Annotated in this window: 85 protein-coding genes and 1 pseudogene (1 of these 86 running past the window's edge); 64 read left to right on the top strand and 22 right to left on the bottom strand. The window is 69.8% G+C overall.

Annotated elements, in window-relative coordinates; all coding sequences use genetic code 11:
* From I004_RS34625 to I004_RS0118045, 4 genes are all read right to left on the bottom strand, one after another.
* On the bottom strand, positions 1-1,932 hold the 5' portion of the coding sequence (locus I004_RS34625; RefSeq protein ID WP_078511423.1) for an NHLP bacteriocin export ABC transporter permease/ATPase subunit. 900 nt of this gene lie to the left of the window's left edge; only the first 1,932 of its 2,832 coding nucleotides appear in the window; it begins with the start codon at positions 1,930-1,932; the stop codon falls past the left edge of the window.
* 409 nt (positions 1,933-2,341) lie between these two features.
* Entirely contained in the window at positions 2,342-4,459 is a 2,118-nt protein-coding gene (locus I004_RS0118055; protein ID WP_486580112.1) for an NHLP family bacteriocin export ABC transporter peptidase/permease/ATPase subunit, read from the bottom strand.
* A 425-nt stretch (positions 4,460-4,884) separates the two neighbouring features.
* Positions 4,885-5,691, bottom strand: a complete 807-nt coding sequence (locus I004_RS0118050) for an HlyD family efflux transporter periplasmic adaptor subunit (RefSeq protein ID WP_028436647.1) — start codon at positions 5,689-5,691, stop codon at positions 4,885-4,887.
* Between the two features lie 279 nt (positions 5,692-5,970).
* Positions 5,971-6,174: a hypothetical protein gene (locus I004_RS0118045; protein ID WP_028436646.1), complete on the bottom strand. Its 204-nt coding sequence runs from the start codon at positions 6,172-6,174 to the stop codon at positions 5,971-5,973.
* A gap of 1,181 nt (positions 6,175-7,355) precedes the next feature.
* On the opposite strand from I004_RS0118045, the gene I004_RS34620 reads away from it, so the two are divergent.
* Entirely contained in the window at positions 7,356-8,642 is a 1,287-nt protein-coding gene (locus I004_RS34620; RefSeq protein ID WP_158677049.1) for an MFS transporter, read from the top strand.
* Between the two features lie 106 nt (positions 8,643-8,748).
* Entirely contained in the window at positions 8,749-9,225 is a 477-nt protein-coding gene (locus tag I004_RS0118035) for a phospholipase (RefSeq protein ID WP_028436645.1), read from the top strand.
* Between the two features lie 175 nt (positions 9,226-9,400).
* Here I004_RS0118035 and I004_RS0118030 read toward each other — a convergent pair whose 3' ends face one another.
* Both I004_RS0118030 and I004_RS0118025 read right to left on the bottom strand, forming a co-directional pair.
* Entirely contained in the window at positions 9,401-9,634 is a 234-nt protein-coding gene (locus I004_RS0118030) for a hypothetical protein (RefSeq protein WP_028436644.1), read from the bottom strand.
* A 147-nt stretch (positions 9,635-9,781) separates the two neighbouring features.
* Positions 9,782-10,198, bottom strand: coding sequence for a CBS domain-containing protein (locus tag I004_RS0118025; protein ID WP_028436643.1), 417 nt, complete (start codon positions 10,196-10,198; stop codon positions 9,782-9,784).
* Between the two features lie 255 nt (positions 10,199-10,453).
* On the opposite strand from I004_RS0118025, the gene I004_RS0118020 reads away from it, so the two are divergent.
* Both I004_RS0118020 and I004_RS37605 read left to right on the top strand, forming a co-directional pair.
* Positions 10,454-11,065, top strand: a complete 612-nt coding sequence (locus tag I004_RS0118020) for a hypothetical protein (protein WP_028436642.1) — start codon at positions 10,454-10,456, stop codon at positions 11,063-11,065.
* Between the two features lie 90 nt (positions 11,066-11,155).
* Entirely contained in the window at positions 11,156-14,296 is a 3,141-nt protein-coding gene (locus I004_RS37605) for a tetratricopeptide repeat protein (protein WP_028436641.1), read from the top strand.
* 147 nt (positions 14,297-14,443) lie between these two features.
* Here the strand turns inward: I004_RS37605 and I004_RS0118010 are convergent, their stop codons facing one another.
* Positions 14,444-16,240 carry a bifunctional metallophosphatase/5'-nucleotidase gene (locus I004_RS0118010; RefSeq protein ID WP_028436640.1) on the bottom strand — a complete coding sequence of 599 codons (1,797 nt, stop codon included), beginning with the start codon at positions 16,238-16,240 and terminating at the stop codon, positions 14,444-14,446.
* Between the two features lie 277 nt (positions 16,241-16,517).
* On the opposite strand from I004_RS0118010, the gene I004_RS0118005 reads away from it, so the two are divergent.
* The 3 genes from I004_RS0118005 to I004_RS37600 all read left to right on the top strand — a co-directional run bounded on the left by I004_RS0118005 (position 16,518) and on the right by I004_RS37600 (position 20,613).
* Positions 16,518-17,339 (top strand): SAM-dependent methyltransferase, encoded by an 822-nt coding sequence (locus I004_RS0118005; RefSeq protein WP_037976737.1) that lies wholly within the window; start codon positions 16,518-16,520, stop codon positions 17,337-17,339.
* A gap of 274 nt (positions 17,340-17,613) precedes the next feature.
* Positions 17,614-18,915, top strand: coding sequence for a CapA family protein (locus I004_RS0118000; RefSeq protein ID WP_037976735.1), 1,302 nt, complete (start codon positions 17,614-17,616; stop codon positions 18,913-18,915).
* 402 nt (positions 18,916-19,317) lie between these two features.
* The gene (locus I004_RS37600) at positions 19,318-20,613 is read left to right on the top strand and encodes a hypothetical protein (RefSeq protein WP_158677048.1); all 1,296 of its coding nucleotides are present in this window, start codon (positions 19,318-19,320) and stop codon (positions 20,611-20,613) included.
* A gap of 136 nt (positions 20,614-20,749) precedes the next feature.
* On the opposite strand, the gene I004_RS0117990 is transcribed toward I004_RS37600, so the two are convergent.
* Positions 20,750-20,938 (bottom strand): SAM-dependent methyltransferase, encoded by a 189-nt coding sequence (locus I004_RS0117990; RefSeq protein ID WP_028436637.1) that lies wholly within the window; start codon positions 20,936-20,938, stop codon positions 20,750-20,752.
* A gap of 834 nt (positions 20,939-21,772) precedes the next feature.
* Between I004_RS0117990 and I004_RS34605 the strand changes: the two genes are divergently transcribed.
* The 8 genes from I004_RS34605 (at position 21,773) to I004_RS0117940 (ending at position 30,206) form a co-directional block, all read left to right on the top strand.
* Positions 21,773-23,296: an ATP-binding protein gene (locus I004_RS34605; protein WP_051345144.1), complete on the top strand. Its 1,524-nt coding sequence runs from the start codon at positions 21,773-21,775 to the stop codon at positions 23,294-23,296.
* The gene (locus I004_RS0117980; RefSeq protein WP_037976732.1) at positions 23,293-23,697 is read left to right on the top strand and encodes a roadblock/LC7 domain-containing protein; all 405 of its coding nucleotides are present in this window, start codon (positions 23,293-23,295) and stop codon (positions 23,695-23,697) included. Before I004_RS34605 ends, I004_RS0117980 begins: the two co-directional genes overlap by 4 nt.
* Positions 23,694-24,062 (top strand): DUF742 domain-containing protein, encoded by a 369-nt coding sequence (locus I004_RS0117975; protein WP_028436635.1) that lies wholly within the window; start codon positions 23,694-23,696, stop codon positions 24,060-24,062. The genes I004_RS0117980 and I004_RS0117975 overlap by 4 nt, the downstream gene beginning before the upstream one ends.
* Positions 24,034-24,642: a GTP-binding protein gene (locus I004_RS0117970; protein ID WP_028436634.1), complete on the top strand. Its 609-nt coding sequence runs from the start codon at positions 24,034-24,036 to the stop codon at positions 24,640-24,642. The genes I004_RS0117975 and I004_RS0117970 overlap by 29 nt, the downstream gene beginning before the upstream one ends.
* Complete coding sequence (locus I004_RS0117965) at positions 24,639-25,916, top strand: cytochrome P450 (protein WP_028436633.1); 1,278 nt, start codon at positions 24,639-24,641, stop codon at positions 25,914-25,916. The genes I004_RS0117970 and I004_RS0117965 overlap by 4 nt, the downstream gene beginning before the upstream one ends.
* Complete coding sequence (locus I004_RS0117960) at positions 25,913-27,169, top strand: cytochrome P450 (RefSeq protein WP_028436632.1); 1,257 nt, start codon at positions 25,913-25,915, stop codon at positions 27,167-27,169. Before I004_RS0117965 ends, I004_RS0117960 begins: the two co-directional genes overlap by 4 nt.
* A gap of 327 nt (positions 27,170-27,496) precedes the next feature.
* Complete coding sequence (locus I004_RS38255; protein WP_078511382.1) at positions 27,497-29,674, top strand: polyprenyl synthetase family protein; 2,178 nt, start codon at positions 27,497-27,499, stop codon at positions 29,672-29,674.
* Positions 29,675-29,786: 112 nt separating this feature from the next.
* Positions 29,787-30,206, top strand: coding sequence for a PPOX class F420-dependent oxidoreductase (locus I004_RS0117940; protein ID WP_028436631.1), 420 nt, complete (start codon positions 29,787-29,789; stop codon positions 30,204-30,206).
* A 95-nt stretch (positions 30,207-30,301) separates the two neighbouring features.
* Here the strand turns inward: I004_RS0117940 and I004_RS0117935 are convergent, their stop codons facing one another.
* Entirely contained in the window at positions 30,302-30,499 is a 198-nt protein-coding gene (locus I004_RS0117935) for a 4Fe-4S domain-containing protein (protein ID WP_028436630.1), read from the bottom strand.
* A gap of 36 nt (positions 30,500-30,535) precedes the next feature.
* On the bottom strand, positions 30,536-31,741 hold the full coding sequence (locus I004_RS0117930; protein ID WP_028436629.1) for a cytochrome P450: 1,206 nt from the start codon (positions 31,739-31,741) through the stop codon (positions 30,536-30,538).
* A gap of 133 nt (positions 31,742-31,874) precedes the next feature.
* Between I004_RS0117930 and I004_RS0117925 the strand changes: the two genes are divergently transcribed.
* Positions 31,875-32,687, top strand: coding sequence for a TetR family transcriptional regulator (locus I004_RS0117925; protein ID WP_078511380.1), 813 nt, complete (start codon positions 31,875-31,877; stop codon positions 32,685-32,687).
* A 68-nt stretch (positions 32,688-32,755) separates the two neighbouring features.
* Here the strand turns inward: I004_RS0117925 and I004_RS0117920 are convergent, their stop codons facing one another.
* A complete protein-coding gene (locus tag I004_RS0117920) occupies positions 32,756-33,166 on the bottom strand; it encodes a hypothetical protein (RefSeq protein ID WP_028436627.1) in 411 nt (136 codons plus the stop codon).
* Between the two features lie 224 nt (positions 33,167-33,390).
* Here I004_RS0117920 and I004_RS0117915 point away from each other — a divergent pair, with 224 nt between their 5' ends.
* Genes I004_RS0117915 through I004_RS0117905 form a run of 3 tightly spaced genes read left to right on the top strand, consistent with a single transcriptional unit; the run spans position 33,391 to position 35,458 of the window.
* A complete protein-coding gene (locus I004_RS0117915; RefSeq protein WP_028436626.1) occupies positions 33,391-34,152 on the top strand; it encodes a hypothetical protein in 762 nt (253 codons plus the stop codon).
* Complete coding sequence (locus I004_RS0117910; RefSeq protein ID WP_028436625.1) at positions 34,149-34,829, top strand: DUF4166 domain-containing protein; 681 nt, start codon at positions 34,149-34,151, stop codon at positions 34,827-34,829. Before I004_RS0117915 ends, I004_RS0117910 begins: the two co-directional genes overlap by 4 nt.
* Positions 34,826-35,458 carry a TetR/AcrR family transcriptional regulator gene (locus I004_RS0117905; RefSeq protein WP_028436624.1) on the top strand — a complete coding sequence of 211 codons (633 nt, stop codon included), beginning with the start codon at positions 34,826-34,828 and terminating at the stop codon, positions 35,456-35,458. Before I004_RS0117910 ends, I004_RS0117905 begins: the two co-directional genes overlap by 4 nt.
* Positions 35,459-35,466: 8 nt before the next feature.
* Here the strand turns inward: I004_RS0117905 and I004_RS38250 are convergent.
* Positions 35,467-35,745 (bottom strand): annotated as a pseudogene (locus I004_RS38250) (DUF1062 domain-containing protein); the annotation flags it as partial.
* Positions 35,746-35,928: 183 nt separating this feature from the next.
* On the opposite strand from I004_RS38250, the gene I004_RS0117900 reads away from it, so the two are divergent.
* Entirely contained in the window at positions 35,929-37,965 is a 2,037-nt protein-coding gene (locus tag I004_RS0117900) for an aconitate hydratase (RefSeq protein ID WP_051345143.1), read from the top strand.
* A gap of 96 nt (positions 37,966-38,061) precedes the next feature.
* Here the strand turns inward: I004_RS0117900 and I004_RS34595 are convergent, their stop codons facing one another.
* Complete coding sequence (locus tag I004_RS34595) at positions 38,062-39,306, bottom strand: aromatic acid exporter family protein (protein WP_037976730.1); 1,245 nt, start codon at positions 39,304-39,306, stop codon at positions 38,062-38,064.
* 132 nt (positions 39,307-39,438) lie between these two features.
* The gene (locus I004_RS0117890; protein ID WP_028436622.1) at positions 39,439-40,077 is read right to left on the bottom strand and encodes a TetR/AcrR family transcriptional regulator; all 639 of its coding nucleotides are present in this window, start codon (positions 40,075-40,077) and stop codon (positions 39,439-39,441) included.
* A gap of 317 nt (positions 40,078-40,394) precedes the next feature.
* Here I004_RS0117890 and I004_RS0117885 point away from each other — a divergent pair, with 317 nt between their 5' ends.
* The 5 genes from I004_RS0117885 (at position 40,395) to ptsP (ending at position 48,026) form a co-directional block, all read left to right on the top strand.
* A complete protein-coding gene (locus I004_RS0117885) occupies positions 40,395-41,717 on the top strand; it encodes a YncE family protein (protein WP_106965384.1) in 1,323 nt (440 codons plus the stop codon).
* Positions 41,718-42,338: 621 nt separating this feature from the next.
* Positions 42,339-43,100, top strand: a complete 762-nt coding sequence (locus I004_RS0117875) for a DeoR/GlpR family DNA-binding transcription regulator (protein ID WP_028436620.1) — start codon at positions 42,339-42,341, stop codon at positions 43,098-43,100.
* On the top strand, positions 43,097-44,044 hold the full coding sequence (gene pfkB, locus I004_RS0117870; protein ID WP_028436619.1) for a 1-phosphofructokinase: 948 nt from the start codon (positions 43,097-43,099) through the stop codon (positions 44,042-44,044). Before I004_RS0117875 ends, pfkB begins: the two co-directional genes overlap by 4 nt.
* Before the next feature lie 90 nt (positions 44,045-44,134).
* A complete protein-coding gene (locus I004_RS0117865) occupies positions 44,135-46,174 on the top strand; it encodes a fructose-specific PTS transporter subunit EIIC (RefSeq protein WP_028436618.1) in 2,040 nt (679 codons plus the stop codon).
* A gap of 187 nt (positions 46,175-46,361) precedes the next feature.
* On the top strand, positions 46,362-48,026 hold the full coding sequence (gene ptsP, locus I004_RS0117855) for a phosphoenolpyruvate--protein phosphotransferase (RefSeq protein WP_028436617.1): 1,665 nt from the start codon (positions 46,362-46,364) through the stop codon (positions 48,024-48,026).
* 120 nt (positions 48,027-48,146) lie between these two features.
* On the opposite strand, the gene car is transcribed toward ptsP, so the two are convergent.
* Complete coding sequence (gene car / locus I004_RS0117850; RefSeq protein ID WP_078511378.1) at positions 48,147-51,701, bottom strand: carboxylic acid reductase; 3,555 nt, start codon at positions 51,699-51,701, stop codon at positions 48,147-48,149.
* 157 nt (positions 51,702-51,858) lie between these two features.
* Complete coding sequence (locus I004_RS0117845) at positions 51,859-52,455, bottom strand: TetR/AcrR family transcriptional regulator (protein ID WP_028436615.1); 597 nt, start codon at positions 52,453-52,455, stop codon at positions 51,859-51,861.
* A 47-nt stretch (positions 52,456-52,502) separates the two neighbouring features.
* Here I004_RS0117845 and I004_RS0117840 point away from each other — a divergent pair, with 47 nt between their 5' ends.
* The gene (locus I004_RS0117840; RefSeq protein WP_028436614.1) at positions 52,503-53,348 is read left to right on the top strand and encodes an alpha/beta fold hydrolase; all 846 of its coding nucleotides are present in this window, start codon (positions 52,503-52,505) and stop codon (positions 53,346-53,348) included.
* A 351-nt stretch (positions 53,349-53,699) separates the two neighbouring features.
* Here I004_RS0117840 and I004_RS0117830 read toward each other — a convergent pair whose 3' ends face one another.
* Positions 53,700-54,332, bottom strand: coding sequence for a hypothetical protein (locus tag I004_RS0117830; RefSeq protein WP_028436613.1), 633 nt, complete (start codon positions 54,330-54,332; stop codon positions 53,700-53,702).
* Positions 54,333-54,543: 211 nt separating this feature from the next.
* Positions 54,544-54,888, bottom strand: a complete 345-nt coding sequence (locus tag I004_RS0117825) for a hypothetical protein (protein WP_028436612.1) — start codon at positions 54,886-54,888, stop codon at positions 54,544-54,546.
* A gap of 230 nt (positions 54,889-55,118) precedes the next feature.
* Between I004_RS0117825 and I004_RS34585 the strand changes: the two genes are divergently transcribed.
* A complete protein-coding gene (locus I004_RS34585) occupies positions 55,119-55,553 on the top strand; it encodes a VOC family protein (protein WP_037976725.1) in 435 nt (144 codons plus the stop codon).
* Between the two features lie 131 nt (positions 55,554-55,684).
* Here the strand turns inward: I004_RS34585 and I004_RS34580 are convergent, their stop codons facing one another.
* Both I004_RS34580 and I004_RS34575 read right to left on the bottom strand, forming a co-directional pair.
* The gene (locus I004_RS34580; protein ID WP_037976799.1) at positions 55,685-56,872 is read right to left on the bottom strand and encodes an epoxide hydrolase; all 1,188 of its coding nucleotides are present in this window, start codon (positions 56,870-56,872) and stop codon (positions 55,685-55,687) included.
* Between the two features lie 172 nt (positions 56,873-57,044).
* The gene (locus I004_RS34575) at positions 57,045-58,373 is read right to left on the bottom strand and encodes an MFS transporter (RefSeq protein WP_051345142.1); all 1,329 of its coding nucleotides are present in this window, start codon (positions 58,371-58,373) and stop codon (positions 57,045-57,047) included.
* Positions 58,374-59,414: 1,041 nt separating this feature from the next.
* On the opposite strand from I004_RS34575, the gene I004_RS0117795 reads away from it, so the two are divergent.
* The 29 genes from I004_RS0117795 to I004_RS0117655 all read left to right on the top strand — a co-directional run bounded on the left by I004_RS0117795 (position 59,415) and on the right by I004_RS0117655 (position 99,976).
* Entirely contained in the window at positions 59,415-61,262 is a 1,848-nt protein-coding gene (locus tag I004_RS0117795; RefSeq protein ID WP_028436611.1) for a phage tail sheath C-terminal domain-containing protein, read from the top strand.
* Positions 61,263-61,329: 67 nt separating this feature from the next.
* A complete protein-coding gene (locus I004_RS0117790) occupies positions 61,330-61,854 on the top strand; it encodes a phage tail protein (protein ID WP_028436610.1) in 525 nt (174 codons plus the stop codon).
* A gap of 25 nt (positions 61,855-61,879) precedes the next feature.
* Positions 61,880-62,641: a T4 family baseplate hub assembly chaperone gene (locus tag I004_RS0117785; RefSeq protein ID WP_028436609.1), complete on the top strand. Its 762-nt coding sequence runs from the start codon at positions 61,880-61,882 to the stop codon at positions 62,639-62,641.
* A complete protein-coding gene (locus I004_RS34570) occupies positions 62,634-63,458 on the top strand; it encodes a hypothetical protein (protein WP_051345141.1) in 825 nt (274 codons plus the stop codon). The genes I004_RS0117785 and I004_RS34570 overlap by 8 nt, the downstream gene beginning before the upstream one ends.
* Before the next feature lie 4 nt (positions 63,459-63,462).
* Complete coding sequence (locus I004_RS0117775) at positions 63,463-64,572, top strand: Pvc16 family protein (RefSeq protein WP_028436608.1); 1,110 nt, start codon at positions 63,463-63,465, stop codon at positions 64,570-64,572.
* 6 nt (positions 64,573-64,578) lie between these two features.
* Positions 64,579-66,639 (top strand): AAA family ATPase, encoded by a 2,061-nt coding sequence (locus I004_RS0117770; RefSeq protein ID WP_028436607.1) that lies wholly within the window; start codon positions 64,579-64,581, stop codon positions 66,637-66,639.
* Complete coding sequence (locus tag I004_RS34565; RefSeq protein WP_051345140.1) at positions 66,630-66,995, top strand: hypothetical protein; 366 nt, start codon at positions 66,630-66,632, stop codon at positions 66,993-66,995. Before I004_RS0117770 ends, I004_RS34565 begins: the two co-directional genes overlap by 10 nt.
* Positions 66,992-74,353: an eCIS core domain-containing protein gene (locus I004_RS37595; RefSeq protein WP_028436606.1), complete on the top strand. Its 7,362-nt coding sequence runs from the start codon at positions 66,992-66,994 to the stop codon at positions 74,351-74,353. The genes I004_RS34565 and I004_RS37595 overlap by 4 nt, the downstream gene beginning before the upstream one ends.
* Complete coding sequence (locus tag I004_RS0117755) at positions 74,343-75,206, top strand: immunity 49 family protein (RefSeq protein WP_028436605.1); 864 nt, start codon at positions 74,343-74,345, stop codon at positions 75,204-75,206. Before I004_RS37595 ends, I004_RS0117755 begins: the two co-directional genes overlap by 11 nt.
* Positions 75,207-75,243: 37 nt before the next feature.
* A complete protein-coding gene (locus I004_RS0117750; RefSeq protein WP_028436604.1) occupies positions 75,244-75,969 on the top strand; it encodes a hypothetical protein in 726 nt (241 codons plus the stop codon).
* Between the two features lie 24 nt (positions 75,970-75,993).
* Complete coding sequence (locus tag I004_RS0117745) at positions 75,994-76,374, top strand: hypothetical protein (RefSeq protein ID WP_028436603.1); 381 nt, start codon at positions 75,994-75,996, stop codon at positions 76,372-76,374.
* Positions 76,367-77,506, top strand: coding sequence for a hypothetical protein (locus I004_RS0117740; protein ID WP_028436602.1), 1,140 nt, complete (start codon positions 76,367-76,369; stop codon positions 77,504-77,506). The genes I004_RS0117745 and I004_RS0117740 overlap by 8 nt, the downstream gene beginning before the upstream one ends.
* Positions 77,507-77,551: 45 nt before the next feature.
* Positions 77,552-78,079, top strand: coding sequence for a phage baseplate assembly protein V (locus tag I004_RS0117735; protein WP_028436601.1), 528 nt, complete (start codon positions 77,552-77,554; stop codon positions 78,077-78,079).
* 98 nt (positions 78,080-78,177) lie between these two features.
* Positions 78,178-78,534: a hypothetical protein gene (locus tag I004_RS0117730; protein ID WP_199779415.1), complete on the top strand. Its 357-nt coding sequence runs from the start codon at positions 78,178-78,180 to the stop codon at positions 78,532-78,534.
* The gene (locus I004_RS0117725; RefSeq protein WP_028436599.1) at positions 78,531-78,920 is read left to right on the top strand and encodes a GPW/gp25 family protein; all 390 of its coding nucleotides are present in this window, start codon (positions 78,531-78,533) and stop codon (positions 78,918-78,920) included. Before I004_RS0117730 ends, I004_RS0117725 begins: the two co-directional genes overlap by 4 nt.
* Positions 78,921-78,937: 17 nt before the next feature.
* Entirely contained in the window at positions 78,938-82,183 is a 3,246-nt protein-coding gene (locus tag I004_RS34555) for a putative baseplate assembly protein (RefSeq protein WP_051345168.1), read from the top strand.
* Positions 82,180-86,046 (top strand): putative baseplate assembly protein, encoded by a 3,867-nt coding sequence (locus tag I004_RS34550; protein WP_051345139.1) that lies wholly within the window; start codon positions 82,180-82,182, stop codon positions 86,044-86,046. The genes I004_RS34555 and I004_RS34550 overlap by 4 nt, the downstream gene beginning before the upstream one ends.
* Entirely contained in the window at positions 86,043-88,205 is a 2,163-nt protein-coding gene (locus I004_RS0117710) for a hypothetical protein (protein ID WP_028436598.1), read from the top strand. Before I004_RS34550 ends, I004_RS0117710 begins: the two co-directional genes overlap by 4 nt.
* Before the next feature lie 127 nt (positions 88,206-88,332).
* Entirely contained in the window at positions 88,333-89,892 is a 1,560-nt protein-coding gene (locus I004_RS0117705) for a DUF6519 domain-containing protein (RefSeq protein WP_028436597.1), read from the top strand.
* A gap of 109 nt (positions 89,893-90,001) precedes the next feature.
* The gene (locus tag I004_RS0117700) at positions 90,002-90,922 is read left to right on the top strand and encodes a peptidoglycan-binding protein (protein WP_028436596.1); all 921 of its coding nucleotides are present in this window, start codon (positions 90,002-90,004) and stop codon (positions 90,920-90,922) included.
* Between the two features lie 217 nt (positions 90,923-91,139).
* Positions 91,140-91,274: a hypothetical protein gene (locus I004_RS40370; protein WP_486580087.1), complete on the top strand. Its 135-nt coding sequence runs from the start codon at positions 91,140-91,142 to the stop codon at positions 91,272-91,274.
* A 320-nt stretch (positions 91,275-91,594) separates the two neighbouring features.
* Positions 91,595-92,236 (top strand): HNH endonuclease family protein, encoded by a 642-nt coding sequence (locus I004_RS0117690; protein WP_028436595.1) that lies wholly within the window; start codon positions 91,595-91,597, stop codon positions 92,234-92,236.
* 345 nt (positions 92,237-92,581) lie between these two features.
* Positions 92,582-94,078 carry an integrin alpha gene (locus I004_RS0117685; protein WP_028436594.1) on the top strand — a complete coding sequence of 499 codons (1,497 nt, stop codon included), beginning with the start codon at positions 92,582-92,584 and terminating at the stop codon, positions 94,076-94,078.
* 135 nt (positions 94,079-94,213) lie between these two features.
* Entirely contained in the window at positions 94,214-94,708 is a 495-nt protein-coding gene (locus I004_RS34545) for a hypothetical protein (protein ID WP_158677047.1), read from the top strand.
* Positions 94,705-95,025, top strand: a complete 321-nt coding sequence (locus tag I004_RS0117675) for a hypothetical protein (RefSeq protein ID WP_028436593.1) — start codon at positions 94,705-94,707, stop codon at positions 95,023-95,025. Before I004_RS34545 ends, I004_RS0117675 begins: the two co-directional genes overlap by 4 nt.
* A gap of 201 nt (positions 95,026-95,226) precedes the next feature.
* Positions 95,227-95,934 (top strand): DUF899 family protein, encoded by a 708-nt coding sequence (locus I004_RS0117670; protein WP_028436592.1) that lies wholly within the window; start codon positions 95,227-95,229, stop codon positions 95,932-95,934.
* A 210-nt stretch (positions 95,935-96,144) separates the two neighbouring features.
* Positions 96,145-97,002 carry a GNAT family N-acetyltransferase gene (locus I004_RS0117665; RefSeq protein WP_028436591.1) on the top strand — a complete coding sequence of 286 codons (858 nt, stop codon included), beginning with the start codon at positions 96,145-96,147 and terminating at the stop codon, positions 97,000-97,002.
* 504 nt (positions 97,003-97,506) lie between these two features.
* Complete coding sequence (locus tag I004_RS0117660; RefSeq protein WP_028436590.1) at positions 97,507-98,421, top strand: AurF N-oxygenase family protein; 915 nt, start codon at positions 97,507-97,509, stop codon at positions 98,419-98,421.
* Between the two features lie 22 nt (positions 98,422-98,443).
* Positions 98,444-99,976 carry an FAD-dependent oxidoreductase gene (locus I004_RS0117655; protein ID WP_028436589.1) on the top strand — a complete coding sequence of 511 codons (1,533 nt, stop codon included), beginning with the start codon at positions 98,444-98,446 and terminating at the stop codon, positions 99,974-99,976.
* Between the two features lie 93 nt (positions 99,977-100,069).
* Here I004_RS0117655 and I004_RS0117650 read toward each other — a convergent pair whose 3' ends face one another.
* Positions 100,070-102,649 carry a polysaccharide lyase family 8 super-sandwich domain-containing protein gene (locus tag I004_RS0117650; protein WP_028436588.1) on the bottom strand — a complete coding sequence of 860 codons (2,580 nt, stop codon included), beginning with the start codon at positions 102,647-102,649 and terminating at the stop codon, positions 100,070-100,072.
* Positions 102,650-103,173: 524 nt separating this feature from the next.
* On the opposite strand from I004_RS0117650, the gene I004_RS0117645 reads away from it, so the two are divergent.
* The 7 genes from I004_RS0117645 (at position 103,174) to I004_RS34540 (ending at position 111,711) form a co-directional block, all read left to right on the top strand.
* Complete coding sequence (locus I004_RS0117645; RefSeq protein ID WP_028436587.1) at positions 103,174-104,376, top strand: ROK family transcriptional regulator; 1,203 nt, start codon at positions 103,174-103,176, stop codon at positions 104,374-104,376.
* A gap of 16 nt (positions 104,377-104,392) precedes the next feature.
* On the top strand, positions 104,393-105,199 hold the full coding sequence (locus I004_RS0117640) for an ABC transporter permease (RefSeq protein WP_028436586.1): 807 nt from the start codon (positions 104,393-104,395) through the stop codon (positions 105,197-105,199).
* A complete protein-coding gene (locus I004_RS0117635; protein WP_028436585.1) occupies positions 105,196-105,975 on the top strand; it encodes an ABC transporter ATP-binding protein in 780 nt (259 codons plus the stop codon). The genes I004_RS0117640 and I004_RS0117635 overlap by 4 nt, the downstream gene beginning before the upstream one ends.
* A gap of 62 nt (positions 105,976-106,037) precedes the next feature.
* Positions 106,038-107,018: an aliphatic sulfonate ABC transporter substrate-binding protein gene (locus I004_RS0117630; protein WP_028436584.1), complete on the top strand. Its 981-nt coding sequence runs from the start codon at positions 106,038-106,040 to the stop codon at positions 107,016-107,018.
* Positions 107,015-108,481: a sulfatase family protein gene (locus tag I004_RS0117625; protein ID WP_028436583.1), complete on the top strand. Its 1,467-nt coding sequence runs from the start codon at positions 107,015-107,017 to the stop codon at positions 108,479-108,481. Before I004_RS0117630 ends, I004_RS0117625 begins: the two co-directional genes overlap by 4 nt.
* A gap of 45 nt (positions 108,482-108,526) precedes the next feature.
* Entirely contained in the window at positions 108,527-110,932 is a 2,406-nt protein-coding gene (locus I004_RS0117620; RefSeq protein WP_486580085.1) for a family 43 glycosylhydrolase, read from the top strand.
* A 50-nt stretch (positions 110,933-110,982) separates the two neighbouring features.
* Positions 110,983-111,711, top strand: coding sequence for a GOLPH3/VPS74 family protein (locus tag I004_RS34540; protein WP_051345138.1), 729 nt, complete (start codon positions 110,983-110,985; stop codon positions 111,709-111,711).
* Positions 111,712-111,958: 247 nt separating this feature from the next.
* On the opposite strand, the gene I004_RS37590 is transcribed toward I004_RS34540, so the two are convergent.
* On the bottom strand, positions 111,959-113,467 hold the full coding sequence (locus tag I004_RS37590; protein WP_051345137.1) for a serine/threonine-protein kinase: 1,509 nt from the start codon (positions 113,465-113,467) through the stop codon (positions 111,959-111,961).
* Positions 113,468-114,441: 974 nt separating this feature from the next.
* On the opposite strand from I004_RS37590, the gene I004_RS39510 reads away from it, so the two are divergent.
* A partial coding sequence (locus tag I004_RS39510) for an Ig-like domain-containing protein (RefSeq protein ID WP_199779414.1) occupies positions 114,442-115,343 on the top strand: 902 nt, incomplete at its 3' end.

Below are 115,343 nucleotides of genomic sequence, written 5' to 3'. Positions count from 1 at the left end.
CAGGCTGCCCCGGGCCGGGCCCGCCAGCAGCATGAACAGGATGAGCGAAGTGAGCGGCAGATAGACCGAGTTGAGGACCGTGGTGAGGTTCTTGATCCGGCCGACGCGCTGCTGGAGCTCACGGCTGCGCGCGAACTCCCGTGCCCACGCCGCGTACGCGAAGCTCTCGGCGGCGGCGACGCGGAGCTTCGGCAGCCCGCGCAGCGTCTGGAACGACATGTTGTTGAGCTTGTTGTTGAGGTCGACCAGTTTGCTCTGCCAGCGCAGCTGCCAGATTCCCATCGCGACGAACGCCCCCGCGATGACGACGAGCAGTCCGACTGCCATCAGGGCCAGCGGAACGCTGTAGAAGAGGAGCAGCACCAGGTTCATCGAGCCGATCGTGCACGCCTGCACGGCCACCGGCCCGACGCCGGACAGCACGCGCCGCATGGTGCTGATCCCCATGGCCGCACTGGCCAGTTCACCCGTGGAGCGCTCCGCGAAGAACTTCGTGGGCAGCCGCAGCAGCCGGTCCCAGACGGCGGGTTGCAGCGCCGCCTCGACGCGTCCCTCCATGCGCAGGATGGAGTTGTTCTGCAGCAGCATGAAGGCGGCCGAGACGATGCTGCTGAGCACGATCGCCAGGGAGACCTGCTTGATGAGGCTGGTCTCGGCGTTCGGCACGAACTCTCCGAGCACCTGCCCCGTCGCGATCGGCACCAGCGCGCCCAGGCCGACCGCCACGAGCCCGCCGAGGAGCAGGTTCCGCAGGTCCATGCGGGTACCGCCCAGGCAGAAGCGCAGCAACTGCCATGCGTTCATGGGCTCTTCGGGCAGCGGCCGGTAGAACATCACGGCACGCGGCTCGAACTCCTCGACGCGTGACTTGCGGATCCTGATGCGCGCGCCGTCCGCGTCCACCGCCTCGTACCGTCCGCGTCGCCACAGCAGCGCCACCGGGTCCCCGGACCCTGCCTTGTGGCCCACGAGCGGCCCGGTGTTCTCCCGCCACCAGCGGCCCTGGAGTTTCACCACCCGGGTCCGGACGCGTGAGCTGAGGGCGATGCGCTCGACCGGATTCGTACGGTCGTTGACGGCGCGGCCCTGCGCGGGTGCGGAGAGCTCGATGCCCGCGGCGCCGGCGGCCTTGCGGGCGACGACGAGCGTCGCGTCGTCGTTCGCGGACGAGGAGCCGGAGGAGCCCTTGCCGGTGGTGTTGATGGAGGCCAGCAGCGCCTGGTCGGCCTGGGCGCGCACGGTCTCGCCGGCTTCGATGCCCGCGGCCGTACGGTCCTCGTGCGCGCGTTCGAGCCGTTCGATCCAGCGGTCGAGGGCGGAGAGCAGCCGGAACTGCTGGTCGACCATGCGCTGCCACATCACGCCGTCGACGAGCAGCTGGGACGCGGCCTCCTGGCTGAACTCGGCCCCGTATTGGACGCTCCGGGGATCCACGTGCATCCAGAGGATCTCGTCGTCGTCCTGGCCGTAACCGGTGCCCGGGTGAACGGCGTCCGGGGTGACCTCGCCGTCGAGCGGCGCCTCGAACAGCACCCGGAGGCTGCGTCCGATGCCCATGGCGAAGGCGTTGTCGAGCGGGGTGTGGGGCAGAGCCGCGATGCCCTCGGCCGGCGTCTGCGTCTGGTCCCAGCCCGGGTGGCCCTGGAAGTGGGCGGAGACGCTGCTGTACTCGGGCCTGTGCAGTTCGCGGAGTTCGATGCGGCGCAGCCCGCACTCCCGCAGCGGCCTGCCGACCAGTGTGTGCTGGGTGCCCTCGATCGGGCCGAGGAGGAGGGTGCCGGGCTCCAGCCTGCCGAGGAAGTGCCAGTGGCCCTGCTGAACCGCGTCGACGGCGAAGAGGTCCATGGCTCCGGCGGTCACCAGCCACAGCACGTGGGGCCCTTCGAGGGGCAGGCTGCGCATGCCGACGCAGTCGACTCCCTCGCCGAGCATGCCGAAGGCGGCGGTCACCGGGTCCTGGGGGTGCGCCTCGGGCGCCGCGACGGTGGGGTGTTGTCCGGTGTCGTAGGCGGGAGCCGGGTGTTCGCCGGTCTCGTACGAGTTCGTGCCGTACGGGGGAGTGCCGTGCCCGCCGGTGTCGTACGAGCCCGTGTCGTACGAGCCGGTGTCGTACGAGCCCGTGTCGTACGGATTGGCGTACGAGCCGCTGCCCTGGCCCACAGGCTGTTGCCGACCGGTGTCGTGGGCGCCGTTCTGCGGCCTCGGGGTGCCGTACGGCGGGGTGTGCTCGCTCTCCTCGGCCGTGCCGAAGGAGCCCGGGTTCCACTGGCCCGCCTGCCACGAGCCGGTGTCCTGCCCGGTCGTGCGCGGGTTCCGTGCGGAGCCGTCGCCGGATGCCACGTCAGTGCTCCTTGACCAGTTCGGCGTACGGACCGCCGCGGGCGACCAGGTCCTCGTGGCGCCCGCGTTCGACGACGCTGCCGTGGTCCAGCATGACGATCTCGTCGCTGTCGCGGACCGTGCTCAGCCGGTGTGCGATGACGACGCACGCGCAGCCGCGCCGCCGCAGGTTGTCGATGATGACCTGCTCGGTCTGGGCGTCCAGCGCACTCGTCACCTCGTCCAGCACGAGGATGCTCGGCCGGCGCACCAGCGCGCGGGCGATCTCGAGGCGCTGCCGCTGCCCGCCGGAGAGGTTGCGTCCGTCCTGCTCGACGCGGCTGTGGATGCCGCCGGGACGTCGCGTGAAGTCGTCGAGCACGGCGGCGTCCCGCAGGGCGGCCGTGACGGCCTCGTCGGATATGGACGGGTCCCACAGCGCCACGTTGTCCCGCACCGTTCCCTCGAAGAGGAAGACGTCCTGGTCCACGAAGGAGACGGAGGCGGCCAGCGCGCTGCGGGAGATGTCCTCCAGCCGCTGCCCGTCGATGCGGATCACTCCCTCCCACGGGCTGTAGAGACCCGAAATGAGCCTGGAGACGGTGGACTTGCCGCTGCCGGAGCCGCCGACGAGGGCGACCTGCCGGCCCGGTCCGACCGACAGGGAGAAGTCCGTGAGCAGCGGCTTGTCGAGCGGGCTGTAGCCGAAGGTGATGCTCTCGAGCGACACATGGCCCTTGAGCCGGCGGGTGTCGGCGATGGGCTCGCGCCGCGAATAGAGCGAGTCGACGGGGAAGTTCTCCACGTCCTTCAGCCTGGCCACGTCGGCGGCGAAGTCCTGGATGCGTCCCGCGACGCCGTTGAGCCGCGTGATGGGAGCGGTGAAGCGCGTCACCAGCGCCTGGAAGGCGACCAGCAGACCGATGGAGATGTGGCCCTCGACCGCGCGCATGCCGCCGATCCAGAGGATCATCGCGCTGTTGAGCGTCGCGAGTGTGGGCGCGACGACGGCGAGCCAGGCCGTGGGCACCCCGAGCTTCTGCTGCTCCTCCAGGGTGGTGGCGTGCTGCCCGGACCAGCGGCGGAAGTACCCGTTCTCTCCGCCGGTGGCCTTCATCGTCTCGATCAACTGCAGGCCGGTGTAAGAGGTGTTGGTGAGGCGCGCGGTGTCCGCGCGGAGCTTCTGCGTGCCGGTGGCGCGCAGCCGGATCACCACGCGCATCGCGACGAGGTTCAGCAGCGCGATGAGCACACCGATGACGGTCAGCTGGGGGTCGTACGTCCACAGCAGCACCGCGTAGAGGATGACGACGATCGCGTCCACGCCCGCGGCGGCTAGGTCGCGGGAGAGCGTCTCGGCGACGGTGTCGTTGGACTGCAGCCGCTGCACGAGGTCGGCGGGGCTGCGCTGCGCGAAGAAGGTGACCGGCAGCCTCAGCAGATGCCGGAAGAAGCGTGCGCTGCTGAGCGTCGAGGAGATGATGCGCCCACGCAGCAGATTCGCCTGCTGGAGTGCGGTCAGCGCGGCGGTGAGCACGACCATGGCGCCCATCGAGGCGAACAGCACGCCCAGGAGCGACGTCTGGTCCCCGATGAGGAACATGTCGATGTACGTGCGGCTCAGCGCCGGCACCGCGGCACCCACCCCGACGAGCAGGAGGCTGGCGAGCAGCGCGGCCAGCATCGTGCCGGTGGTGCGGCGAAGCCTCGCCGGCATGGCGCTCATGGCACTGGGGCGCTTGCCGCCGCGGCGGAAGTCCTCACCGGGTTCGAAGGTGAGGACGACGCCGGTGAAGCTGGTGTCGAACTCGTCCAGCGGGACGAAGCGGCGGCCCTTGTCGGGGTCGTTGATGTGCACGCCGCGCTTGCCGAAGCGGCGTCCCATCCCCTCGTAGACGACGTAGTGGTTGAACTCCCAGAAGAGGACGGCGGGTCCGGGCACCTCCGCGAGGGCCGCGGGCTCCATCTGCATGCCCTTGGCGGTCAGGCCGTAACTGCGGGCCGCCTTCAGGAGGTTGCTGGCGCGCGAGCCGTCGCGGGAGACGCCGCAGGCGATGCGCAGCTGTTCGAGGGGGACGTGCCGGCCGAAGTAGCCGAGGACCATGGACAGGGCGGCGGCGCCGCACTCCACGGCCTCCATCTGCAGCACGGTCGGTGTGCGTACCGACTTGTACTGGGGCTTCGGTATCTGCTGCGGCGAGCTACGCCGGGCGGCGCCCGTACGGTGCTTGCCGCTGCTCTTCGCGCCGGACTTGCCGCTCTTGCCGGTCTCGGGGCGGTGCTTCCTGCGGCCGGGGGGCGGCAGCCGGTTCTCGCCGGTGTCGTCAGGCTCGGGAGCGCGTGCCTTCTTGGGACGTGCGTCCTTGGCGCGTGCCTTCTGGGAACGCGGCGCTTCGGTGCGTGTCTTCGGGAAGCGCGGCGCTTCGGAACGCGGAGCCTCGGCGCGCGCCTTCTGGGAACGTGCCTTCTGGGATCGCGCCTTCTGGGAACGCTCCGCCTCGGTGCGCGCCGCTTTCAGGCGCGCGGCGCTCGTGCGCGGCTCCTTGGCGGCCTTCTGCCGCCGGCTCACGGGAGCAGCCAATCGATGGGACGCTCCGAGGGCTGATGTATCGCGCCTTCGGCGATCGTCATGGAGTCGATCTTGTAGGGCGGGCCCTTCTCCGAGGACCATCTGTAACCGGACTTCGTCGTCGCCGACTCGTCCAGCGCCACCATGATCGCGACGGGCTGGCCGTCCTTGGTGAACTCGGCACCGAGCTGGGCGTTGCCGAGGAAGCTGGTGACCTGCTGGCGCGTCTGGGCGGCCCTGCCGACGGCCTTGACGCGGCCCCGCAGCACGCCGTACTCGTCCGTCGGCGCGGACTGGACGGTCAGGTCGACGGCGGCTCCGGGGGAGACCGTGGAACCGCTGCTGCCCGGCACGTACAGCATGGCCACGAGCGGCTCGTCCGCCCGTTCCACACGCTCGACGGTCGCCACATCCTTGCCGGGGGCGATCACGGAGCCGATCTTCGCGGTCAGCGATGTCATGCGGCCGGCGGACACGGTGCGAACTGCCCGGTACCCGCGGTCCGTTTGCACCTTCAGCACGGGAGTGTTGGCCGGCAGCATGCGGCCTTCCTCGGCCAGCACCTGCACGACCTGGCCCGCGACGGGGCTCTGCAGCACGTAGCTGCCCTTGGCGTGGGTGAGGACACCGGGCGCGTCCAGCTTCCCGGAGACCTTGCCGGTGACAGCCCAGTAGCCCGCTCCCGCCATGACGAGAACGGTCACGAGCAGCACGAGCCAGCCCTGCGGGCGCGCGTAGCGCACAGGCAGGTCGAGTTCCTCGGGGGACTGCAGCTTGGAAAACGCCTTCTGGCGGAACTGCACGGGGCTATTCCCTCAACTGCGTTCGTCGCTTTCAGGCATGACGCTTCCTTCGGGGCGGCGGGCGGTACACCGGGTTCGTCGGTGGAGCGGTCCGGCGCTCGGCCGCCGACGCCAATTCGGGGACAAGGGCCACGAGTGTTCCACAACTGTCCCCGGACGCATCCGTAAGCCCCGGAACAAGGGGGTTCCGGGGCTCACGTTCACCCCACTGGGATTCGGATGCTCCGAGCGGGACGGGCTGTGCACTGCTGGCCCGGCCGCTCGGACGCGACCTTCGCCTCAGAGACCGGCGAGGCCCGTGACCTGGGAGGTGTCGACACCGGTCAGGCCGGAGGCAACGCCGTTCACGGCGTCGGTGGTCTCGGAAACCGGGGCGACGGAGTCGGCGGTGCTCACAGCGGTGCCGACGACCGAGCCCAGGACGCCACCCGAAACGTTGTCGAGGTCGTTGTCGGAAATCTCGCGGGTCTCAATGAAGTCCATGAGTTGAGCTTCCCTTCGCTTGCTTTGGTGTTCTCAATAGCATCGGCCGGCCCGGGGAAAGCCGTCCGGCCGTACGAGCGGTCGTCTGATGCCCGACGTCGGGAACCAATCGTTCAACTTCCGCGTCTAGGGCCCGATCAAAGCATGCGTACATGCTGCCCGGCCACTCACCCGTGTGCTCGTCCGGCGCCGATACGGCCACTCAACTTCGTTGCGGTGTAGTCGCGTCCACGAATTCGTGGCGATCTCTTCACTTGTCACTCCTGGCGTGTCCGCACGGTCTCGTTGCTGACGCATCCTCAAGTGGACATTCCCTCACCAACTTCACCGGCTCCCGTGTGTCCGAGTGCACATCCCAGGAGGCATGTGCCGTCCCTAAGGACCAGTTGTGCAGGTTCGCTGAATTCAGTTTCGGTGAGCAGTACTTGCTCCGGCCTGCGCAGGTCTGACCTGGGGATGGGGGCTCTGTTGAGGCGATCCGCAGAAGGGGTGACTCGTGGTAATGGGAGAAATTCGCACCGCAGTCCTCCCGTAATACGAGCGCCTAAGGAGTGGTAAGGGCGAAATGACTCGTTCAAATGCTGAGACATGCGCGCGGGGTGCGCATCCGAACCGTGGCCGGTCTCGCAAGCCGTTCCGGCCGTGGAATCCATAAGTGTCCTGTGATCACTGCGACATGACGGCAAGTCAGGCAACTGATCCGGTCCGTGCGCAAATGGGGCTTTTCGGCGGTCGGGTAGAGGTGCTCGCGTCCGGTGGATGAACGCCTGGCGCGCGTCGGGGGTGGCAGTCCCGGGGCGAGAGGCGGACGGTCGCGGCCGAGGGGACGTGGGGCGTGGCGGCACCGGCATCTACCGGGCCCGGCCCGGCCGGTGACGTGCTGTGCGGCTTTGGCCCGCGATCGCCCCCGGGGTGGAGGGGGCCGGCTTTATATCCCGCGAGTGGGACAAAGTCCAGGAAATCGGAGAGCCGTGCAGAACCGTGACGAATCAAGTCCGTCTTCGTTGAACGGGTGCAGGCTGGTCGTGGGCCTTCCCCACGTTGGCGATCGAGGCCCCGGGTTCCTCCCCCGGGGCCTCGGTCTTTCCGGAACGGAACTGCTGCCAAGGGTCGTTCGAGCGCGGGTTCCCGTGTGTACTGGGGAAGGTCAGCCAGAGCCGTCATGGAAGCGGAGCCGCCCGGTGCGACCGACCAGTCCTCCGACTCTGCCCCCGTCCGTGCGCCGGGCGCGTGCCGCCGTCTCGGCCGTCTTCTTCGTGCACGGCGCGGTCTTCGCGTCGTGGGCCGCCCGTGTGCCCGCCGTCCAGGACCAACTCCAGCTGTCGCCAGGCATGTTGGGTCTGGTGATGGCCGGCCCCGGCCTGGGGGCGCTGGCCGGCAGTCAGGCGGGCGGGCTGCTGGTGCACCGGCTGGGCAGCCGCGCGGTCAGCGCGTCGGCGCCGGTGTCGCTGTGCGTGCCCCTGGCTCTCGTCCCGGCCGCACCGTCGGAGTGGACCTTGATGGCGGTGCTGGTGTTGCTGGGCGCCGCCGACGGGTGCACGTCCGTGGCCATGAACGCCCAAGCCGTTGTCGTGCAGCGCCGGTACGGGCGCACGGTGCTCAACTCGATGCACGCCATCCGCAGCATCGGCGCCGTCGCGGGAGGGCTGGCCGGGGTCGCCACCGTTTCCCTCGGCCTGTCGCTCGCCGCGCAGTTCGCCGTCATGGCCGCCGTCCTCGCCGCGCTCTCGGCGGTGGCGGCGTGCGGGCTGCTGCCGGACGGGGGACTCGTCGATGGGGCAGGCGGTCCCGGGTGCGGCGGCCCAGAAGAGAGCCGCACGCACCCGGTCGTGGAAGCGGCCGCCGAGGATCGGCAGGGGAGGCCGGTGAAGTCCCCGGGCGTGCGGCGCCGTTCGACCACCGTGCTGCTGCTCGCCGTGACGATCTTCCTTGCCGCGCTCGTGGAGGACGCCCCCGCGTCCTGGAGCGGTGTGTATCTGCGTCACATCGGTGCCGACGCGGCCACGGCCGCCGCGGGTTACGCCGCCTTCAGCGCCGGCAGCGTCGTGACGCGGCTCCTCAACGACCGGCTCGTGAACCGATTCGGGTGGGTGCGGCTGATCCGGGCCGGCACGCTGTGCTGCGCCGCCGTGCTGGCCGCGGCCCTGCTGCTCGGGATTCCGGCGGTGGCGCTGGCGGCGTTCGTCGTCGCGGGCGCGGGGATCAGCGCTGTCTTCCCCGGTGCCTTCACTGCCGCGGGTGCGCTTCGCGATCCCGCGCCGGCGATGGGCCAGATCGGATTCGCAGGCAATCTCGGCTGGTTGCTCGTCCCGCCTCTGATAGGCGGGCTGGCGACGCTCGTCGGGCTTCCGGCCGCTCTCGGAGTGCTGGTGCTCGCGTCCCTCGCCATCGCCGCGCTCGCACCGGTGGTACGTCCCGGCACCGTCCGTACCACAGCGCCCAACGGCGTTACCGGCGAGTTGCGTTGAACGCAAAACTTCTGCGCACGCGCCTATTTGGCAAGCGCTTGTTCTGTCATGCTCATGCTTCAACAGTTCCGATGTTGCTCCACCTCTCCCCCCACGGAGGTAAGAAATGCGTCGAAGACTCGCCGCGGGCGTCTTTGTTTCGTCCGCAAGTCTCCTCGCCGTCATCGGCACCGCCACAACCGCTGTCGCGGACCCGGCCGACAAGCCCCAGGTCCTCGCGAGCTGGACCCAGACCGATGCAGGAAGCCAGAACGCCTTCCTTGCCGCCAGGGCGGACCAGGGCTCATGGGCGGCCTACAACTTCGACTGGTCGACGGACGTCTGCTCCTCATCCCCTGACAACCCGTTCGGTTTCCCCTTCGAGAACGGCTGCATCAGGCACGATTTCGGCTACCGCAACTACAAGGCTCAGGGCACCTTCGAGGCCAACAAGTCCCGCATCGACAGCGCCTTCTACGAAGATCTCAAGCGCGTCTGCGCCGGATACGACGGCGCCACGAAGCAGTCCTGCAACGCTCTCGCATGGACCTATTACCAGGCCGTCGTGATCCTGGGCGTCAAGAAGGGCAGCCCGGTCGGCTGACGCACCGCCGGACGAGGCACAGCGACGAAGTACCGCGAAGAGGTACCTCGATGAGGCACAGCGCAACAGTGCGCGGGACGCCGCTCGGTGGCTGCGGCGTCCCGCGCACTCTCGTCATCCGCTCACTGCCAGCACGTCCCGCGCGGCGACCGTGAGCATCCCTCCGCGGGGCGGATCAGACGCTGTCCGCCAGTTCCATGCGCCCCTGCATGCGGGCGCAGCTGGCGCAGCAGAAGAAGCGCCCGCCGGCCTGCAGGCCGTGCCCAAGGATGCGGCACCCGCAGTTCTCGCAGATGGGGGCCATCTTCTGCGCGGCACACTCGAAGCTGTCGAAGGTGTGCACCGCGCCTGCCGCCCGGACTTCGAAGGCGTATTCGTAGTCGTTCCCGCAGACCTCACATACGGCCATGGCATGGCTCCTCGGGTGATGTGGATGGCTTGACGGTGTGGAGAAGCGGACGGACCGCTTCGAAGCGGAGGCCGTCGGCCGCTGTGCGGCCGGGCGGCCTCCGCGCCTGTGCGGTCCTGTGAGCAGTGGTCGGTCGTGCCGGTGTCGTCAGTCGGCGCTGAGCGCCTCGACCAGTTCACCGGTCGTGGCGTTCGGCAGCGACCGGGCCACGTCGGCGACGGTCACCGTGCCGACGAGACGGGTCCCGTCGATCACCGGTAGGCGGCGCACCCTGTGGCGCGTCATCGTGGCCAGGACGTCCTCGGTGTCGTCGTCCGCGCCGATCGTGACCGCCTCTTCCTGATTGAGGCTGCCCGCCGGGAAGGCCTGCGGGTCGCGTCCCTTGCCGATCACCTTCACGACGATGTCCCGGTCCGTGACGACGCCCTTGATCTTGTCATCCTGACCGCAGATGGGCAGGGAACCGACGCCGGCCTCGGACATTATTCGGGCGGCGTCGGCGGCCGTCTGATCCGTCTGGACGCAGTCGGCGCCGGGGCTCATCAGTTCTCGTGCCGTAGTCATGTGAAACTCCTGGACGACTGAATTCGTGCGGCGGCGCGGGTCCCTCGCGTCCAGCCGTCAGAGGCCGGAGGAACCGCGCCGTCGCCGGATCGGGTAGCACGTCCCCGCGGACTCAAACCCCGGCGTACGAGGGGCGCGTGGGAGCCGGGGACCGGCCCGTTCGCCCCTCGGAAGGTGGCCGGAACCGGACGGAATCCCGTGTTGCCGGTGCGTCGCGTCCCATACCGTGGTTCAGGCATACGGGGGTGAGCGCGAATGCGCGAGGAGACCAAGTGGGCCTTCGGGCTCGGGCTGGCGGCCGCGATGGTGGCCAGTGGGGCCATCAACGCGGCGATGCAGGACGACGGGGCGTCAGACACGGCCGCGAAGGCCGGTTCCGGGGCACGGGCCTCCGCGGAGCCGTCACCCACGCCCAGCTCGGAGCCGTCCGCCCCTCCGTCACCCACGCCCACACCCGCACGGACCTCGGCCGCCGCTGACGACGAGGCGGACGAGATCTGCTACCCGGTCGAGCCCCTCAAGCCGCTGCCCAGGATCACCACCGTGGTGGACCCGCGGACAGGGCTGAAGACCTTCAAGGAGACGTACGAGGACACGGAGCCGCCCGAACCCGTCTGCGTCCCCCTCCATCAGCCCTCGTACAGCTACCCGTACTCGTCCCCCTACTCGCCTCCCTACTCCTCGCAGGTCCTGCCGACGAACGCACCCGGCTACGCCCCAGGATTCGGCGGCTCAGGGTCCGGTTCCGGAACCGGCATGGAGAAGGACAGGCGGGTCCCCATCACGACGGACCGCGGAGGGATGCCCGACTTCGCCCCCAGCGTGCCGAGGGCGCCCGCGCCACGTGTGCCCGCGTTCATCCCCTAGGCGGCCCCGGCGCCGCATCCGCATCCGCATCCGCATCCACATGCGCATCCGCATCCGCATCCGCAGGTTCCTCGTGGAGGACGATCCGCCGTGACCACCACGGTCCGCCGCCGCGCCGTCTCCCGGCACCTCCTCGCCGGGGCGTCGTTCGTCGTGGCGAGCCTGCTCGGGATCCTCGAAGGGCTGGCGACGAACACCCTCGCGTGGCTGGGCGACAGCGCGTGGGTCGCCTGGCCGGCCGTGGCGGTACTGCTGGCGGCGGCCTTCGTCATCGAGCTGCGCACTGCTGCCGGCGCACCCGACGCGACAGCCGCACCCGACGAACTGCCGCGTGACGTCGGCGACTTCACGGGCCGCGAGCAGGAGCTTCTGAAGCTGAAGAACCTCATCAGACAGGGCGCTGACACGCTGCTCATCTCGGCCATCGACGGCACGCCGGGCGTCGGCAAGTCCACGTTGCTCGTCCATCTGGCGCACCAGATCGTCGGCCGGTACCCGGATGCCCGTCTCTACGCGAACCTGCGCGGCGCCGACGACCAGGGCCCCGCCGAGCCGCACGCCGTGCTGGAGCAGTTCCTGCACAGTCTCGGTGAGGACCGGATCCCGCGGCATCCCGATGCCGCCGCCGCCCGTTACCGGAGCCTGCTCGCCGGCAAGCGGGCGCTCGTGCTCCTCGACAACGCCTCCGACGACGCACAGGTCAGGCCCTTGCTGCCGGGCAGCCCGACCTGCACGGTCGTGGTCACGAGCAGGGCGCGGCTCACCGGTCTGGAGGGTGCCAGGCAGCTGACGCTGAAGGTGTTCAGCGAGGCGGAGGCGACGGAGCTGCTGCGGCGGATCGTCGGTCCTGAACGCGCGGACGAGGACGAGGCGAGCACGGCTGCTGTGGTGGCGGCTTGCGGCCGGCTGCCGCTCGCGCTGCGGATCGCGGGCGCTCGCCTGGCCAGCCGTCCCGACTGGACGATGGCGACGCTGGCCGGGCGCCTGGCCGACGAGCGCCGGCGGCTGGAGGTGCTGACCGCAGGCAATCTCGACGTACGCGCCAGCTTCATGATCAGCTACTGCGAACTCAGCGAGGAGGAGCGTCGGTTGTTCCGGCTGGCGGCGCTCGCCCGAACCGCCGATCTGCCCGTCGGGGCGGCAGCTCGTGCCGCGGATCTGTCCGAGGAGGAAGTGAAGGCACCGCTCGACCGGCTCGTCGAGTTGCATCTGCTCGAACCGGCCGCTTCGAGCGAGGGGCTCCAATTCCACGACCTGCTCCGGCTGTTCGCGCGCGAGAGGTCGGAGGACGAGGACGCAGCAGACGTACGGGAGGGCGCGCTCGGGCGCGTCATGGAGTGGTATCTGAGCCGGGTGGCGGTGGCCGATCGCGTCCGCGGGCCGTCCACGTCCCGAGGCGAGCCGGCATCCCCGGCGACGGCCGCCTCCACGGCTGCGTCCAGGCCCGCGGACCCGGGCCCGTCGGGCGCCTCTTCGTGGCTGGAGCGCGAGCAGGAGAACGTCGCCGCGCTGGTCGAGCAGGCCGCCGGGCTGCCGGACCCTCTCAGGCCGTACTGCTGGCGGCTGGCGTTCGCGCTCGTGCCGTACCTCGAACTCCGCGGCGACCTGGCCGCATGGGGCGCCACCGCCCGCACCGCCGCGATTGCCGCCGATGAGTCGGGCGAGGTCGTCCCACGGGCGCTCGCGCTGGCGGGGCTCGGCCGTCTGGACGCCGCGCTGGGGGACGCGGAGAGCGCGGAGGAGCGGTTCGACGGTGCCGTGCGGCTGCTGCGCGGTGCGGGAAGCAACGCGCCGGAGGAGGAGTTGCCGGACGAGCGGCAGCGGCCGCTGGCGCAGGTGCTGCACGGCCAGGCCGCAGTGCGCTTGCGGCGGGGCGAGTACCGGGCCGCCCGGTCCGCCGCCGAGCAGGCCCACGTGATCTACCGTCACCTCCCCTCGTCCGCCCCCGGCCCGCACGAGATCGCGTGCGCCGCCACGCTCGGCGACATCGCCGCCGCGAGCGGCCGGTTCGCGCAGGCCGAGGAGTACTACGACGAGGCGCTGCGCAAGCAGCGCGAGGCCCCGGAGGCGGCCGACAGAGCAGCCGTACTCGCGCGTCTGGGAGAGGCCCACCGCGGCCGCGGCCGGTACGACGCCTCCGGCGCCGCCTTCGACGAGGCAGCCGCCCTCCACCGGGACCGCGGCGACGAGGCGGCCCGCGCGGACATGCTGGAACAGGCCGGGATCACCCACGACGCCGCCGGACGCCACAGCGACGCGGTCGCCGCCTACACCAGCAGCCGGGACATCCACCGCTCCCTCGGACAGCACATCCAGGAATGCAGGCTGAGCTGCAACGAGGCGCTGAGCCTGTGGCATCTCGGCCGCAAGGAGCGGGCCGTCGAAGCGCTCAGGGCCGGTATCCGCACCGCTCTGAGGCTCGGTGCCGCCGACGTCGAGGCGGACGCACGGCTGAACCTGAGCGAGATCCTGCTCGGCCAGGGCGATGCACAGCGCGCCGCCAGGTCCGCGCAGGCGGCGCACGACCGGTACGCGGAGCTCGACGATCCGGCGGGCAGGGCACGGGCGTTGACGTCGCTGGCACGGGCCCGCGGCCGGCAGGGTGACTTCTCCGGCGCGCTCGGTGCCCTCAAGTCCGCACGCACGGAGGCGGAAAGGGCGCACGACGACCGCACGAAGGCGAGCGTCCTGATGGAGATGGGGCTGACGCACCGGGACAGTGGCGCCGGCGGCTCGGCCGGCCGGAAACACCTCGAGGAGGCCGCACGCACCGCCACATCGCTCGTGATCCCCGAACCCGCCCTGGCGGGGCGTGCGTTGATGCACCTGGGCGGTGCCGAGGCACGTGCCGGGCGCATCGGGGAGGCCGTGACGCACTTCCGTCAGGCGTGCGAGGAGTACCGCCTGAGCGGGGACCGGGAGCTGGAGGCCGCCACGCTGATGTATCTGGGACGCGTCCTGCGCGAGGGCCGGCCGCGTTTCGGCGCGAGCGGGAACGCGTACAGCCGGGCCGCCGAAGTCTTCCGAGCGACGGGCGACGCGCAGGGTGAGGGACGCGCCCTCGCGGGTGCGGGCGCGGCACTCGCGCTGTCCGGCGACGCAGGGGCGGCGAAGGAGCACTTCTCCCGAGCCCTTGTGCTGCTGAGCGGGGAGGACGCGCCGGCCGTGCAGCGGCTGAACGGCGCACTCTCGTCCGGACGGGCCCTGCGCACCGATGAACTGCCTTGGTAGAGCGCCCGATCGGCGTCACGACGGAACGGCCTGAGGCAGTACGCGGAAAGCGCGGAAAGCGCGGACGCCCTGCCCGGCGGATCGATCCGCCGGGCAGGGCGCCTGGGTGCTGCCGTGCTGCGTCCTGCTGTGTCCTGCTCGGTTCCGCTACTTGACGACCTTGATGCGGTCCGCCTTCGGCGGGTCCAGCGGGTCGGACTCGGAGGAGTGCGCACCGAAGTACGCCTCCAGCGCGTCCAGGTCCGCCTTGCCGACGAGCTTGTCCTTGCCTTCCTCGAAGACGGGGAAGCCGTCGTTGCCGCCCGACAGGAACTCGTTCATCGCGACGCGGTAGGTCTTGGCCGGGTCGAGAGCCTTGCCGTCCAGCTTCACCGAGTCCGTGATGATCCGGTCCTTGCCGGACTTCGTCATGTCGAGCGTGTAGCTGAAGCCCTCGGAGACCTGGAGGATCTTCGGCGACTCCTCGTTGGCCCCGCTGACCTGCTGCTGCAGGGCGGTGATCAGCTGCTCACCGGTGAGGTCGATCGCCGTCATCATGTTGGTGAAGGGCTGCACGGTGAAGCCTTCGCCGTACGTCACGACGCCGTCGCCCTCGTCCTCCGACGCCTTGTACACGAGGTCGGACCGGATGCCGCCAGGGTTCATCAGCGCGAGCTGCGCGCCGCCCTTGTCCTCAGGCTTCATGAACTCCAGCTGTGCGTCGCCGATGACGTCACCCAGCGGGGACTCGGGCGACTCGGCGCCGCGGCCGTTGATGTCACCGGAGATGTAGCCGATGGGCTTGTCCGCGATCGGGTCGGCGATCTTGCCCCAGCGCTTGATGAGCGAGGTCATGTCCTTGGCCTTGGCCTGCTCGCGGCTCACCACGTGGTTGGCGCTCTTCACGCTCGTACGCACGATGTCGTTGGTCTTGCGGTCGTACGTGAGGGTGGTGTCGGTGTAGAGCTTGCCGAAGGACGACGCGGAGGTGACCATGCGCGGCTCGCCGGACGGGTCCGGGATCGTGCACGCGTACGCCTGGTGGGTGTGACCGGTGACCAGCGCGTCGACCTTGGGGCTGATGCCCTTGGCGATGTTCGTGATCGGGCCGGAGATGCCGTCGCCCGGTCCGGGGCTGTCGCAGTCGTAGTTGTACTCCGGCTTCGCCGGCGATCCGCCCTCGTGGATGAGCGCGACGATGGACTTCACGCCCATCTTGTTGAGCTTCTTGGCGTACTTGTTGACGGTCTCGATCTCATCGTGGAACTTCAGGCCCTTGACGCCGTCAGCGCTGACGATGTCCGGCGTGCCTTCGAGCGTGACGCCGATGAAGCCGACCTTCACGCCCTTCTTCTTCCACACCGTGTAGGGCTTGAGGATCGGGCGCTCGGTCTTCTCGTCCGTCACGTTCGCGGCGAGGTAGGGGAAGTCGGAGCCCTTGAAGACCTTGCCCTCCTCGGAGCAGCCGTCCTTGGGGTGGCAGCCGCCGTCCTGGAGACGCTTGAGCTCCGCGCGGCCCTCGTCGAACTCGTGGTTGCCGACGCCCGCGACATCCAGGTCCATCTTGTTGAAGGCCTCGATGCTGGGCTCGTCGTGGAAGAGGCCGGAGATCAGCGGGCTCGCTCCCACCAGGTCGCCCGCCGCCGCGGTGACGCTGTAGGGGTTGCCCTTGCGGGCCTTGCGCAGGGACGTCGCCAGATACTCGGCGCCGCCCGCGGCCACCTTCTCGGTGGTGCCGTCGGGCTTCTGGCGGGAGACCTCACCTGAGGAGCCGGGGGGCGGCTCGATGTTGCCGTGGAAGTCGTTGAACGAAAGCAACTGCACGTCGACCGTGCGTCCTTGGGCGTGGTCGCCGCTCTCCGCGCCGGCCGGCATCGCCGAGAGCACGCCGACGGCTGCTGCCAGTGCCGCGGCGCAGGCGGTCAGCCGGCTCAGGCGTCTGCGCCGTTCAGGTTTCACGGTCATCGAGGTTCCCCTTCTCTGGTGTGCGCGAGCGCTGGCAGCCTACGGTCAACGCGCGTAGTCCGTCAGGAGTGTTGCGGTAACGACAGGGTTGCGGGCAGTGGAGCGGCCCGTGTCGCTCCCTCGTCCCGCCCTGCGGACAGACCGCCGGGCGATGTCGGCCGACAGGGGCGCCAGTGTCCGTTTCACGGGTTAATCTCGGCACCATCCGCGCGGATGGTACGAGCAACTGCCCCCAGCGGGGCGGGAGTCGTGGCGTCCTTCCAAGAGGGGGGCACAGTTGAGCAGCGAGGGGCCGGGGCACCGTACGTCCGAGGACGTGCGGGACAGGATCGACACGAGCATCACGCACACCGCCCGGGTGTGGAACTACTGGCTGGGCGGCAAGGACCACTACGAGGTCGACCGGGCGACCGGCGACCAGATTCGCAAGCTCCACCCGGGAATCGGCGAATACGCCCGGGCCGACCGGCGCTTTCTCGGACACGCCGTGTCGTATCTGGCGGGAGAGCTGGGCATCAGGCAGTTCCTGGACGTCGGCACGGGCCTGCCGACCGCCGACAACACCCATGAAGTGGCTCAGCGCATCGCGCCCGAGAGCCGCGTCGTCTACGTGGACAACGACCCGATCGTGCTCGTGCACGCGCAGGCGCTGCTCACCAGCACCCCTGAGGGGAGGACGGACTACCTCGACTGCGATCTGCGGGACGTCGACACCATCCTCGAACAGGCCGCGAAGACACTGGACTTCAGTCGTCCCGTGGCACTGATCCTGCTCGGCGTGGTCATCTTCATCGAGGACGACGAGGAGTCGTACGGCATCGTGCGGCGGCTGCTGGACGCGTTGCCGGTGGGCAGCCATCTCGTCCTGTCGCACACCATCACCTCACCGACGATGCCGGACGTGGACTCGGCGGTCGCGTTCTGGAACGCGAACGGGACTCCGAAGCTGACCCAGCGCACCCCCTCCCAGGTGGAGCGCTACTTCGACGGGCTGGAGCTGCTGGAGCCCGGCGTCGTCGCCTGCTCCCGCTGGCTCCCGAGGTCCAGGCTCGACGCGGAGGACGTGGCGATGTACGGGGGGGTCGGCCGGAAACCGTAGGCGCGCCCCGACGCGGCCGGCGCCCTCACGGGCCTGACGCACCGAACGGCCCCGCAGCCCTGGAATTCGTCCTGTGGCTGCGGGGCCTTTCCGTGTGCCGTGCGCGCCGGGATGCGTGCCCGCGTCGCGGATCGCTCATCCGGGGGAGCGCGACCGAGGGCCGGACACGGGCGGGCGCCCGCGTTGCGCCGTATGGCGGCGAGGCCGCGCGGGCGCCGCCGTGCCCCCATATATCTGGGTTTGTCGACTTTCTCCGAGAAAGCGAGAGCCCGCCATGAGCACGTACATACGTCAGGCCGCCCTGGTCACCGCCACGACTGTGCTGCTGGGGATCGTCGCCGGCTGCGGCACTCAGCAGAGCCACCCGCAGGGGGACAGCCGCAAAGACGATGCCGTTGCGAAGAGTGAGGCGTCCACGGCCGCCTCACAGCGGCCGTTCACGCTGGTCGCCACGGGCGACATCCTTTCCCACGACTCCGTCATACGGCAGGCCCGCACGGACGCCGCCGACTCCGGCTACGACTTCCGCACGATGCTCGCCGGCGTCAAGCCCTTGGCGTCGAAGGCCGACTTGGCGATATGCCACATGGAAACCGTCTACGGCCGCTCGAAGGGCCCCTTCACCGGATACCCGGCCTTCAAGACTCCTCCCGACGTGGCGGCGGCGATCAAGGAAACCGGCTACGAGAGCTGCTCGTCCGCCTCGAACCACACCATGGACGACGGCATGGACGGAGTCCGCCGCACCATCACCGCCATGGACAGGGCAGGCCTGAAACACGCCGGTTCGGCCGCGTCGGCGCGCGGACGCAGCCACATCACGATGATGAAGGCGGGCGGCGCGAAGGTCGCCCAGCTGGCATACACCTACGGAACCAACGGCCTGCCCGTGCCGAAGAACAAGCCATGGGCCGTGAACCTCATGGAGCGGCAGCGGATCATCGCCGACGCTCGGGCCGCCCGGCGGGCCGGAGCCGACATCGTCATGACGAGCATGCACTGGGGCACCGAGTGGCAGCAGGCGCCCGACAGCCAGCAGAAGACACTGGCCAAGCAGCTCACGGCCTCCCGCGACGCCAGCGGCCGCAAGGACATCGACCTCATCATCGGCACCCATGCCCACGTCCCGCAGCCGTACGAGAAGGTCAACGGCACCTGGGTGGTCTACGGGATGGGCGACCAGCTCGCGGGCAAGATGAACGACCCGCGCGGGGCGATGAGTTCGGCCGCCCGCTTCACGTTCGTGCCTCCCAAGGCGGCCAAGTCGTCCGGCAAGGCGTCGTCCGCGGGTACGGACGCGGTCCGGGACGCGAAGGGCGACAAGGACCACAAGGGCCGGAAGGGCCCCAAGTCCGGGAAGAACGCGGCGAGTCAAGGACGTGCGGGCGAATGGCAGGTGAAGAAGGCCGAGTACATCCCCTTCTTCGTCCAGACCTCGCCCCGCATCAGCGTCGTCGACCTGAGCCAGGAGAACGCCCGCGACGCGGGCGAGGGCCGGGCCGAGGCGTTCCGCAAGATACGTGAGGCGGTGCTCAGCAGGGACGCCGACAAGCAGGGACTGCGGATGGGCCACTGACCCTGCGGGCTGAAGGGCCCCGGCGCGACCGGCGAACCCGTCGGGGCCCCTCACGCCTGACCGGCGCCGCCGGACGGTGCGTCCGGCTCGGCGTCCACTCCGAACCGGTAGGCGGCAATGGCGAGTTGGACGCGGTTGCGGCTGCCCGTCTTCGCCATGAGGCCGGCGACGTGGGTGATGGACTTCTGGCACGGCTATCCGATGGTCAAGTACGTCGCCCTCACGTACACGCCTCTGTGCCTGTGCCTGTGCCTCGTCGCCGAGGACCGTGACCGCCTCGTCGGGGCCTTCTGGCACCGGCCGGAGGGGACGGCAGGAAGGCTCACTCAGGGCCCGTTTGCGGGCCCTGAGCAGCGGGGTTCTACTGGATCCAGCCTCGGCCACCACCGTGGAGGGTCCTTCATGGCTCACGAGAATCCCGGCAAGGGCAAGGGCCGCTCGCGGGCGGCGATGCGCGCGCGAATCGGAGCGCAGATCGAAGATGTGCAGTCTCAACTCGAGGCTCTCGGTGACCTGTCGGGTTCCGGCCGCGAGGTCAGAGACAAAGCGATCCGGCATCTCGACGCTGCATACTCGCAAATCGCGGACAAGCCAGATGTAAACGCTGCAGAGGCGGGCCAGCCGTCGGACGGAGACGTCAAGGGCCGTGCGCGGTCTGCAATGTGCGCAAGAATCGGAGCGCACATCGCATATGTGCAGTCCCAGCTGAACGCACTCGGCGATCTGTCAGATTCCGATCGTAAGGTCAGAGACAAAGCGAACCGACAACTCGAAGCTGCACGCTCCGAAATCACAGAAAAGCCCGACGACAATCCCGAGGGAATACCGAGGCGTCGCAGGCTGTGGCGCAGGGTCACCAAGACCGATGTCGTCACTGCGCTGACCAATGTCCACGAGGCGGAGGTCGAGCTCACCAAATTGTTGAAGAGTGAGGAGCTGAAAAGCCGGTTCCCGCAGATTCTCACTCATGCCCGTGAGTACTTGCCTTCCGATGATCCGCAGCGGAACCTCCTTGAGGAGGAATGGGAGCAGTCCGACGAGGGGCGGCGGCATCTTCCCGCGGATGCGAAGGGTGTGGCAGTCGAAACACTGCACGCTGCGAACAAGGTCCAGGAGGAGGAGCGGATCAGGCTGCGCAGTTTCACCCAGATCCTGGTCTTCTCCATCGTCGTCATGCTTCTTTTCGCTATCGGATTCGGCATCTGGGCGAGCGTTAGTAGCGATATTGCGAATCTCTTCTGTTTCGAGCGGGGTCGACGTCCCTCTGCCTGCCCCCTCGGCAGGTATCCGGCCGACGGAAGCGATGTGTTTCTGATTGAATTCATGGGGATGTTCGCAGCCGCCCTGGCCGGTGCCACTTCACTCAGCACGATGCGTGGGAATTCCTCGCCGTACCACGTCTCCGTGCTGCTCCTCCTGCTGCGTCTCCCCGTGGGGGCCATGACGGCGGTACTGGGGATCCTCCTTGTACGCGGTGCGTTCTTCCCCGGTCTGACGAATCTCGATGCGAGCGCGCAGATCATCGCGTGGGCCGCAGCATTCGGCATCTTGCAGGAGCCCGTGACTCGCGCCGTCGACAAGACGGGCAGGTCCTTTCTGGAGGAGTTGACGCCGTACGAGGAAGCGAAGGCCCCACCGGGTTCGGCCCGGCATCACCACAGGCGCAAATCGGGCGACCGGCGGAAGAAGCGCCGGTAGCGAACCCGCTGCCGTCGCCCGGCACTCCCCTCTGGGGGAGGAAACCACCTCGCCCCAGGCCCTTGCCTGCGGTCACAACTTCCTTGCGTCACCGTCGTATTGGTCCGACGTCCAGCTCCTCCCCGAGGGCTGAGTCTCAGACGGTCAGCTGGGGCGGGACAGTGCGCCATGGCTCCGGGTCGTGGAGATCCGCGTCCACGTACCGGGTGTCGCCGTCGGGGGTGCCGGGGATCAGGGCGCGAACGTGCGCCAGTACGAGGGGGTCGACGTGGAGGATCCGGCCCCCGGGGACGCGCCGGAGCGGTTGTTGCTCAGATTTCTCCACGGTCTGCCGGATTCAGCGGGCGAACTCGGGTACGCGTGCGCCATGACGGGTGTGAGGCCTCGGGACGGTGTCGCGGTGACAGGCCCGCCACGCCAGTGGGTTCAAGTCCGCGACCGGGCCTGACCGTTCGAGGGCTCGTCCGGCGGACGGTCCCGGGTGGCCTGCGGGGTCTCGTACGGGCGATGCACGCCTGTTGCACCGATCCGACCCGAGTAGATGCCGTTCCCGTCGTTTTTCCATTGTTCCTCTCGTTCCTCTCGTTCCTCTTGTTTTCTCGCTGATCCACTCTCATGTGTTTACTGGTGAGCATTGTTCCCTTTTGCTCGGCGATTCGGGTGGGCATTGCGGTGCGGATTCTGTGCCGACGGGCGTCGTCCAGCCTTTGCCCGGAGTCACCCGTGTGTTCCGCTCACCAGCGGCGAACGGAATGCGGAGGAAGAAGTACGGGTCCGGAACATGGGCCGCGCCGACTGCGGTGACCACACCACTGTTTGATTGATCAACGGATTCGTGCGCTGCCCGTGAGCAGGGAATCCCCAGGTCGCGGGTGTGAGGAATGGGCGCCGGTGAGTGTTGCCGTATCGCTCGCGGCGGGCTCTCAACTTCCTTCTGCCTGAGCTTCCCACTCAGGGTGACGGCATCTACACTGACGCCGCGTCAACCGGCTCCACTTCTCCTCGATATGTGAAAGTTGCGGTCAACCTATTGAGTACCGAATCTTTAACAGACCGGACAGGGTTCAGACGCCAGACAGTGTGGCCCGCCGCGCTTTTACTTGCCGCTGTCGCGGTCATCGCGCAGATGGTCAGCTGGTGGACACGGTCCCCCGCGGTAATGGCGAGCGGATCCGTCGCGGTCGTCGGACTGCTGGCGTGCCTGCCGCACCTCTGGCGGATGCACCGCGAGGACATACGTCATGCCGATCGCTGCACGGAGCAGGCCGAACAGGCACAGCGCGCCGCCGACCTCCAGGTCAGCTCGGAGAGAGCACGCCTGACGGAACAGTGGCAGACCTGGTCGCAGTCGCAGTTCGAGGCCTTCCACGAGTCCCTTGAGCTGTGGTGCCGCGACCTGCACATCGTGCTCACGGAGCGGCGCAGGCCCGACTCCCCCCTCCCCAACCTGAGCCCCCAGACGGCGAAGCTGCTCAACGGCGCGCTCGAAGAGGTGGACGAGGAACTCATCGACGTCCAGGACGCCTGTGAGCACGCGATCGTCTTCCTCGCCCAGCGGCTCCAGACGGGCGGTCTGCAGATCCAGGAGAAGGCCGGCGCCCTCATCGACAGGCCCGAGCCCGGACTGCCCGAACTCGGCATCGAGATCGACCACTTGGCGACGACGTTCGCCCACCACGCGCAGAGCCTGCGCATCCTCGGCGGTTCGTGGACCGGCCAGCAGTGGCAGGAGACGGTTCCCCTCACGGACATCGTCCGCGCCGCCGGCGGTCAGATCACCGACTACCAGCGCGTGGTGATCGGCGGCGAACCCGACCTGGGCGTCAAGGACTTCGCGGCCGAGTGGCTCATCCACCTCGTCGCGGAGATCCTCGGGAACGCGACGACCTACAGCCCCAGCAGCAAGGAGGTCACCGCACAGCTGGAGGCCGTTCCGTCGGGAGCGGTCATCCAGATCGACGACCGCGGTACGGGCATGACGGAGGCCCGGCTCCAGAAGGCCCTGGAACTCGTCGCCGGCCCGCGCGACGTCAGTATCCGCGACCTGCAGACCCCGCAGGTCGGCCTGGCCGTGGTCGGCAACATCGCACGCCGGCTGAAGCTCAGGGTGAGCCTGGGACGTTCGCCGTACGGAGGCATCCGTGCCGTCGTACTCGTGCCCATGGACCTCCTCGAAGCAATCGACCCGGTGTACACGATGCCCGTCCCCGAAGGTGCCGCCGGCCCGGAGGCCGAAGAACAGAAGGCAGAACCCGAACGCGTGGAGCGGCGGGAGAACCCCCTTCCGGTGCGCACCCGTTCGCAGGAGACCACCCCGCCGGCCGGCACGCCGGCGCCGGCTCCCGAGCCTGCTTCCGCGTTCGACCCGGAGCGGTCCACTTCCGCGTTCGCCACGGAGCGGTCCACTTCCACGTTCGACCCGGAGCGGACCGCGTCCGCGTTCGCACGGCGGTACGAGAGCACCGAACCCTCTTCCGGTTCGGAACCCCCTGCCGTGGGGCTGCCGCGGCGACGCTCGCCCCGTCATACGCAGACCGCCAGTCCCGTCGAAGCAGAGCAGAACAGCGTCGGCAGCGACGAGGACCCGGAAGCCGCCGCTTCCTTCATGAGCTCCTTCGTACTGGGGGGCCGGGCCTCGAACGATGATGAAACCGATTCGCCCCAGGGGGACGACGACCGATGAGTCACGAAGCAGCCGCCCACGACCAGTCCTGGATGCTCAGTGACGTAGCTGATGTCCCCGGTGTGCAGCACGCGGTGGTCCTCAGCGCCGACGGGCTGGTCCGCGCCCGTACGAACGATCTCGGCATCGACGAGGCCGACACGCTTGCCGCGGCGGCGGCCGGGCTGCAGTCGCTGGGCGTCAGCCTGGCGGGCCGCTTCGGCGAAGGCGGCCTGAAGCAGCACATGGTCGAGTGGAAAGGCGGCTTCCTGTTCCTGCGCGGCGCAGGGGACGGGTCCCGCCTCGCGGTGATCACCAGCAACAAGGTCGATCCCGGAGTGATCGCCTCCCAGATGGTGCTCCAGGTGCAGCGGTTCGGCGACCACCAGGGCAGCCCGCCGAGGAGGCGCTCAGTCACGTGACCCGACCGAGAGGACCGAAAAGGGGACCTGTGCGCCCCTACGTGCTGACCGGCGGGCGGGCTCGCCCTCGTCAACGGCTCGCAATCGAGACTCTGTTGGAGACCGTCGACCCCGAGGGCACCGAACTCCCGGTGACTGCCAGCCGGCAGGAACGGATGCTGTGGCGGATGTGCCGCCACAGACTCTCCGTGGCGGAGTCCGCAGCGCACCTGGGCCTGTCGATCAGCGTCGTCACGATCCTCGCCTGCGACCTGATCGACGCCGGCTACCTGACCACACGTTCTCAGGTCCCCAAGGCGCAGCTTCCCGACGTGCACATACTCCAAGAGGTACTGGATGGACTCCGCAGACAACTCAGCGCCTGAGAGGCGCTATCTGGCACCCACAGTCGACCAGGCGCTGAAGATCCTCGTCGTCGGCTCCTTCGGGGTCGGCAAGACGACGCTCGTGGGGAGCGTCAGCGAGATCGATCCGCTGCGCACCGAGGAGACCATCACCCAGGCCAGCACGGGCGTGGACGACCTCTCCGGACTGTCGGGGAAGACCGCCACGACGGTGGCCATGGATTTCGGGCGCATCACGCTCAACTCCCGCATGGTGCTGTACCTCTTCGGCACGCCCGGTCAGCGTCGCTTCTGGGACCTGTGGGAGGGGCTGGTCATCGGATCGATCGGCCTGCTCGTCGTCATCGACACGAGAAGGATCGAGGACAGCTTCGAGATCCTCGACCAACTCGACGTGCGCAGCCTCCCGTTCGCCGTCGCCATTAACCAGTTCCCGGACTCCGTGCGCTACGACGAGGCAGATCTGCGCGAGGCCCTCGACCTGCTTCCGGAGACCCCGCTCGTCCACATAGACGCCCGTAACCGCCATTCCTCGACGCAGGCGCTGATCAGCCTCGTCGAGTACGCCGCCCGCATCAAAGCTCAGGAGAAGGTTGCGTGACCACACCGGCACCGACGCGTCCTTTCGACTCCGAGACGCTCGTCTCGCTCACGGACATCACCCAGTCCAGAGACCCGCACCGCATCTACCACCAACTCCGTCTCCAGCACGGCCCGGTGGCGCCCGTCCTGCTGGAACCCGGAGTGCCCGGGTGGCTGGTCATGGGTTTGGAGCAGCTGCGCATCATCACCGAACGCGAGGCGCTCTTCTCGCGTGACGCGCGCAACTGGCGGGACCTCAACGACGGCATCGTCTCGCCCGACTCGGGGCTGCTGCCGATGATGGCCTACCGGCCCAACGTCATCGGCGCCGACCAGCAGGAGCACCGGCGTCTGCGCCAGCCCCTGGACGACGGGGTCGGACGCATCAACCACCGCGCGCTGCGCCGCCAGGTGCAGCGCATCTGCAAGGAACTCATCAACACCTTCGCCCAGTTCGGCAGGGCCGACCTCGTCGCTGACTACGCGGCCTACGTCCCGATGCTGGCCGTCGCGAGCCTCTTCGGCCTCGACACACGTCAGGGCCACGAGCTGCGTGCCGCCCTGATCGCGCTGTTCAGCAGCCAGACGGACTCGCAGGTCGGCAACCGAAGCTTCGAGCAGATCCTCTTCGACACCCTGCGGGAGCGGCAGCAGAACCCCACCGAGGATCTGACGACCGCCCTGATGAACCACCCGAACCTTCAGGACGATCCCGAAGTCCTCCAGTCCATGGTGGTGATGATCTCCGCCGGGAACGAGACCACGACCTGCTGGATCGCGCACACGCTCTACCGGATGATCACGGACACCTCGTTCGACGACCGTCTGCGCAGCGGCCAGCTCGGCGTGGACGACGCGCTCGACGAGGTGCTGTGGCGCGAACCGCCCATGACGCACATGCCCGCGCGCTACGCGCTGCGCGACATCGAACTGGGCGGCCAGTCCATCCGCCACGGCGACGTGCTCATCCTCGGGCTCTCCGCCGCGAATTCGGACCCGGCACTCGCGCCGGGCGGCCACCGTCCGCCCAACAACCGTGCGCACATGGCCTATTCGGCCGGACCGCACATGTGCCCGGCTCAGGACACCTCACGCGTGATCACCCGTACGGCCGTCGACACCGCGCTGCACCTGCTGCCCGGTCTGCGGCTGACCGTCACGCCCGGCGAGATCACCTGGAACCCCTCGCCCTGGACACGCTGCCCGACACAACTGCCCGTCGCGTTCGCCGTTCCCCACGAGATCCGCACCCCGCCCGCATCCGCCGCTCGTCCCATTGGAGAGACCGTATGACGGCCGACCAGGCATCACCCACATCAGGCGTACCCGTCCTGGAACTGGACCCCCACGGCCGCGACCACATGGGAGAGGCCGCGAGACTACGCGGGCTGGGACCGGTGGTGCGCGTCAAGCTCCCGGGTGATGTGGAGGCGTGGAGCGTCACACGCCACAACCTGCTCAACGAGCTGGTGATGGACCCACGCATCTCCAAGGACTGGCACAACTGGGGCGCCATGCAGCGCGGCGAGATCCCCGACGACTGGCCGCTGATCGGCATGGTCAAGGTCACCAACATGGTCACCGCCGACGGTGCCGAGCACCGCCGGCTGCGCAAGCTCGTCAGCCAGACCTTCACGGCACGCCGCGTGGAGGAACTGCGGCCCACCACAGCCGAGATCGTCGAGAACCTCCTGCAGGCGCTGCCGTCGCACGCGGACTCCGACGGTACGGTCGACCTGCGCAAGCACTTCGCCTACCCGGTGCCCATGCAGGTCATCAGCGACCTGTTCGGCATCCCGGACCACGAACGGCCCGAGCTGCGCGAGGCGGTGGACAAGATCTTCCGCTCCGACCTGTCCCCCGAGGTGGTCGGCGCGAACCAGATCGCCGTCTACCAGTTGCTGGCCCGCGTCGTCGAACTGCGCGGCAAGGAGCGCGGGGACGACCTCACCAGCGCCCTGATCTCCGCACGGGAGGCCGAGCCGGACGCGCTGACGCAGGAGGAACTCGTCGGCACGCTCCTGGTGATGCTCTCGGCCGGGCACGAGACCACGCTCAGCCTCATCGTCAACGCGGTACGCGCCCTGCTCACGCACCCGGACCAACTCGCCCTCACCAGGGGCGAGGAGGACATGTGGCCCGCGGTCGTCGAGGAGACGCTGCGGTGGGAGGCACCCATCGGCAACTTCCCCTTCCGCTACGCGACCGAGGACATCGACGTCGCCGGTGTCACCATCCCCGCGGGCGACGCGATCATGGCCCCCTACAGCGCCGTCGGCAGGGACCCGCAGCAGCACGGCCCGGACGCGGACACCTTCGACATCAGCCGCGAACAGGCGCGGCACCTCTCGTTCGGGCACGGCGTGCACGCGTGTCTCGGTGCACCACTCGCGCGGCTGGAGGCCACCATCGCGCTGCGTGAACTCTTCGCGCGCTACCCGGACATGATCCTCGGAGCCGTGCCCGGCACCCTCGATCCGGTGCCGTCGATGTTCTCCAACAGCGTCACGTCGCTGCCCGTACGGCTCGGCAGGCCCGCCGGGTGAGGTGACGGGAAGACACGGGAGGGGAACGCCGGGGGACGGCGGGCGGTGAGCCGCTCCGCCGTCCCGCCCCCGGGGCCTGTGCTCCCGGGGTGATTCCGGACGCGGCCGGCCCAGCCGGCCCGGGCCGTACGGAGGAGGGGGATCAGGGACCGCCGTGTCCCTGCTTCTCGTACGGACCCATTCATCCGAAGCAGGTGAGCGCGTCAGCGCGTGCCGAATCAGCGCGTGAGCGCGTCAGCACCTCAAAACTTCACAACGCAGCACGTCCGCACGCAGCAGCTGCCAGAAGCACCACCCCCAAGGTTCTTCACGGAAGGCGCGACGACCATGCTCGACGGACATGAGTCTCCGGACGCGGAGGCATCCCCCGGAGGTCTGCCAGGTCCGGGCCCGGCGGCACGCACGGGATGGCCCCGCATCGCCGGAACCGGGACCGGCCCGGGAACCCGGGCCGCGACGCGGACCCGGACCCGTCCCCGTAAGGAGACGCAGACCGAGACCAGCAGGGCCGCGAGGCAAAGCCTCGAGGGCTGGCTGGACTTACGCTATGGAGACCCACTGGGGGAACAGCACCGCTGGGCCCTGCTGCCGCCCGGCAAGCTGCTGCGTCCCGTACTGCTGCTGGAGTCCGCGGCGGCCGTGGGCGGGAAGACGGAGCAAGTCGAGCCCGTGGCAACGGGGTTCGAGCTGATGCACGCCGGCAGCCTCATACACGACGACATCATCGACGGGGACGAGCTGCGCCGCGGGCGGGCGGCGACCCACTGCCGCTACGGCGCCGACAGGGCCATTGTCGGTGCCGACGCCCTCTTCTTCGCCGTCTTCGAGACGCTCGGAGAGTGCCGCAGACGCGGTGTCGCGGACCGTCTGATCACGGACGCGACCGCCGTCATCGCCGAAGCCGGGCTGGACGTCACCCGCGGGGCCACGATGGAGCTGGACCTCAGCGGCTCCCTCCACGACGACATCGACACGTACCTGGAAGTGGCACGGCTGAAGACGGCCGCCCTGCTGCGCGCGGCATGCCGGACCGGTGCCGTACTCGCGGGCGGCACCGCCGAACAGACCGCCGCGCTCACGGAGTTCGGGGAGGCGCTCGGGATCGCCTTTCAGATACAGGACGACCTGCTGCCGTACGTCCGGCCGCGCGGGAGGCGGCGGGGCGACGGCGTCGCGGGCAAGTCTCGCACCAGCGACCTGCGAAACGGACGCCCCGTACTGCCGCACCTGCTCGCCCAGAGTCTCGGCGGGCACGCTGACCGCGCCCTCCTCGCCGAACTCCTCGCGGGCGACGCGGACGAGGAGCTCCGGCAGGAACGACTGCACCGACTCCTAGAGACAACCGGAGCGTTGAAGGCCGCGCAGCAAGCGGCCGACTCGCACCTGGACCGCTGCCGCAGGGCGCTGGAGGTTCTGCCGCCCAGCCCGCACCGGCACCACCTCGCCATGCTGGCCGACCAGTACACCGGCCGGGCGAGACGGGCGACGACCACGCACGCGTCCGCGAGTACGAAGACGGGGGCGGCAAGAGCCACGGAACCGGCGGACGGGAATCCGGTGCGGGCGACCCCGGCGGCGGGGGAGAAGCCGTCAAGAGGTGGACCGGTGGAGAGACCGGGCGTCATCGCGGCTCTGGGACGGCTGCCCGGTCACATGTGGCGCGAGCTTTTCATCAGTTACCGCTTCAACAGCAACGATCTGTGGTCCACCGTCGTACCGGCGTTCTGCTTCGTCGTCGCCGCGGTGAGGCACGCGGGACTCGGGGCGTACAGCGGCACCGTCACCGTCGCCGGAGCCGTGCTCTACTTCTGGCTCTTCATCTACGGATCGAGTCTCATCAACCAGATCACAGGCGTGGAGGAGGACCGGCTCAACAAGCCTTTCCGGCCTCTGGTAACCGGCGACAGCACCATGCGCGGGGCGAAGCGGCGCCTGGCCGCCGTCCACGTCCTCTTCCCCGCCCTCGGTCTCCTCCTGGGCGTGGTGGAGTGGGCCCTGCTGTGGCAGCTGTTGTTCATGCTCCACTACGCGTGGGGAGGGCACCGGCACTGGTTCGCCAAGAACCTCCTGATCGCGCTCGGCGTCGTCTCCCAACTCGCCGCGGCCTGGCAGATGGTCACACCCATCACCACCGCCGTGTGGCACTGGATACTCACCATGGCCGCCATGACCTTCCTGATCATCGGCGTCCAGGATCTGCGGGACGTGGAGGGCGACCGGACTCTGGACAGGCGCACGATGCCGATCGTCCTCGGCGACATTCCCTGCCGCATCTACTTCGCCGGGAGCTCCGTTGCGCTGTTTCCTTTGACGCACTTCGTGATGGTGGAGCCCGCCGGTTTCCACTGGTGGACAGCAGCCATCGACGCGGTGCTGGCCGGTCTCAGCCTGTTGTTGGCCGGCCGCGTGCTGCTGCTGCGTACACCCGCACAGGACCACCTCACGCAGCGGTTCGTCGAGTGGTGGTACACCTTCGTCCTCGCCTCGGCCGTCGTGCTGCTGTGAAGGGCCGCCGGGCCGGTGCCCGAGACGGTGCCTGAGACGGGGACCACCGGGTACGCGGCCCGGCGTCATACGCAACCGCAGCAGCAAGCGAGAGAGCCGAGGAGTTCGCCCCATGTCGAAACCACCACTTCCCGACGACGCAGTGGCAGTGCTGGAGAAGGCCAACCCGGCCGTCATCACGACCTTGCGCTCCGACGGCCAGCCGGTGTCCACGGCCACCTGGTACCTGTGGGAGAGGGGCCGGGTCATGGTCAACATGGACGAGTCCCGAAAGCGGCTGGAACACATGCGCAGCGACCCCCGCGTCACCCTCACGGTGCTGGACGAGGGCAACTGGTACACCCATGTGAGCCTCATCGGCCGCGTCGCCGAATTCCGAGACGACGAGGGTCTGACCGACATCGACAGGCTCGCGCACCGCTACCTCGGCAAGCAGTATCCGCAACGGGAGCGGGGCAGGGTCAGTGCCTGGATCGAGATCGACCGGTGGCACGGGTGGGGCTCGCTGAAGGACAGCGGCCAGGCGGGCTGACGGGTCACGACCGCCGGCCGCGTACCCCTGCCGGCTCTCCGTTCGGTTGCCCGTGCCCCGGTCCTCGGTGAGTCCGCCGGTCGTCGGCGGGCCGGTCAGTCGTCCGTGAGGGAGAGCGCCTGGCTGGGACAGGTGCCGACCGCCTCCCTCACGCCGTCCAGCTCGCCCTCGGGGGGACGTTCGACCAGGACGAGGACGGTGCCGTCCTCCTCGTCCTGGTCGAACACAGAGGGCTCGCTGAGCACGCACTGGCCGGCGCCGACGCAACGCGTGGTGTCCGCGACGATGCGCATCGCTTCTCCTTCTCCTTGTGCCGCTTCGGGCAGGCGCTACCAGGTGACCGGGAGTTCGTAGAGCCCGTAGATGTTGCTGTCGTCCTTGAAGGGCAGTTCGTCGACGGGCGCGGCGAGGCGCAGTCCTGGAACGCGCCGGAACAAGGTCTCGAAGACCATCTCCAGCTCCATCCGCGCCAGGTTCTGGCCGAGGCACTGATGAGCGCCGTACCCGAAGGCCACGTGGTGCCTGTCGCCGCGCCCGAGGTCGAGTTCGCCGGGACGGGAGAAGACGCCGGGGTCGTGGTTCGCGGAGTTGCCGAGCCCGACCACTCCCTCGCCGGCCCGGATGAGCACCCCGCCGATCTCGACGTCCTCCGTCGCCACCCGGGAGGTTACGGCGTCGACGATGCTGAAGTAGCGCAGCAGTTCCTCGACGGCTTCCGGCATCGCGTCGGGGTCCTCGCCGAGCCTGGTCCGCTCGCCGGGGTGTTTCAGGAGGGCGAGCGTGCCCAGCGAGATCATGTTCGCCGTCGTCTCGTGCCCCGCGATGAGCAGCAGCACGGCGAGACTCACCAGGTCCTCGTGGTCGCCCCTGCCCGACTCCTGCTGCTTGAGTACCTGCCTGCCGAGCAGGTCGTCGGTGGGGTTCTTCTCCTTCTGGGTGATCAACGCGTCGAGGTACGTGCGGAGTTCGTCGCGCGCCTGCTCGCGCGAGGCCATCGGCTCCGTACGGCGCAGAAGTCGTGCCGACCGCGACTGGAAGAAGTCGTGATCGGCGTACGGCACCCCCAGCAACTCGCAGATGACCAGGGAGGGAACCGGCAGAGACAGCGCGCGGACGAGGTCGGCCGGACGGGGCCCCGCCAGCAGGGCGTCCACGTGCTCGTCCACGATCTGCTGGATGCGCGGCCGCAGCGCCGCCATCCGCTTGACGGTGAACTCGCCGACCACCGCCCGCCGGGCGGGCCCGTGCTCCGGCGGGTCCATCGAGATCAGCGACAGCTTGAACCGCGCGGCGAGTTGCTGCTGCCCCTCGGCGAGCACGGGGAAGCCGGGACGGGTGCGGTCCGCGCTGAAGCGGGGGTCGGCGAGCATCACCCGTACGTCCTCGTGCCGGGTCAGAGCCCACGCCGTGCGGCCCCCGGGCAGACCGACGCGGGAGACCGGTGAGTCCTCGCGCATCCGCTCGTACTCCACGGGCGGTGAGAACGGGCACGTGCGCGGGACGGGCAGTGTCACCGTGGGCTGATCGCTCGTCATGGGACCCCAATCAGGGACGTGGTTTCACGTGGCGGATCTTCACAGGCGCGCCGTTTCACGGTAGTTAAGTGGATGATTTTCGTCCACATGGCGAGGTGAAAGAATCAGCCAACTTCCTTCGAAAGGAGGGGACATGGCGGCCGGCTCCAGCCCACGCTCCGGGTCCGCGACGGATTCCGTGACCGGTTCCGCGACGGATTCCGTGACCGGTTCCGCGACGGATTCCGTGACCGGTTCCGCGACGGATTCCGTGACGGACTCCGGGACCGGTGCCGACGCGGACGCCGTGAGCGGGTCCGGAACCTCGCTGCGGGCCGACGCGCTGCGCAACCGCCGGAAGATCCTCGCTGCCGCCAAGGAGATGTTCGCCGTCCGCGGGCCCGACGTGCCGATGGAGGATGTCGCCCGCCGGGCGGCCGTCGGCGTCGCCACGCTCTACCGGCGCTTCCCCGACCGGGAGACGCTGATCCGCGCCGTCGCCAGGGACACCTTCTCCCGTGTGCTGGAGGAGTCCCGGGCGGCCGTCGCCGAGGAGCCCGGCGCCTGGGAGGCCCTCGTACGGATGCTGCGCAGCTCACGGGAGCTTCAGCTGAGCGTCCAGCTCGCCGTCCACTCCCGACTGGCCCGTGACACCGTCCGGGACGACCCCGGGACGGGCCGCTTCCGCGACGAACTGCTGGGCGTGCTCGACAGGGTGGTGAAGGCGGCCCAGGAGGAGGGGACGCTGCGCGCCGACATCGGCACCGGTGATGTCGCCGCCCTGCTCTCACTCCTGTTGCGCCGTGCTCCGGACCCGCCCGACGACTCCGCCGGCGTCGCCGCGGAGCGGGCGATGGGGCTCATGCTCGACGGCCTGCGCGCCCGCCCCGGCAACACGTCCCTGCCCGGAGACCCGCTGTCCGTGGGCGACTTCGACGAGCAGCAGAAGCGGAACCTCCGGCGCTGAGGAGCGTTGAGGCATGACCGGGTGCCCGGTCATGGCCGCGGTCGCGCCGGTGGCTGACGTCGTTCGGGTCAGCCGCTCGTGCAGGCGACGAGAACGTTCGGCTTGGAGTTCGCCTCGGCCATGGACGACTGGTGGTGGTCGGAGAAGACGGCCAAGCCGCCGGCCAGCAGGGCGACCCCCGCGACCACCGCGGTGACACGACCGGCACGGCCGGTCGGAGCCGCGCCCCGAACTCCGTCGGAGCCGCGCACTCGAAGGCTACCGAGTACATGGAGGATCACGGCCAGAGCCGCAGCCCCGAACCCCGCGTAAGCCAGGGCGAAGTGGCTCCACGGCACGGGACTTCCCTCGCAGGCCGCGAGGACATGCCCGTCGGCCTGTACGAGTGCGCCAGTCGTGCAGGCAGCAGCGACGAGGGTGAGGGTGACGAGGATCGCGAACGGCGGCGCCGCCGCACGTCCGTGCTCAGCCGTGGTCATCGGGTCCGACTCCTCGCTCCGTACTGCCGTTCCGCGTCGCTGTCCGTGCCGCTTCCCGACGCCCCGGGTGGCCGGTCGGCATGTATATCAGCGCACCGTCCGCTGTGCGAAGGGAGTTTGCCCGTCGCACGGCCCATCTCCCCTGTGACCTCGACTTCTTGAGCGAGTGCTCAAGTGCCGTGTATTTTGAGCGACCGCTCAAATCCATGAGAGGGGTGGTTCCCGTGCGGCTCTACATCGAGACGCGCGTCCGTGCCGGACTCGGTACGGTCTGGGACCGCAGTCAGCAGCCGGACGAACACAAGCGCTGGGACCTGCGGTTCGGCGACATCACGTATCTGCCGTGTGCGCCGGGGGAGCCGCAGCGCTTCCGGTACGCGACGCGGGTACTGCCGATGGTCACGATCGCCGGCACCGGAGTCGCGGCGGGCGAGCGCGAACGCCCGGACGGCAGCCGGGTCTCGGCCCTCCGGTTCTCCTCCGCGCATCCGCTGTCCCTCATCGCGGAGGGCAGCGGGTACTGGCGCTACGTCCCCGACGGCGACGGGCTGCGCTTCCTCACCGGATACGACTACCGGCCGCGCTGGGGACGGTTCGGCCGGGCCGCCGACCGGTTCCTCTTCCGGCCCCTCATGGGCTGGGCGACGGCCTGGTCCTTCGACCGGCTGCGGCTGTGGTGCGAGCGCGGCATCTCCCCGGAGCGCTCGCTGCTCCATGCGCTCGCGGAGCTGCTCGTACGCACGGCCGCGGTGCCGGCGGCGGTTGCCGCTGCCATTGCCGTCGCCCCTGACCGTTCGCCGGCCGGTGCGGTCTTCGCTGCGGCGGTCCCGGCCGTCGTTGCCGTCGCCACGCTGCTCGTGCCCCCGCTGCCGGTCACCCCCGCCGCCCGACGCACCCTGCGCCGCCCGCCCGGGCGTGAACAGGGTGCGGACGGTGCGGGCACCGAAGCCGTCCCCTCCCTTCTCGGAACCCTGGAGCAGCCATGACCTCGATCTTCCAGCGGGCGCTCGGCGCCGACTTCGACAAGCTCCATCCGCTCGTCCGGCGCCGCTTCTCCGTCGGCCTGGACAGTGGCGAGGCGTGCGTCGGATCCGGCCGGATGACGCGGATCTGGCACGGCCGCAGCTTCGTCCGGCCGTTCCTGGCCCTCGGCGGCAGCCGCAACATCCTCGTGCCGCGGGCCGGACGGGACGTGCCCTTCACCATCGAGAACTTCCCCTACACGGACTCCTTCGGCCGCGAGACCGTCACCTTCGTGCGGACGTTCACCTTCCCCCGCCGCACCCACCGCTTCGACGCCACCATGGTCTTCAACCCTGAGCGGGGCTGCATCGTCGACTACCTCGGCACGCACCAGCACCTCGCCACCGACCTCCACCTGTCGGCCGGCACGGACGGCGCCCTGGTCATCCGCTCCGGCGAGCACCGCTTCCGGGAGGGACGGGTCGATGTCAGGGTGCCCGACGCGATAGGGGGCGACGCGGTCGTGCGCGAGTCGTTCGACGACGCGACGGGCCGATTCCGGGTCCAAGTGAGGGTGGAGAACCGGAAGTTCGGGCCGCTCTTCGGCTACGAGGGGTTCTTCTCCGCCGAGTTCTCCGACGCCACCGGGCGCGCCGTGCCGACCGGACTGCGCCCGGTGCGCGAGGAGTCCAGGGCGTGAGCGGCGACACGCGTACGAAGTTGCTCGCCGGTGCGCTGCGGACCGTGACCGAGCAGGGCTACGCCAAGACCTCCGCCCGCACCGTCGCGGCCGCGGCCGGGGTCAACCAGGCGCTGGTCTTCTACCACTTCGGCAGCGTCGACGAACTCCTCGCCGCGGCTTGCCGGTTCGGCGCCGAGCAGCGGGTCGCGCTGTACCGCGAACGCCTCGCGCGGGTGGAGAGACTGGCCGAACTCGTCACCCTCGCCAGGGAGTTGCATGCCGAGGAGCGCGCCGGCGGTCATGTCGCGGTCCTCGCGCAGCTTCTGTCGGGTGCGCAGACGCAGCCGCGTCTCGCTCCCGCCACGTCCGCGGGGCTCGCGCTGTGGATCGACGAGCTCGAACAGGTGCTGGCGCGTGTGCTCGCCGGATCGCCGATCGCCGAGTTCGTGGATGCGCCCGGTCTCGCCCGTGCGATCGCGGCCGGATTCGTCGGACTGGAGCTCTACGAGGGCGTCGACGAGGAGGGTGCGCAGCGCGCCCTGGACGCGCTTGAACAACTGTCCGGTCTCGTCGGCGTGCTGGAGGAACTCGGCCCTGTCGCCCAGCGGGCGGTACGGGCGCGCCTGCGGCGCGGCCGGGTGTATTGACCTGATGCGTTGTTCACGCGGCTGATCGGTGGCTGGCCAGGGTCGTTGTCGTGCAGGCGGTCCAGCAGCTCAGGTCGTACGGAGCGCACAGGCATCCGCTCCAGGACCCTGAGCTTCGAGATTGCCCCGCAAGCGGTGCGGAGCGCGAGGAGCCAGGCGTCGATGAGCTTGTGGTGTGCGTTGACGCGGAACTTGCCGTTCGCCCGGAAACGCTCAGGCGCACACGCGTGCCATCGGCGGCGAACGAGAGGCAGGCAGGTGGGCATGACGATCGAGTTGTTGAGCACAGGAGTACACGGGTTTCAGGCGCCCACGTCCTCCACGGCACCGTTGCCGTCTCCGGGGCTTGTTCCGGAGGGGCATCCGGGTGCCGGATCCGGAAAGCGCGATCCCCTCGGACGTACAACACCCTCCTGCCGGGTACCCGGAGGCGAGCACCGGAGCACACTGCAGCAGGAGGGAGCCCGGCCATGGCCAGCGCGGACGAGGGGGCTGTCACGACGGTCACGGGTCGCTCTGCCCGGGGAACCGTGGCACAGCGGCTCATCGACGGCCACCTGGTCGAAGGCGAGGCACGCCCCGGCGAGGAGATCGGTCTGCGCATCGACCAGACCCTCACCCAGGACGCCACCGGCACGCTGGTGATGCAGGAGCTGGAATCGCTCGGCCTGGACCGGGTCCGTACGGAGGTCAGCGTCCAGTACGTGGACCACAACATCCTCCAGGCCGACGAGCGCAACGCCGAAGACCACGCGTTCCTGCGCTCCGCCTCCCGGCGCTTCGGTCTCTGGTACTCCAAGCCCGGCAACGGCGTCTCTCACCCCACCCACATGCAGCGCTTCGGCATTCCCGGAAAGACCCTCGCGGGTTCCGACTCCCATACGTGTGCGGCCGGTTCGCTCGGGATGCTGGCCATCGGTGTCGGCGGCCTCGAGGTGGCTCTGGCCATGGCCGGCCGCCCCCTGTACGTGCGGATGCCCCGGATCTGGGGTGTGCGCCTGACGGGTGAGCTGCCGCCGTGGGTGAGCGCCAAGGACGTCATCCTGGAGCTGCTGCGCCGCCACGGCGTCAAGGGCGCCGTCAACCGCGTCCTCGAATACCACGGCCCGGGCCTCGAATCGCTGACCGCGATGGACCGGCACGTGATCGCCAACATGGGCGCGGAACTGGGCGCCACCGCCAGCGTCTTCCCGTCCGACGACGCCGTGCGGAGCTTCCTGCGGTCCGAGGGCCGCGAGGAGGACTTCGTACCGCTCACCGCGGAGCCCGGAGCCGTCTACGACCTCGAAGAGGAGATCGACCTCTCCTCACTCGAACCGCTCATCGCGCGTCCGTCCTCGCCGGGCAACGTGGTGCCCGTGCGGGAGGTGGCGGGCCGGCCCGTCGACCAGTCGGTGATCGGTTCCTCCGCGAATCCCGGGCTGCGCGACTTCGCGGTATCCGCCGCCATGGTCGCGGGGCGGAACACTGCCGCCGGGGTGAGCCTCGACATCAACCCCACATCGCGCGAGATCCTTCAGGACCTCACCCTCTCGGGCGGCACCTTCGACCTCATCACCGCCGGTGCCCGGCTGCACCAGAGCGGCTGTCTCGGCTGCATCGGCATGGGTCAGGCACCGGCCGTTGGGCGCAATTCGCTGCGCACGTTCCCCCGCAACTTCCCCGGCCGCTCCGGGACGGAGGAGGACTCCGTGTGGCTGTGCTCCCCGGAGACCGCCACCGCCTCCGCGCTGACCGGCGTCATCACCGACCCGCGCGACTGGGCGGCCGATGCTGGTATGGAGGCTCCGGACATCGCGCTGCCGGAGTCGGCAAGCGTGAACAAGCAGATGCTGGAGGCGCCCCTTCCCAGGGAGGAGGCCGTCTCCGTCGAGCTGGAGCGCGGCCCGAACGTCTCCTCGCTGCCCGAGTTCGACCCGCTGCCGGACACGCTGGAGGGCCCGGTGCTGCTGAAGGCCGGGGACGATGTCTCCACGGACGAGATCTCCCCGGCGGGTGCCCGGGCCCTGCCGTACCGGTCGAACATCCCCAAGCTCGCCGAGTTCACGTTCGTCCGCATCGACCCGGACTATCCGCGGCGCGCGGCCGAGTCGGCCCGGGACGAGGACAACAACGGGCACTTCGTCGTCGGCGGTGACAACTACGGCCAGGGCTCCTCGCGCGAGCATGCCGCGATCACGCCGCGGTACCTCGGGCTGCGTGCCGTCGTCGCCAAGTCCTTCGCGCGCATCCACTGGCAGAACCTCGTCAACTACGGGGTGCTGCCGCTGGAGTTCGAGGACGGCGGCGACGCAGAGCGCATCCGCGGCGACGACGTGCTCCGCCTCGATGGACTGCGCGACGCCCTCGGCGAGGGGGCGGACGCTGCGGGAGGCGCGCTGCGGCTGCGGAACGTCACCCGCGACGAGGAGTACGCGGTGAGGCACCGCCTCTCGGCCCGGCAGCGGGAGATCGTACGGGCCGGCGGCATCGTCCCGGCCCTGGCCGCGGCGAACACGTCCCGGTAGGGGGCGCGTTCACCGGGCTCGCGGGAAGTGGGTCCGGCCCGCTCGTCCGGTCGCGCTCATCCGGCTCCGCTCGTTCAGGAAGGCCGTCCGGCGGTCTCACCTGGCTTCGCCGCGGCGCTTGCGCGGCCGGTTCGGGACGGAGAGGTGGATGAGCTCGGCGGCCCTCGTCAGCCGTGGGTGCCGGTCGACCGTCTCCCGCGTGTAGCGGTCGAGTTCCTCGGCGAGCCGCACCGAACGCTTCTCCACGTCCAGCTCGTCGAGCATCCGGTCGATCTCGGCGAGCAGGGCGCCGTGCAGCTGCCACTGGCGCGGATGGTTCTGCACGCCGGTGAGCAACAGGTCCGCCACCTGGTCACGTGCCTCGCGGGCCGCGGAGAGCTCCTCCACCAGCCGGGCCTCGGCGGTGTCGGCGTCCGCGGTCACGTCACTGGTGATGAGGACGGCGAACGCCTTCACCGCCCCGGCCAGATGGGCGAACAACTCCTCCAGCGCGGCTGCCTCCTGGGGCGGGAAGAGGGGCTCGTCCTCACGGTTCCTGGCCAGATCCGTGAGGGTGCGGGCGATGACGCGCAGTACCACCACGCAGATCTCCAGGGTGTCCAGACCCGTCCGCAGCACGACTCGGGAGAGCAGCCCTTCCTTGACCCGCGGGTTGAGCTTCAGGCTCTCCTCGGCCTGTGCCAGGGACGCGTCCACCTGCACGATGTCGTGGTCGAGGCGGCGCGCTTCCTGCAGCCGCTCCGCGGCGTCCTCCACCGGTGTGTGGCGGCCGAGTTCCTCACCGACCCGGCGGAGCAGCCGACGCAGCCGGCTGGCCAGGTCCTCGATGGCCTCGGTCGCGGACTGCGTCCACACCGGCGGCACGAAGACCACGTTGAACAGCAGGCCCACCACCGCGCCGATGAGGGTCTCCACCACACGGTCCAGCGCCGTCGCGGCGACCTGGGTCACGCTCACGCCCAGGACGAGCATGGCGCTGATGGCGACCTCCGGCACGAACTCCTTGACGCGCACGAGGTGACCCACGGTCAGCGACGCGAGGATCAGAATCCCCAGCGACCACCAGCTCAGGCCCACCAGGTTGCTGAAGCCCACGGCGACGAGAACCCCGGCCACCACGGCGTTCACCCTCCGGATGCCCCGGGTGAGCGTGGCGTAGAGGGTGACCTGGACGACGAGAAGCGTGGTCAGCGGGGCGAGCAGCGGAATCTGGGCGTTGCTGAGCCAGAGGGCCGCCAGGTAGCTGAGTACGGCTGCTGCCGTTGACCGGAGTGTCTGGGCGACCGCGGGTTCGTTGCGGCGCCGCACCAGTTCGGCGAGGGGTTCGAGAACAGCCGGCACGCGGTGCCCTTTCCCGCTCCTGTGCCGCAGCGGGCGTGCGGCCGGTGCCTGCCACCCGAGTGGGCTGCGTGCCGGGCCTCGCGGGGGTGAGGGCCGAGAGCACGCCGGGCCGAGCCAACGGGGCCCCGCTGCTCACGGGCGCAGCAGCGCCAGCAGCAGCCGGACGAGTTCGTCCACGATCTCGTCGAGGGTGGCGTCGACCCAGCCGGCGGACCAGTCGTGGAGCAGCCCGTTCACACTCCCGATGAAGGCGGCGGCGGTGATGCGGTAGTCACGGTCGGCGGCCTCGCCCCGCTCCACCGCCGACGCCGCCTCGGCACGGATCAGCTCGATCCACCGGGCGCGGCGGGAGAGCCGCTGCTCGTCCAGGCGGGGGCTGACGCCGACGATCTCGGTGAAGGCGATCCGCATGCGGCGCGGGTCCGAGGTGAGGCTCGCCGCGTACGCACGGAAGACGAAGCCGTAGCGTTCCGCGAAGGGCAGGTCCCCGGTGGTTTCGAGGGCGTCGATGACGGCCGCCTGGGCCCAGTCGTTGACCTGGAGATGCAGGACGGCGAGCACGTCTTCGAGGGTGCGGAACTCTTCGTAGAACTGACGGGTCGACAGCCCGGCGGCCTCGCACAGCGCGGCGATGCTCGTCGACCGGTAGCCGGGAGCGTCGCCGAAGAGCTGAAGCGCCGCGTCGAGGAATCTCTGACGCCGCTCTGCCTGCCGCTCGCTCGCCGCCTTGCCCGCGTATCGGCCGGTCGGCCGCCTGAGCCGCTGCTCCACCGCTCTCCTTCGCTCGCCTTCCGGCCATCTTCTGCCCACAGGGGGTTGAAGAACACCGAGGCCGTAGTTACCTTCGGTAGTACCCAATGTGAACAGGGGTCTTTTCACATTGTGCCGTCCGTGATGCCTCATGAGAAGCACCTGGTCGGACGCCATGTGACGTGATTCTCGCTCGCAACGGATGCCACCCCCCAGCTGCCTGCTCTCCCTGCAGGGCCCCGCCGAACTCTGCGGGGAGAGCGGGCATCCTCACGCTCGTCCCGTCACGGCCGCAAGCTCGGCGAGCGCGGAGACGCCATGCGAAGGAGAGCCATGCCATGCCCGTACCAAGGACACAGACGGACGCCGACTCGCCGGTCCTCCCGCTGTCACCTCCACGCGCCCGCCGGCGCCTGCTCCCGTTCGTTCTCGCCACAGCCCTCGTGGCAGTGGCCGCCACGGCCGGCGTGGCAGCCGCCGTACCCGGCCCGGGCGATGAGGAGGCCGCCGGGCTGCGGGAGGTGATGTTCGTCGGCAACAACTGGGACGGCACCGCCGACGTGATCAAGTCCAGCGGCGGCTTCGAGAAGCTCGGCCGCATCAACGTGATCCCCGACAAGCAGGAGCGCCTGGACGAGATATACGCGGACCCCGTCAAGCTCCTGTTCTTCCTGGGCATCCGCAACGGACCGGGCGAGGGACACGACCAGTTCGTCGACGACATGTACTCCACGCCCGACGGGACGGCCATGGTCGTCTCACGTCCGAGCTTCGCCGACGTCGTCTCCATCGACGTCGCGACCGGGAAGATCAACTGGCGCTTCCCCGTCTCCGGTCACCGCTCCGACCACATGGCCGTCTCGCCGGACGGCGAGCGCGTGGCCGTCTCCGCCTCCACCTCCAACACCGTCCACGTCCTCGACATCGGCACGGGGAAGGAAGCGGGCTCGTTCAATGCCGGCGACAAGCCGCACGAGAACGTGTTCACCGACGGCGGCAAGTACTTGTGGAACATGTCCATCGGCGAGGTCAACACCGCCGCCGACGACCCCTGGCTGGACTGGACGAAGGGCGACCGCAAGATCACCGTCGTGGACGCGGCCACCTTCAAGGAGGCCAAGGTCATCGACATGCGCGACAGGCTCGACGCCTTCGGCCGGAAGGACCTCTCCGACGCCGTGCGGCCCGTGGCCTTCACGCCCGACGAGTCCACGCTCTACTTCCAGGTCTCCTTCTTCAACGGCTTCCTCGAGTACGACGTCGCCGACGACAAGATCACGCGGGTCAAGACGCTGCCCAAGAACCCCGACACCAGTGAGGACCGCACGACCTGGGTCAACGACTCCCGTCACCACGGCATGTCGATGAGCCCGGGCGGCGACAAGCTCTGCGTCGCGGGGACCATGGACGACTACGCGACAGTCGTCGACCGCGACACCCTGCAGGAAGGGCCCCTGGTCGCCGCCTCCAAGCCCTACTGGGCGACGGTCAGCGGCGACGGCAAGTCCTGCGTCATCTCCGAGAGCGGAAGCGACAAGGTCACCGCCATCGACTTCGCCACCGGCGAGAAGACGGTCTCGGTGCCCGTCGGGGACCACCCGCAGCGCGTCCGCATCGCCCACGTGCCGGACGACTGGACCAGCCCGGCCGCGCGCCGGTGAGCGTAGCCGCTCCACAACGCCACGCACGGGTGGATGTGGAAACGCGGCAGCACACCGGGTGAGGCCGCTGAGGCCCGTGCCCCCGCCGTCGATCGGCAGGGGCACGGCGCCTGACGCGGCGGCCCCGTCCCCCGGCGGAGACGTGAGCCGGGCACGTCCGCCGGGGGAGCGGCCGCACGAATCCGCGGCCGGCGCCGCCCGGCGCGGCACGGGTCGGCGCGAGTCGGTGCGGCCGACCACAACTCCGGACCACCAGTTCCCCGTTCCGGTCCGTTCCCGCTCCCGTCCCGGTCCTGGTCCCGTTCCCGGTGACCGAGGACGGACGGCCCTTCTGGGCCCCTCGCCCATGTAAGCGGTGCCGGAACGTCGCGGGAGTCCTCCCCGCCTCCGAACCCGGCCTGAGCCGCCCCCGGTTCTCCATGTCCTCACCGAACGCGCCCACAACGGTGACCAGTTGGGGAAGTCGGCCTCCTCGGACATCCCGCGCCGTGCCCACCGCACCTGCGCAGTGCCCCTCCGTTCGTGCCCACCTTCTTGCCCGAACGTGTTTACTTCGCAGCAACGTCCGCGTACCGTCCTCGGAAAGCAACAGGTTCGGGCATGGAACGGACGTAAATCCACATGTACGCAGCGGAGCGCCAGCAGGAGATCCTTCGGCTGACCCATGAGAGCGGGCGGGTCGACGTGCTGTCTCTCGCCGACGAGTTCGGGGTGACGGCCGAAACGGTCCGGCGCGATCTGAAGGCCCTGGGCAGGGCCGGGCTCGTGCACCGGGTGCACGGCGGTGCCATCCCGGCGGGACGGCTCGACTTCGAACTCGATCTGGCCGAGCGGGACACCGTCGCGGCGGACGAGAAGGACCGCATCGCCCGGGCCGCCCTTGACGAACTGCCCGCCGACCGGAGCGTGATCATCGACGCGGGCACCACGTCGGCCCGCCTCGCAGGCGCCATCCCGGTGGACTCGACGGTCACCGTCGTCACCCACGCCCTGCCGGTGGCGGCCCGGCTCGCCGATCATCCGGGCATCGCGCTCCATCTCGTCGGCGGACGGGTGCGGCACCGCACACGGGCCGCCGTCGACGCATGGGCGCTGCGCGCCTACGGCGAGATCAACGCCGACGTCGTGTTCCTCGCGGCCAACGGCTTCTCGCCGGGTGGCGGCCTCACAACCCCTGACCTGGCCGAGGCCGCGGTGAAGCGAGCGATCATCGCGGCCGCGCGACGGGTGGTACTCCTCGCCGATTCCAGCAAGTTCGGCAAGGAGTACTTCGGCCGCTTCGGCGATCTCCGTCACGTCGACCTGCTCATCACGGACACAGGTCTCAGCGCCGACGACGCACGCTCCATCGAGCAGCAGGGCACGGAAGTGGTGCGCGCATGATCCTCACCGTCACCCCGAACCCGAGCCTGGACCGCACCTACGAACTGCCGGTGCTGGACCGCGGCTCCGTCCTGCGGGCGGTCACGGACCGGGTCGACCCCGGCGGCAAGGGCGTCAACGTCTCCCGCGCCGTGGCCGCCGCCGGCCACCGTACGGTCGCGGTCCTTCCGTTGGGCGGCCCGGAAGGCGCGCTGTTGTCACGGTTGCTCGGCGACCTCGGCATCGAGGTGTCCGGCGTCCCCGTGACCGGTTCGACCCGGGTCAACGCGACGCTGGTCGAGGCCGACGGCACGTTGACCAAGGTCAATGCGAGAGGCCCCGAGATCAGGGGGACCGAGGCCGAGTCGCTGTTGGAGGCCGTACGCGCGCTGTCGGCGGACTCCGACTGGATCGTCTGCAGCGGCAGCCTGCCGCGGGGCCTGCCGCCCAACTGGTACGCCGAGTTGGTCGCCCGCATCCACCGGGCCGGCGCACGGATCGCCCTCGACACCTCCGGTGCCGCCCTGACCGCCGCGCTTCCGGAGCGTCCGGATGTGGTGAAGCCGAACACCGAGGAGCTCGCCGAGGCCGTCGGACGCCCCTTGGCCACCCTCGGCGACGCGGTGAAGGCCGCGGAGGAGCTGGGCGCACATGGCGCGCAGGCGGTCCTGGCCAGTCTCGGGGCGGACGGTCAGCTCCTGCTCGACGCCTCCGGAACCTACTTCGGCAGCGCGCCGGCAGGTGTGGTCCGCAGCAATGTCGGAGCGGGCGACGCCTCGTTGGCGGGCTTCCTGGCTGCCGGGGGCACAGGTCCCGCCGCGCTGGCGGCTGCCGTCGCACACGGCGCCGCCGCAGTGCAGCTGCCCGGCAGCGCCATGCCCACGCCCGCCGATCTGGATCCCTCCGCGGTGGCGGTCACCGCGGACATACCGCTGGACCGCGCACTGACGGAGCCGGCCCCGTGAACGACCGCGCGAACGACCACGTGAACTCCCGAACCCTCACGTCCCCGACACCGTCCGGCAGGGCGGTCATCGAGCAAGGAGAGCCGCGCGATGAGTGAGTTGATCACCGCGGAACTGGTCGACCTCGACCTGTCCCCCGATACGAAGGAAGCAGCCGTCCGTTCGCTGGCAGAGCGGCTGGTGGCCGCCGGCCGCGTCACCGACCTCGACGGCTTTCTCGCCGACGTGGCCGCCCGCGAGGCCCAGATGCCGACCGGTCTGGACGGCGGCATCGGCATCCCCCACTGCCGCAGCGAGCACGTCACAGCGCCGACGCTGGCCTTCGGACGCAGCGCGGAAGGCATCGACTTCGGCGCGGCGGACGGCCCGGCCGACCTGATCTTCCTGATAGCGGCCCCGGCCGGAGCCGACAACGACCATCTGACCATCCTGTCGACCCTGGCCCGCCGGCTCATGGACGGGGACTTCACGAACGCGCTGCGCGGGGAGCAGTCCCCGGACGCCGTCGCCGCTCTGATCCGCGGGGAGGAGTCCTCGCCGGTGCCGGCGCCGGAGGCGGAGACCAAAACCGAGACCAAGATCGAGGACAAGGCCGACGGCGATGACGGCGACGAGGTCGCGAGTCAGACATCGGCGCCCTTCCGCATCGTCGCCGTGACCTCGTGCCCCACCGGGATCGCACACACCTACATGGCTGCCGAGTCCTTGCAGAAGGCCGGTGAGGCCGAGGGTGCCGAGGTCGTGGTGGAGACGCAGGGCTCGGGCGGGTTCACGCGGCTGGACCCGGCCGACATCGCCGCCGCGGACGGCGTGATCCTCGCGCACGACGTCGGGGTGCGGGAGCAGGACAGGTTCGCCGGGAAGCCCACCGTCGACGTCGGCGTGAAGGCTGCCATCAACCGGCCCGCGGAACTCATCGCCGAAGTACGCGGAAAGGCCCGGCGCGGCGAGGTCACCGCATCCGCCGGGGACGCGCCGCCCGCCGAGGCGCCGGAGACCCACGGGGAGCACTTCGGTACACGGCTGCGCAAGTGGCTGATGACCGGCGTGAGTTACATGGTGCCGTTCGTGGCCGCGGGCGGGCTTCTCATGGCGATCGCCTTCGCCATCGGCGGCTACGAGATCAACAAGGCGCCCTCGGTCGCCGAGCACTTCAGCTGGACCGAGGTGGCCAGCTGGGCCGCGCTTCTCTTCCAGACCGGCGGCGCCGCCTTCGAGTTCCTCGTCCCGGTCCTCGCCGGCTACATCGCGTACGGCATGGTCGACAGGCCCGGACTGGTGCCCGGCATCGTCGGCGGCTCCGTCGCGATGACCATCAACGCGGGATTCCTCGGCGGACTGGTCGCCGGTCTGATCGCCGGTGCGGTGGTGATGGCGATTCAGCGGCTGCGCATCCCGCCGGTGCTGCGCGGCGTCATGCCGGTGGTCGTGATCCCGCTGCTCTCGTCGGTCGCCGTCGGCTTTCTGATGTTCGTCGTGGTCGGCAAGCCGATCGCCGCGGCGCAGAAGGGCATGACCGACTGGCTGGGCGGGCTCTCGGGCGGCAACGCGGTGCTGCTCGGCGTGCTGCTCGGTCTGATGATGTGCTTCGACCTGGGCGGTCCGGTCAACAAGGTCGCGTACACCTTCGCGGTCGGCGGCCTCACGCACCCTTCGGACGGCAGCCTCACGGTCATGGCCGCGGTGATGGCCGCGGGCATGGTGCCGCCGCTCGGCATGGCTCTGGCGACCACGGTGCGAGGGAAGCTGTTCACCAAGACGGAACGGGACAACGGCAAGGCGGCCTGGGTGCTGGGGGCGTCCTTCATCAGTGAGGGCGCCATTCCGTTCGCCGCAGCCGACCCGCTGCGAGTGATCCCCGCCTCGATGGCGGGCGGCGCCGTCACCGGTGCGCTGACCACCGCATTCGGCTGCACTCTCCGCGCGCCGCACGGCGGTGTCTTCGTCGTGCCGCTGATCGGCCAGCCGCTGCTGTACCTGGTGGCCGTCGCGGCCGGCACGCTCGTCACCGGCGGACTTGTCATCCTCCTCAAGCGCCGCCGGAACACGCCCGGTTCAGCGACGGAGACCCCCTCCGCCTCCGCGCCGGCCAAGTCCGAGCAGGCATCCAGGGAGTCGGTCCCGGTCTGAGCGACACACGCACGGGCCCGGCTCCGGGCGCTCCTCGTGCCACGCCACGCCCTCAACGAAGCATGCCGGAGGAGATCTTCATGGCTCTGCAAACCGCAGTGGCCGGTGCGCGCCGCGGGCCGCGCGCCCGCATGGCCGCACCACTCGTACAAGCCACCGCCCGCGTTGCCGACACCGAGGAGCAGCCGTGACGACTGCCGTGCTGACAGGGATCGGGGTCAGTGCCGGAAGCGCGGCCGGTGAAGTCGCCCGCATGGCCCCGGCACCCGCCCTGCCCGAGGCCCGGGTCATCACCGAGGCGGACGTGCCGGCCGAGGTCGCCGCCGCCCGCAGCGCGCTGGGCCAGGTCGCCGAGGATCTGGAGCGGCGGGCCGCCGCCGTCACGGGGGACGCCGCCGACGTGCTGTCCGCCCAGGCGATGATGGTCGCGGACCCCGCACTGGGCGACCAGGTCGAGGCCCGGATACGGTCCGGCGCCGACGGGGCGCACGCGATCGCCGAAGCGTTCGGCGAGTTCCGTGCCGCGCTGGAGAAGGCGGGCGGCTATTTCGCCGAGCGCGTGGCCGATCTCGACGATCTGCGTGACCGCTCGGTGGCCTCGCTCCTGGGACTGCCGATGCCGGGACTGCCGGATCCAGGGCGCCCCTTTGTCCTCGTCGCCGCCGACCTCGCCCCGGCGGACACCGCGCTGCTCGACCCCTCCCAGGTGCTGGCCCTGGTCACCGAACGGGGCGGACCCACAAGCCACACCGCCATCCTCGCCAAGACCCTCGGCCTGCCCGCCGTCGTCGCCTGCGACCGCGCCGGCACGCTCACCGACGGGCGTTCCGTTCTGGTGGACGGCGCGGCCGGTGCCGTACATGTCGATCCGCCGCCGCACGCCGTGACGGAGGCCGCCGAACGTGAGCAGGAGCGGCGCCGCCTGGCGGAGTCGGTGCGCGGGCCCGGCCGTACGGCCGACGGTCATCCGGTGAAGCTGCTGGTCAACCTCGGCGCATCGCACGAGCTGCCGGCCGCGGCGGCGGCGGACAGCGAGGGTGTGGGTCTCTTCCGCACCGAGTTCCTCTATCTCGACCGTGACCGAGCCCCTTCCGCGGCAGAGCAAGTCGCTGCCTACCGTGGGGTGTTCACCGCGTTCGCGGGGCGCAGTGTCGTCGTCCGCACGCTGGACGCCGGTGCGGACAAGCCGCTGCCGTTCGCCACCGCGGCGGACGAGCAGAACCCGGCACTGGGCGTACGCGGCCTGCGCACCGCCGCCCGCGACCCGGAGCTGTTGGGGACGCAGCTCGCCGCCATCGCCGAAGCGGCGGCGGACAGCGGTGCCGAGGTCCGGGTGATGGCCCCCATGGTCTCGGTGCCCCGCGAGGCTGCCGGCTTTGCCGAGCAGGTACGCGCACACGGACTGCGGGCCGCCGGCGCCATGGTGGAGGTACCGGCCGCGGCGCTGCGCGCCGGGGAGCTGGCTCAGGTCTGCGACTTCCTCAGCATCGGCACCAACGACCTTGCTCAGTACGCGTTTGCCGCCGACCGGACCCTCGGCGAACTGGCCGAGTTCCTCGACCCCTGGCAGCCCGCCCTGCTGGACCTCGTACGCATGGCGGCCGAAGCGGGCGCGCGGCACGGCCGGCCCGTCGGCGTGTGTGGAGAGTCGGCTGCCGACCCGGCGTTGGCCCTGGTGCTCGTCGGGCTCGGGGTGACCAGCCTGTCAGCGGCGCCGAGTTGTCTGAGTGACGTACGAACAGCTCTGGCGGCGCGGACACTTGAGGACTGCCGCGTGCTGGCGGGCCTCGCCCTCTCGGCGCCGGACGCCACGACAGCGCGCGCAAGGGTGCTGGCGGAGATCGCCTCGTAGCGGTCGGCGGCGCCGCACGACGTGGACGGGTGCCCCCGGGGTGTCGCACCCCCGGGGCACCCGTCGTCACTGCGGTGGCCTGGGCGTCGGAGTGCGGCAGCCGTCCGCCGTGCCGCAGCCTCAGAGCAGTCCGACGTGCTCGAGGTCGGCGACGTACTTGGTGATGAGCGACGGCTGCAGGACAGGGACTTCGCCGTCCCGGCCCACTTCGGCCTCGCGCACCGCTGCGCCGAACCGGTCCGCTGGGATGCCCGACGCCGGAACGGGACGCTGCGGCTCGCGGAAGGCGTCCATCAGCGGAAGCAGGGAGTGCTGCCGCTGATGCTCGGGCAGGCCGCGCAGGGCGGTCTCGAAGCGCGCGGACCACTCGTCGTGGTCGTCGATGTGCTGGATGCGCCGTCCGTCTTCGGCGAGCCAGTCGACGAAGACGTCGAGCGAGACGCCGTGGTCCTGGGCGTTGACGACGTTGTAGGTGTGGAACCCCTCGACGACGCGCCCGCCGATCGTCGTGACGGCCTCGGCGGTGAAGTCGGCGGGAAGCCCGTGGACTCGGGCCCGCGGACGGTCGCCTTCGGGGCCGGTGCGGTAGAAGGAACGCGGGGCGATGCCCGTCGCGGCGAGGCTGAACAGCAGGCGCGTGAACAGGTCGGGCACGTTCAGCTGCCCCTGGTACTCGCTGTGCGCGAGGATCATGTCCGAGCGGAAGACCGCGCAGGGCAGACCGCACAGGTCATGGGCCTCGCGAAGCAGCACCTCGCCCGCCCACTTGCTCGTGCCGTAGCCCCCGGCGTACGCACCGTCGAGACGGCGGACGGGGACGGCGGTGCGGATGTCGGCGTCCTCGGTGAGAGGCGCTCCCGCGAGCTGGGTGCCCACGGCCACGGAGGAGAGGAACACGAAGGGCTTGATGCGTGTGGTGATCGCCAGCCGGACGAGTTCGGCCGTGCCCGCCACATTGGGGCCGAACAGCTGCTCATAGGGCAGGACATGGTTGACGAGGGCGGCCGGATGGGCGATGAGGTCGACGTCGGCAGCGAGCCGGTTCCACGTCTCCTCGTCCAGGCCCAGGTTCCGTTCGGCGATGTCGCCGGGGAGCACTTCAAGACGGCCTGCGGCCGCCGACTCCCGGTAGCGCGCGAGGAGTTCGGCGTCGCCGCTGTCGAAGGCGGCGTCGAGCCGCCGTCGGGCCGCCTCGGCGCTGCTGCCGCGCACGACGCAGATCAGGGTGCCGCCGGACTCCGCGAGCCGCTCCAGCCACTCGAGGCACATGAACCGGCCGAGGTAGCCGTTGGCCCCTGTCAGCAGGACCGTCCGCACGGAGTCGCCGGGACCCGGCCGCGGGAGTGCCTTTGCCTCGGTGAGGACTTCGGCGTCCACCAGCGCGGCCAGGTGCAGGTCGCCGGTGCCCACCTCGGTGGGGTTTGCTCCGTGCACGGAGGCGAAGGACGGCCGGTCGTGGCCGGAGGCGAGGCGCTGCTCGATGTGGAGGGCGAGTTGCCGCAGATCGGTGGCAGGGCTGGTGACGACCGACACCGGGACGTCCACCTCGTAGATGTCGCCGAGGAGCCGGCAGAAGGAGACCGCGGAGAGCGAGTCGCCGCCCAGGTCGGTGAAGTGCACCCCGGGATCGAGATCGGTGGAGGAGCAGCCGAGGAGGCACTTGGCGGCCCGGCCGACGGTCTCCAGCACCGGCCGCTCCCGTCCTTCGCGGCGCAGGGCACGCAGTTCGCTCGTCTGCTGCGAGGCGAGGTCGGCGTACATCTGCTCCAGCCGCTCGCCGTAGCGCTCCTTGACTCTGGGGCGCGCCAGCTTGCCGGCGTCGCTGAGGAGCCCGTTCCGTGCGGAGAATGGCTCGGTCTCCACGATGAAGTCACGCGGGATCTCGTACGAGTTGAGGCCTGCATCCTTCGCACTTCGCTGAAGCGCGGCACTCAGTGAGGACTTGAGCGCGGCCTCGCTGCCCTGCGCGGCCTCGATCGCCTCCGGGGTGGGCACGACGGTGGCGAGGAGGTAGGAGCGTTCGCTGCTTCCGTGGACGAAGATCTGCCGGATCAGCGGGCTGGCGGCGAAGGCGGTCTCCAGCCGCGAGATGGCCACGAGCTCGCCCTGGGACAGCTTCAGCACGTTCTTGGTGCGGTCGACGTAGACGTACTCGTCCGGACCGGTCTGCGCCATGATGTCGCCGGTCTTGTAGAAGCCTTCCTCATCGAATGCCGCCGCGGTGGCCTCGGGGCGCTTGTAGTAGCCGGCCATGATCATTTCGGTCTTGATCCTCAACTCACCCCGCGGGTAGGGCGAGTCGGTCCGGAAATACCCCAGCTCGGGCACGTCCACGAGCTTGTGGTCGGTCACCACCGGAGCAATCGTGTGGCCGGTGGTGATCATCCCGGCCTCGGTCGCGCCGTAGCCGTCGTGGGGCTTGAGCTCCAGACAGGATTCGAGGAAGGCCGCGGTCTCGGAGTCCAGCGGTGCGCTGCCGGACATGACCCGTACGATCCGGCCGCCGAGGGTCTTCTCCCGCATCTCGGTGAGTAACTCCGCCTCGACGAGGGCGGGTTCGCCACCCGTGGCCACTCGCCGGTCGACCTCGCTCTGGTACTGCTGGAAGAGCATCTCGGAGACGCGCGGGACAAGCATCAGGTCCGTGGGGCGGGTGAGTGACATGTCCTCGAACAGGGCCGACAGGTCGCTCTTCGCCGTGAAGTAGTGCACGCCACCCGCGCTGAGCGTGCTGAACAACGTGTAGCGCCCGGCGAGATGGCTCATGGGCAGGAAGTTGAGGCTGATCACAGGGGTGTCGGTCTTGCGCCACGAAGCGCCCCACAGGTACGTGGCCAGCCGCTGCGTGTACATGGCGCCCTTGGGCGCACCGGTGCTTCCGGAGGTGTAGAGCAGCGAGGTCAGCGACTGCTCGTCCACGGTGGTGCACAGCGGCGCCGGCGGCAACGTGTCACCGCGTTCGAGCATGGCTGTCAGCGTGTCGATGACCACGGGTGAACCGGCGGCAGCCAGGCGTCCGGCTGCCGCCTCGAAGCGTTCGCGCTGCTCGTCCACGCGCATGTAGCAGTCGAGTACGACCAGCCGCCGCAACGACTCGCTGCCCAGGGCCAGTTCGACGGCCGTGTCCAGGAGTTCGGTGCTCGCCGCGAGGATCCGGGGCGCCGACTCCGCGACGATCGGCCCGAGGTCGGCGAGCGTCGCGCTGGAGTGCAGCGGTACGGAGACGAGCCCGAGATGGATGCACGCCAGATCGACGGTGGCGTAGTCGCCGCTGGTGAAGCCCAGTGTGCAGACGAAGTCCCCGGCGGCGACCGGGGACTTCGGATCGTTCGTCAGCTCGCTCGCGAGCGCCTGGATTCTCTGCGACACCTCGCGGTAGGTGATAGTCCTGAACTCCGGGACGAGTTCCGCCGTCGTGCGGCCCGTCCGCGGATCCTTCGGCAGTTTCCTCACGCGCTCGCCGAAGGCGGGTCGGTCCGCGTAGCCCTCCAGGACCGTCGCCATGATCCGTGGGAGCCCCATGCCCGGTGCCCGTATCGCCTCGGTGACCTCATCCAGCGGCTTCGCCTCCCTGAACTGCCGGTCGGCCGCGTACAGTTCAGCGGCGCGACGCTCCGCGGGGGAGAGCGGCGCCTCCTCCCCGCCCTCACTGCCGGACTGCGCGTTGACTGCCATTCCGTCTCCTCTTCGCCGTTACAGCGCGTATTCGTCGGACCAGGGGGCGACCCTATGCACACAGCCGCGCACTGTGGCCGAACCGGTAACAGTCATGCGCATGTCGATCAACGAGACGGGTGTGAGGGGAGCGTTGAGCCCGGTCGGGCCGTGTCCGTCAGCCCCGCGCCTGCTGCGCGGCGCGGACAAGGGCGGCCGCCGCGGTGGCCGCCGCCAGCACCGGACGGGTGGAGCGCGCCGAGCGTCCGAGCATGAAAGCGCCCTCCAGCGTGGCGATGACCGACAACGCCGTGTCGTGGGCGGCGGATTCATCGATCCCACATGCCGCGTAGTAGTCGGCGAGGCGATCGGTCCAGCTCGCGAAGACCTCCTCGGTGACCCGGCGCAACGCGTCATTGGTGCTCGCGACCTCCAGGGCGATGGTCGCGATCGGGCAGGGGTCGGCGTAGTCGAAGGAGTGCAGGGTCTCGGCGGCGGCGGTGAAGGCCTCGCTGGTGGCGAGGGCCGGGTCGCTCCGCTCGTCCGGTGCGGCGAACAGTTCGCCGATGAGGCGCAGGTAGGCCGCGCCGGTGGTGCGGATGACCTCCTCCGCCAGCTGCGCCTTGCCGCCCGGGAAGAAGTGGTACGCCGAGCCGTACGGGGCTTCCGCGGCGGTGACGATCTGCTTCATGCCCGTGGCGGCGTACCCCTGACGTCGGAAGAGTTCGGTCGCCGCCCTCAGGATGCGACTTCTCGTGTCGCCGGCTGTCCTCATTCTCGGTACTCTCTCACTAGATCGGTCTATCTAGAAGGCGGGGTCCCATGCCCGAGATCGAACTGACCGCCGGCTCGATCGACTACACGGACACCGGCGGGCCGGGCCAGCCGGTCGTACTCGTCCCTGGCCTGGCCTTCGACGAATCGGTGTGGCAGCCGGTGGTGGAAGACCTGCGTGACGACTTCCGCGTCCTCGTCCCGGTCCTGCCCATCGGCGCCCACCGACGGCCGATGCGGCCGGACGCGGACCTCTCGGCGCACGGAGTCGCGGCCGTCCTCGCGGAGTTCCTGGAGCGCATGGATCTGCGCGACGTCACGCTCGTCCAGAACGACGCGGGCACCGCCCAGTTGCTCGTGGGCGTACGCGACGAACGCATCGGCCGCCTGGTCCTCACCTCGTGCGAGGCCCTGGAGAACTACCCGCCGGGCATCCAGGGCAGGACCCTCCACGCGTCGAGCAGGATCCCGGGCGGACTCTTCCTTCTGCTGCAGTCCTTCCGGGTGCCGTTCCTGACAAGGATGCAGAACTCACTCGGCGGCATGGCCAAGCACCCCATCCCGTACGAGCTCGTGCGCCGCTGGTACGGCCCGCTGCTCACGAATCGCGAAGTGCGCCGGGACTTCGCAAAGTTCTGCCGTGGCGTGCGGAAGGACACCTATCTCGGGGCCGCGGAACGGCTCAAGCAATTCCGTGGACCGGCCCTCGTCGCATGGGGAGCGGAGGACCGGATGATGCCGCCCCGGACCGGCCGCCGCCTGGCCGCACTCCTTCCGCGGGGCGAGTACGTGGAGATCCCCGGCTCACGGACGCTCATCCCCCTCGACAACCCACGCGCCCTGTGCGCGGAACTGCGCCGCTTCATCAAGGAGACGGCGGTCGACCGCACGTGACGAGGTCCACGAGGCGGTGCGCTCAACCGGCCGAGGCCGGCGAGTCCCGGCCCAACGTCGACCCCGCCCCGGACTGATCGACACCGTCAGCTCCTGCATCCAAGCGCAGCGGATCCCGGCCGCTCAGCTGGTCCTCCACCCGGACTCGGGGCACGGTTCGCCGTTCCAGTACCCCGCCCTGTTCGCCGACCAGGTCTCCCGAGTCCTCGACGCCGAGCCCGTCTTCAGCTGAACCGGTTCCGAGCCGGGCCGGGAAGCGCCGTCAGCTCCACGGCCGGGCTCTTGTGCCGGATCTGCGGGTATCGGCTCGGCGTCGCGTTCCGCGAGACGTCAAGCAGCGGCGGCGGAAGCTCAGTTGAGCTTGTTGACGGCGGTCTTCGTCGTCCGCTTGAAGTCGCCGACGGGGGCGCTGCCGAGGTCGCCCATCTGGCCCCAGCGGACCAGGGTCACGACCTTGCCGTCCCGTCCGACGCCGAACAGGTGCACATTGGTCTCGGATTCCGGGATGGAGACCTGCACGCCGTAGACGTGTGCGCCGTTGCCCACGGCCAGCCCGCCGTAGTCGTCCCAGGAGGCGGTGCCGCCGGGCGTCTCGCGCAGCCAGTCCGCGGCGCAGGCGGCGACGCTCTTCCTCAACGAGGCGGCCAGCTTGCTCGCCGCGGCGGTGCTCGAAGCGGTGACGCCGACCTGGGTGGCGGTGGCGTCCAGGTCCGTGTGGAACTCGCGGTGGTGGCTGCGGGAGGACGGCAGCACGCCTTCCGCGCAGAAGGGCTCCGGATCCGGCAACCCAGCCGTCACCTTGCCCGCGAACCAGGGCGAGGACGGGTGCGGCGGCAGATCCGCGGGAGCCAGGAAACCCGGCGCCTTGGTCTTCTTCGCCGGGCCGGCCGCGACGCCCGGGCTGCTCGCGGCAAGCGTGAGCCCCAGCGCCGAGAGCGCCGCGAGAGTGCCGAGAGCCGCGGAACGGAAGGTCTGTGCGGGCATATTCGGAACCTTTCCCCCGTATCAGTACTGACGTCACAACAGACCATCAAGCGGGCTGAAGGGTTGTACGTCCCGGACGGCAGGGTGCCGCCGTGGCCGTGCGGTTCCTGCCGGGCGGGGGTACAACGTCTTGTGGCGGGTTCGAAGTCGTCGCTGCCGCAGCGGACTTGTGACTTCGGCCGGGCGGTCGCGCTCCGCCCCGCGTACGGGCTCAGCCATCCGCGCCGGAGAACCCCTCCGCGAGTTCGCGATGCTTGTCCGCCGCCAGCTTCGCCTGGACCGTGGTGATGGTCGAGCCCGGCATCGTGCCCAGGCGTTCGACCTCCTCGGCGAAGCGCAGATGCTCCAGCCGCGCATGCTCGCGGCAGGCAAGGCAGGTGACGCTGCCTGGACGCGGGGAAGTCATCGCGTACGGAACCCGAAGGCCGCATCCGGTGCTGACGTGACTCGGCAGGTCCCCCGCGAGACCGAACGCGGATGCCATCACGTCGCGGACGGCGGCATCGCGGTGCACGACCTTCGCCTCGACATGGATGTGCGGATCGTCCCCATCCATGTGGCCTCCCCGCCCCGGCTACGGACCGGCCGGGAGCCCTCCCGGCCGACGCTGCACTGCAGGATGAGTCTGCCACGGGGACGTTGCACCGGCCCCCTCGAGTGATCTCGCCGGGGGGCCTCCTGTTTCCTGAGGGCTGTCCCGTAACTGATCTGCATGAGTGTGGTCGGTCAGGACTGGATCCTGGTGACCATCGGTGGGAGGCAGAGACCCCCTGGTATGTTGCGCCGATGTCAGCGATCAAGAAGTTCCAAGTCACCTTTGACTGCGCGGAACCTGAGCGTCTCGCTCGTTTCTGGTGCGAGGTGTTGGGCTACGTCGTACCGCCGCCACCGGAGGGTTCTGCCACTTGGGATGATTTCAAGCGCTCGCAGCCACCTGAGCAGCGGGATTCATGGTTCGCCTGCATAGATCCCTCAGGTGTGGGCCCGCGACTGTTCTTCCAGCGCGTCCCCGAAGGGAAGGCCGTCAAGAACAGGGTGCATCTTGATGTGCGGGTCGGCACCGGACTCGTGGGTGAAGAGCGCCTCGCCGCACTTGAGGCCGAATGCGCACGACTGGTCCCGCTCGGCGCGGTACACGTGCAAACGCTCTTTGCCGATGACGAAAACGAGTCGTGCATCCCGATGCAGGACATCGAAGGCAACGAGTTCTGTATCGACTGAGCAGCGCGCGGCCGGTGTTCTTGCGTTCTTCGACGCCCGCTACCAGTCACGGCCCGGCCGAGGCTGCTGCGCATGGATGACCCGGCCACGCCCGCCGGGCCAGGCATGCGCAGAGGGTGGAAGGCGGTCACTCAGCGAAGCGACCGCAGGCCGGCACGCACTTCTTCCGCGAAGAGTTCCGGCTGCTCCCACGCCGCGAAGTGGCCGCCCTTGTCGAGCTTCTTGTAGTGGATGAGGTTGGGATACGCCTGCTCCGCCCAGCTCCGCGGCGCCTCGTAGAGCTCGTCGGGGAAGACGCTCACGGCAACCGGGATGGAAACACCCTTGACGTCGAGGAACGAGAACTTGTTCTCCCAGTAGAGACGCGACGAGGAGATCGCCGTGTTCGTCAGCCAGAAGAGCGTGATGTTGTCGAGTTCGTCCTCTCGCGAAATGCCTCCCGGGTGCCCGGCGAAGGCCTCCGAGATGAGCTCCAGGCTGCTCGCGTCGTGGTCGAGCATGAACGCCGCCAGACCCACCGGCGAATCCGCCAGGCCCGTCAGCGTCTGCGGACGTGTCCCCATCATCTGGGCGTAGGCGATGTGCTTGTAGACGAAGTCCAGCTGTTCGCAGGCCCGCTTCTCCTCGTCCGAGAGACCGGAGGGCAGCGGATTGCCGGCCTGGAGCGCCTGGTCGATGTCGGGCGGAACCGCGCCAGGCATGTTCGTGTGAATGCCGAGCAGCCCTGGAGGCGCGTCAGCGCCCATGAGGTCCGTGACGACGGCACCCCAGTCGCCGCCCTGTGCCACGAACCGGGTGTATCCGAGCCGCCTCATCAGTTCCACCCAGGCGCGCGCGATGTGGACGGGGTCCCAGCCCGTTTCCGGCTTGCCCGAGAACCCGTAGCCGGGCATCGACGGAATGACCAGGTGGAAGGCGTCCGATGCGCTCCCGCCGTGTGCCGTGGGATCGGTGAGCGGTTCGACGATCTTCAGCTGCTCGATGACCGAGCCGGGCCATCCGTGCGTGACGATGAGCGGCAGAGCGTTTTCGTGCTTCGAGCGGACGTGGATGAAGTGAATGTCCAGTCCGTCGATCTCCGTGAGGAATTGCGGCAGGGCGTTCAGCCTCGACTCGACCTTGCGCCAGTCGTATTCCGATGCCCAATAGCGGGCGAGTTCTTGAATCGTCTCGAGCTGCACGCCCTGGGACTGATCTGCGACCGTCTCCTTTTCGGGCCAGCGCGTGGCCTCGATGCGCTTCCGAAGGGCATCCAGTTCGGCGTCGGGGATCTCGACCGTAAACGGCCGGATCGCCGGCTGTTCCTGTATGACAGACATGCCGATCTCCTTGCCGTATGTCTTCATTGTAGGTCGGGGCCGTTGTCCGGGCCGCCCATGATCACTCGGTATGCGGGCGTCCCGTCACGGCGCAATGATCACGACGAAACGGCGCTCGGTGACCGCCATGGGCGGCCGCCGAGCGCCGTTCTCGCTCCGGGATGGGAGCGCGTCAGGAGGTGAGGGCGCCGCTCCGCGGGCGCTCCTCCTCGTCGGTCTCGGCCTCGTCGGCGTCGACGCGGTACAGGTCGATGTCGCGGGTCTCCCGCATGGTGAGGTACACGACCAGCGAGACGGCCGCGCATCCGGCCACGTACCAGAAGTAGCCGGACTCGATACCGGCGTTCTTGAACCACAGCGCGACGTACTCGGCCGTGCCGCCGAAGAGTGCGGCGGCGATGGCGTACGGCAGGGCGACACCCAGCGCGCGGACCCCCGTGGGGAACAGCTCGGCCTTCACGCACGCGTTGATCGACGTGTAGCCGGTGACGATCACCAGGGCCAGCAGGGTCAGCCCGAACGCGGGCAGGAAACTGCCTGCCTGCCCGAGCAGCTTCATGATCGGCACGGTCAGGAGGGTGGAGCCGAGCGCGAACGTGATGAGCATCGGGCGGCGGCCGATGCGGTCCGAGAGCAGCCCGCCGAGAGGCTGCAGGCACATGAAGACGAACAGTGCGCAGAAGCTGACCAGCGTCGCCTGGTCCTTCGGCAGGCCCGCGGTGTTGGACAGGTACTTCGTCAGGTAGGTCGTGTACGTGTAGTACGCGACCGTGCCGCCCATGGTGAGCGCGATGACCAGGAACGCCTCGCGCTTGTGCCGCCACAGGGCGGAGAGCGTCCCGCGGTCCTCCTTGCGGGTGTCGCCGGCCTCCTCGTACACCTCCGTCTCCAGCATGCTGCGCCGCAGGTAGAAGACGACAGCGGCACCGGCGGCGCCGACGATGAACGGGATCCGCCAGCCCCAGCTGGTCAGGGTGTCCTCGGACATCGTGTTCTGGAGCACGATCTGCAGACCGAGGCCCACCAGCTGCCCGGCGGTCATCGACACGTACTGGAAGCTGGAGGCGAAGCCCCGGCGGTTGGGGGCGGACGCCTCGGTGAGGTAGGTGGCGCTGGCGGCGTACTCACCGCCCACGGACAGCCCCTGGAGCAGCCGCGCGACGAGCAGGATCACGGCGCCGCCGTAGCCCGCGGTCTCGTACGTCGGCGCGACGGCGATGAGGATCGCCGACGCCGACATGAGCGTGACCGTGAGCGTCAGCGCGGCCTTGCGGCCCCTGCGGTCACCGACCCGGCCGAGCAGCCAGCCTCCGACGGGACGCATGAAGAAACCGACGGCGAAGATGCCGGCCGTGTTCATGAGCTGAGCCGTCGGGTTCCCGCTCGGGAAGAATGATCCGGCGAAGTAGGTGGCGAAGCTCGTGTACACGAACCAGTCGAACCACTCGACCATGTTGCCGGCCGAGCCCACCCAGATCTTCTTCCAGTGCTGTCGTTCCATGGCGGGCCACGCTGCCGGGCCGCGTCCTCGGAGATCAAGGGCGCCGTGGCAACGATCGCGAGAACTTACGTGCGTTGTGTACGCCGGAGGGCCATGAGTCGCGTCCGACGGGCGCGACCTGCACGACCTGCACGAACTGCGGAAACAGTGTGCGAAGCCGGCACGGATTTCAATGGAGGGCCACGGGGCTTCCCAACTGTCCGAGCATCGGCACCAGTTGGAGTTGCGGCGTGCGGGAGGCCGGGGTGCCCTCACGCCGGACGAGCCGATCGTCGGTCGCGTGGACCACTTCACCTGACGCTCCATCAGGTTCACAACCGGAACGGAATGGGCGACGAGTGCACCGTTTGCCCCGTTTTTCACGAGGCCCCCATGTACGAGCCCAAAATGTTCACCTGCCGGAATACGCCACTCCGGGGAGTAATCGCTGCAGGGTGCGACCAGGGCCCTCCTCGGGAGACCCGCACGCCTCGCCTTCAACTCCCGTTGATTCGCGGCATAGTTGCAGGTCGGGGTCTTGCTCGAAGGGCTCGGGGAGGGGTTGGGCATTCGATGGCGGATCCTCGCATTCCGGATTGGTTCCACCCGTCCCTGCACGCAGAGCAACCGCGCTGAGCTGCACCGATGCCCGCGTCCCGGTCAGGAGTCCAGCTGCGTGACGAGATTTCGTCCCTCCTTGTGCAGCGTCCTTGGCGGCCCCAGTGCCCGAGGCCCTGACCTGCTGTTTCGTCGGGACGTCAACTTCGTGGAATGTCAACGGCGTTGGCGGGACTCTTGCCCGTGGCCGGATTTTATGGGTGTGAGCCGTCTGGTATTCCCGATATGAATGGCCACGCACTCGGGCATCAGGAGTCGCGCCAGAGGTCGGTGTGTCCCGTACGTTCTGCATGAGTACGGCGGACGCTCCGCTCGACGGCGAGGCACGGGGGGAAGCTCGCGAGTGCGTCGTCGCGTGCGCCCAGGCCGCCGTACCAACACGGACCTGTGTCCCCTTTCCCACTGAATGCCGTTGTCCAGGCGCTCGTAGGGATTGGAGGGGGAATGCCGACGAAGCCGACCTATCCCGGTGTTTACGTCGAAGAGATTCCCAGCAGCGTCCGTACCATCACCCAGGTCACCACAGCGGCGACCGCATTCGTGGGCCACACCCGCCGCGGTCCCCTCAACAAGCCGGTGCGGGTCACCAGTTACGCCGAGTTCGAACGCCGTTTCGGGGGTCTGACCTCGCAGAGCGCCGTCGCTTACGCAGTGCACCAGTTCTTCTGCAACGGCGGTTCCATCGCGGTCATCGTGCGCGTGGCCAAGGCCGGTTCGGGCAAGGCGGCCTCCGTCACCCTCGAATCGACCGAGGGCCGCAGCGCATGCCCGGTGCTGGAGATCACCGCCCGGGAGCCGGGCGTGTGGGGCTGCGGGCTGCGCGTGGCCGTGGACTACGACACGCCGGCACCAGAGGAGACCTTCAACCTGCGCGTCTTCGACGCCAGGGGAGAGGCCCGCGAGTTCTTCGGCGGGCTGTCCATGGACCCGTGCCACAGCCGCTACGTCCAGACCGTCGTCAACTCCGGCTCCACGCTTGTGCGCGCCGAGGTCGTCGGTGAGGGACGTCCCGACCCGTCCGGCACGGTCTCCAAGCCCTTCTCGGGGAATCTGCCCGACCTCGGTGTCGAGTTGACCGTGAAGATCGGGGACACCGAGCGGGAGTTCGTCCTGTACGACCAGGACGAGGACGGGGAGGCTCCCTGCAGCGTCGCCGAACTCGCCCTGCTTCTTGAGCGGAAGCTGCGTGCCCTGCCGGACGCGCCCGGACGCCACGACTTCGCCGCCGCGGAAGTCACCGCATTCGGCAACCGGCTCCAGACCGTCGCCGGGAGCAACGACCCGGAGGCCGTCGTCCGCTTCGTCGGCGAATGCGCCAACGACCTGGGCCTGGAAGCGTCCGTCAATCCGCCGGTGTTCGCCCTCGAGGGCGGCGAGGACGGAGAGGCCCCCGGGCCGCGCGACCTGATCGGCAGCGAGGCACGCAAGTCCGGGCTGCACGCGCTGCGCGACGTCGACGACGTCAATCTGCTCGCACTGCCCGAACTCGCGGCGTACGAATCGACCGAGGACATGATCACCGTCCTGGCGGCGGCTCAACGGCTGTGCCGCGAGGAGCGCATGTACCTCCTCGTGGACGCTCCCGCGGCCTGGTCCGGGGTGGACGCCGTCCGCACCGGCATCGCCGCCTTCGAGCCCGTACGCGGCAGCCACGCGGGTCTGTACTTCCCGCATCTGCAGATGACCGACCCGCTCACCGGGCGGCTGCGTTCATTCCCACCCTCCGGTGCCGTCGCCGGCGTCATCGCCCGCACGGACGGTGAACGCGGCGTGTGGAAGGCACCCGCGGGCACGGAAGCGCGTCTCGCCGACGTGCACTCGCTGTCGGTGCGGCTCACCGACCGCGAGAACGGGCTGCTCAACCCGCTCGGCGTCAACTGCCTGCGGACCTTCCCGCTGGTAGGCCCCGTGGTCTGGGGTGCGCGCACCCTGGAGGGCTCGGACGCACGCGAGAGCGAATGGAAGTACACCCCGGTGCGGCGGCTCGCACTCCACGTCGAGGAGAGCCTCCACCGCGGCCTGCGCTGGGCTGTCTTCGAGCCCAACGACGAGCAGCTGTGGCAGCAGATCCGGATGAACGTCTCCTCGTATCTGCACACGCTCTTCCAGCAGGGCGCCTTCACGGGCGGCACGCCACGGGAGGCCTACTTCGTCAAGTGCGACCACGACACCACGACGGACGAGGACGTCGAGAACGGCGTCGTCAACATCGTGGTGGGCATCGCGCCGGTGCGCCCGGCCGAGTTCGTGATCGTCAAGGTCCAGCAGATGGCGGGACAGTTCACGTCCTGACGGGCCGGCCGCCGTCCGGCAGGCCGGCGGCCGGGTGACCGACTACCGGAGGAACCGAAGGAATCCGATGGCAGAGTTCCAGATAAACGCCCATCGCTTCGACCCGTACAAGAACTTCAAGTTCCTCGTCCTGTGGGACGGACGTACGGTCGCGGGCATCAGCAAGATCAGCCCGCTGAAGCGGACCACCGAGGTCGTCAAGCACCGGCACGGCGGCGACCCCAGCACTCCGCGCAAGTCGCCCGGACGCTCCGAGTTCGAGGGCGTCACCCTGGAGCGCGGGGTCACGCACGACCCGGAGTTCGACCGCTGGGCCAACAAGGTGTGGCAGGTCGGCGCCGGTCTCGGCTCCGAGGTGTCGCTGGCCGACTTCCGCAAGGACATCGTCATCCAGGTCCTGAACGAAGCGGGCCAGGTCGCCGTCTCGCACAAGCTCTACCGCTCCTGGCCGAGCGAGTACCAGGTGCTGGGCGAGATGGACGCCAACGCCAACGCGGTCGCGATCCAGAGCCTGAAGCTGGAGTGCGAAGGATGGGAGCGGGACTACGAGGTCCCGGAGCCCGCCGAGCCCTCCTTCACCCACCCCGCCTGAACGCCGGACGGGGGGAGCAACGGCGATGGCGCACTCGGAAGCGGCACGCCTGCTGTCGGTCTGGGAAGAAGCACTCACCCGGACCGACGCGGAGCGTGCGCGGATCCTGCACCGGGCAGCACGCCCGCAGGCCGGCCCCGGCGAACTGCCACGGGTCCCGGTCGGCGAGCGCGAAGCCGACCTGTACGCGCTGAGGCGCGCACTGTTCGGCGACCTGATGCAGGTGCTGATCGAGTGTGCCTCGTGCGGCGAGGCCATGGAATTCGACCTCGACGCAGGCGAGTTGGCGGCCCGGCCCCCGCAGCAGCGGGAGCCGCTGCGGGTGACGGCGGACGGCTGGGAGATCGACTTCCGGCTGCCCGCCGTCGCCGACCTCGAAGCCGCGGCCGAGGGGGCGGCCGGTGCCGACGACCCACGGACCGCGGCGCGGGCCCTGCTCGTCGCTTCCTGCACGGTGAAGGCGCGCAGGAACGGCACGCAGGTGCCTGCCGAGCGGCTCGGGGAACTGCTGCCCGAGCCGGTGCGGGACCGGATCGCCGCAGCTGCCGAACAGGCCGACCCGGCCGCGGAGATCACCCTCGACATCGCCTGTCCCGAGTGTGGTGTCCGCACCCCCGCCGAACTCGACATCACCTCCTACCTGTGGACCGAACTGGACGCCTGGGCCCGCGACCTGCTCCTGGACGTCCACCTGCTCGCCTCCGCCTACGGGTGGCGGGAGCCGGACATCCTGGCGCTCAGCCCGGCGCGGCGCCGCTACTACCTGGAGCTGTGCGCTGATGTCTGACTACTTCGACCGGCTGCTGGCGCGGCACGCGCCCGCCGTGCACGCCGTGTTCCCGGTGCTGCCGCCCGGTACCGGGGACGGCACCCGCGACGGCGGCACCGCGCCGGGCGGTGCGGCGGACGCCGTGCCCCGGATGCGGGTACGGCCGCGGCTTCCCGGCCCGTTCGAGCGCGTCGAAGCGCTCCGCGACCGCGACCAGGCGGACGACGGGATCTCACCGACGGGCCCGCAGGCCGCTGCGCCGCGCCCGTCGCGTGCGGACGAGCGCGCCGGGCCGCGTGGCGTCCGGGAGATACACACGGAACGGCACACCGTCGTACGCGGGACAACGGCGTCCTCCGAGCAGCAGGGGGAGCTGCGGTCTCAACAGGCGCCGAGGAGCGCGCAGTTGAAGCCCGCGCCCCGTCCGCTGCGGCCCGTCGCGAGCGCGCCGGTGCAGCGGGCGGCGCAGACCGCGGGGCGTGACACCGACCCCACCGCGTTCGGCGCACAGACGACGGGCCCCGCGCCCGCGCTCGTCGCACGCAGCGGGGAGGTGGTGGCCCGCTCCGCCGCCGTACGTCCCGGAACAGCTGACCTCACGGCGGGACGGAGCGCCCGGCAGCAGGCCGCGGCGGGGCGGCGGGGCGGCCCGCGTCAGACCGAACGGGTCGTCCACGTCCAGATCGGCCGGCTCGAAGTGAGCGCCGCCACGCCGCCGGGCGCGGGCCGAGGCGGAGCCGGAGAACCGGGGTCGCAGCAGACCGGCCGTACGGCGCCCACGGTGAGTCTCGAGACCTACCTCGCACGCGGCCGGAACGGGGAGAGGAGCAACTGAGCCCATGAGCAACGCACTTGCGGTCGCGCACGTGACGCAGGCGCTGGCGCTGCTGATCGAGAGCAATCTGCGTCCCGAGATCGACATGGCCGTATCCGTCGAGACCCGCAAGCCGCCGGCCGAGCCGCCGCTCGAGCCGACGATCACCGTCTTCCTCTACCAGGTCACGCACAACCCGTCGATGCGCAACTACGACCTGCCGACCCGCGCGTCCGACGGCAAGCTGCTCAACAAGCCGGTGGCGGCGCTCGATCTGCACTACGTGATCAGTGCGTACGGGGAGGAGAACGAGCTGGTCGGCCAGCGGCTCATCGGCTGTGTGGCCCGGATCCTGCGCGAGTTCCCCGTCCTGCCCGCCGACGTGATCCAAGAGGCCGGCGAGCGCCCGTACTTGGCGGGAAGCAACCTGGCCGAGGCGGAGCAGAAGGTGCGCTTCACGCCGCTCCAGATGGACATCGACGAGACCTCGAAGCTGTGGGGGATGCTCCATCAGACGCCCTACGCGCTGTCGATGACGTACCAGGGGTCGCTGGTCCTGGTCGAGGGCCGCGAGGAGCCGGAGCGGAGCCGCCCGGTGGAGCGGACCGCGGTGACGGTCGGCGCCTCGGTCCCGCCGCACGAGAACGCTCCCGCGGCGGGCAGCGGTTCGGGTGGCGGTTCAGGTGGCACGAGCGCGCCCGGCGTTTCCGTCGCACGCGGCGGAGCCGAGGGGGATTCCGGGGTCGAGGGCGGGGAGCATGCCCGCCCGTCCGGTGCGGCGGGTGCCTCGGACGACGCTGTCGGCGCCGCGGAGGCGGACCCGAAGCGGGACGCCGCGGCGAAGAAGTCCGTGGCGAGGAAGAGCGCGGCGAGCGCGACGGCGGAGAAGCCCGCGGTGAAGAAGGCGGCAGCGAAGGCAGCTGCCAAGCAGCCGACTGCCCAGCAGGCCACTGCCAAGAAGGCACCGGCAGCGAAGGCGTCGGCAACGAAGGCGCCGGCCGGGCAGAGCGCCACCAAGAAGTCGGCGGCGCAGCAGGGCACCGCCAAGAAGCAGGCCCGCGGCGGCAGTCCGGCACGTGGCGGCGGTGCGCGGAGCGGCGGCACGGACAACACCTCCGAAAACAGGGAGAGCTGAGGCGCGGTGCACGAAACGGGGGGCGACCACGGGAAGACGCGGGAGGTGGCGGAACTCTCCGCCGCCGTCGCGGGCGTGCTCGCACGCGTCGACGCGCACGCCGGCCGTGTCCGCACTCCCGGTGGCGGGGGCGACGAGGGGAATGGTCGCCACACCGGCGGCAGCGACCGCCACACCGGCGGCAAGGGGAACGCCACCGACGGCAAGGTCAGCGGCAGCAGCTCGGCTCGGCCGCAGGAGCGGCCGGACACGCACCAGGCGGCCGTGCCCGCACCGCTCGCCAAGCTCCAATCCGCCTTCGGGCTCAGCTCGTTCGAGCGCGACATCGTTCTCCTCTGCGCCGCCGCCGAGCTCGACCCCACGACGGGTGCCCGGTGCGCCGCGGCCTCCGGCGACCCCGAACGCGCCCACCCCACCTTTTCCCTCGCTCTGGCCGCGCTGGGGGAGGCCCACTGGAGCGCCCTCACGCCCGTCGCGCCGCTGCGACGCTGGCGGCTCGTCGAACTCGCCGACGAGACCCGCCTGACCACGTCCCGGCTGCGTCTCGACGAGCGCATCCTGCACTTCCTCACCGGTTCCCCGTATCTCGATCCGCGGCTGCACGGCATGCTCCGTCCGGCATCCGCCACCGACGAGCTGCCCACCCCGCACGAGGAGGCAGCGGACCGGGTCGTGGCGGGCTGGAGTGTGCGTCGTCCCGATGCGCCGTTCCGCGTCGAGCTCATCGGTGGTGACCTTCGGACCCGTGAGGACATCGCCGCAACTGCCGCCGCCCGGGCCGGACTCGGGCTCTACACGATGTCCGCCGAGGACGTCCCGACCGAGCCCGCCGCCCGTGATGCCTTCGCGCGCCTGTGGCAGCGCGAAGCCGTGCTGCTGCCGGCCGCGCTGCTGCTGGAGACCGGCGAGCTGGACCGCGAACATGCCGCCGCCACCGAGGCGTTCATCGCCTCCGCCGCCGTACCGCTCGCCGTCGCGGGTGCGGAGCCGCGCCGCACGGACCGGCCGCGGGGCGAGCGTGTCGCCGTCCCCCAGTTGGACGACGCGGAGCAACAGCGGCTGTGGAGGGACGCCTTCGATGGCGTGCCGGGCCTGGAGCCCGGCCAACTGCACTTTCTCGCGGCGCAGTTCCAGCTGCCGCCGCACACCGTGCGCTCCGCGGCCGTCTCCGTCCGCCGTGACCTTCCGGACGCTCCCGCCGGGGCCGAAGCGAGCGGCCTGGCCTGGCAGGCTGGACTCTCCGAGGCCCGCATCGGACTTGAGGGCCTCGGCCGCCGCATCGAACCGGAAGCGGGCTGGGACGATCTCGTCCTCGCCGAGCGGCAGTTGAAGATCCTCCGCGAGATCGTCGCCCACGTACGCCAACGGGCCCGCGTGCACCAGGAATGGGGCTTCGCGCGGACGCTGCGCCGCGGCCTGGGCGTCACCGCGCTCTTCGCGGGCAGCTCCGGCACCGGGAAGACCCTGGCGGCCGAGGTCATGGCGAAGGAACTCGGCCTCGATCTGTTCATCATCGATCTGTCCCAGGTGGTCAGCAAATACATCGGCGAGACCGAGAAGAACCTGCGGAAGGTCTTCGACGCGGCCGAACTCGGTGGCGCACTCCTGCTGTTCGACGAGGCGGACGCGCTGTTCGGCAAGCGCAGCGAGGTCAAGGACAGCCATGACCGGTACGCCAACCTCGAAGTCAGTTATCTGCTGATGCGCATGGAGGCATACCGCGGCCTCGCCGTACTCACCACCAACATGAAGAAGGCCCTCGACACGGCCTTCATGCGCCGCATCCGCTTCGTCGCCGACTTCCCCTTCCCCGGCCACGCCGAGCGCGCCGAGATCTGGCGCCGCGTGCTGCCCTCGCAGGCGCCGATGAAGGACATCGAGCCCGACGCCCTGGCCCAACTCACCGTCGCCGGCGGTTCCATCCGCAACATCGCGCTGTCCGGCGCGTTCCTGGCGGCGGAAGAGGGCGACGCGCTGCAGATGCGGCACATGCTCGCGGCGGCACGCACCGAATACCAGAAGCTGGAACGCTCCTTGACGCCCTCGGAGGTCCGCGGATGGGTCTGAACGGACAGCGAGCAGGCGCAGGAACAGGAGCGGGTCCGGGCATCCGGGAGACCTCGACCCGCGAAATACGCGTCGAAATAGGCGAGTTGGCGCTCGACGGCTTCCAGGGCGACACCGGGCTCGTTCTCGCCGCGTTCGAGAACGAACTGTCACGCCTCTTACGGGGAAAGGGAGTGCCGCTGGCGGACGGCGTCGGGCCGCACGCCGTCGACGCACTCACCGCACTGCCTCCGCTGCCCGCGACCATCTCCGCTGGCCGGCTCGGTGAAGCCCTCGCCCGTTCCGTCCACGCGGGACTCGCATGCGAGGGCGAAGCACCCAAGCGGACGCGGGGTTCGGACGGGAGGCGGCGATGAGCAGCACGCACGCCTCCACCGAACAGCAGCAGGCGGCGAACGACGCACGGCGGCGCAAGCGCAAGGAACGTGCCGCCAAGTCACGTACGCCCGAGCCGAAGGACATCGTCAGCGGCGCCGGACAGCCACTGGACGTCGGCGTGCGGCGGGAGTTGGAGGAGCAGCTCGGCCACGACCTGGGCAACGTACGCCTGCACACCGACCGTGACGCGGGCACCCTCACGGAGATGCTCGGCGCGGACGCCGTCGCCGTCGGCCAGGACATCTTCTTCCGTGAGGGCGCCTACGCCCCGGGCACGGCCGAGGGCTATCGGCTGCTGGCACACGAGCTGCTGCACACCGTCCAGAACCCTTACGGCGCGGGCCCGTTGACGGAGGGCCGCGACCTCGGCGCCGTCAGCCTGCCGCAGGAGGCCGCCGAGCGGGAGGCGGAGTCGACGGCGCAACGGCTGATGCGCGAGGAGACCGCGGGCAAGACCGACGCGGAGAACTCACAGGCTGTGGACGTCGAGCAGGGCGAGATCACCCCCGCCTGGATGCGCTACGCCACGGTCGACGCGGACCGCATGCGGACGGAGAAGCTCGACCCGGCGGGGCTGGTGGAGCGGCTCGTCGGTGGCGTCCTGCGTTCTCTCCGCGGCGACCCCTCGGACCACTCCGGACGTGTCCGCCTCGAACTGGCCCGCATGGCACCCGACTTGCAGGACTCGGTGCTGGACCGGCTCGAAGTGCGGCTCTCCTCGCCGGAGTACGGGCGGCTGCTGGACCTGGTCGACGAGGCCGAGCAGGGCGGACCGCAACTGCTGCCGATGGCCGGAACCCTCGCCCCAGAGGCGATACCCGACACCATCGTCGAGGTCGAGCAGGAGCGCGAGCGCAAGCGTGCCGACGTGCAGGCCGCTCAGGACAGCAAGGAGACGGCGAAGGACGAGCGCCGCAAGCGCACGCAGCGCCGCAAGGCCGAGGCCCCGGACCGCGAACAGGCACCGGACCGCAACGTGGGAGGCGGCAGCGCAAGGGCCCCCGGCCCGAAGGGCTCCAACGGCTCCGGCAAGGGCACCGGCACCGAGTCCGGCGAGCAGGAGTCCGTCGACGGCCGCGGCGCCCGCGAACAGGACGGCAAGCAGCGGGAGAACGAGCAGAACGGCGAACAGGCCGACGAGCAGAAGCAGCAGAGCCGGGAGAAGGAGGAGCAGAAGAAGGAGGACGAGGAGAAGGGCCAGAAGGAAGCCGCCCGCGAGAAGGAGGAGCAGGAGAAGAAGGACGGCCACAACGCCGAGGCGAAGGAAGAGAAGAAGGAACAGGAGGAGTCCGCACAGAAGGACGAAGAGGAGCAGAAGAAGGAGGACGAGAAGGACGACGGCAGCCGCGAGGAGGAGGAGCGCGAAGCCGGCAAGAAGGAGGCCGAGTCCACAGCCGAGCGGGAGCGCGACGGCGAGGGCGACAAGGCGGAGGAGGAGAACCGCAAGCAGGGCGCGAAGACCTCCGGAGGCATCGACCGCAGCGACGCGGAGCCCGGCGAGAAGGACCGCGGGGGAGGCCAGGGGAAGGACGACGAACACGCCGTTGAGGAGGACGACTCCGAGGACGGCGAACCCCTCGGTCTGGAACAGGACGGCGAAGACGAGACGGCCGGTCTCGACGAGGACGCCGCGGACAAGGACGGCGAGAAGGACGAGAAGAGCGCCTGGGACACCGAGATCAAGCCCCAGGACCACGTTCCCGAGGGCGACTTGGACGTTTCCGGTGTGCAGACCGCTGACCGGATGGCTCCCGGCACCGCGTCCGCCGGCGGATCGTCCTCATCCGGGCGAGGCGGGCAGGACTCCTCCGCCGCGGGTACGAACTCCGGTCAGCAGCAGAGCAGTCAGAACGGCACGGCGTCCGGGAAGCCCGTCGGCGGAGAGCCCGCGGACGGTGACCGCAAGGAGCCCGGCGCGGCACAGGGCGTCGAGGGCAAGCACGGCGTCCCGAGCGTGTCGAAGCCCCCGCCCACGAAGGCCGACGCCGTCGAGGACGCCCGTCAGGAGGAGGACGCCGAAGAGGCCGCGGGCGGCCGCACCGAGCGGAACGAGGCGGACGCGGAGGCTGACAAGGACCTGCAGTCCGGCAAGCCCGCCGACCAGGAGGTCGGCCCGGACCCCGAGGCGGACGCGGACAAGGACGGCGACGAGAACGGCGGGCCGGACGGGCAGAGCGCTGAGGCGTCCCAGGACGGCGAGTCCGGCGGTCAGGGGGACGCGGAGACGAAGCAGGAACGCGCCGAGGATCGCGCCCGGGACTCCGAGAACCGCCGCGACGAGGAGAACTCCGCAGACCGGTCCGGCGAAAGAGACGAGGGTGGTACCTCCAAGGACGGCTCGTCCGAGAAGCTAGCCAAGGCCGACGAGGACAAACGCGGCCAGGCCACCGGGTCCGGCGGCTCCGGCAAGGACTCGGGCGAGAAGCAGGACGGCGCGAAGAGCGCCCCGCAGGAGGGTAAGAGCACCGAGGGCGCCAAGGACTCCGACTCCTCCGGGGAGAAGGCCGGGGAGAAGAGCCCCAAGGACTCCGGGAACTCCGGGGACTCCGGAGAGCAGGGCTCCGGGAGCAAGGAGCCGGAATCCTCGGACCGGGCGCCCTCGGGGGAGAAGGCGGAGGAGGACGGGGCCACGAAGGAGGCCTCGGCGGGCAAGGGCCAGGCCACCGAGGAGGACAAGGCCACCGGAGAGGAGTCCGCCGCGGCGGACGCCGCACCGAAGGTGTCCGAAGGTGCAGGCACAGGTTCAGGCGGTGGTCCCGACGGGGGAGGCGGCATCCCGGCCGTCTCGCAGGCAGCAGGCAAGACCTCCGCGCCGCAGGAGACCGCTGCCCCCAAGGCTGACGCGCCAGCCAAGCAGGAGAAGCCGAAACCAGAGGCGAAGAAGGCGGCCAGGGCGGCGAAGGCGGCAAGGCCCGCCTCGAAGCAGTCCGCGCAGTCTGCCGCCGCCAGGTCCGCACCGTCGAAGCCCTCCGCGCCCAAGGCCGATGCGTCCCGCTCGGCGTCGGCGAAGGCGGCCATGGGGAGCGGACCTGCGCCACGAGCCCCCAAGGGTGGAGGCGGAGGCGGTCCCGCCCCGCTGAAGGGCAAGAAGGACGGCCCGGCACCCGATGTCTCAGGCTCCACTCCCGAGGCCGGTCTCGCGGCCGCCGGGAAGCTGAAGCCGCATCAGGCGCTGGAGACCATCAAGGGTGTCGACGGCGCGGTCAACAAATCGGTCGGCAGGGAACGGACGGATCTGAGGAAGGCCCCGCCGAAGATGGAGCGCCCGTCAGGCTCGCCCAAGACACTTCGCGGTGGCCCCAAGCCGGCCGCACCCGGCCAGTACACCAACCAGAAAGTCGCCAAGACCGACGCGGCGAAGGGCAAGACCCCGGAGATCAATGGGGAGCAGAAGCCGAAGGGAGAGCCGCCCGAGTCCCAGGCTGAGGAGCCGAGCTGGTTCGACATCGGCTTCGCCCTCCTGAAGGGGCTCGCCGGCAAGGTCGTCGATTCCATCAACGATGTCGAAACCACCGACGACGGTCTGCAGGGTGCGCGCGTCGGTGACGCACCGAGGCTGCCGACCGACGCCGACGCCGACCCGGAACGCACCGACAAGCAGCAGAAGAAGCTCGACGACAAGAGCAACGAGTTGCAGAAGGCAGGCCGGGAGGACGCGGCCCGCCCGATGGGCGAGGACCAGATCTACCCGGACGTGCCGAAGGAGACCCTCGAAGCCAAGGTCGACGTCGGCAAGGGCGGGGGCAAGGACGCCAAGGGCGGGGGCCCGGGCGGTGGGAAGAGCCCGGGAGCCGGTGGCCCCGTGACCGTCGAAGCCGTGTCCGCGGTCGCCGAACACGACCGCGGACCGCAGATCAAGCGGGGCTTCTCGCAGGGCCAGAAGCAGATGTCCAAGGAGCGGTCGGACAAGGACAAGAAGGCCCAGCAGGACAAGCAGCGGCACGAGAAGAACGTCCGGCAGGAGGTCTCCTCCAGCGGCAAGACGCAGGAGAACGAGCGGAACAAGGGCCGTTCCGACGTCGCCGACTCCCGTGAGAAATGGCGCAAGGAGCAGGACGACAAGACAAAGGACATCGACGATAAGAAAGGAAAGAAGTACGACAAGGCGCGCAAGGACATCAAGGACAAGAAAGAGGACACCGACAAGAAGGTCGACAAGCGCACCGAGGATGACAACAAGGAGATCGACAAGAAGCGCGAGGGCGCCGAGAGGGACGCCGAGAACAAGCGGGACAGCGACAAGGAGAAGTCGGACAACTGGATCAGCGCGGGCATCGACTGGGTCAAGGAGCAGTTCAACAAGCTCAAGAACGCCATCAAGGGCATCTTCGCGGCCGCACGCAAACTCGTCACCACCGTCATCGACGAGTTCAAGAAGCAGGTCTTCGAGCTCATCGACAAGGCGCGCGACTGGGTCGTCAAGCAGATCAACGACTTCGCCGACGCACTCATCGCCCTCGGGGACGAGCTCCTGAAGGACTACCCGGCGATGCGCGACAAGTGGCGCAACACCATCGACGGAGTCCGCGACGCGGCCGTCAAGAAGGTCAACGAGGCCGCGGACGCACTGAAGAAGGGCATCGGCAAGCTCCTGGACGGTCTCGGCAAGGTGCTGCTTGCCGGGCTGGACCTGCTGGAGAAGGGACTGCTCGCCGCGGTCGACGTTGCGGAGGGCGTCGTCACCAAGGCGATGGAATACGGCGGCGCACTGCTCAAGGGCCTCGGCGAGTGGGCTCAGATCGCGAGCGACATCGTCACCGACCCCGGCGGCTGGATCAGCAACGCGAAGGCGTCGGCGGAGAGCGGCGCCCGCAACCACCTCTTCAACGAGGTGAAGGCCGCGGTGAAGGAATGGTTCAACCAGAAGGTCCAGGAGATCATCGGCATCCCTCTGGAGACCTTCAACACCCTCACCAAGGGCGGCGTGAGCAAGGAGGAGATGGCCAAGATGGCCTGGGACGCCGCAGTCCCCCAACTCCCGCTCATCATCGGCGAACTGATCGTCACCAAGGTCGTCGCCAAACTCATTCCGGGCGCCGGTTGGGTCATGGCCGTCATCGACGCCCTGCAGACCGCCTGGGGAGCGCTGAGCGAGATCCTCCGCGCCTTCGGCACCTTCATGGAGTACCTGAAGGCCGTCAAGAACGGTGGCGCGAAGGCCGCGATCATGTTCGCGAAGACCGTCGCCGCCGGCGTCGTCGCCCTGCTGGAGCTGATCTACGAGGCACTGATCAGCGGCGTCGGCAAGTACATGGGCAAGGTCAGCAAGTCGCTGAGCGGCATGGCGAAGAACATGCGGAAGAAGAAGCCCAAGCCGCGCGCCAACAAGCCCCGTTCGCCGCGAAAGAAGCCCGCCCCGCCGAAGAAGTCCTCCCACCCGGAGAAGGAGGCGCGCCCCGAGAAGCGCTCCTCACCCGAGAAGAAGCCCAGGCCGGGGGAGCAGCGCGACCGCGCGAAGCGCGAGGAGGACAAGGACCGCCGGGAGGAGCGCCGCGAAGAGGGCAAGGACGTCAACCTTGCGCGTCGGCGGGTGCGCGACGCGAACCGGAAGCTGCGGGAGGGCGACCGCCGTGACGGTGACGACGGCCCGCGCCGGGGTGCGGCCCGCGACACCCTCCGGCACCCGGACCGACGTCGGGGCGGCACCGACCGCCGCGACCGCACGGACCGCGACACCACTCGCCCGGGCAGCCGTACGGACTCCCGCCGCCCGAACGACAACCGGCCCGACTCTCCACGCCGCAACCGCCCGGACTCCCGCCGCCCGGACCGCGACCGGGACCAGCGCCGAGATGACGACCGTCGTGACGGCGACCGGGACGGGGACAACCGCCGCAAGGAAACGGAGGGCAGCAAGAAGCAGCCCCGCCGCGACGGCGAATCCCGCCCGGGCCGCCGCCTCCGCCGAGCCCGCCAGACCGTCAAGTCGGCCCTCAACAGGACCCGTCGGGCTGGCCGCAAGCTCCTCGACAAGGGCAAGAAAGCAGGCCGCAAGCTCACGAACAACGCCCGCCGCATGCGCGACGCCTACAAGCGCCGCAGGGATCTGTTGAGGCAGCAGCGGCAGCGGCGAGTGGAGCAGAAGCGGCAGGAGAAGGAAGGGAAACGCGAGAAGACCCGCAAGAGGGAGAACTCGCAGGAGTCGAAGAGCCGACGCCTGGAGCGGATCCTCGCAAGGATACGACCGCCCTTGATGGCCATGTTGCGCAAGTCGGTCCATCGTTCCGTCATGCAGAGCACGCTGGCGGCAATGCGGGTGTGGCACCGCCTGACTTCGTTGGCGCTGCGTGGGCGCGCATCCGGTGACATCCTTGCCCGGCTCAACCCGGATAGGACGGGTCCCAGATGGCAACAGGTGCGAGCGAACCCTCAGCAGATCCAGGAGCCGGGCCAGGAGAATACCTCGGCTGCTGGAGGCACAGAGGACGAACTACGGGTCCAGCGGCAGATGGACCGGATCAACGATGAGAACGACCCCACCTTCAGTACGTACTATCAGCGCAACGGGTCCCGGAAGAGAGAGAGGAACGAGGATCCAAAGGAAGGGGGAAAGCCGTTCCCGAAAATTACCGAGAATGACACGCCCCCGCCGAAGTGGATCCCGAGCTCGTCCCGCGCACCAGCCGATCCTGAGAAATACCAACCCCTCAAGACCAAGGACGGAGAACTGGTCGACGAGGTGCGAGGGGATCGCGGCGGAGTAACCGGTGAGAACCGCAGGAAGCTTGACGAGGCGGCAGCCGCCCGCTATCGGGCGATGGACAAGCGGCGCAGGGCAAAGAAGGCGAAGCTCCAGGCCGACAAGGAACACGAAGAGCGAGGAACTCCTGAGACTCAGCAAGCGAAGGAGAAGGCCGAGGAGGAGTTGGAAGCTGCCGACAAGGAGAACAAGTCCACTCTCGGCGAGGAGTACGGGGAACGGGCTGCGGAGCTTCACGCGATCCCGGACAATTACCCCGGGGCCCAACGCCTGGACAACAGGAAGCAAGGCAATCGCCGGTTCGATCAGATTTACCAGACTCCGGACGGACGCTTTGTTGTCGTCGAAGCAAAGGCGCCCAAGGGAGAGTTGCTCGACCGAATCAGCTCGGAGGACCGCAAGAAGCTCGTCCGGCAGGGCACCCGGGGTTACTTCAAGACCATTATCAAGGACATGAAGGATCGTGACCCCATGGGCCCCGAAGGAGACCTGGCGCGTCAGCTGGAAGAAGCATTGGAGGACGGAAAGATCGACTACGTTCTCGTCAAGGCAAACGAGAGCAGCGAAGGCGAGTACGGAGGCTACACCATGAAGCAATTCGACATCTCGGAGAGGAGGAGGACGCGTGGCCGTTGAAATTCGCCGCCACGATTATCCCCTGCCCGCTGATCCGGCGGCAGGACTGGCCAGAGTCGCTGAGGATACAAAGACATCCATTGCTCGGCTAGAGCTCGGGAAGCGTGACTTCGACTCCGTTCTGCACGCCGCCCTGATCGAAGCGAGGGTGCGGTGCCTCATGGACCCCCCGGCTAGTCTCCCGGACACCCGCTCCGCCTTCGTGACCGCGATGCACATCTCATCGGCGCTGTTCGCCTCGGCCCTCGCGGATGGAGGCATGGTGCGGGAACACATCGGCGGGGCAGAGCGGGAGATTCCTGACTCCGATGCTGTGCTGTTTGCCGATGCCTCGGTGTGGACCACGGCCTTCTGGCTCGCAGTAATCTGCCGGGACCACGAGCGCGTGAGCCGGCTGTGCGAGGTACCGGAGGTGGTGCTGCGTGAAGAGGCTCCAGAAATGGACGAGTTCAACTATGCGTGGGTGGATGCGCTCCGAACCTACTGGTTGGAAGGACCTGGCCTGGGCGACAAGCTGGTATCCGCGGTAGAGGGGTGTAATCCGGAAACGGTCCGGTTCGCCGAGCCTGATGCCGCGCTGATGCTGTTCTACCCGCCGATGCATCTGTTCCACAGGCTTGTCGCGGATGAGCCCCAGAATTTCAACGAAGCGCTGGCAGATGCCTTGGAATGGCACAAGGAGTTCTGGACGGAGGACGCTGAGCGGGTAAGGAACGTCGATGGACTTGTAGCACTTGAGGTCTTGGGTGTTGCATGCCTGGCGTTTGACGCTGGGTTCCCTGTCGAAGTGACGTCCGACTATCTTCCGGAGGACCTGCTGAAACGCCGATGGTCAGGTACGGCGCTTACCTGAATTGCTGCGGTCAAAAGATGGTTGAGAAAGAGGAGGCATGACCCAGTACGCAGACATACCCCGCCCCATCCGCTCCGGCATCGTCATTCTCGACCCCGAGCGCGGGACACCCCAGCGCGTCATCGTGCTGCAGTTCAATCCGGACACCTTGGAGCGCTCGCTCCAACCGCAGTCCGCCGGCGGTGACAGCGAAGGGCAGGGCGGGGGCGACAAGAACGAGGCCCTGCGCCTCAAGGGGCCCGCGCAGGAGAGCTGGAAGTTCACCGCCGAGCTGGACTCCACCGACCAGCTGGAGGTGGCCTCACCCAACGGCATCCACCCTCAACTGGCCGCCCTGGAAATGCTCGTGCACCCCACGACGGCGCAGATCAGGGAGAACAGCAGGCTGTCGAAGAAGGGCGCGATCGAGATCAGCCCCATCGAAAAGCCGTTGACGCTGTTCACGTGGGGGAGCAAGCGTGTGATGCCGGTGCGGCTGACGGAACTGTCCGTCAACGAGTCCGCGTTCGACGTGAATCTGAATCCGATGAGGGCCGCGCTCAGCATCGGGATGAAGGTGCTCACCGTCAGCGATCTGCCCGCCGGGCACCGGGGTGGCGAGCTGTACATGGCGCACCTGGCGCAGAAGGAGCGGCTGGCGGGCATCGCCACGCCCCTCGGTGGTGGGGGCGGCATCGGCGCACTGGGCCTGGGCGGTGCGGGCGGCCTGGGCGGCAGCCCGATCGGCGGCGCCTTCACGGCGAGCGGCACAAGCAGGGGCTAGGGGACAAGGGCCAAGGGGGACCACATGGCAGGCATCGAGCCGTACGAGAGCGCTCTGGACCGGATACCGGGCGCGCACCCGTATCCGAGCGACAGCCGGTACCACGACGCGGAGATCGGCGTGCACCGCATGCCCGACGGCACCGAAGTCCGTTACACCAAGCGCCGGTTACTGCCGCCGCTGCCGAACCAGCAGGACGAGGACGACCTCGCGACGCACACCGTCAGCGCGGGGGAGCGGCCCGACCTCCTCGGCCAGCGCTACTTCGGCGACCCCGGCCAGTGGTGGCGCATCGCAGACGCCAACCCCGTGTTCGATCCTGCCGAGTTGACCGAGGAACCCGGACGGGAGATCGACATTCCGTTGCCCGGTGGCTTCCCCGGAGACGGGGGACGGCGTGTCTGAACAGCCCGTCGGCCGCGGTCCCGTCCACCTGGGACTGCTGATGGGGCCGAAGCTGACGAAGCCGGTGCCGCCGGAGGTGACCGAGGCGCTGCTGTCGGCGCAGATCACCATGACGTCGGGTGAACGCAGCGGATTCCAGATGGCGTTCGACCTGACGAAGGGCGGCGCCATCATTCAGCGGCTGCTGCCCGAGGGGTTCTTCAGCCCCCGTACGCGGGTGATCGTCACCGTCACCGTGAAGGGCACGCCCACGGTGCTGCTGGACGGCCTGATCGTGCGGCACGAGGTCGGCGCGAGCAACCAGCCCGGCCACTCGACGCTGACGGTCACCGGCGAGGACCTCACGCTGCTGATGGACCTGGAGGAGCGCACCGACCGCTTCCCCAACCTCGCTCCGTCGCAGCGCGTCGCCCGCATCCTCGGCAATTACGCCGACTACGGCATCGAACCGCGCATCATCCGCGAGCAGATACCGCAGCAGCCGCGCCAGGAGCTGCGTGTCGACTACCAGACGGGGACGGACCTCGCGTACATCAACGACCTTGCTCGCGCCAACGGTTACACCTTCTACCTCGACCCCGGCCCCCGTCCTGGCCGCTCCACGGCGTACTGGGGGCCGGAACAGCGCCTGGGCCAGCGGCAGCACGCGCTGAGCGTCAACATGGACACCGAATCCACCGTCGAGCAGCTGACGTTCGCCTACGACGGCACCGCACGCGAGGAGCCGCAGGCCCGCGTGCAGGACCCACGCAACCGGGAGTCGCGCCTGCTGCCGCAGCGGCCCATCGACCCGCTGCGTCCGCCGCTCGGGCTGCAGCCGACGCCGGCGCTGAAGCGCAAGACCCTCACCGGTACCGCGAAGAAGGACCCCGCGCAGGCGGAGGCCGAGGCGCTGGCCCGCGCTGCCACGTCCGCCGACGCGATCTCCGGTTCGGGCCAACTGGACGTCACCCGGCACGGATACGTGCTGCGCCCCCGCGAACTCGTCGGCGTGCGCGGCGCGGGACGTACGTACGACGGCGACTACTACGTCAAGAGCGTCACCCACCACCTCAAGCCCGGCTCGTTCCGGCAGAACTTCACCCTCTCCCGCGAGGGCCTCATCGCCCGCAGCGACCGCGTCCGTCCTTAGCCGCCCACCCGCCCACGAAGCCAAGAAGCCCTAGGAGCCCGCCGCATGGCACCCGCACAGAACAACCGCTTCCTCGGCAAGTACCGAGGCAGGGTCGTCAACAACGAGGACCCGCTGCGCATCGGACGGATCACCGCGCAGGTGCCGGACGTGCTCGGGGACGAGGCGTCGACGTGGGCGCTGCCGTGCCTGCCGTTCACGGGACCTGCGGCGGGGCAGTTCGTGCTTCCGGCGGTGGGCGCGGGCGTGTGGGTGGAGTTCGAGCAGGGCGATCCCAGCTTCCCCATCTGGACGGGCTGTTGGTACGGCGAGGCGGCGGAGTTGCCGGTGGACGTCGTCAAGGAGCTGCCGGGCAGCCATCCGGTCGTCATCGAGACCGAGGGCAAACACAAGATCGTCATGTCGGACGTGCCGGGCGGCACGGGGATTCTGCTGAAGGCACCCGGCGGGGCGTATGTGCAGATCGACGAGAAGGGCGTCGTCATCAACAGCGGCCACGGGGCGTCCATTTCGGTCTCCGGCCGCGACGTGGACATCAACGAGGGCGGACTGACCGTACGGCGGGACGGCTGAGGAGCGGGCACAACCGCCGGCGCACAACCGGCCGACGCAGCAACGCCGTTGAGAGCAGCCAGAACGCCGTCGAGAGAAAACCAGGGGGAGTAAACACCGTGTCCGACAACGCGGGGACCGTCTCGAGTCCCCTCACCACCGCAAGCGCCCTGCGCTGCCCGCACGGCGGCACCGTGCGGCCCGCTCAAGGTGCGCCGGGGCCCGTGCGCATCGCCGGAGTGCCCGTCGCCAGGTCCGGTGACGCCTTCGTCGTCACCGGCTGCCCGCACATCTCCGGTGGCCGGCCCCGTCCCTGCGTCACCGTCCGGTTCAGCCCCGGAAGCGGCGCCCGGCTCCTGTCCGGCGGGCGTCCGCTGCTGCTGAACACCACGGCCGCACAGTGTTTCTCCGCCGATCTCATGCCGCAGGGTCCGCCCGTCGTCGGCGCCGCACAGCAGGGAGTGAGCTGCCGATGAGCATGCGCAAGCCGCGCACCGACATCGCCTTCCCGTTCCGCATCGATCGCAGGGGCCGCACCGCGCACGCCCCGTACGACGAGCATGTGCGGGACCTGATCCAGCAGTTGCTGTTCACCAGCCCCGGAGAGCGCGTGATGCGGCCGGACTTCGGCTGCGGACTGCTGGACCTGGCGTTCGCGCCGAACAGCCCCGAACTCGCCGCCACCGTCGAGATGTCCGTGCAGGGCGCGCTGCAGCGCTGGCTCGGAGACCTCGTCGAGGTCGAAGGCGTCGACGTCACCGGCGAGGAGGAGACGGTGCGTGTCCGGCTCCGCTACCTCATCCGGCACGGTGCGAGCGTCACCCGCCGGGACGACCTCTTCGAAGGGAGGACAGCCGCGTGAACAGCCCCCGGCAGCAGATGATCTGCCGCACCGACGCCCGGCGCGGCCGGATCCGCGCCGCGCGCCTCGGGGGAGTGGACGGGGTCGAGGTCGGCGACGACGGACGCACCCTCACCGTCACCTTCCTCGGCAAGGCCCCGCACGACATCGGGCCCGGCAATGTCCGGATCGACGGCGGGCGTCGCATCACCGGCCTGACGGCACGGAGCGTCAGCGTCGAGCGGGAGGAGGACCCGGAGCTCGACGACCGGCTGCTGGTCGTCCTCGACCGTACGGGTGACACCTCCCGCTACCGTCTCTCCCTCGTCGAGGAAGGCCCCGGAGGACGGCCGGGCAGCGAGCCCTACCCGGGCTTCGACCAGCGCTACTACAGCGCCGAGTTCCGCTTCGGCACGGACTGTCCGTCCCCGTTCGACTGCGCGGACGACGACGAGGGGTGCGCTCCGCAAGGCACAGCGGCCGGTGGCGGAAGCGCACCGGTTCCCGTCATCGACTACACGGCCCGCGACTTCGACACCCTGCGCCAAGTCGTCCTCGACCGGCTCGCCTTGACCGCTCCCGACTGGCGGGAGCGGCACCCGGCGGACCTCGGCACCACCCTCGTGGAGCTGCTCGCCCACACCGCGGACCGGATCAGCTACCAGCAGGACGCCGTAGCCACCGAGGCCTACCTGGACACGGCGCGCCGCCGCGTGTCCGTTCGCCGGCACGTGCGGCTCATCGACTATCCGATGCACGACGGCTGCAACGCGCGGGCCTTCGTCACGCTGGAGGTCGCCGAGCCCCTCGTTCTGCACCCCGGCAGCTACCGCTTCGCCGCGATCGACTTTCGTACACCCGGACTCCATGAGCCGCCGGCTCCCGGAACCGTTCTCGACGAGGAGGAGCTCGGCGGCCTCGACGAGCGCGGCGCCGCCGAGATCTTCGAGCCGCTGGATGACCGGCCCGTGCATCTGCGTCCGGCCCACAACGCCATCCGGCTGTGGACGTGGGGCGACGAACAGTGCTTCCTGCCCAAGGGCGCCACGGCGGCGACCCTTCGCGACGAGTGGGCTGACGACGAACAGACCTGCCGCACACTCCAGTTGAGGCCCGGTGACCTGCTGATCCTGGAGGAGGTGCGCGGTGCCCGCACCGGCACCCCGGGGGACGCGGACCCTGCCCACCGCCAGCCGGTGCGGCTCACCTCCGTCACCGAGTCCGTCGACGAACTGATGGGCCAGCCCGTACTCGAAGTGACCTGGGCGCAGGAGGACGCGCTCGCCTTCCCGCTGGTGCTGTCCACGCTCGGCGGCCCCGACTGCGAACACGTCACCGACGTCACCGTGGCCCGCGGCAACACCGTCCTGGCGGACCACGGCCGTTCGCTGACCTGGAACGGGGCCGTTCCGGAGACGGTGGAGGTTCCGCCGGAGCCGGCCGTGCTGCCGTCCTGCGAACCGGAGTCCGGCTGTGCCGACCGGCAGGCCGGCAACCCACCCGCCCGCCTGGTCTACTCCCTTCTGCGGAAGGCGGATCACGGCCATCAACTCACCCCGGACGGCGTGCGTGAACTGCACGCACTCCTGGGCGCCGACGCCACCAGCAGGGCTGGTATCGGCCTGGAGAACGCCGGACTTCGTGGCGTGGGGGCACCCCCGGCCGGAGGCTGGGGGAGCGTGCACCCGGCGACCGTGCACGGACAGGCGGCGGCCCTGCGGACCCTCCTCGCCCAGTCCGTCTACCCGGGCATCGCGCCGCGCCTCCGGCCCGTGCTGGAGAACCAGCCGGTCGTGCAGGCCGTGCCCTTCCCGGAACCGCGGCACATCGCCGACGGACAGGCCGAGCGGCTCGCCGCCCTCCCGGAGGCCGTACGGCAGCGGCTCACCGTCCTGTGGCAGTCGGCCCGCGACCGCGACGGACTCTCCGACGACGAAATCGCCGAGCTGACAGTCCTGTTCGGGTTGCGGCTGCTGGAGCGTCTCGCCCTGCGAGAGCACCCCGTCGCCGCCCTGCGGGTGTTGCTGCACCGCAGCGAGCATCATCTCGGGGCGAAGCTGCGGCGGCTGACCGTTCTCACCGCCCGGGCGCGCGCCGGCACAGTCCTGGACGGCCGCATCTCCTGGGAGATAGCCCGGACCTGGGGCCCCGCCTACGCGGCCGGACTGCACCCGGACGATCCGGTACTGCACGGCGCGGCTGCCGCTGCCGTTCAGGACCCGCGATCGGCACTCCCCGCCGTCTTCGCCGTGAGCGACGACATCGGCGACGACGGTGTGGCAAGCGGCCGCGCACACGTGTGGCACCCGCGCCGCGACCTGCTCGAAAGCGGCCCGTATGACCGGCACTTCACCGGCGAGCTGGAGGACGACGGACGCCTCGCCCTCCGTTTCGGCGACGGCCTGTACGGGGCCGTGCCCGAACCGGGCAGCAGGCTCGCCCTCCACTACCGCACGGGCGGCGGCACCGCGGGCAACCTCGGCGCCGAGGCCATCGGCCACCTCGTCCTGCGACGCGACCCGGACGCGGTGGACGCGGACGAGCCGATGCCCATCGCCGGGGTGCGCAACCCGCTGCCCGCGACGGGCGGCACCGCCCCCGAACCGGTCGACCAGGTACGGCAGTTGGCGCCACTGGGCCTGAAGCGCAACCGGCTCCGCGCGGTCACCGCCGACGACTACGCGCACCTCGCGGCGCGGGTCCCCGGGGTGCAGCGCGCGGCGGCAGAGATCCGCTGGACGGGAAGCGTCTCGGAGGCACACGTCGCGATCGACGCGTACGGCTCGGACGAGCCCGGCGCCGAGCTGCTGGCCGCCGTCGAGCAGGCGTTGCAGGGCCGCCGGAGGATCGGCCACGACCTGATCGTCCGCCCCGCAAGGGCCGTTCCGCTCGACATCGCCATCACCGTGTGCGCGGCTCCGGGTCACCAGCACGGGCAGATCCTCGCGGAGCTGCGCCGGGTGCTCGGCCCCCGCCCGCTGCCCGGTGGACGCGGGCTCGGCTTCTTCCATCCGGACGCCCTGACCTTCGGCGAACCGGTCAGGCTCTCCCGCCTGGTCGCTGCGGGAGCGGCCGTGGCGGGTGTGGAGAGCCTCCAAGTGACAAGGCTGCGCAGGCAGTTCCACGAGGACCGAGGAGAACTGGAGGACGGTGTGCTGCGGCTCGGACCGCTGGAGACAGCCCAGTGCGACAACGACCCTGTGCTGCCGGAGAACGGCAGGCTGGAGATCACGCTCGCGGGTGGAGGCACCCCCGGCGACGCCTGGGGGAGTGACGCCCAATGAGCACCGCGTTCCGCAACACCTCACCCGGCGCGGGTAGTTCGTGCGGTTCCGGCTCGGGTTCCGGCTGCGGCTGCGGCTGCGGGGGCCACGACGAGAACCGCGCCCCCGCCGCCCTCTACAACCCTCCCGGGCGCACCGCACTGGAGCTGAGGACCGGCACCCACGGCACGTTCCTCGCCGCCATGCTCGACCGGCTCGCGTCGCCCGCCTATCCGGCGCTGCGCGAGCTCACGGCGCGCACCACCGACGACCCGGCCGTCGCCTTGCTCGACGCCTGGGCGGTCCTCGGCGATCTGCTCACCTTTCACTCCGAACGCATCGGCGACGAGGGCTACTTGCGCACGGCGGACGAGCACCGCTCGCTCGCGATGCTTGCCCGGCTCGTCGGCCACAGGCCGCGTCCCGGTGTCGCGGCGGGCACGTACCTCGCGTACACCGTCGACCGCGACCCGCGCGCCGACGGGAACGCCGAGGTGCTCATCCCGCGCGGTTCCCGCAGCCACAGCGTGCCGACCGCCTCGGAGGACGAGGCGCAGACGTACGAGACCGACGAGGATCTGCTCGCGCGCGCCGAGTGGAATCAGCTGAAGGTGCGGCGCCGCCGACCCTCCCTGATCCTCCCCGGCGACCTGGGCAAGCGCTCCGAGATCTACGTGGCGGGCACGGCCGAACCGCTCAAGAAGGGCGACGACCTGCTCTTCGTCTTCGGCGGCGGCAAGCACAAGCTGCTGACCGTGGCGGACACCCGCATCGACCGCGACGACGACATCACCGCAATCCGCCTCCCGGACTCCGCCCCGCCCACTCTTCACGAGCTGGTGGAACTCCTCAGGTCCTGGATCACCGTGCCCGAACCGGAGGAGCCGGGCGCCGCGGGCGACGCGGGCGAGGGGGCGCAGGCCGAGACCCGGCCCGTGCCCAACCCGAGGCCCGTCAGCAAGCTGATCGAGGACTTCGACGAGCAGGTACTGGCTCCGCTCCGCGAAGACCTCGAACTGCTCGTCACGCCAAGGGAGTTCGTGCACCGCCTGGACCAGCCCCGCGAGCGGCTGGCCGAGGCGGAGGCCCTGGCCGCGCCGTACGAGGAGCCCGCCGCGTGGTTCGCCGCGCTCGCCGCCATGTTCGGCGAACTCGCCGAGCGCGCCGCTGAATTGGGCTCCGTCGGGGAGCCCGCGCCTTCCTCCCCGGCACCCGGGGGCACGCCGGCGCTGCGCGTGCTCGACGCGCTGCTGCCCGCGTTGCGCTCGACGGGCCGCACCGCGCCGCACATCGGCAGGTCCGGAGCGGGCCACGGTCCGGCCGCCGGCGCCGGCCTCGCCGCCGGGCTGCTGAGCGCGCTCGAACCCGCCACGGGCCAGGAGCTGTACGGCGCCTGGCAGCGGGCGAGGCCCGCAGGAGCGGACGCGCCCTCGGTGCCGGAGGCGCTGCGGGAGCTGCTGGCGATGAGGGTCACCGCGGCCCCGTTCGGATCGACGGCTCCGCTCAAGCCCGTACAGGACGCGACGGGCCGCGTCGTGCAGACGACGGACTGGCCGCTGAGCGGCGCCGAACTCACCGGCATCCGGATCGAGTTCGACACGACGGGGAAGGTGCCGCAGCGCGCCGAGTTCGGCTATGCGCGCTACGACCTGTCCCGGCAGCGCACCGAGGCGCTGCCCGCCGACACCTCGTTCGCGCTCGGTCCCGGCCGGGTCGAGCTGCACTCGCGCACCGGCCAGGACCACGGCTTGGGCTGGCTGAACCGGCGTCCCGAGACCTCGCAGGAGCCAGGAGTCACCGTCCGGCTCTTCCCCGGCCTGCCCGAGCGCACGGTGTTCATCTCACGTCCGGGCGAAGAGGGCGCCGTCCAGGTGGCCGTGCACAACGGCGACACCGCGGGCTGGCTGCTGAAGCCCGGGGAGGAGCAGCGGACGCGTCAGGGCGACATCGAGATCACCGCCCGCTACACCACCCGCAGCGAACCGGCGTCCGTCGAAGTCGTCCTCGCCACGGTGCCGGACCCCGACGGCCGCGGCATCCTGCGGCTGGACGGTGTGCACGAGAGCATCGAGGTGGGCAGCCGCGTCGTCGTCTCCAGGCCACGCAAGGGCGCGGAGGGCGGAGTGCCGGGCGACCCGAAGCTCGCGTTCGTCAGCACCCGCGTCACCGCCGTGCGCACCGCCTCCTACGCGGACTACGGCATCACCGGACGCGGCACGGAACTCACCCTCGCCGACCCCTGGCTCGACGAGCGTGACGTGCTGCTCTCCCACATCCGGGACACCACGGTGTACGCCGGGGGCACCGAACTACGCCTCGCCGACGAGCCGTTGGACGACGACGTGCACGGCAACGAGATCGTCCTCGACCGGCTGTACGAGGGACTCCGCCCCGGCCGCACCATCGCTCTCAGCGGTGAACGCAGCGACGTGCCGCACACGTCCGGCGTCCAGGCGACCGAACTCGCCGTCGTCGCCCGCGCGGAGCAGTATCTCGACCCGCGGCTGCCCGGCGACCACGTGCACACGGTGCTCACCCTCACCGGGGACCTCGAGCACCGGTACCGCCGCGACACCGTCCTCGTCCAGGGCAACGTCGTGTCCGCCACCCACGGCGAGAGCCGCGAGGAGGCCATCGGCAGCGGCGACGCCGGGCGTACACACCAGACGTTCCGGCTCTGGCAGGCGCCGCTGACCTGGCTGCCGGACGCCGGCCCGCTGGGCGCGCGTGCCACCCTGGAGGTCCGCGTCGACGGACTGCTGTGGCATCCCGTCGACAGCCTCGCGGGCCGGGGGCCCACCGAGCGCGTGTACGTCACCGGCACGGCGGGCGACGGCCGTACGACGGTCACCTTCGGCGACGGCGTGCACGGCGCGCGGCTGCCGTCCGGGCACGAGAACGTGCGCGCCCGCTACCGGTTCGGCACCGGCTCGGAAGCCAACGTCGCGGCCCGGCGCATCACTCAGCCCGTCACCCGCCCGCTCGGCGTCACCGGGGTCACCAATCCCGTCCCCGCCACAGGTGGTGCCGATCCCGACGGGCCCGCACACGCCGCTCCGTCCCGCAGGCCCGGACGCCTCCCCGCGGGCCGGCGCCGCATCCCGCTCGCCGTGTCCGCGCTCGACAGGCTCGTCTCCGCGCAGGACTACGAGGACTTCGCCCGCTCCCGTGCCGGGATCGGCAGGGCGGTGGCGCGTGAAGTCACCGACGGCAGGCGGCGGTTGCTCCATCTGACCGTCGCCGGGGACGACGACATCCCGCTGGAGCCGGACTCGCGGACCCTGCGGGCCCTGCGCGCCTCGCTGGCGCAGTACGGCGACCAACGTCTTCCCGTACGCGTAGAGACGCGCGAACTCGTGGTGCTGGTCGTGGCGGCGAAGGTGAAGGTCGCCCGCGACCACTCCTGGCAGTACGTCGAACCGCGGCTGCGCCAGGCCCTCCAGGCCGAACTGGGTTTCGCGGGCCGCGACGTGGCCGTACCGGCCCGGCCCTCGGACGCGCTTGCCGCCGCGCACACGGTGCCCGGCGTCGACTGGGTGGACCTCGATGTCTTCACCGGGATACCCGAAGGCACCCCACCGCAGCAGATCGTGGAGCAGCTGACGCGTCCAGGCCCGCCGGACACGGTTGCGGCCCGACCGGCGGCGTACGACGAACAGTTCCACCGCGTCACCGCGCCCGAGGGCGAAACCCTGAGCCACATCGCCGCCCAGCGGGGGATCTCCCTCGAGGAACTGCTGCGGCTCAACCCCGACATCACCGACACCCGGCCGCTGGAGCGCGGCCGCTCCGTGTGTGTCTTCCGCGGCATCCGCGCGGCCCAGTTCGTGCTGCTGCCTTCGAAGACCGCCGACTCGCTCGTCCTGACGGAGGTCGACCAGTGACCAGGCAGCCGGACCACCTTGCAGACCTGCTCCCGCAGTGGCACCGCCTGCGGGACGCCGAGCAGGGGGAGCCCCTGCGCGCCCTGCTCGCCGTCATCGCGGAACAGTCCGACCGGATACGCACCCAGGTCGAACAGGGCTACGACGACTGGTTCGTCGAGACCGCCGCCGAGTGGGCACTCCCCTACCTCGGTGACCTCGTCGGCCACCGTCCGCTCCCCGGATACGAGCGGGTTCTCGCCTCCGGCAGCCCGGACGCGATGGCGGACGCCTCGCGCAGGCGCCTTGCCGAAGTCCTCTCGCCTCGTCGGGACGTCGCCGCCACCGTCGCCAACCGGCGCCGCAAGGGCACCCTTCCGCTGCTGGAAGAACTCGCGGAGAGCGTCGCCGGGTGGCCCGCACGGGCCGTCGAGCTCTCCCGCGGGCTCGCCCACCACCAGCCCGTACGGCTCTACGGCGCGGCCACGCCCACCGCCGATGTGCGCAGGGCAGGTCGCGGCAGGCTCGCCGACATGCGAGACAGCTCTCAACTCGGCCTCGCCGCAGGGCCGTTCGGCACCCTTGCCCGCACCGCCGACGTGCGGCGCGCGGACTCCCGTCGCCGGCAGGGCGGCCACACCCCGGCGGGCGTCGGCCTGTACGTGTGGCGGTTGTGCCCGTACTCCGTCAGCCGGGCGCCCGCCTACTGCATCGACCGGGCCCGCAACCTGTACACCTTCTCCGTCCTCGGCAATGACACCCCGCTCGTGACCAGGCCCGAACCCGAGCCGCACGCCGCGCACATCGCCACGGCGGACAACCTGCCCGACGCCATCGGACGCCGCCGGCTCGCCGAGCGCCTCGCGGACTACTACGGGCCCGGCAAGAGCTTCACCGTCTGGCGGGACGGACAGGACGAGCCGGTGCCGATGGGAGACATCGTCGTCGCGGACCTGAGCGACTGGCGCTACCGTCCGCGGCGCGGCCAGATCGCCGTCGACCCGGAGCTGGGCCGCATGGCCTTCGGCTCCCGGTCGGCGCCCAAGCAGGGCGTGTGGGTCACCTACCACTACGCGTTCTCCGACGAGATGGGCGGCGGCGAGTACGTCCGCGACCGCCCGCGGACTCCGGGCGCGACCGTCTACCGGGTGGGTCCCGGCGAGGCGCACGATCGGATCATGGACGCGTACGCCCAGTGGCGCGAGGACCGCGCGGGCGGCCGCTGCCCCGGCGAGGGCATCATCGAACTCGCCCACAGCGGGACCTGGCAGGAGCAGCTCGACTTCGACCTGGAAGCCGGCGACCGCCTCCAGGTCCGCGCAGCCGAAGGCACCCGCCCCGTCGTCCGGCTCCTGGACTGGTACAGCAACCGGCCCGACGCGCTCAACATCCGTGCGCCGGAAGGGGATTGCGCACCCGGCGAGCAGCCGCGGGCGGTTCTCGACGGGTTGCTGATCACGGGCCGCGGCATCCATGTGAACGGACCGGTCGGCGCCCTCGTGCTGCGGCACTGCACCCTCGTACCGGGCTGGAGCCTGGAGGAGGACTGCGGCCCGCACTCTCCGCAGGAACCCAGCCTCGTCCTCGAATCCACCACGGCCTGCGTGGAGATCGACCGCAGCATCCTCGGCACCATCGAGGTCATCGGCGACGAGGTGGGCACCGACCCGTTGCCGCTGCATCTGCGCGACAGCATCCTCGACGCCACGGGCCACCACCGGGAGGCGCTCTCCGCGCCCGACTGCCGGCACGCGCACGCCGTCCTCCACGCCCACCGCAGCACCGTCATCGGTGAAGTGCACACGCACGCCGTGCAGATCGCGGAGAACAGCGTCTTCACCGGCGAAGTCGACGTGGCACGCAAGCAGTTGGGCTGCATGCGCTTCAGTTACGTCCCGCACGGTTCGCGCACGCCGCGCCGGTTCCGCTGCGTCCCCGACCGGGAACGTCCGGAGACCCGGATGGTGCGGCCCGTCTTCACCAGCGAGCGCTACGGCACGCCCGCGTACGCGCAGCTGGCCGCGGGCTCCCCCGACGCCATCGGACGCGGTGCCGACGACGGCGGCGAACTCGGCGCGTTCCACGACCTGTACCAGCCGCAGCGCACGGACGGCCTCCGGGCACGTCTCGCCGAATACACCCCGGCGGGCACGGACGCCGGGATCTTCTTCGTCACGTGAACCACTCGAACGGCCGGTCCTGGCAAGCCCGTTGACGGAACCGTCCGAGCCCGGCCCGCAAGCTTCCGTACGCACGCACAGCCCGCACCGCACAGCACTGCGGGCACATCCGAGGGGGATTCCTTCCATGCACGCAGATCTGTCCCGCAGCACCTTCCGGCCGCAGCGGCACTACTCCGCCGTCCTGGCCCAGCAGGGCCGCGTCCAGCTGGACGCAGACGCCAACGAACAGGCCGCCATCCAGCTGCACCACAGCCGCACCACCACCGCCGACCTGATCGGGCAGCACGGCGGGCCCACCGGTGCCGCGGGCTTCGCCATCCAGTTCGTGGGCAGCAGCGGTGAGCTGGACGACCTGGAGATCGGTGCCGGCCGGTACTACGTCGACGGCATCCTGTGCGAAGCGGGACGGCCGGTTCCGGGTGTCCCCGTGCCGGACGACAAGGACCCGGACGGCAAGGGGGGCGAGGGAGCCGAGGCCGGCAAGAAGCCGCAGCAGCCCGGAAGTTGGACATACTGGGACCAGCCCGACGCCCACCTCGACCCGGAACGCCCCGGTGACCGGCTGCCCGCACAGTTCCCGTACCTGGCCTATCTGAAGGTGTGGGAGCGGGCCGTCACCGCCGCTGAGGACCCCTATCTGAGGGAGACGGCCCTCGGCGCCGCCACCACCGACACGGCCGCAAGGCGCAAGGTGATCTGGCAGGTGCGGGCGCTCCCGGGCGACGCGCTCGACCTGGAGGACGACAAGCCCGACAAGGACGCCGTCCGCGAAGCATTCACCAAGTGGACGCAGGCGAGCGACAGTTCGGTCCGAAAACTGGCGGCTCGCAGCGAACGCCCCGACGGCGCCGACGACGACCCCTGCCTGGTGCGGCCCGACGCCCGCTACCGAGGCCCGGAGAACCAGCTGTACCGCGTGGAGATCCACCAGGGCGGCGACGCGAAGACGGCCGGCTTCAAGTGGTCCCGCGAGAACGGCTCCGTCACGTTCCCCGTCGACGAACTCGACGGCACCTGGGCCTCGTTGGGCACTCTGGGCGACGACAAGGCACTCGGTCTGGACGTCGGCGACCTCGTCGAGTTCACCGACACGGCCACGTCCGACCGGCTCGACGCGACCCCGCTGCTGCGCATCGAGGAGGTCGACCTGCCCGGGCGGCAGGTGCGGCTGTCCGCCGAGCCGGAGACGTACCGGCCCGGCAAGAACCCGTTCCTGCGCCGCTGGGACCACCGCGCCCCCGGCCACGGCCAGGGGGGACGGCACGGCGACGAGGGACGGCTGCGCGAGGGCGCACTCCCGGTCGAGGAGGGCCGCTGGCTGGCCCTCGAGGACGGCGTCGAGGTCTACTTCGCGAAGGGCGGCACGTACCGCACGGGCGACTACTGGGTGATCCCCGCCCGTACGGCGAACGGCGAGGTCGAATGGCCCGTTGACGCCGCCCGCCGTCCGCTGCTCCAGGACCCGGCCGGAATCGCCGTCCACTACGCGCCGCTCGCGTGGGTGATGGGGGAGCGGGCCGCCTCCGACCTCCGGTTCGTCTTCAAACCCCTGGCCTCCGCCGTTCCCGCCGCGAGCGAGGAGGAGCTGGCCCTCGAGGCCCTGGCGGCCGAGGAGGAGAGCCGCGCTCAGGAGAGCGCCGAGGACGACGCGGCTCCGCTGTACCCGGGGACCGGCGGCGAATGAGCGGACCCGGCGCAGCGCGGAAGCGCATCACGGTGAGAGCGAGCACACACGCAACGGAACGTGAGGACGGGACGCGTCCAGGACGCATCCACGGAAGGGGGAGACCGCGATGGCGAAACCACTGAGCGCGGACCGGCTCGTGAAGGCGCTCAAGGCCGAGGGCCTCACGGTCCACGAAGTCCGCAACTGGCGGCGCCACAACCGCAATGCGAAGGGCGCCTGGGGCCCGCTGAACGGCGTGATGATCCATCACACCGTCACCTCCGGCACCGAGGGCAGCGTCCGGCTGTGCTACGACGGCCGCTCCGGCCTGCCGGGGCCGCTGTGCCACGGCGTCATCGACAAGCACGGTGAGGTGTGGCTCGTCGGCAACGGCCGCGCCAACCACGCCGGACTCGGCGACGGCGACGTCCTGAACGCGGTCATCAACGAGCGGAAACTCCCGCACGACAACGAGGCCGACACGGACGGCAACGCCCGCTTCTACGGCTTCGAGTGCATCAACCTCGGCAACGGCAAGGACCCGTGGCCCAAGGATCAACTGGAGGCCATCACGCGCGTGTCGGCGGCCATCTGCCGAGCGCACGACTGGAACGAGCGCTCCGTCATCGGCCACAAGGAATGGCAGCCCGGCAAGGTCGATCCGCGCGGCTTCACGATGGACAGCATGCGGAGCCGCATCGCCGCCCGGCTGAAGAAGAAGCCCGGCGACGGCGGCAAGGTCGGTGGTGGCGGCACCGGTGGCGGCGGCACCGGTGGGGGTGGTGGTGGTAGCAAGCCCGCCCACGAGCCGTTCCCCGGCAGCGACTTCTTCCGCGAGGGCCGCGAGAGCCGCATCATCACGGCCATGGGCAAGCGCCTGGTGGCGGAAGGCTGTTCCGAGTACAAGGTCGGCCCGGGCCCCCACTGGACGGACGTCGACCGCCGTTCGTACGCCGCCTGGCAGCGCAAACTCGGCTACCGCGGCAAGGACGCGGACGGCATCCCGGGCCCGGAGAGCTGGAAGAAGCTGAAGGTTCCCAACGTCTGAGCCGAGCGCTCAGAAGGCCGCCGCGGCGTGGTTGCCGCGGCCCGAGCGCGCACGTGAGCCCGCGTAGGCCCGCAGCCTGTGGTCAGGCGGCGGGCTTACGTGCGTGTTCGCGTTGCCGGCCCCGCGGGAGCGGACCGGCATGGGTGAACTCGCCCGCCGATGACCGGCGTTGGGGCGCGCACATGGGGCGCGCACATGGGTCGCCGGGGAGCGCGGGGTGCAGTTGCTGAACGATGTGACTGCGGCCGGGGCGCTCATGGTGGTCGCCGATGGCGCGCACCTCACCGTGCCCACCGTCCCGGACGGTTCGATCGGAGCACCGGTGACGCGCTCGCTCCCGCACTTCACGTAGACCCGCTGCCCAGGCCGACTCGCCGGGTGCCCGGGTGAGTCCGGCGTGCCGAACCGCTCGGCAGGACCGCAGCGCCCCATGAGGTGCGTCTCGGGGAGGCCGCGCGCCCCAACACCGCCGCCTCCCAACTGGAGGACCCCTCCCAGGGCTTGACCCTGGTCGCCGCTCCGCCGCAGCTCAGCGGCTCAACTACGCGCGGACGCATGCTCATTGGCCGGTTGTCACGGAAATTTCACCGTGCCAGGTCTATCCGCATAGACCGCTCAGTATCACGATAATCACACCGCTCCACCCCCCAACACACATGGGAGCCAACAAGCATGCGCACCCACATACGCCGTGGCGTCCTCGCCGCGCTCATAGCCGCCGGCACGACCGCGGTCACTCTGCTCGGCACCACCCCCGCCTACGCCGCACTGCCGACCCCCATCGCCGCCTCCACGGCCCGCTCCTACCTCTCCTCGATGCCCGCCACGACCGAGCACTCCCGTGACGGCTACAACCGCGACCTCTTCCCGCACTGGATCAACATCAGCGGCAACTGCGACACCCGGGAGACGATCCTCAAGCGCGACGGCAGCGGCGTCGTCACCGACTCGTCGTGCGCCGCGACCAGCGGCAGCTGGTACTCGCCGTACGACGGCGCCACCTGGACCGCGTCCTCGGACGTCGACATCGACCACCTCATCCCGCTCGCCGAGGCATGGGACTCCGGTGCCTACAACTGGTCGACGTCCAAGCGGCAGAGCCTCGCCAACGACCTCACGCGGCCCCAACTCCTCGCCGTCACCGACAACGTCAACCAGTCGAAGGGGGACCAGGACCCCGGCACCTGGTGGCCCTCCCGCACCGCCTACCAGTGCACCTACGCCCGCGCCTGGGTGCAGGTGAAGCACTACTACGACCTCACGGTCGACTCCGCGGAGAAGAGCGCCCTCTCCTCGGTCCTCAACGGCTGCTGATGCCGCTCCGCTCGCCGGCTGCTCGGTGCTTGTGACCGAAGGGCGGGACCCGTTGACCGGGTCCCGCCCTTTGTCGTCGTTGCCGGCCCGATGCCCTCGCCGGTCCGCACGGCCTGACGGGACGAGCTCCCCGCATGCTCTGCGTCGCCGTTCGCGGGGCGCGGTGCGCGTACAACCCTGGACGAACTTCGGATGTCTCCTAAGTGACTGCAATAGGGGTGTCTTGTGCCGGCCCGTGCCTCGGCTTCCCGCTGGGGGCCGGCCGCGCATCTCTCCCGCCACGCGCATCCCACAGGGGCCGAGCGGGACGCCGTAGGCAACGTAGGAGACCAAGGAGGTCCTCCTGTGCGTCACATCAGAAGCGCGGCCCTCACGGCCGCGGCACTCCTCACCGTCGGCGGCGGAGCCCTGTTCGCCGCCCCCGCCGCCCAGGCCTCCGTGCCCTTTCCGTCCATCGGCTGGCAGCAGCACAACTGCGACTACGACGGCAACGGCTTCGACGACGTGCTGACCGGTGCCCCGGGCGCGGCGGTGAGCGGTGCCACGGGTGCCGGCTACGTCACCGCGCAGTACAGCTCGTCCAGTGGTCTCAGTACGACGAAGAAGAGCGTTCTCAACCAGAACACCTCCGGCGTCCCGGGCGGTGCCGAGGCCGGCGACGGCTTCGGACGGGCCGTGGCCTCGGGCGACCTGGACAACGACGGCTACGACGACGCGATCGTCGGCATCCCCGGCGAGGACCTGGCAGGGCTGTCCGACGCGGGCGGCGCCACCGTGTTCTGGGGCTCGCCCACGGGGCTGCACGGATCCGACAGCACCTGGCTGGAGAACCCCGATCAGCCGCGCGCCGGCGCGAACTTCGGGCGGGCCATCGAAGCGGCCCGCTACTTCGCCCCCGACCCGGCGGACCCTGACGCCAATCTGCGGGACAGCATCGCCGTCCTGGAGAACGACGCCCTGCTGTTCTTCACGGCCCCACCCGGGGCGAGTCAGTTGAAGCCGGCGGACAAGGGGGGCCGGGCGCTGGATCTCGCCCCGGCGGAGTCCGGACTCGCCCTTCGGAGCCTCAGCCACGGCAACTACAACGAGGACTCCTGGGCGGACCTGGCGATCTCGGGTGTGACCACAGGCGACCAGCCGGGCGTCGGCGTCACCCAGGTGCTGCACGGCGCACCGGACGTCGAGGAGCTGGGGGACGGCGGCACGTTCGAGGGCGGACCCGCGGCCACCTCCGGCGACTTCAACCATGACGGCCAGGACGACCTGGCCATCGGCGACACCGGCTCCGGCTCGTCCCTCGGCGGATCCGTCTCCGTCCACCTGGGCCAGGGCGACCTCTCCGGCCTCGGCCAGGAGCCGTCCCAGACGTGGACACAGGACTCACCGGGCGTGCCGGGCCAGGCCGAGGCAGGCGACCAGTGGGGTGCCGAGATGTCCGCCGGTGACACCGACGGCGACGGCCGTCCCGACCTCGCCGTCGGTGCCCCCGGGGAGGACATCGGCTCCACCTCGGACGCGGGTGCGGTCTGGACGCTGCGCGGCGGACCCGGTGGTCTGACGGCCACCGGGGCACGCAGCTTCGACCAGAACCACGCCGACATCCCGGGCGTGGCGGAGGCATCCGACCGCTGGGGCGGCCAGGTGCGCCTCATCGACGCCAACAGCGACGGCCTCTTCGGCCTGCTGGCCGCGGCGCCGGGCGAGAACACGAACGACGGCTTCGTATGGGTCCTCCCCGCGTCGTCGTCGGGCCTGGTCGCCAACGGCACGTGGACGTACGACGGGACACGCCTCGGCGGTACGGCGGCCAACGCGCAGTATGGGGCGGCGATCGACGAGTAGGGACAGCCGTGAGGAAGACAGGAGCGGGGTCTGCGGTCCACACCGCAGGCCCTCGGCCGCTCGGTTGTCGGTGGCTTTCTCAGATGAGTACGACTACTCATGTCGGAACCGCCCCCTCGTGAGCATCATCGGAGCATGCGAAAGCAAGCACTTGGAATGCACGTGCTGGTCGCCGGTGTTCTGGTCGCCGCCGTACCGGTGGCCACCTGGGGACTGATGGGGCAGGACGACGCGCAGGGCCTGCCGCCGTCCCAACTCGACCATGCCTACGAGCCCCTGGCGATCCCGACCGGTGTGCAGACCGCACTGGGCGTCGGCGCCTTGCTGCTGGCGGCCGCCACCGTGGTGCTGCTGGTGCGCGCCTGGCGCCGCGGGACCTTCGACCGGCGTTGGTGGCAGGTGCTCGGTCCGCTGATGGTGGCGGGCCTGATCGTCGGCGCGGGGTGGCGTGTGCTCACCGCCGGGGTCGTCGGCGCCAACATCGGAGCCGGTCTCGTCGTCCTGTTCGGCGTCCCGGTCGTCGTGGCGCTGGCGCTGTGGGCGACGGGCCGCGGCCTTTGGCTGGCGCTGCACCGGGACGACCGCGGTCCGGGAGCCGGGGTCGGGGCCACGTCAGGGTCGCCGTCATGACGAGCGACGCGGCGAGCCCCGGGGGTGCCCCGTCCGCACCCGGCACCCTGGGACTGCGCATCACTGCGGGGATCGCCCTCGCACTGCTGCCCGTCATCTTCATGCTGTCCTACGGCTTGGTCCTCGACGACGCCCTGAAGGGGGAGCCGACGGTTCTCTTCGACGTCAGCGCCTCGCTGCTCGGTGGCTCCGGGCTGCTCGGCCTCGCCGCGCTGCTTCTGCCCGCGCGGACGGTGAGCCGTCCCGTCCGTACCGCCCTCCTCGTCGGCCAGTGCGGGTTGATGCCCGTGGCGTTGGCCCTTGCCGCCGTGGCGTGACGCGTCCGCACCTGCCCTGAGCCCGGCCCGACCGGATACGTGCCCGAGGCCGGACACGTACCTCTTCGACGGACCTGGGTTGATCCACCGGAGTGCACTGACCCGGACCGCGTCGTTCGCTGCCCGGTCGGCCGCGTGCGCAGACATACGGTGATGGGCCGGAGCAGACGGCCACCGAGCAGCAGCCAGCCAGGGGCAGCGATGCGTCAGACCAACCTCACCGACGAGTCGGACGAATACGTCCGCGCCCGCGAGGAGTTGCAGCAAGCCGAGATCGAGCTGATGCGTCAGCGCGAACGCGTTGCCGACCAGCGTCGCAGGCTGCCGCCGGGGCCCGTCCTCGACGACTACGTCTTCGAGGAGGGTCCCGCTGATCTGCAGGCCGGTGACGCGCCGACGCGGACCGTGCGCCTCAGCGAACTCTTCACCGGGCCCGGGCGCGACCTGGTCGTCTACCAGTTCATGTTCGGCAAGAAGCACACGGAGCCATGTCCCATGTGCACGATGTGGCTCGACGGGCTCAACGGGGTGGCCCGCCACATCACACAGAACGCCGACCTCGCGGTCGTCGCCGCGGCCGACCTGCCCGCGCTCCGCGCGCACGCCCGGGACCGGAACTGGACGAATCTGCGTCTGCTCAGCGCCGGCTCGAACACCTTCAAGTACGACCTGGGCAGCGAGGACGCCGAGGGCGACCAGGACTCGACGATCTCGGTCTTCACCCGCGAATTGGGGTCTCCCCGCACCGACGGCGCAGGGGAAGGGACGGTACGCCACCTCTACTCGGTGCACCCCCGGATGTCCGAGGACATCGACCAGCGAGGCATCGACCTGTACAGCCCGGTGTGGCACGTCCTCGACCTCACCAGCAAAGGCCGGGGCGACTGGAGCGCGGCACTCGACTACTAGGGCCTGTCCGGCGGATCTTTGAGGACCAGCCCGCGGCGCCTGGTGCGTGCGATCGCAAGGCGGAGGATCATCCTCGTACTGGGTGTACTCGGATGACTCCGACAACGCAGCGAGCGTGCGTGCCAGGCGTCGCGGGCCCGAGAGGATCCGCCGGACAGGTCCCAGGGCTTCAGGGCGACAGGCGCCGGCCGACAAAGAGAGAAGGGGCACATGGACTTCGTACTGCGCCCGGGACAGCCGGCCGACGCCGCCGAGTGCGGAAGAATCTGCTGCGAAGCCTTCTCCGGCATCGCCCGGAAGCATGCGTTTCCGCCGGACGTGCCCAGCGCCGAAGTGGGTGCCACGGTCATGGAAATGGCCCTGAACCACCCGGGGTTCTACGGCGTCGTCGCCGAGCTCGACGGGCGGATCGTGGGAAGCAACTTCCTCGACGAACGCTCCGCCGTCGTCGGAGTCGGGCCCCTGACCATCGACCCCGACGTACAGAACCAGGGCCTCGGCCGCTTGCTCATGCGGGACGTCATGGACCGCTCCGCCGAGCGCCGGGTCCCGGGCATCCGCCTCGTACAGACCACCTACAACACCGGCTCGTTCGCGCTGTACGCGAGCCTCGGATTCGAGTTCCGCGAAACCCTCGCCTGCCTGCAGGGGCCGCCGATCCTGGGCTCGATCGCAGGCAGAACCGTCCGCAAGGCGACGGACGCCGATCTCGCGCGGTGCAACGACGTGTGCCGGCGGGTCCACGGCTTCGACCGCGGAGGCGAGTTGGCCGACGCGATCAAGCACGGCACCGCCCGTGTCGTCGAACACGAAGGACACATCACCGGGTACGCCGCGGACGTGGCGTTCTTCGACCATTCCGTGGGCGAGGAAACCTCGGACATCCAAGCCCTCATCGCGGCGGCCCCCGCCTTCGGCGGCCCCGGAATCCTCGTCCCCGCGAGCAACACCCGGCTGCTCCAGTGGTGCCTGGCCAACGGGCTCAAGGTGACGCAGCTGATGAGCCTGATGACCACCGGCCTCTACAGCGTCCCCGCCGGAGCGTTCCTCCCCGCGATCCACTACTGACGGCCGGCCTGCCGTCCGTACCGCCTCCGGAATCGCCTCCACGGGCTCCGGTATCGGCGCCGCGGTCGGCCTCGCCGTCCTCGTCCTCGTCGCGACCGCAGGTCTCGACGATCTCACCGGCGAACGCCTCCGCGTCGCGGCCGCGGACGGGATCCGCACCACGCTGTTCGTGGTGGCCGCCGGCATCGTTCTCACCCTGCTCGTAGCGGCGACCCGGTGCCCCACGGCACCGGTGACGGGACCAACTTCCGTACCCCGCCAGTGGCGACGCTTCTGACGCGACGGTTGACGGGCCGCCTGATGCCCCTGATGCCCCTGACGTTCCGGCCGACCGGCCCGAAGATCGCGACAAGTGCCGGTCGACGGCCGGCCGACCTGGCGGGTTACGCAGGGGTAGGCAGACCGCCCACTCTTGCTATACGGTCTGTCAATAAGAAGCTGTTACCGGTAGTAATAGCAGTAGGCGATGAGGAACTTCACGGACCCGACTCGAGGAGTCCCAGCATGACCGCCAGCATCTCGCGACAGGAGACCACGAGCCGCACGCCCGAGGACGACATCGCGCGGCGGCTGCTCGACTCGTCCGCGCAACTCTCCTACGACCCGCTCACCGAGGTCGACTGGGAGACCCCGCTGGACAAGGACTTCCACGGGGCCAGCCCGGAGTGGAGCACCCTCTACGGCACCGCGTACTGGAACGAACTGACCGACGCGCAGCGCAAGGCGCTGACCCGGCAGGAGGCCGCGTCAGTGGCCAGCACCGGTATCTGGTTCGAGATGATCCTTCAGCAGATGATGCTGCGGGACATGTACGCAAAGGACCCGACCGAGGACGCCTTCCAGTGGGCGCTCACCGAGATCGCCGACGAGTGCCGCCACTCCATCATGTTCGCCCGCGGCGCGAAGAAGCTTCGGGCGCCGGCCTACCGCCCGCACCGGGTAGCGATCGAACTCGGCCGGTTCTTCAAGACCGTGGCGTTCGGTGAGGCGGCGTACGGGGCGATCCTGGTCGCCGAGGAGGTCCTCGACGTCATGCAGCGCGACTGGATGCGCGACGAACGGGTCGTGCCGTTCGTCCGCACCATCAACAACATCCATGTCGTCGAGGAATCACGGCACATGAAGTTCGCCCGCGACGAGACGCGCAAGCACCTCGCGCGCGCCGGACGGGTGCGCCGTCACATTCACTCTCTGCTGATCTCCGTGGCGGCCTACGTCATCGTGACCAGCATGGTGAACCGGAAGGTGTACGCCAACGCCGGACTGGACGAGGCGCGCGCCCTGCGCGAGGCGAAGGCCAACGAGCACCACAAGTCGATGATGCGCTCAAGCTGTTCGGGCCTGATGGAGTTCCTGACGTCGGTGGGGCTGCTCACCAAGCCCGCGCTGTTCTTCTACAAGCGCGCCAACCTGATCTGACGACTTCACGCGAGCGGACGACATGGCTTACGCGATCACCCAGACCTGCTGCAAGGACGCCAGTTGCGTGTCCGTCTGCCCGGTCAACTGCATCCGCCCCACGCCCGAGGAGCGGGACTTCGGCAGTATGGAGATGCTGCACGTCGACCCGCAGACCTGCATCGACTGCGGCGCATGCGCTGACGCCTGCCCGGTGGACGCCGTCCTCCCGGTCGACAGCCTGACCGCCGCACAGCGGGAATACGCCGACATCAACGCGGCCTACTTCGAGCACGCCGAGGAGGAGTCGCAGGCAAAGCCGGCCGAAACTGACGACCACGGACCGATCTTCCACGCCTGGGGTGAGCCGACCTTCGAACGCGTCCTTCCGCCGGACTTCGGGCCGCTGCGCGTCGCAATCGTGGGAACTGGGCCGGCGGGCATGTACGCCGCCGAGGATCTGCTTCTGCACACCAGGGCCGAAGTGACGCTCGTCGACCGGCTTCCGGCCGCCGGCGGTCTCGTCCGCTACGGCGTGGCTCCGGACCATCCGGCAACAAAGAAGGCCGGCGACACCTTCGCCCGCTTCCACACGCATCCTCGCGTGCGGATGCACCTCGGCCTGGAGGTGGGCAGGGACGTCACGGCGGAGGAACTCGCCGCACACCACGATGCGGTGATCTACGCGGTGGGCGCCGCCGCCGACCGGCGGCTGGGGATCCCCGGCGAGGACCGGACGGGCAGCCTCGCCGCGACCACCGTCGTCGCCTGGTACAACGCACACCCGGAGGTCGCGCCCGACGCCGTCGACCTCTCGGCCGAACGAGTCGTCGTGGTCGGTAACGGCAACGTCGCCCTCGACGTCGCCCGCATCCTGGTCTCCGACCCGGAGGCACTGGCCGGCACCGGGATCGCGCGCCACGCGCTGGCAGAGCTGCGCCGCAGCAAGGTGCGCGAAGTGGTGGTGCTCGGGCGCCGCGATCCGGAACATGCGGCGTACACCCGATCCGAACTCCTCGCTCTGAAACACCTCCCCGAGGTGGACCTGGTCGTGGACGACCACGATCCGCGCATCGGTGCGGTGATCGATGCCTCCGGGCCGAAGGACAAGGCCGCGGTACTGCGGGGTGTGACGCGGGAGGCGGTCGACTGGTCCGTGTCACCGGGTGCGGCAGGGCGGCGGCGCCGCATCGTGTTCCGCTTCCTGTCCGCGCCCATGGAGATGTGCGGGGACGAACACATCCGTGCCGTGCGCGTCACCGGCGCGAACGGTGAGGTGCAGATCCCGGCCGGCACGGCACTGCGCGCGATCGGCTACCGCGGAGTGCCCCAAGCGGGGCTGCCGTTCGACGAGGCGGCCGGGACCGTCCGGCACGAGCGTGGCCGGGTGACCGGCACAGCCGGGACGTATGTGGTGGGCTGGATCAAACGCGGGCCTTCGGGCGGGATCGGCGCCAACCGCGCCTGCGCAGCCGAGACGGTCGGCACCTTGCTGGCGGACGCGGTCGCGGGCGTGCTGCCCACGCCGACCGGCAGGCCGAAGGTTTTTCACCGCCTCGCACGCCGCCGCCGATGACCCGCCCTCCGGGCGGGCCTCTCCGCGTGGCGGCCGGCCCCCGGGCGGCGGTGATGACCGCGGTGCCAGACCCGGGCGGCGCCCAGGTGGCTCCTACCGCAGCCGTGCCACGAAGCTTCGCCCGTACGCGTGCCGTGTGGTGACGTCGATACGAGTGGCGCCGGGAAGCCGGGTGACGTGGACACCGTCGTCTGCGGAGACCGGGCGCAGGGAGCGGCCGTGCAGGGTGACGGTGACCTTGTCGCGTTCGGTGGTCGGATCTGCGACCGCGACGGTGGTGATGCCGTCGCTGCCGCGCCGCATGAGCACTGACGCGGGACCGTCGATGGCGAGGTGCCCGGCGATGTGGGTGCCGGGAGCGAAGGTGTTGGCGGCGAGCAGGCCCAAGCGGGCGTGACCGATGGCCTGGACGTCAGTGGTGTGGGCGAGGACCGTCAGCGGGCCGTGCGCGTAGCGGCGCAGCTGCCGTTCGGTGGCGCCGGGCACCAGGGCGTAGGCCAGCGTGGTGGCGGGCGTGCCGGGGGGCTGCTCGAAGGCGACGCTGAAGACCTGCTTGGTGATCCGGGTGTCGGGGTTGGCGGCGTTGACGTCCTGGCGGCTGCGGGTGACGGTGTCGAGCCTGACGGTGGGTCGGGGGCCGCGAGGTGCGCCTGGGGAGTCGAGGAAGACATAGCCGACTGCCGTTTCCTCGTCGGCGTTGGCGTAACGGAGCCAGGCGAGCGGCGCCGTACCGGGGCCCCGCCAGCGTGTGTCGTCGCGCAGGCGTCCCGTGAGGGTGACGGCGTCCGATTCGGCGGCGATGCGGCTGTCCACTGTGGTGGTCACCGCCCGGCCCGCCGGATCGTGCACCCCGGCAGCCAGCACCACGATCTCGTCGTCCAGCAGGAACCACGACTTGGTGGCACGGGCGTTGCGGTAGGCCACGAAGTCGTCCGGAAGCCGCCCGGCCTGCTTCGCCGCGTAGGCGACGTCGTCGGACTGGACCAGCGACGCCGTTCCGTAGGCGCCCAGCGTGGCGCCGCCGGAGTGGGAGTGCGTGCCGCACGGGAAGTAGACGTAGGTGTTCTGCTTCTCGGACGAGGCGGTGAACCCGGCGTCAGGGTTGTCGTACCACTGTGTGCCGTACAGCTCGGGGATCGTCTTTCGGGTCTCCGCCGGGGCGGTGACACCGGCCAGCAGGTACGGGGAGACGGCCGTGAAGTAGTCGACGCCGTAGGCATGCGTCTGGTCCTGCCCTGACAGATACAGGTAGTGGGCGCCGTCGCCCTGGAACCACGGCTTGAGGTTCTCGCCGCTCATGTACTCGTACTTGCTGACCCTCCGTGAACTGCGGGCCAACGCGAACGACCAGCCGGGGCGGTGGTGGACGGTGCGGTCCATGGCGTTGAACGCCGTCGTGTACGAGGCGTCCCTGAGGTCGCGGGCGGGGAGGGAGTCGTCGGCGAGGATGTCGGCGTAGCGGGCGACGGTCATGGGGGAGACGAACGAGATCGGGTCCAGCGGCGCTTTCGCGGCCTCGTGGACGAACTTCACGTACCCCTTGAGAGCGGTGGCGTCGTCGCCGGAGGAGTGGGCGGCGAGGTCGGTGACGGCCTCCACCACCGTGGTCGCGTCGCGGTATCCGCTCTTTTCGCGCGACATCCCGCGGCCCTTGACCACCTCCATCATCCAGCCCTCGAAGATCACCGGCGCGAAGCCGTCCACCACCCAGCCGCGCACCACCCCGGCCATGTCGTCCTGCGGCAGATAGGCCGTGCCGTCCAGGATCTTCAGGGTCTGCACGACGCGGCTGAGCAACCCCGCGCCGTAGGTGCCGGTGTAGGCGACGGAGGCGTGCTGGATGAAGGAGCCGTCGGCGTAGAAGCCGTCCGTGACGCCGTGCCGGAGGCGGTACGGGTCGATGGTGGCGAGGACGGTGAGCTGGTCGGCGACGGCCTTGCTGACCCGGGCGTCGTCGCCGAGGGCGGCACCCTGCATGATCCGGTCGGTGGTGATGTCGGCGAGGTTGGCGCCGGTGTGGAAGCGGGAGTCGAGGTCGACGTCGCCGTTCTTGCCGTTGCGCAGATAGCCGTCCATCGCGGCGACGTAGGTGGCGGCCAGTTCCGGGCGGTAGGCGGCGAGTTGGTCCCGCAGCAGCACCAGGACCTTGCTGACCTGCTGGGAGATGCCGATCTCCCAGTTGAACCAGTTGCCGTAGTAACCCGTCGACTGGTCGCCGTAGTAGTGGTCGTGGAGCCAGGTCAGGCCGTCGATCACGCGCCGCTGGACGGCCTCGTTGCCGTGCAGGGGGTTGTCGCCCGCGGGGGTGCGGGTGGCGAGCGCGATCTCGTAGAGGTACTGGAAGGACTTCGTCAGGTTCTTGTCACTGGTGCCGAGATCGCCGAGCCCCTGGAACAGCTCGCCGGCACCGGCCCCGTCCATCGCGTCCAGATGGTCCTGCGCCGCGGCGGTGATGGCGGCCACCTTGCCGGCCACCTCGGGGCGGGCGTCGACCTCGGCGGTGCCCGCTAAGACGGCGACGGTGTTGTCGACGAGCCGGGCAAGGTCACCGGCCGGATCCCGGGTGGAGGGGTCGCGAGGGGGGCCTGCCGCCCGTGCGCGCAGCGGGTCGGCGAGTGCGAGCAGCGCGCTCGCGGGGACCATGGACAACAGGGCGCGGCGCGACAGTTCCATGGGGCGCTCCACTTTTTGGGCCGTATGCCGGAAAAGGCTCGCCGTATCCAAGCAACGGGGCCCGGTGGTGTCAACGCGTCAGTATCACCGGCAGGACACTGCGCAGCTGAGTGACGGCTCTGAACTCGGAGCTCTTGTCGGGCAGTTGATGGTCAATGTTCGTTCGAGCCCGCGCGCCGTGTGCGCTCATGGCCGTAGTCCTGCTGGTGACCCCGCGGTTGCCGGCAACGCGGCGACGGACTTCGCGCGCGATGCGTCGATGAGCCGGCCTCAACGGAGGGCTTGGCTGTGGTCGCGTGCCCACTGCTGGAAGCAGTGGGTTTGTCGGGGCTCTGCACGGAGCGGCGGCACTGCGTCCCGCCCACGCGGATCACGACGGCGCTCATACGTGCCTGACGCGGGACAGGCTCCGGTGTTCTCCGAGCCGATCGCTCTTGCGTAGGCGCCTGGTTGGGCCGACCAGCACGAGCGTGGTCATCGGAATTGTTTTTTCCGAGTCATTGACGAAAATGAGGCGGGTCAGCATGCTGTGCGGCATGGAGTCTCACGACGGTCCCCTGACCCGGTTGCGGCGGGCGCACGAGGAGTTGGTGCTCGACCTGTTGCGCAAGCACGGCCGGCTGAGCCGGGGCGAGCTGGGCAAGCTCAGCGGGTTGTCCCGCACGACGCTCTACGACATCGTCGGCGGGCTGCTGGCCAATGGTGCCGTCGTCGCCTCCGCTGCCGGCACGGGGCAGCGCAAGCGTGGCCGGCCGGTGGAGACGCTGACCCTCAACCCCGAGGCGGGGCAGGCGATCGGGATCGACTTCGCTCGACGCGCGGTGCACGTGGCCGTCGCCAATGTCGCGCACGAGATCGTCGGGTCCGCGAGCGAGTCGCACGCGGGGGATGTGTCCTGGGTGGAGCGGGCCGATCTCGCGCAGCGTCTGGTCAGTTCGCTGACCGGAGGAACGCTGGAGTTCGGTGCGCTCAGCGCGATCGGCGCGGGCGTCGTCGGGCCGGTCGCCGACCCGGGCGGCGAGAGCGCGCATGCCCGCGGCGTCGACGGTCTGCCGGAACTGCTGCACAAGCGTTTCGGGGCGCCGGTACTCGTGGACAACAACACGAGGCTCGCGGCGCTGGCCGAATCGGTGTGGGGTGCGGCGGCGGGCGATGAGGATGTGCTTTATCTCCGGCTGTCGCACGGTGTCGGCGGCGGCCTTGTCGTGGGTGGTTCGCTGCACCGCGGTGCGTACGGGCTGTCGGGCGAATTCGGGCACATCACGGTCGAGGGGGCCGGGGTGCGCTGTGAATGCGGTGGGGTCGGGTGCCTGGAGACCGTGGCCTCGGTGGGGGCCGTGCTCGACTCCTACCGCGCCGCGGGCGGGCGCGCCGCGGACCTCTCCGGGTTGGTGGCGGCGCTGGACTCCGGCGACGCGGCAGCCCGGGACGTGCTGCGTGCGGCGGGCTCCCAGGTCGGCAAGGTGCTCGCTGCGGTGTGCAACGCGGTCGGGCCCGGCGTGATCGTGATCGGCGGTGAACTCGCCCTGGCCGGCGCCGCGTTGACAGGGCCGGTCGAGGAGGCGCTGAGCGCGGACGTCCTGCCGCTCTCGCGGCACCGGCTCGAAGTGCGCAGCGCGACGCTTGGCGAGGTCGGCGGCGCCCTCGGCGGCATCGGGCTGGTACTGCGCGAATCGTCCCTGCTTTCCCGTTACCCGGCTCGACCGGATCCCGAGGAGGATCGATGAACCAGGTGAGGCACTCATGGCCGTGATCACCACACCTGAGAGGAAGCCCGCGCCGGGAGCTGAGCGGCGCGTCCCCCGGCGGGCCGGACGGCCGCTTGTTCTCAACCTGGTCGCGCTCGCGCTCGGCCTGACGGTCTGGGCGCTGGCGTCCCTCGGTGTGGAGAACCTTCCCGGGCCGGTCAGCGTGGCGGAGCGCGGCGGTGAGATGATCGCCGACGGTTCGCTCCTCGATGACACTTTGGCCAGTCTGCGCCGGGTCTTCACGGGCTTCGCGCTGGGCACCGCGGTGGCCGTGCCGGTCGGCTTCCTCATGGGTTGGTATCCGCTGGCCCGGGGACTGATCGAGCCCTTCGTCCAGTTCTTCCGTACGATCCCGCCGCTGGCACTGATTCCGCTGGCGATCGTGCTGATGGGCATCGGGGAGACGCCGAAGGTCTTCGTGATCTTTCTGGCCGCGTTCATGTCCTGCGTGGTGGCGGCCTTCCAGGGCGTTGTCGACGTGGACAAGACGCTGATCAACGCCGCGCGGGTGCTCGGCGCGTCCGACCGAACCATCTTCGTCAAGATCGTCGTCCCGGCGTCCACTCCCTTCATCCTGGTCGGGATGCGGATCGGGCTCGGCGCGTCCTGGGCGACGCTGGTGGCTGCCGAACTCGTCGGCGCACAGGAGGGGTTGGGCTTCCGGATGCAGAAGGCCTCGACCTGGTACGAAATCCCCACGATCTTCGTGGCGCTGATCACCATCGGCGTGCTCGGCATGGCCATGGACCGGCTGTTGCTGCTCGCCGAACGACGCCTCACCGGTTGGCAGGAGCGCCGATGACAACCAAGATCTCTTTCCAGGACGTGGTGAAGACCTTCCCGATGAAGGACACCACCTTTGTCGCGCTGGACCATGTGTCGTTGGACATCGCCGACAGGGAGTTCGTCACGGTCGTCGGCCCGTCCGGCTGCGGCAAGAGCACCCTGATGAGCATGGCGGCGGGACTGGTCGCGCCAACGGCGGGCCAGGTCCTGGTGGACGGTGCGCCGGTCACCGGACCCGGACCGGACCGCGGTGTGATCTTCCAGCAGTACGCCCTGTTCCCCTGGCTGACGGTGCGTCACAACGTGGAGTTCGGCCTGAAGCTGGCCGCGCTCCCCGCCGCGGAGCGCAAGCGGCGCGCCGACCACGCCATCGACCTGGTCGGGCTGGGAGACTTCGCCGACGCGCTGCCGAAGACGCTCTCCGGTGGCATGAAGCAGCGGTGCGCAATCGCCCGCGCGTACGCGGTGAATCCCCAAGTGCTGCTGATGGACGAGCCGTTCGGAGCGCTCGACGCGCTCTCCCGGGTGCAGTTGCAGGACCAGCTCCTGGGCACCTGGCGGCAGGAGCAGCGCACCGTCCTGTTCATCACGCACGACGTGGACGAGGCGGTCTATCTGGCCAGCCGGGTGGTCGTGATGGCGGCCAGGCCCGGACGTGTCCACCAGGTCCTGGACGTGGACCTGCCGTATCCGCGCACCGAGGAGATCCGGCTCTCCGCCGAGTTCCGGCAGATCCGGAACGAAGTCTGGCACGCCGTCTACCACCAGCCCCAGGCCGCACCCGCCGCCTGACAGTCCCTGTCTGCTCACTTCCTGCCGAGCTTTTCGGTCACTCCCGAGAGGACTGCCCCGCCATGCGTAGCAGCAGTATTCGGCGTGCCCTCGCGGCCGCCTCCACCCTGTCCGTGCTGGCACTCTCCGTCAGCGCGTGCTCCGAGGACACCGCCAACGACTCGACGGTCGACTTCGGTTACATCGGCGACTACAACGGCGTGAGCCTGCTGGCCATAGCCGAGAAGCGCGGCCTGTGGAAGGAGGCGGGCCTCACCGCGAAGGTCAAGGCATTCAACGACGGGCCGGTTCAGGTCCAGGCGCTCGGCGCCGGCGACCTCGACTTCGGCTACATCGGCCCCGGTGCCATGTGGCTGCCCGCCTCCGGCAAGGCCAAGGTCGTCTCGGTCAACACGCTCGCGTACGCCGACCGGGTCATCGCCCAGCCCGGCATCGACTCGATGAAGGACCTCAAGGGGAAGAAGGTCGGCGTCCCCGAGGGCACATCCGGCGACATGGCGCTCAACCTCGCGCTGGAGAAGGCGGGGATGACCACCAAGGACGTGCAGAAAGTGCCGATGGCTCCGAGCTCGATCGTCTCCGCGTTCTCCTCCGGAAAGATCGACGGAGCGGGCATCTGGTATCCGCTGATCGACACCATCAAGAAGAAGGTGCCCGACCTCGAGGAGGTCGCCAGCACCCGGGACATGGACAGCACCTTTCCCACCGCCTTCGTCGCGGGCAACAAGGTGAGGCCCGAACTCACCAGCAAGGTGATCAAGGTGCTCCAGAAGGCCAACGACCGGCGGGCCAAGCATCCCCGGGAGGCCATCACCGAGTCCGCCAAGATGCTCAAGCTCGACGAGAACAAGGTGAAGGCCGACGCCGCCAACGTGGAGACACTGCCGACGGCCGATCTCGTCGCCAAGACCAAGAACGGCACCGTCGACGCGTGGCTGAACAACCTGGGCGATTTCTTCGTCCGTGCCGGTCAGCTCAAGTCCAAGCCGAAACCCTCCAGTTACTACACCGGCGACCTCTACACGAAGGCGTACGCGAAGTGAACCTGCTGTTCCTGATGACCGATCAGCACCGCGTCGACACCCTGGGCTGTTACGGCAACCCGCACGTCGCCACCCCCCACCTCGACGGGCTGGCCGCGACCGGCACGCGCTTCGAGCGGTGCTACACGCCCACCGCCATCTGCACGCCGGCCCGGGCGAGTCTGCTCACCGGGCAGGCGCCGTTCCGCCACCGGCTGCTGGCCAACTACGAACGCAACGTGGGCTATCTGGAGGACCTGCGCGAGGACGCGTTCACCTTCGCGGGCGCGCTGCGCGAGCGGGGCTACCAGCTGGGCCTGATCGGCAAGTGGCATGGCGGCACGCACCGCAACGCCGCCTCGTACGGATTCGACGGGCCGGACCTCCCCGGCTGGCACAACCCCGTCGACCACCCCGACTACCTGGCCTACCTGGCAGAACGGGGCCTGCCGCCGTACCGGATATCCGACCACGTGCGCGGCACCACACCCAACGGCAACCCGGGCAACCTGCTCGCCGCACGACTGCACCAGCCGGTCGAGGCGACCTTCGAGCACTACCTGGCCACCCGCGCCATCGAGCAGCTCGACCAGTACGCCGCCGACGGACGCCCCTTCTTCCTGGCCACCCATTTCTTCGGGCCCCACCTGCCCTACCTGCTCCCGGACGAGTATTTCGACCGCTACGACCCGGACCTCGTGGAACTGCCGGAGTCGATCGCCGAGACCTTCGAGGGCAAACCGCCGGTGCAACGCAACTACAGCGAGCACTGGACGTTCGACACCATGCCGATCGAGGTCACCCGCAAACTGATCGCCGTCTACTGGGGATACGTCACCCTGATCGACGAGCAGATCGGCCGCATCCTGACCCGGCTCGATGAACTCGGCCTGAGCCAGGACACCTCGGTCTTCTTCACCGCCGACCACGGGGAGTTCACCGGCGCCCACCGGCTGCACGACAAGGGGCCCGCCATGTACGAGGACATCTACCGCATCCCCGACATCGTCCGCATCCCCGGGGCCGCCCCGCAGGTCAGGAACGAACTCGTCACGCTCACCGACTGCACGGCGACCATCCTGGACCTCGCCGGCTGCGACCCCGAGCCTGCCGTCGACAGCCGCAGCCTCGTACCACTGGTGCGCGGCGAACACCCGGACTGGGCCACCGACCTGGTCGCCGAGTTCCACGGCCACCACTTCCCCTACCCGCAGCGGATGCTCCGCGACGAGCGTTACAAGCTCGTCGTCAACCCGGAGTCGGTCAACGAGCTCTACGACCTGTTCCAGGACCCCAGCGAGCTCCACAACCGGTACCCGCACCCCGAGTTCGCGCCCGTACGGCGCCGCATGCTGCGCCGGCTCTACGACCTGCTGCGCGAGCGGGGCGACAACTTCTACCACTGGATGACACCGATGTACGACATCGGCGCCTCCGACCACGACCCCAGCCTCAGCTCGTTCGAGCTGGAAGGCACCGACTGACTCGTTCTCTGCCCAGTCCCGATGGAGCACGATCAAGGAGTCGCCATGCGTCAGCCGTCCCCATCGAAAGCCGGGTATCCGCTGTCCCTTCTCCGTATCGCGGCCCCGGTTCTGATGCTCATCGCCGCGTTGCTGCTGCCCCACGGTGCGACAGCCGAAGAGCCGCCCGCCGCCCGTGAGTTGGCGCGGGCCGAGCAGAGCGGGACGCACGAGCGGAGCCGGACCTACGCGAACCCTGTGACCGAAGGCGTGGTCGACACCTTCCCCGACCCCGTGATCATCCGCGGTAAGGACGGGCTCTGGTACGCGTACGGCACCCAGAACCCGGTGTTCCAGAGCAAAGGTGAGAAGGGCGAACGCATCATGCCGATCCTGCGGTCGGCCGACATGGTGCACTGGCAGTACGCGGGGGAGGTCTTCACGCCGGCGAACCAGCCCGACTGGCACGGCGGTTCGCGCCTGTGGGCCCCCGACGTCCGCTACATCGACGGCCGTTACCACCTCTACTACTCGGTGCCCGACCGGAACACCGTCGGAGTCGCCACCGCATCCACGCCGACGGGCCCGTGGACCGACAAGGGCCCCGTCATGAAGTCGTCGAGCGGCTGCCCCACGGGCAACATCGACCAGGCGCAGTTCACCGACAAGGGCGGCCAGTCGTACATGTACTGGGGGAGTTACGACGTCCTGTGTGCGGCCAAGATGAACGCGGACAGCACGCGCATCGAAGGCGATGTCACCCAAGTCGCCCAGGGACGCCGGATGGAAGGCGCGTACGTAGTCCGGCGCGACGGCCACTACTACCTGTTCTACTCCGACGCCGGCTGCTGCCAGGGCTCGTACAGCGGCTACAAGGTCAAGGTCGGCCGTGCGACGAGCCCGACGGGCCCGTTCAAGGATGACGAAGGCGTCGACCTGATGGCCGAGACCAGTAAGGGCGGCACCGTCGTCGGCGCGAACGGCAACCGCTGGATCGGCCCTGGCCACAACGCGCTGCAGACCGACCTGGCAGGAGCGGACTGGCTCGTCTACCACGGAATCCACGCGGACGACCCCGATCTCGACCCCACTCCCGAGATCAACCGGAAGCAGCTGTCCAAGCGCCCGATGATGATCGACCGGCTGGACTGGATCGACGGCTGGCCCGTCGTACGGGCAGGGGCCGGGGCCTCCGAGGGCCGGCAGCCCGCACCGGTGACGTCCTGGTACGCGGGCAGCACGTTCAACGACGGCTCCTTGTCCGGCTGGCACGCCCGAGGCGCCGGTACGGACGGCTGGCAGCTCGCCGACGACGAAGACGCACGTCAGTACGTGACCCACACCGGTGGTGGCACGGACCCCGCGTATCTGCTCGCCGGCAAGAAGGCACCCGCCGGCCTGCGAGCGGAGGCGGACCTCAAGGTGACCTCGGCGGGCGGCGCGGCAGGGCTGGTCTTCGGCTATCAGAACCGCGGCAACCACGTCACCGCATGGCTGGACCGGAGGCGCAACGCCCTGGTCACCGAGGTCATGGCGGACGGCAGGAGCCGCGGCGAGCAGGTGACCGCACTGCCGTCCGGATTCCGCTGGGACACCTGGCACAACATCACGGCCGAGGTGCGCGGCACCCGTGTGACCGTCGAGGTCAGCGAGGACCGCCTGCGCGACGCCGTGGCCACACAGCACCGGCGCCTGCCCGACGGGACGGCGCGGCCCGGCGAGATCGGCACCGCCGCACGCGGCGCCGGTACCGCAGCGGACAACGTGGGCGGCGCCAAGCTCCACACCCCGGAGACCACCCGGGTGCCCGAAACACAACCCGGCGCCCAACTGACGGACTACAGCGACGAGTTCAACGGCGCCACCGTGCCCGGTACGGACCCGGACTCGCCCTGGAAGTGGGTACGCGGCCCGGCCTCCGGAACCACCATGACCGGTCGTGCCCTGTCCTGGCCGACGCAGAACACCGGGCTGCACCTCGACACCAATACGGCATCGGTACTGACACGTGACGCGCCCGAGGGGGACTACACGGTGGAGACGAAACTCCACTTCACCCCGGGACAGGCCAACCAGAAGGCGGGCCTCGCGCTGTACGAGAACGACGACCGGTACTTCACGCTGACCCGATCGGCACTGCCGTTGGCGCGGCGCGACGGCGTTCTCCTGCGCAACAGTGAGTTCGCCAAGGAGGGCGAGCGTCCGACCACCACACCACCGACCCCGGTCTTCTACGGCGAGACGTTCGGCGGACCGACCGCGGACACCATGTGGCTGCGGCTCTCCCACCACGCCGACCGGGCACACCAGGAGAACGAAGTACGCGCCTCGACCAGCCGGGACGGCGAGCACTGGGTCGACGCCGGTGTCTGGACCCTTCCCGCGAAGCGGGATCTCAAGATCGGCCTGCTCTCTCTGAACGCGGCGGGAGCCGTCGCCCAGTTCGACTACCTGCGTACGTACCACAGATGACGGTTGCCCGGCCCGCCTGCCCGCACGTTCTGGAAGGGAAAACCAGTCACATGTCTGTGCCCTCGCTGCGGCACCTGTCCCTGCCCGAGGAGTTCGTCCTGCTCTCACATTTCTCCAACGGCGAGGTGCACGGTTCCGTTCGGGCGGTGATCGGATGCGCGGCGGCCGAGCTGGGCGAACTCGCGCTGCGCCGCAAGCTGCTGGTTCTTTCCCGGAAGTCGAAGTGGTTCGGCTTCGATGCTTACCGCATGCACGGCGTTCACATCGAGCTGCTCGACGCCGGACCCACCGGCCTCGTGTGGGCCGACGCGTTGCTGGCCGAGCTGCATCAGCACTGTTCCGCTTCCGAACACGGGCGCGCCCGACTCCACCGGTGGTTCCAGCACCGTCTGCAGGCGTTCTCGCTCCACCGGGACGCGCTCGCCACGCGCGGCATTCTGTTCCCCCGGCCCGGCGGGCCAACCGGTCTCTTCCGCGCGAGGCAACGCCACTACCCCCACCATGTGCTGCGCGACGCGCTCATCGCGGAGGTCCGTGCCGCCGGCAACGAGCAGAGCCGCATCGACGAACACATGCTGTTCCTGAGCGACCTTGTGGAGACCGTCGGGCTGGGCAAGGAACTGGGTGCCGGGATGAGCGTGCGCCGGAAGCTGGACCGCAGTCGTGGTGTCGGAGCTGTGGAGTTCCTCCCCGAAGACCTGCGGGACACCAGCTCGGCGCTCATCGCGGCGGTGCCGACGCATGACAACGACCGGCGCTACGGCCGCATCCGAGTCTGACGCACCTCATCGGAGCCCGGCTGCCTGCCCGGCGGGACAGGCAGCCGGACTCCGATGCGCCCCGACGTCATGTCCTCGTCTTGGACAACGCCGTAGGTGGGCACCGCGGGCTTTCCGGTGCTGCGGAACCTGCCCGAGGAGTTCGTCCTGCTCACACCTGGCTTCGGGTCAGGTGCACGGTTCCTTCGAGCAGTGATCGGATGCGCGGCGGCCGAGCTGTGCGAGTCTGACGGACCGCTGCAGTCGGTCACTGGTAGCGGTTGCCCGCGAAGTTGTGCAGCGCCGTTCCAAGGTTCTCCACGCGGATGCTCGTATCTCTCTTCCAGGAGGAGGCGATCGTGCACTTCAGGACGCCTTCGCCGGCACGCAGCGGGGACGGGATCTCGTTGTTCGCCTTCGCCTCGAGGGTCGCCGTCAAGGTAAGTGCCCGCTTGTTCTTCTTCCTGTTGAAATCGACGGACGCGATGTCCGGCCAGGGCACGGTCAGTGCGTGTGGGCCGTGCCGCACGGTGAGCCCGTCAGCTCCAACGTGCAGCGCCCTGGCCCGAAGGAGTGGCAACGAGACATTCAGCCCGTGGAGCACACAAAGCAGAGTGATCACAAGCGCGTACACGGCCACGGCCGGGACCTTGTCGAACCAGAGGCCCAGCAACAGGAGCAGGGCGTCGGTCCCCGACGCGCACACGATCGGCCGTCGCATACGACGCCAGAACACACCCGGGCCCCAATGCTCCACCGCGAACGAGTCGGCCGCCGGCGGGCTTCCGTTCGGCTCGCCGGCCGGCGCCTTCCGCGGGCCCGTTGCGGGCGGCCTGGTCGCGGCCGTCGGGCTCGCCGAATTCCGTTGCTGCGGCCGGGTGTTCGCCAGTGCGTCCGCATTCGGATCGCTCATCCTCGCGTCCATGCGCAAATCCGCCTCAACGTCGCTCGGCGTGGCACGCGGAGCGGGCTGGTGTGCGAGGCGCGAGACGAGTTCAGTGGCGGCGGGGCGGTCCTCCGGTGTCTTGTGCAAGCAGTCCTCCGCCAACTCCCGCAGGCTGTAAGGCATTGCTCTGAGATCGGGTGCCTCATAGACCACGCGGAACAGCAGGGTGTGAGCGGCACCTTCGCCGAAGGGTCCGGTGCCCGTGGCCGCGTAGACGAGCAGTGAGCCGAGAGAGAAGACGTCCGCCGGCGGGCCCGCCGACTGCCCCAGCGCCTGTTCGGGCGACATGAAACCCGGCGTGCCAAGGATGGTTCCCGCCCTGGTCAGTTCGGTGCTTCCGGTGGTCTCGAGGGCCTTCGAGATGCCGAAGTCGATGATCCTCGGACCGTCGTCGACGAGCAGGACGTTCGAAGGTTTGAGGTCGCGGTGCACAACGCCCGTCTTGTGGAACGACGCGAGTGCTTCGGCCAGTCCACTGGCGAGCCTGCGCACCTCTCCTTCGTCCAACGGGCCGTACCGGGTGACACGTTGGGCGAGCGAAGGGCCGTCGACGTACTGGCTCACGATCCACGGCATGGAGGCGTCCGGATCCGCGTCGACGACCTGCGCCGCCCAGAAGCCACCCGCGCGCATAGCGAGCTTGGCCTCGCGCCGGAAGCGTTCGCGGAACCCGGGAGAGGACGCCAGGTCCTCCCGTACCACCTTGACGGCCACCCGCCGCCCGGTGGGGGACTCACCCAGGAACACCCGGCCCATTCCGCCCGAGCCGAGGCGGAAGGTCAACCGGTACGGACCGACCGCCCGCGGGTCCCCGGCTTCCAGTGGCTGCATCAGGCTCCCCCTGGTCGACGGTGGGACCAACCCTTGGGTTCCGTGCTCACGTTGGTAAGTCGCCCCTGACGGCTCATTGGTTCCGTTCACCCGGCCCGACGGGCCAGGTGAACGAGTGGGTGGCCCTGCCCGGTTCGCCCTGCTTGAGGCGGCCTCGGAGGGCCGCTGTCTGCTGAGCACGGCCTACGTCCGGCCATCACCCATGGTGGTCCGTGGCGCGGTCTCCAGCCGGTTGACCACCGTCGTCCAGGAGTCGGCGAGCGGTCCGTGGGGGGTCTCGATCCGGATGCCGGACGCCGGCCGGGAGTTCCGGGCACTCCTTCTCGCGGTTGGCTCCCCGTTTGGGTCAGGGGACCGTCGAGAAACCGCATGCCGCACAGCTTGGCGGGCCCGACATCATTTCGTCAACAGTCCGGAAAAACAACTGAGGGGCATCAGCCATCTCCGTCCCCACCCTGCCGTCAGCCCAACCGGGCGCCCGTGCAAGGGAGATCAGCGGGGAGAACACAGGCGCAGCACCCCAGGAGTGAGAGGCGCTCGCACACGGGCTCAGATCGCGGCCATCCGGGACGTGTGACATGGGCGCTGAGCACCCTCGGCACATCAACATGCCGCGAAGCCTGCAGGTGCGGGTCACGCGGTACGGGCCCCGGAAGGGGTGCCTCAGGGGCGGCTGCCAAGAACATGCGCTGTTCGAAGTCGAAGTTTGCGCCCCCACGCTCCCGCGCGCTGCTCCATTCAGGGGAATTGCACACTTTGCCCCTGGTGTGCCTTTTCGAAGCGTGAGTTCATCAATGGTATTGGCCGCCGTTACCCCGATGCCTCGGTTCTGCTGGGGCACCGTCCGAAGCCGTGCTCTTGCCTTTGCTCCCAACTCCGTCGCGAGAAGGGGGCGTTGCGCCTGAATCACGGAGACGCGCAGCGGTTTTCGCGGGGTGATGAGGAAACGGCTGGCAGCACGAAAGGGGCGCACCGTGGCATCACCCACCATCACTCAAGTGACCTCCTCGCCTACCTCGTCGGTCTTCGGGCAGGACGTGGTTTTCACTGCCACGGTCACTTCTGTCCAGCCGGGTCAGGGTGTTCCGACGGGGACGGTCACTTTCGTGATCTATGGGAGTGGGGGCGGTAGTTACACCGTGCCTCTGGATCCGAGTGGGAAGGCGAGCGTCACGGCTACGTCTCTCGGGACGGGTACGCATGCGGTCAGCGCGACCTACAACGGTTCTGGCCAGTTCTCGCGTTCGAGTGGTTCGTTCCAGCATGCGGTCGTCAGGGCTTCGACGAGCACGCAGTTGTCTGCGTCGCCCGATCCGTCGCAGGAGGGGGCGCCGGTCACCTTCACGGCGACGGTGACTGCGGTGGCTCCTGGTGCCGGGACGCCTTCTGGGACGGTGCAGTTCATCATCGATGCGCTTCCCCGCAAGTTCGTCCGGCTGGACGCGAGTGGTGTGGCTTCCGTGACGGTGTCGGGGCTCAAGGCGGGGTCGCAGTCGGTGATCGCGATCTATATGGGCGATGGGGATTTTTTGCCGTCGACTGCCAGTGGCACTCATACGGTGACGCCGACGCAGAAGCAGACGAGCACCGTGGTGACGTCCGTGCCTGATCCGTCGGTGTTCGGGCAGCCGGTCACGTTGAGTGCCACGGTGGCTGCGGTGACGCCGGGTTCGGGAACTCCGACGGGCATGGTCACGTTCACCGTCGACGGCGCCGGTGGGGGCACGTTCACCGCACCGCTCAACGCGTCCGGCGTCGCGAGCGTCAGCGTGGGCTCGCTCGACACCGGGAACCACGGCGTCACCGCCACCTACAACGGCGACGCCGGCTTCAGCACCTCCACCGGCACCGACACCCACACCGTCAACCGGGCCGG

It is taken from the genome of Streptomyces sp. TAA486, assembly GCF_000426165.1.
This window is presented reverse-complemented; position numbering and strand designations above follow the sequence as displayed.

Excerpts from the sequence above, each read along its gene's own strand:
- I004_RS0118055 (WP_486580112.1), bottom strand. The coding sequence starts at position 4,459 with ATGGAGGCCGTGGAGTGCGGCGCCGCCGCCCTGTCCATGGTCCTCGGC.
- I004_RS0118045 (WP_028436646.1), bottom strand. The coding sequence starts at position 6,174 with ATGGACTTCATTGAGACCCGCGAGATTTCCGACAACGACCTCGACAAC.
- I004_RS0118035 (WP_028436645.1), top strand. The coding sequence starts at position 8,749 with ATGCGTCGAAGACTCGCCGCGGGCGTCTTTGTTTCGTCCGCAAGTCTC.
- I004_RS0118030 (WP_028436644.1), bottom strand. The coding sequence starts at position 9,634 with ATGGCCGTATGTGAGGTCTGCGGGAACGACTACGAATACGCCTTCGAA.
- I004_RS0118025 (WP_028436643.1), bottom strand. The coding sequence starts at position 10,198 with ATGACTACGGCACGAGAACTGATGAGCCCCGGCGCCGACTGCGTCCAG.
- I004_RS0118020 (WP_028436642.1), top strand. The coding sequence starts at position 10,454 with ATGCGCGAGGAGACCAAGTGGGCCTTCGGGCTCGGGCTGGCGGCCGCG.
- I004_RS0118010 (WP_028436640.1), bottom strand. The coding sequence starts at position 16,240 with ATGACCGTGAAACCTGAACGGCGCAGACGCCTGAGCCGGCTGACCGCC.
- I004_RS0118000 (WP_037976735.1), top strand. The coding sequence starts at position 17,614 with ATGAGCACGTACATACGTCAGGCCGCCCTGGTCACCGCCACGACTGTG.
- I004_RS37600 (WP_158677048.1), top strand. The coding sequence starts at position 19,318 with ATGGCTCACGAGAATCCCGGCAAGGGCAAGGGCCGCTCGCGGGCGGCG.
- I004_RS34605 (WP_051345144.1), top strand. The coding sequence starts at position 21,773 with ATGGCGAGCGGATCCGTCGCGGTCGTCGGACTGCTGGCGTGCCTGCCG.
- I004_RS0117980 (WP_037976732.1), top strand. The coding sequence starts at position 23,293 with ATGAGTCACGAAGCAGCCGCCCACGACCAGTCCTGGATGCTCAGTGAC.
- I004_RS0117970 (WP_028436634.1), top strand. The coding sequence starts at position 24,034 with ATGGACTCCGCAGACAACTCAGCGCCTGAGAGGCGCTATCTGGCACCC.
- I004_RS0117960 (WP_028436632.1), top strand. The coding sequence starts at position 25,913 with ATGACGGCCGACCAGGCATCACCCACATCAGGCGTACCCGTCCTGGAA.
- I004_RS38255 (WP_078511382.1), top strand. The coding sequence starts at position 27,497 with ATGCTCGACGGACATGAGTCTCCGGACGCGGAGGCATCCCCCGGAGGT.
- I004_RS0117940 (WP_028436631.1), top strand. The coding sequence starts at position 29,787 with ATGTCGAAACCACCACTTCCCGACGACGCAGTGGCAGTGCTGGAGAAG.
- I004_RS0117935 (WP_028436630.1), bottom strand. The coding sequence starts at position 30,499 with ATGCGCATCGTCGCGGACACCACGCGTTGCGTCGGCGCCGGCCAGTGC.
- I004_RS0117930 (WP_028436629.1), bottom strand. The coding sequence starts at position 31,741 with ATGACGAGCGATCAGCCCACGGTGACACTGCCCGTCCCGCGCACGTGC.
- I004_RS0117925 (WP_078511380.1), top strand. The coding sequence starts at position 31,875 with ATGGCGGCCGGCTCCAGCCCACGCTCCGGGTCCGCGACGGATTCCGTG.
- I004_RS0117920 (WP_028436627.1), bottom strand. The coding sequence starts at position 33,166 with ATGACCACGGCTGAGCACGGACGTGCGGCGGCGCCGCCGTTCGCGATC.
- I004_RS0117910 (WP_028436625.1), top strand. The coding sequence starts at position 34,149 with ATGACCTCGATCTTCCAGCGGGCGCTCGGCGCCGACTTCGACAAGCTC.
- I004_RS0117900 (WP_051345143.1), top strand. The coding sequence starts at position 35,929 with ATGGCCAGCGCGGACGAGGGGGCTGTCACGACGGTCACGGGTCGCTCT.
- I004_RS0117885 (WP_106965384.1), top strand. The coding sequence starts at position 40,395 with ATGCCCGTACCAAGGACACAGACGGACGCCGACTCGCCGGTCCTCCCG.
- I004_RS0117875 (WP_028436620.1), top strand. The coding sequence starts at position 42,339 with ATGTACGCAGCGGAGCGCCAGCAGGAGATCCTTCGGCTGACCCATGAG.
- pfkB (WP_028436619.1), top strand. The coding sequence starts at position 43,097 with ATGATCCTCACCGTCACCCCGAACCCGAGCCTGGACCGCACCTACGAA.
- I004_RS0117865 (WP_028436618.1), top strand. The coding sequence starts at position 44,135 with ATGAGTGAGTTGATCACCGCGGAACTGGTCGACCTCGACCTGTCCCCC.
- car (WP_078511378.1), bottom strand. The coding sequence starts at position 51,701 with ATGGCAGTCAACGCGCAGTCCGGCAGTGAGGGCGGGGAGGAGGCGCCG.
- I004_RS0117845 (WP_028436615.1), bottom strand. The coding sequence starts at position 52,455 with ATGAGGACAGCCGGCGACACGAGAAGTCGCATCCTGAGGGCGGCGACC.
- I004_RS0117840 (WP_028436614.1), top strand. The coding sequence starts at position 52,503 with ATGCCCGAGATCGAACTGACCGCCGGCTCGATCGACTACACGGACACC.
- I004_RS0117830 (WP_028436613.1), bottom strand. The coding sequence starts at position 54,332 with ATGCCCGCACAGACCTTCCGTTCCGCGGCTCTCGGCACTCTCGCGGCG.
- I004_RS0117825 (WP_028436612.1), bottom strand. The coding sequence starts at position 54,888 with ATGGATGGGGACGATCCGCACATCCATGTCGAGGCGAAGGTCGTGCAC.
- I004_RS34585 (WP_037976725.1), top strand. The coding sequence starts at position 55,119 with ATGTCAGCGATCAAGAAGTTCCAAGTCACCTTTGACTGCGCGGAACCT.
- I004_RS34580 (WP_037976799.1), bottom strand. The coding sequence starts at position 56,872 with ATGTCTGTCATACAGGAACAGCCGGCGATCCGGCCGTTTACGGTCGAG.
- I004_RS34575 (WP_051345142.1), bottom strand. The coding sequence starts at position 58,373 with ATGGAACGACAGCACTGGAAGAAGATCTGGGTGGGCTCGGCCGGCAAC.
- I004_RS0117795 (WP_028436611.1), top strand. The coding sequence starts at position 59,415 with ATGCCGACGAAGCCGACCTATCCCGGTGTTTACGTCGAAGAGATTCCC.
- I004_RS0117790 (WP_028436610.1), top strand. The coding sequence starts at position 61,330 with ATGGCAGAGTTCCAGATAAACGCCCATCGCTTCGACCCGTACAAGAAC.
- I004_RS0117785 (WP_028436609.1), top strand. The coding sequence starts at position 61,880 with ATGGCGCACTCGGAAGCGGCACGCCTGCTGTCGGTCTGGGAAGAAGCA.
- I004_RS34570 (WP_051345141.1), top strand. The coding sequence starts at position 62,634 with ATGTCTGACTACTTCGACCGGCTGCTGGCGCGGCACGCGCCCGCCGTG.
- I004_RS0117775 (WP_028436608.1), top strand. The coding sequence starts at position 63,463 with ATGAGCAACGCACTTGCGGTCGCGCACGTGACGCAGGCGCTGGCGCTG.
- I004_RS34565 (WP_051345140.1), top strand. The coding sequence starts at position 66,630 with ATGGGTCTGAACGGACAGCGAGCAGGCGCAGGAACAGGAGCGGGTCCG.
- I004_RS37595 (WP_028436606.1), top strand. The coding sequence starts at position 66,992 with ATGAGCAGCACGCACGCCTCCACCGAACAGCAGCAGGCGGCGAACGAC.
- I004_RS0117750 (WP_028436604.1), top strand. The coding sequence starts at position 75,244 with ATGACCCAGTACGCAGACATACCCCGCCCCATCCGCTCCGGCATCGTC.
- I004_RS0117745 (WP_028436603.1), top strand. The coding sequence starts at position 75,994 with ATGGCAGGCATCGAGCCGTACGAGAGCGCTCTGGACCGGATACCGGGC.
- I004_RS0117735 (WP_028436601.1), top strand. The coding sequence starts at position 77,552 with ATGGCACCCGCACAGAACAACCGCTTCCTCGGCAAGTACCGAGGCAGG.
- I004_RS0117725 (WP_028436599.1), top strand. The coding sequence starts at position 78,531 with ATGAGCATGCGCAAGCCGCGCACCGACATCGCCTTCCCGTTCCGCATC.
- I004_RS34555 (WP_051345168.1), top strand. The coding sequence starts at position 78,938 with ATGATCTGCCGCACCGACGCCCGGCGCGGCCGGATCCGCGCCGCGCGC.
- I004_RS34550 (WP_051345139.1), top strand. The coding sequence starts at position 82,180 with ATGAGCACCGCGTTCCGCAACACCTCACCCGGCGCGGGTAGTTCGTGC.
- I004_RS0117705 (WP_028436597.1), top strand. The coding sequence starts at position 88,333 with ATGCACGCAGATCTGTCCCGCAGCACCTTCCGGCCGCAGCGGCACTAC.
- I004_RS0117700 (WP_028436596.1), top strand. The coding sequence starts at position 90,002 with ATGGCGAAACCACTGAGCGCGGACCGGCTCGTGAAGGCGCTCAAGGCC.
- I004_RS0117690 (WP_028436595.1), top strand. The coding sequence starts at position 91,595 with ATGCGCACCCACATACGCCGTGGCGTCCTCGCCGCGCTCATAGCCGCC.
- I004_RS34545 (WP_158677047.1), top strand. The coding sequence starts at position 94,214 with ATGCGAAAGCAAGCACTTGGAATGCACGTGCTGGTCGCCGGTGTTCTG.
- I004_RS0117675 (WP_028436593.1), top strand. The coding sequence starts at position 94,705 with ATGACGAGCGACGCGGCGAGCCCCGGGGGTGCCCCGTCCGCACCCGGC.
- I004_RS0117670 (WP_028436592.1), top strand. The coding sequence starts at position 95,227 with ATGCGTCAGACCAACCTCACCGACGAGTCGGACGAATACGTCCGCGCC.
- I004_RS0117665 (WP_028436591.1), top strand. The coding sequence starts at position 96,145 with ATGGACTTCGTACTGCGCCCGGGACAGCCGGCCGACGCCGCCGAGTGC.
- I004_RS0117660 (WP_028436590.1), top strand. The coding sequence starts at position 97,507 with ATGACCGCCAGCATCTCGCGACAGGAGACCACGAGCCGCACGCCCGAG.
- I004_RS0117655 (WP_028436589.1), top strand. The coding sequence starts at position 98,444 with ATGGCTTACGCGATCACCCAGACCTGCTGCAAGGACGCCAGTTGCGTG.
- I004_RS0117650 (WP_028436588.1), bottom strand. The coding sequence starts at position 102,649 with ATGGAACTGTCGCGCCGCGCCCTGTTGTCCATGGTCCCCGCGAGCGCG.
- I004_RS0117645 (WP_028436587.1), top strand. The coding sequence starts at position 103,174 with ATGCTGTGCGGCATGGAGTCTCACGACGGTCCCCTGACCCGGTTGCGG.
- I004_RS0117640 (WP_028436586.1), top strand. The coding sequence starts at position 104,393 with ATGGCCGTGATCACCACACCTGAGAGGAAGCCCGCGCCGGGAGCTGAG.
- I004_RS0117635 (WP_028436585.1), top strand. The coding sequence starts at position 105,196 with ATGACAACCAAGATCTCTTTCCAGGACGTGGTGAAGACCTTCCCGATG.
- I004_RS0117630 (WP_028436584.1), top strand. The coding sequence starts at position 106,038 with ATGCGTAGCAGCAGTATTCGGCGTGCCCTCGCGGCCGCCTCCACCCTG.
- I004_RS0117620 (WP_486580085.1), top strand. The coding sequence starts at position 108,527 with ATGCGTCAGCCGTCCCCATCGAAAGCCGGGTATCCGCTGTCCCTTCTC.
- I004_RS34540 (WP_051345138.1), top strand. The coding sequence starts at position 110,983 with ATGTCTGTGCCCTCGCTGCGGCACCTGTCCCTGCCCGAGGAGTTCGTC.
- I004_RS37590 (WP_051345137.1), bottom strand. The coding sequence starts at position 113,467 with ATGCAGCCACTGGAAGCCGGGGACCCGCGGGCGGTCGGTCCGTACCGG.